This window comes from Methylobacterium sp. 1030 (assembly GCF_040544715.1).
In the GTDB taxonomy this organism is placed as follows: domain Bacteria; phylum Pseudomonadota; class Alphaproteobacteria; order Rhizobiales; family Beijerinckiaceae; genus Methylobacterium.
Genome location: NZ_JBEPKM010000015.1, coordinates 111,632 through 202,630, shown reverse-complemented (window position 1 = coordinate 202,630; position 90,999 = coordinate 111,632). Strand labels below are relative to the sequence as shown.

Sequence of the window (90,999 nt, the reverse complement as noted above, 5' to 3'; positions counted from 1 at the left end):
GTGCCCCGACCCCCCCGACCCCTGGCCCCGCTCCCCCGGGGGGGTTTGCCCTGGGGGTCTCGCGCCCCCGGCACGTGCATGCGGGGGGGGCGGGGGGGGGGGCGGTCCGCCCCGGGGCCCGGCCCCGCTCAGGCCTGCATGCCCCAGCGCTGGACGGTGCGCCGCTCGATCGTCTGGAAGATCAGGTTCTCGACCACGAGACCGATCAGGATCACGGTGAGCAGCCCGGCGAACACGTTCGGGATGTCGAGCATGTTCTTGTTCTCGAAGATGAACCAGCCGAGGCCGCCCGCCCCGGACGACACCCCGAAGACCAGCTCGGCGGCGATCAGGGTGCGCCACGCGAAGGCCCAGCCGACCTTCAGGCCGGTGAGGATCGACGGAAAGGCCGCCGGGATCAGGATCTTGCCGATCAGCCGCGGGCCCGACAGTCCGTAATTGCGCCCGACCATCTTGAGCGTGCGGCTGACCGACAGGAAGCCCGAATGGGTGTTGAGGGCGATCGCCCAGGTCACCGAGTGGACCAGCACGAAGATCAGGCTGCCGTTGCCCAGGCCGAACCAGATCAGCGCCAGGGGCAGGAGCGCGATCGCCGGCAGCGGGTTGAACATCGACGTCAGCGTCTCGAGCAGGTCGGTCCCGATCCGCGACGCGATGGCGACGCCGGTGAGCACGGTCGCCAGGGCGACGCCGGCGGCGTAGCCCATGAGCAGTACCTTCAGCGAGCTCCAGGCCCGGGCCGGCAGCGTGCCGTCCGCGATGCCCCGGAAGAAGGCCTCCACGGTCGCCGTGAAGGTCGGGAACAGGAGGTCGTTGTCGAGATAGCGCCCGTAGGCCTCCCAGATCCCGGCGAGGAGCACGAGGATCACGATCTTGCGCAGCCACGCCTGGTTGTAGAGGCGCTCGGTGATCGACAGCGGCTTCTCCACCACCGCGGCGCCGTGGGCGTGGCCGGTCTCGCGCACGATCTCGGGCCGGCCGGACGGCGGCAGGGACGACAGACGCGGCGCGGCGCTCGGCCCGGCCAGCGGGGCGCCGCTCAGGGCTTGCGCGCTAGACATTCTCCGCCTCCTGGATCTCTTCCGAGAACAGCATGTGCTGGATCCGGCCCTCGAGCTGCAGCGCCGCCTCCGGCGACGCGGCGCTGTTGAGCTCGGCCTTCACCTCGCCGGGATGGGGCGAGAGCAGCAGGATGCGCGAGCCGACCTTGATCGCCTCGGGGATCGAGTGGGTGACGAACAGCACGGTGAAGCGCGTGCCCTCCCACAGGGCGAGCAGTTCGTCCTGCATGCGTCGCCGGGTGAGCGCGTCGAGCGCCGCGAAGGGCTCGTCCATCAGCAGGATGTCGGGCTCCATCGCCATGCCGCGGGCGATGGCGACGCGCTGCTTCATGCCGCCCGACAGGGTGTGGGGGTAGCTGTCGGCGAATTTCGTGAGGTTGACCTTGTCGATGTAGAGGTTGGCCCGGTCCAGGGCCTCGCGGCCTCTCAGCCGGCCCGAGGCCTCGAGGGCGAAGACCACGTTCTGCCGGACCGTCTTCCACGGCAGGAGCTGGTCGAATTCCTGGAACACCATCATCCGGTCGGGGCCGGGCTCGGTGACCGGGCGCCCCTTCAGGCGAATCTCGCCCTCGGTCGGTGCCATGTAGCCGCCCACCGCCTTGAGCAGGGTCGACTTCCCGCATCCGGACGGCCCGAGCAGGACGAAGCGGTCCCCGGGCCAGACCCGGAAGCTCACCCGGTAGGTGGCCGTGACGAGGTGCTCGGGCGTCTTGTAGCGGAGCGTGACGCCGTCGACCTCCAGCAGAGGCTGACCCGTGTCCATCCATCCTCCCTGGCGCCGCGGTTTGAACCGCGTTTCGCTGAGGGCCGGAGATGGTCCGTCCCTCACGGGAAAGTGTATCGGCCCGCGGAAGAGGCTGTAAAGGTCGATATTTTGTATGCGATGGGATCTTCGTCCCGATCGTCAGGCCCGACGGGTCAGGCCGGGTGCCACCACCGGCCCTTCAGCACCACGCCCTCGGCGGTGATCCGCCGGTCGCCCGTCATGTGCTCGCCGCGCGTGTCGACGTAGTCGAACGCGCCGTCCCGCACCGCCAGCACCGTGGCGTCGCCGAGCGCTCCGACCTTCAGGGTCCCGTACTCCATCCGCTTCAGCGCCACGGCGGCGTTCACCGTGGAGGCGGCGACGACCTCGGTGAGGCTCATGCCGAGGCAGAGCATCTTCGACATGGTGGTGACCTGGTCGAAGGCCGGCCCCTCGATGCAGAGCTGGTGCACGTCCGACGAGATCGTGTCGGGCAGGAAGCCCCCCGCCAGCATGGCCCGCGCGGTCCTGAAGGCGAAGGAGCCTTTGCCGTGGCCGATGTCGAACAGCACGCCCCGCGCCCGCGCCTCGCGGAGCGCCGGCTTCACGGCGCCCTGGGCCGTGATGGGCGAGTTCGGGAACGGCCGGAACGCGTGGGTCAGCACGTCGCCGGGCCTCAGCATGGCCAGCACCTGCTCGTAGCTCGGCGGCGGCTCGTCGATATGGGCCATCAGCGGCAGGCCTGTCTCCTCCGCGACCTGCAGGGCGATGTCGAGGGGCGCGGTGCCCTGGTCGCCCGAGGCGTGGCGCCCGACCCGGACCTTGATGCCGACGATCACGTCCCGGTTGGCGTCGGCGACCTCGACCGCCTCCCGGGGCGCCAGGAGCCGCGGGTCCTCGCTCTCGCCGACCATGATGGTCTTCGAGAAGCCGAAGATCCCCGCGAAGGAGACGTGCAGGTATGCGAGGATCCGCGCCTCGGACCGCTCGATCACGTGGCTGCGGAAGCCGGCGAAGTTGCCCGGCCCGGCGCTGCCGGTATCGACCGAGGTGGTCACTCCTGAGGTCCGGCAGAACTCGTCGGCGTCGATGCCGAGCGAGGTGCCGCCCCAGTAGACATGGGTGTGCAGGTCGATCAGGCCCGGCGTGACGATCGCGCCGGCCATGTCGCGGACCTGCGTGCCGGGGCCCGCCGGCAGGTCGCGGCCGAAGCCCGAGACGCGGCCGTCCGCGAAGGCGACGTCGCAGATCCCGTCGTGGTTCTGCGACGGGTCGATGACCCGGGCGCCCTTCAGGATGAGGTCGTGCTGCACGAGAGACTCCGGATGTGGTTCGCGGGAATCCGACCCGTCCTCGCGAGCGCAGCGAAGCGAAGCGACCCAGGGATCCGCCACGCTCGGGGATCGCGCGCTGCCCTGGGTCGCTTCGCTGCGCTCGCGAGGACGGCGCCGTCAGGCCGCCCGGGCGGGCACGGCCGTGTCGTTGAGGTGGCAGGCGGCGAAGTGGCCGGCGCCGACCGCGTCGAGGCCCGGCACCTCGGTCCGGCAGCGGTCGAAGGCGTGCGGGCAGCGGGTGTGGAAGCGGCAGCCGGAGGGCGGGTTGATCGGGCTCGGCACGTCGCCCTTGAGCACGATGCGGGTGCGCCCGGCCCCGGGCTCGGGGATCGGCACCGCCGAGAGCAGGGCCTGGGTGTAGGGGTGCTTGGGCGCCAGGAAGAGATCCCGGCGGGGGCCGATCTCGACGATCTTGCCGAGATACATCACCGCGACGCGGTGGGTCATGTGCTCGACGATGGCGAGGTCGTGCGAGATGAACAGCATCGCGAGGTCGAGTTCGCGCTGCAGGTCGCGCAGCAGGTTGACGATCTGCGCCTTCACCGAGACGTCCAGCGCCGAGACCGCCTCGTCGCAGATGATCAGGTCCGGCTCGGCGGCGAGCGCCCGGGCGATGCCGATGCGCTGGCGCTGCCCGCCGGAGAACTCGTGCGGGAAGCGCCCGAGCGCCTCGCGCGGCAGGCCGACCCGCTCCATCAGGCTGGCGAGGCGGGATTCGAGGTCGGCGGCGTTGCGGGCCAGCCCGAAATTGCGGATCGGCTCGGCCAGGATCGCCCGCACCCGCATCCGCGGGTTGAGCGACGAGAACGGGTCCTGGAACACCATCTGGATGTGGCGCCGCAGGGGCCGGAGCGCTCCGGCCGAGAGGTCGTCGATGCGGCGCCCGTCGAGCACCACCTGGCCGGCGGTGGGCGCGTAGAGGCGCATCAGCGCCTTGGCGACGGTAGACTTGCCGCAGCCGGACTCGCCGACGAGCGAGAGGGTCTCGCCCCGGGCCACCGTGAAGGACAGGCCGTCCACCGCCTTGAGCACGCGCTTGGACTGGCCGAACAGGCCGCCGCCGAGGGCGAAGTGCTTCTTGAGGTCGTTGACCTCCAGCAGGGTGCGGGCGGCGGGTGCGGGCGTGGCGCTCATGCCGCGAGGGCGTCCTTCGGCGCGTAGTGGCAGGCGGCGAGGTGGCCCGGCGCCTTCGGCTCCAGGGCCGGCGCGTAGGCGCGGCACAGGTCGGTGACGTCCGGGCAGCGCCCGGCGAAGACGCAGCCCTCGATCCGGCCCTTCAGGCTCGGGACCATGCCGGGGATCTCGGCGAGCCGCGCGTCGGCGCCGTGCTCGACGGCGCCGAGCTTCGGCACCGCCCCCATCAGGCCGCGGGTGTAGGGGTGGCGCGGCGACCGGAACAGCTCGCGGACCGGCGCCTCCTCGACCTTGCGGCCGGCATACATCACCACCACCCGGTCGGCGACCTCGGCCACCACGCCGAGATCGTGGGTGATCAGCATGATCGCGGCCCCGACCCGGGCCTTCAGGTCGCGCATCAGGTCGAGGATCTGGGCCTGGATGGTCACGTCCAGCGCCGTGGTCGGCTCGTCGGCGATCAGGAGCTTCGGCGAGCAGGCGAGCGCGATGGCGATCATCACCCGCTGGCGCATGCCGCCGGAGAGCTGGTGCGGGTATTCCCGCACCCGGCGCCGCGGCTCGGGGATGCCGACCAGCGTCAGCATCTCCACGGCCCGCTCCTCGGCCTCCCGGCGGCCGAGCCCCTGGTGCAGCCGCAGGGTCTCGCCGATCTGGCGGCCGACCGTCAGCACTGGGTTCAGCGAGGTCATCGGCTCCTGGAAGATCACGCTGATGTCGTTGCCGCGGATCTTGCGCATGGCGCTGTTCGGCAGGTCGAGGAGGTTCTTGCCCTCGAACTTGATCGCGCCGGCGATGCGGGCCGGCGGCTCGGGCAGGAGCCGCAGGATCGACATCGAGGTCACCGACTTGCCGCAGCCGGACTCGCCCACGATCGCCAGGGTCTCGCCCGACTGGATCGCGAACGAGACCCCGTCCACCGCCCGATTCACCCCGTCGGGGGTGCGGAAATGGACCTGCAGGTTCTCGATCGACAGGAGAGGGGTGCCGCTCATGCTGCCGGTCCTCATCAGACGTCTTTCGCCATGCGGGGGTCGAGGGCGTCGCGCAGGCCGTCGCCGACGAGGTTCACGGCGAGCACCGTCATCGAGAGGAAGATGGCCGGGAACAGGATGATGTAGAACTTCACCTGCCAGAGGGCCCGGCCCTCGGCCATGATGTTGCCCCAGGAGGGCGTCGAGGGCGGCACGCCCGCGCCGATGAACGACAGGATCGCCTCGGTGATCATCGCGGAGGCGCAGATGTAGGTCGCCTGCACGGTCATGGGCGCCAGCGTGTTGGGCAGGATGTGGCGCCAGATGATCGCCGGCATCCGGGTGCCGGTGGTGACCGCCGCCTCGACGTAGGGCTGCTCGCGCAGCGACAGCACCACGCCGCGCACGAGGCGGGCGACGCGCGGGATCTCCGCGATGGTGATCGCGATGATCACGTTCTGGACCGAGCCGCGGGTGAGCGCCATCAGCGCGACCGCGAGCAGGATCGGCGGGATCGACATCATGCCGTCGACGACCCGCATGACGATCCCGTCGAGCCAGCGCACCATGCCGGAGACGAGGCCGACCGCGAGCCCCGCGACCGAGGCGAGGAACGCCACCGAGAAGCCGACCAGCAGCGAGACCCGGGCGCCGTAGACCACCCGCGAGTAGACGTCGCGGCCGAGCATGTCGGTGCCGAACCAGTACTGCGCCGACGGGGCCCGGGTGCGCTTGGCGGGCGCCAGGGCGGTCGGGTCGACGGTGCCGAGATAGGGGGCCAGCACCGCCATCAGGAAGACGATGAGGAGCAGCACGCCGCCGACCACGATGGTCGGGTTGCGGCGCACATAGGTCCAGACCCGGCCCCGGCGCTTGCGGGCCGGGATGACGTCGGGCAGCGGCGCCGCGACGGCGAGGCCCGGCGGCGGGGGCGCCTTGGGGGTGATTCCCTCGGGCGAGGCGCCCGCCTGCGGGGCGCTGCTGGGGAAGGGCGCGACGGTCGCGGTCAATAGCGGATCCTCGGGTCGAGCACGGTGTAGAAGAGGTCGATGGCGAGGTTCACGAGCACGTAGACGAAGCTGAACAGCAGCACGACGCCCTGGATGACCGGGTAGTCGCGCCGCAGGATCGCGTCGACGGTGAGGCGCCCGAGGCCGGGGATCGCGAAGACCGTCTCGGTCACCACCGCACCGCCGATCAGCAACGCGATGCCGATGCCGATCACGGTGACGATCGGCACCGCGGCGTTCTTGAGGGCGTGGACGAACAGGACCGGCCCCTGCGACAGCCCCTTGGCCCGGGCCGTGCGCACGTAATCCTGCTGGAGCACGTCGAGCATGGTCGCGCGGGTCACCCGGGCGATCAGCGCGATGTAGACGAGGCCGAGCGTCACCGCCGGCAGGATCAGGTTGGACAGCCAGGGCCACACACCCTGCTCGATCGGCGTGTAGCCCTGCACGGGCAGCCAGCCGAGCTCGAGGGCGAAGACGTAGGCCAGGATGTAGCCGACCACGAAGACCGGCACCGAGAAGCCCGTCACGGCGAGCCCCATCACGAGGCGGTCGATCAGGCTGCCGGCCTTCCAGGCGGCGACGACGCCCAGCGGCACCGCCACCACGATGGCGAAGACCAGGGTGACGAGCATCAGCGAGACGGTGGGCTGCACCCGCTGGCCGATCATGGTGGTGACCGGCAGGTTGGTGAAGATCGAGGTGCCGAGATCCCCGTGGAGGATCTGCCAGGACCATTCCCAGAACCGCACCAGGAACGGCCGATCGAGGCCGAGCGTGGCGCGGATGCGGGCGACGTCGTCGGGGGTCGCCTGGTCGCCCGCGATGATCGCCGCCGGGTCGCCCGGGGCGAAGTAGAGGAGGCTGAAGACGAACAGCCCGACCACCGCCATGACCGGGATGGTGGCGAGGATGCGCCTGCCGATATAGCCGAGCATGGGGCCTCGCTAGGCTGTGGGCGGGAGGGCGCGGCGGGTGCGGCCGCCCCTGCCCCCCTCGCGGGTGCCGACCTTCACGCGTCCGGGTCGGGCGCGAACGCCGGCGGCGGAGCGCGACGCGCCCCCGCTCCCGTGCGGGAGAGGGACAGGAGAAGGGACCCGCGCCCCGTCCCGCGACCGCGTTGCCGAGCGCGGTATCCGAAGCCGGGAGCCCGCCCGAGAGACCGGGCGGGTCGGGCGACCCGACGTGGCGAGAGCGGGCGCCATCACGCCTTCGACACGCCCCAGGTGAAGGGGATCGGCCCCTTCACGATGCCCGAGACGTTCTTGCGCCACGCCTGGTAGCCGAGGAAGAACCCGGTGGGCACGTAGACCACGCCCTCGCAGGCGGCGGCGTTGACCTTGTCGATGGCGGCCTTCTCGGCGGCCGGGTCGGCGGCGTCGAACCACTCGGCGATGGCGGTCTCCACCGGCGGGATGTTCGGCCAGCCGAACCACGCCTTGTCGCCGCTCGCCCGCACCGCCGGGTAGCCCGCCGGATTGATGCAGTCGGCGCCCGCGTGCCAGGTGTGGAACATGTTCCAGCCGCCCTGAGGCGGCGGCGCCTTGGAGGCCCGGCGGGTGCCGGTGGTGCCCCAATCGGTGGCGACGAAGTCGACGTTGAAGCCCATCTTCTTCAGGAGATCGGCGGTGATGTCGCCCTGCGCCTTGGTGATCCCCTGGTCCTGCGCCACGATGCAGACCACCGGCTCGCCCTTGTAGCCGGCCTCCTTGAGCAGCTTCTGGCCGAGCTTGATGTCGCCCTTGCCGACATTGCCGCCGCCCGCCTCGCTGTAGAGGGGTGTGCCCGGCGTGAAGAAGCCCGGCAACGTCTTCCACAGGCTGTCGTCGTCGCCGACGATCGCCCGCATGTAATCCTCCTGGCTCATCGCGGTCATGACCGCCTGGCGGATCTTCGGGTTGTCGAAGGGCGGGTGCAGGTGGTTCATCCGGAACGACCCGACATTGCCGAGCGGGTCGGCGATGTCGACGTTGAGGTTGCTGTTCTTGCGCAGCAGCGGCACGAGGTCGGAGATCGGGTTCTCCCACCAGTCGACTTCGCCGTTCTGCAGGGCCGCCGACGCGGTGGCGGCGTCCGGCATGATCACCCACTCGACCCGGTCGACCAGCATGCGCTTGCCGCCCGCGAGCCAGGAATTCGGCTCGTCGCGGGGCTTGTAGTCGGTGAAGGTCTCGAACACCGCCCGGGCGCCCGGCACCCACTCGTTGCGGACGAACTTCATCGGGCCCGAGCCGACATACTCGGAGATCTGCGTGAACGGGTCGGTCTTGGCGATCCGCTCCGGCATCATCAGCGCCATCGGCGCGTTGGTCTTGCCGAGCGCGTAGAGCAGCTTCGGGAACGGCTTCTTCAGGCGCCACTGGAAGGTCCTGTCGTCGGTCGCCGCGAGGTCGTCTTGGATGCCGCGGATCATCAGGCCGATCGGGTCGCGGGCCATCCAGCGGGTGAGGCTCGCCACCACGTCCTTGGCGAGAACCGGCTCGCCGTCGTGCCACTTCAGGCCGGGGCGCAGCCGGAAGGTCCAGGTGAGCTTGTCGCCCGAGACCTCCTCGGACTCGACCATCTGGCGCTGCGGCTTCAGCTGCGCGTCGACGCCGTAGAGCATGTCCCAGACGAGGGTGCCGGCGTTGCGCACCACGTACTGGGTCCCCCAGATCGGGTCGAAATTCGCGAGGTTCGCCTGCGGCACGAAGCGCAGGACCTTGCCCCCCTGCGCCAGGGCCGGCCGCGCGAGCTGCGGCGCAGCCAAACCGAGCGCAGCCGAACCCTTGAGAAAGGTCCTGCGGTCCATCGTCTTCTCCCTGGCGGTGCGGATCTCAAGCATCGGTCGCCGGCCCGCACCTTGCGGGCGAGTTTGAACGGTTCTGATGCGCGGGCGCAATGGCCCGTGGTGACAACGACGTCCGGGCGCGCGTCCGCACCGCCGCCGGCCTCGGGGCGACGGCGGCATGGAGAGGGGCTGTGTCGGTGCGGCTCGAACTCACGGGCCGCGTCTCGCAAGGCCCGCGCCAGCCCGGCCGTGACTGCGTTATGTATTCAGGAACGCGGAGCGCGCGGCGTCTCGGTCGACATGTCCCGCACCGTCATCGCGAGCGCAGCGATGACGGCTGTGCCGACATCATCGATCGGAAACGGGATCGCACAGCGTTTCGCAGCTCGGGATCGAGCGCGAGGCCGGAGATCCCCTCGCCCTTCGGTCTGCGCTGTGTGAGTCCGCGACCCCCCCCGCGGAGGAGGGCCAGCCGGGGCGGCGGGCACCGGAATGGACGCCTCAGCCCACCTGCCGCAGGTGGCCGCCCCGCGCGCCCGGAACCGCCTGCATGGCGCGGATGAAGGCCGCGATGCGGGGGGCGATCACCGACCGGTAGCGCGAGCCGTTGAACACCCCGTAATGGCCGACGCCGGCCTGGAGGTGGTAGGCCTTGCGCGCTTCCGGAAGGTTCGGCGTCAGGTCGAGGGCCGCCTTGGTCTGGCCGACGCCGGAGATGTCGTCGTTCTCGCCCTCGACCGCCAGGATCGCGCAGCGGCGGATGGCGCCGAGATCGACCGGCGTGCCGCGGTGCGTCATCTGTCCCGTCGGCAGGGCGTGGTCGACGAACACGGTCTGCACGGTCTGGAGGTAGTACTCGGCCGTCAGGTCCATCACGGCGAGGTACTCGTCGTAGAACTCGCGGTGCTTCTCGGCCGAGTCGCCGTCGCCCGTCACCAGATGGTCGAACATGTCCGAATGGGCGGTGACGTGGCGGTCGAGGTTCATCGCCATGAAGCCCGACAGCTGCAGGAAGCCCGGATAGACCCGGCGCCAGGCGCCCGGGTAGATCGGCGGCACGAGGCTGATCGTGTTCTGCTCGAACCACTTCTGGCCACGCTCCTGCGCGAGGCAGTTCACCGCGGTGGGCGAGCGGCGGGTGTCGATCGGGCCGCCCATCAAGGTCATGGAGGTCGGCACCGCCGGCTCGTCGGCCGCCTCCATCAGCGCCACCGCGGCGAAGACCGGCACCGCCGGCTGGCACACCGCCATGACGTGCAGGTCCGGCCCGAGGACCGCGAACATCTCCTGCAGGTAGTCGATGTAGTCGTCGAGATCGAACTGGCCCGCGAAGAGCGGCACCATCCGGGCGTCGGTCCAGTCGGTGATGAACACCCGGTGGTTCGGCAGCATCGCCTCGACGGTGCCGCGCAGCAGCGTGGCGTAGTGCCCCGACATCGGCGCGACGATCAGCAGCTTGGGCTGCGGCTCCGCGGGGGCCGCCGGGAACGCGCGGTCGAAGGCGATCAGGCGGCAGAACGGCCGCTCCCAGACCACCCGCTCGGTGACCGGGACCGCCGCGCCGTCCACCACCGTCTCGGTGAAGCCGAAGGCGGGCTTGCCGTACTGGCGGGTGACGCGCTCGAACATCTCGCAGCCGGCGCTGACCGCGCGGGCGTAGGGTCCGTAGGCCAGGGGATTGCCCGGCATCTGCAGCCCGTAGCGGGTGAGGTCGGCGGCGACGCGGGCGGGTGCCATCAGGGCGCGCGCGCCCTCGTACAGGGAATAGGCCAGCAGCATCGTCACCTCGCGGTCTCGCTCCGGCCGCGGGCATCGAGCCGCGCGGCCCATACCCCCTGCAACCCGAGTCGGTAGGATAATGCTCCACCCTGAACGCGGGCGGAACATCCCGGAGCTGCGGCGACTTGCCTGTGACCACGTCCGCGGGCGATCGTCCGCCAGCGACGACGTGTCCGGGGCGGTGAGCCGGGATTCCCATCGCCGCGTCATGCGAAGGGAGTCCACGGGACGCCGCGCCGGCGGGTCCGTCCGGCGACGCACCGATACAGCCCGTTACAGCCCATGCCCGATACCGATCTCAGCGGCCTCGGTCGCGACGCGCGACACCTGCGGCTCGACACCTTCGTCCGCCTGCGCTGGCTCGCCATCACGGGCCAGAGCGCGGCGGTCGTCGGGGCGCAGTTCGGCCTCGGCCTGCCGCTGCCGTTCGGCTGGTGCTTCCTGGTGATCGCCACCTCGTCCTGGCTGAACCTCGCCCTGCGGATCCGCTTCCCGGCGAGCTACCGGCTCAGCGACGATTCCGCGGCCCTGCTCCTCGCCTTCGACATCGTGCAGCTCGCGGCCCTGCTGTTCCTCACGGGCGGGCTCCAGAACCCGTTCTCGCTGCTGTTCCTCGCCCCGGTGCTGATCTCCGCCACCGCCCTACCCCCCGAGCGGACCCTGGCGCTGGGCCTCCTGGCGGTGGGCCTCGCGACGCTGCTCGCCCTGGTGCACCGGCCCCTGCCCTGGTTCGCGGACGGGCGGATCGAGCTGCCGTTCCTGTACGTCTCCGGCGTCTGGACCGCGATCCTGCTCGGCACCGCCTTCACGGGCGTCTACGCGTGGCGGGTCGCCGAGGAGACCCGGCTCCTCGCCCAGGCGCTCGCCGCCACCGAGCTGGTGCTCGCCCGCGAGCAGCACCTGTCGCAGCTCGACGGGCTCGCGGCCGCGGCTGCCCACGAATTGGGCACACCGCTGGGCACGATCATGGTGGTGACCAAGGAGCTGATCCGCCAGCTCGGCCCCACCGCCTCGCCGGCGGTGGCGGAGGATCTCAACCTGCTGCGCGAGCAGGTCGACCGCTGCCGCGGCATCCTCGGCAAGCTGACCTCCCTCGACGGGGACGGGGCCGGGGCCGGCTTCCTGGAGACGGTGACGTTCAGCCACCTCGTGGAGGAGCTGGTGGCGCCGCAGCGGGCACTCGGCGCTGCCCTCGCCGTCACCAGCGCCGGCGAGGGGCCGGAGCCGGCCTGCCGGCGCAACCCGGGCGTCATGTTCGGGCTCGCCAACATCCTCGACAACGCCGTCGACTTCGCCGAGGCCGGCGTCACCGTCGAGGGGCGCTGGACGCCCGACCGGGTCTGGATCGAGATCCGCGACGACGGCCCGGGCTTCTCCAGCGAGGTGCTGCTGCGGGCGGGCGAGCCCTACGTGACCACCCGCAGCCACGACCGGCCGCAATCCGGCGGCACCGTGGGGGCCGGCCTCGGCCTCGGGCTGTTCATCGCCAAGACCCTGATCGAGCGCTCGGGAGCGCAGCTCGCCCTGATGAACGTCGCGGCGCCGGACGCCCACGGGGCGATCGTGCGCGTCTCCTGGGCCCGCCACATCTTCGAGCGCGGCGCCGCGCCGCGACATTCTCCGGAACTCAGTATCCGCGCCCCCCTGCCACCGGGCGATGCCGTACCTATATGAGGGACAGACCAAGAACCCGACGACGAAAACCCGAAAGGAGTGCCGGATGCTCACGCAGCCCGGGACCTCGGCGGCGACCGACCCCGCCGTGATCAACGATGCCGATCCGCTGGCCGCCTTCTCCGACCGCAGCCTGCTGATCGTCGACGACGACAAGCCCTTCCAGACCCGCCTCGCGCGCGCCATGGAGAGCCGCGGCTACCATGTGCAGGTGGCCGACAGCGTCGCGGACGGCGTCTCCGCCGTCGAGGCGCGCGCGCCCGCCTTCGCGGTGATCGACATGCGCCTCGGCGACGGCAATGGCCTCGACGTGATCGCCCGCCTCAAGGAGCGCCGGCCCGAGGCCCGCGGCGTGATCCTCACCGGCTACGGCAACATCGCCACCGCGGTCACCGCGGTGAAGCTCGGCGCCTTCGACTACCTCGCCAAGCCCGCCGACGCCGACGAGATCCACGGCACGCTGATGGCGCAGCCGGGCGAGCGGGCCGACCCGCCCGAGAACCCGATGTCGGCCGACCGGGTCCGCTGGGAGCACATCCAGCGCGTCTACGAGCTGTGCAGCCGCAACGTCAGCGAGACCGCCCGGCGCCTCAACATGCATCGGCGGACCCTGCAGCGGATCTTGGCCAAGCGCGCGCCGCGCTGAGGCCGGACCGCTCCGGCGCCGTCCGGTCGGTTGCATCGCCCCGCCTCTGTGGGCTAGCTGCGCGGGTCCCGGACGGTTCGTCCGGGGCCCGAAATCTTTTCGAGGGCGGATCTCGTGAACGGGCGCAACGCCATCACCATCATCAGCATGATGGTCCTCGTCGGCACCGAGGTCTTCGCCGTGGCCATCGCGGCGGGCTGGGCCATCGCGGGCATCTTCGATCTCGGCGACCGGGTCGGGCACGTCCTGATGGGGCTGTTCAGCCTGTTCGCGGCCTGGATCATGCTCCAGCTCTGGCGCCGGGCGACCAGCATCGAGCCCCTGCGGGGCCCGGCTCCGGCGGCGCATCGCTGAACGAGCGCGCACGGGCGACTTTTCCGTTCAAGTTGCATCCAGCAGCGGAATGATCCCTATGCGTGCGGCGTGTTCGACAGTGCGCCGGCCTTCCTGTTAGAAGCGACCGGCGACGGTCTGTGTGACGTTGTCGCAGGTCACACCCCCGTCCCGACACGCGTGAGACCCGTAGATCCATGAAAGCCCGTATCATCGTCACCCTGAAGACCGGTGTGCTGGACCCGCAGGGCAAGGCGATCGAGGCCGCCCTCAGGTCCCTCGGCATCGAGGGCGTCGACGGCGTCCGTCAGGGCAAGGTCTTCGACATCGAGGTGTCGGCAGCCGACGGCGCCGCCGCCGAGGCGACGCTGCGCACGGCCTGCGAGAAGCTCCTAGCCAACACCGTCGTCGAGAACTACGCGATCGAGATCCTCTGATGCACGCCGCGGTCGTCGTCTTCCCGGGTTCCAACCGCGAGTCGGACGTCGTCCGGGCCCTGCGGCGCTCCGGCGCGCAGGTGAGCCTCGTCTGGCACGCGGACCACGCGCTCCCCGCCGGCACCGACCTCGCCGTCCTGCCCGGCGGCTTCTCGTACGGCGACTACCTGCGCTGCGGCGCCATCGCCGGCCGGGCCGCCGCCATGGACGCGGTCCGGGCCCACGCGGCCCGCGGCGGCCTCGTGCTCGGTATCTGCAACGGCTTCCAGATCCTGTGCGAATCGGGCCTGCTGCCCGGCGTGCTGATGCGCAACATCGACCGGCGCTTCATCTGCCACCGGCAGACGCTCCGGGTGGAGCGCACCGACACCCGCTTCACCAGCGCCTACACTCAGGGTCAGGTGATCGACGTCTGCGTCGCCCACGGCGAAGGCAACTACTTCGCCGATCCCGAGGCGCTGGCGCGGATCGAGGGCGAGGGCCGGGTCGCCTTCCGCTACTGCGACGCGACCGGGGCGATCACCGTCGAGGCGAACCGCAACGGCTCCCTCAACGCCATCGCGGGCGTCCTGTCGGAGACCGGGAACGTCCTCGGGATGATGCCGCACCCGGAGAACTTCGTCGAGGATCTGGTCGGCGGGACCGACGGGCGCGGGCTTTTCGACAGTCTGGCGGCCTGAGATCGACGGGAGAGAACACACCTTAACTCCGCATTAAGGTTTTCGAGGCATAAACAGGCATCCAGTGATCTGGATGTCGAGTTGGACATGTTTGTCCGCTCTGTTTTGATGCCTCCCTGATGACTCCTCGAGCCGCTCCCTCCGGGGCGGCTTTTTTCTGTGCGCCTGCGGAGCGCGACGCTGGTCGGTGCCGAGGGGCGGGTCTCGCCCGAGAACGGCCCGCGCGAACTTGGCCGCCGCACCTTCCGGCCCTTCGGGCAAAGCTGCGCGATCCCGGACGGCGCCGGTCGCGATCGCGGGCCTCTCGCCCCGGCGATGACCCGTCCGTCGCACCGTCGCCCCGGATCCGTAACGCGAAAGCCCAGGCCGGGCGGACCCGACCTGGGCTGAGAGCGATCTCGGCTGACAGCGGCTGGGCGGGGCGAGCCGCCTCAGTACAATCCGCCGGCCTGAGCGGCCCGGTCGGGATCGGGCGCGACCGCCGCCGGGGCGGCCGCCTGGCCGCCGCCGCCGGAGGACGGCGCCGAGTAGGAATCCGGCGGCGCGGTGCCCGGCTTGAACGCCTCCAGGATCGTCCCGGCGCCCTCCCCCGAGCCGGCGCGGGTGCCGCTCGCGAGGTTGATGCGGATCAGCTTGATGCCCGGGGGCACGCGGAACGGCGTCGGCGGCTTGTCCTTGAGGGCCGTCTTCAGGAACTCCAGGGCGATCGGCGCCGCCAGGCCGCCGCCGGTGGCGCGGTCGCCGAGCGAGCGGGGCTTGTCGAAGCCGATATAGATGCCGACCGCCAAGTCCGGCGAGAAGCCCACGAACCACGCGTCCTTGGCGTCGTTCGTCGTGCCGGTCTTACCGGCGAGCGGCTTGCCGATCTGCTTCAGGATCGTGGCGGTGCCGCGCTGGACCACGCCCTCCATGATCGAGACCATCTGGTAGGCGGTCAGCGGGTCGAGCACCTGCTCGGAATCGTCCACCAGCTTCGGCTCGTCCTGGCCCGACCACTTCTCGGCGTCGCAGCCGATGCACTTGCGGTTGTCGTGCCGGTAGATCGTCTCGCCGATGCGGTCCTGGATCCGGTCGATCAAGGTCGGCCGGATGCGCCGGCCGCCGTTGGCCAGCATCGAGTAGGCGGTGACCATGCGCATGACCGTGGTCTCGCCCGCGCCGAGCGACATGGGCAGCACCGGCAGCATGTCGTCGTAGACGCCGAAGCGGCGGGCGTACTCGGCGATGAGCGGCATGCCGACATCCTTGGCGAGCCGGACCGTCATCAGGTTCTTCGAGTGCTCGATGCCGTAGCGCAGGGTGTGCGGGCCGCCCGACTTGCCGTCGTAGTTCGAGGGCGTCCAGGCCTCCTGGCCGGGGCCGGCCTCGATGGTGATCGGGGTGTCCTGGATGATCGAGGCGGGGGTGTAGCCGTTGTCCAGCGCCGCCGAGTAGACGATCGGCTTGAACGAGGAGCCGGGCTGGCGCATCGCCTGGGTGGCGCGGTTGAACTCGGACTCGTCGTACGAGAAGCCGCCGACCATCGCGTGCACGCGGCCCGTGTTCGGGTCCATGGCCACGATGGCGCCCGAGACCTCGGGCTTCTGGCGCAGGCGGAACTGGCCGCGGCCGCCGTCCATCGCCTCGACATAGACCATGTCGCCGGGCTGGAGATTGGCGCGGCCGGCCCAGCGCATGCCCTCGGGGACGATCACGCCGGTCTCGCGGTCTTTGCCGACCTGGCCGGAGGCCTCGCGCCGGGGCTGCAGGCCGATCTGCACGCCGCCGCCGCCGTTGCCCAGCACCACGGCGAGCCGCCAGGGCGCCACGTCGCCGAGCGCCGGAACCTCGGCCGCCGCCATGCCCCAGTCGCGTCCGGTCAGGTCGACCTTGGTGACCGGACCGCGCCAGCCATGAGCCTGGTCGTAGCGCACGAGGCCGTCGACCAGCGCCTTGCGGGCCCAGGCCTGCATCTTCGGGTCGAGGGTCGTGCGCACCGAGAGGCCGCCCTCGTAGAGCTTCTTCTCGCCGTAGCGCTCGGAGATCTCGCGGCGGACCTCCTCGGTGAAGTAGTTGGCGTTGGCGGCGTTCGGGAAGGCGACGCGCGGGTTGACGCCGAGCGGCATCTTCTTGGCGGACTCCGCCTCCTCCCGGGTGATGTAGCCGTTCTCCGCCATCAGGCGGATGATCTCGTTGCGGCGGTCGAGGGCCGCCTGGGTCTTGCGGTAGGGGTGGTAGTTGTTCGGCCCCTTCGGCAGGGCGGCGAGGTAGGCCGCCTCGTTGATGGTCAGCTCGTGGACCGACTTGCCGAAATAGTCGAGCGCCGCGGCCGCGACGCCGTGCAGGTTGCGGCCGGGCACGATCGTGCCGAGGAAGATCTCGTTGAGGTAGAGCTCGAGGATCTTGTCCTTCGAGTAGGCCGCCTCGATCCGGAGCGCGAGCAGCGCCTCCTTGATCTTCCGGTCGTAGGTCTGCTCGGAGGAGAGCAGGAAGTTCTTGGCAACCTGCTGGGTGATGGTCGAGGCGCCCTGCCGCTTGCCCGACTTGGCGTTGGTCAGGAAGGCGCGCACGATCCCCTCGGGGTCGATGCCGCCGTGCTTGTAGAAGTTCTTGTCCTCGGCCGACAGGAAGGCCGCGACGACGATCTTCGGCATCGCCTGGATCGGCAGGTACAGCCGGCGCTCGCGGGCGTACTCGGCCAGCAGCGAGCCGTCCGCCGCGTGGACGCGGGTCATCACCGGCGGCTCGTAATTGGAGAGCGCGGCGTGGTCGGGCAGGTCCTGGCTGTACTTCCAGTAGAAGTAACCGCCCACCGCCGCGCCGACCACGAACAGCACCGCGGCGGCGCTGAACAGGATCCCAAAGAAACGGAGGATCAGACGCATCCGGTGTTCCGCTCGTCGCTGGCCCGGCCGAATGCCGGAATCGGCTCATCCGGCGCGTGCACCCCGCGCGCTGCGCGGCCGGCCCCCGGACGGTCCCGTGAGACCCCCTCGGAATGCCGGTTTCGGCGGCCATGCGACGGGGCGTCGGACGTCCCGTATCGACACTCTATCTATGGTGAAACTGGGGCGGCGGCGGCCGCGCGGCGCGTCGGGGCCGGCCGGCCGAGCGTGGCGCGGTTGGTGAAGAACTGGTCGATCGCCTTGGCCATGGAGCCGGTGACGTCGGCCCGCCACTCCGGCGATTGCAGCATCTCCAGGTCGCGCTTGCTGGAGAGATAGCCGAGTTCCACGAGCACGCTCGGCACGTCGGGGGAGCGCAGCACCACGAAGCGCGCCTCGCGGTGGGGCTTGGCGCTCATCTTCATCACGGGGGCGAGCTGGCCCATCAGCGTGCGGGCGAAGCCCGACGAGAAGCCCCGCGTCTCGCGCAGGGTCAGCTCCTGCAGGATGTCGGCGATGTCCGGCGGCGCCTCGGCGGCGTCGACGCCCGCGGCGGAATCCGCCCGGTTCTCGCGCTCGGCGAGCTTGGCGGATTCGGCGTCCGTGGCCTTCTCGGAATTGGTGTAGATCGTGGCGCCGCTCACCTGGGGCGCCGCCGAGATCGAGTCCGCATGGATCGACACGAACAGGTCGGCCCTGGCGTCGCGGGCGAGGCGCACCCGCTCGGCCAGCGGCACGAACACGTCGCGGTCGCGGGTCATCCGGACCCGGTAGCGGCCGCCCGCCTCCAGCCTCGCCACGAGGGCCTGGGCGAAGCCGAACACGATGTCCTTCTCGAACACGCCGCCCACCGCGATGGCGCCGGGATCGGTGCCGCCGTGGCCGGCATCGACCATGATCAGCGGCCGCTGGTCGGCGGGCTCCGGCGCCGCGGCGCGGGCCTGGGCGGGGGCGGGATCGGCGGTGGCGGCGGCCTTGCGGAACGCGTCGCGGTCGGCGCGCTGCAGCGGGATCGTGAGCAGCACCGCGCCGTCACGCGGCCGCGTCGCGGTCTCGATCTTCCCGACGATGGCGGGCGCGGTGAGGTCGATCACGATGCGGGACCGCCCGGGCGCGAACAGGCCGTAGCGGAAGCTCTGCACGAGGCCGTCGCGGCGGCTGCCGGTCCCGGAATCGAGCTGGAAGTTGACCTCGGGCAGGTCGATCACCGCCCGGTCGGGCCGCTCCATCACGAAGCCGCGGGCCTCGACGGCCCGGGACAGAGTCAGGGTGAGGCGCGTGGTGCCGGCCTGGCTCGCGACGTCGGCCCCGATGGCGACGGCCGGCTTCTCGCCGTTCTGCGCGGCAGCCGGCATCCCCGTCAGCGCCGGCAGGAGCGCGACGGCGAGGCGGAGCCATGCGGAACGGATCAGGCGCGCGCAGTTCGGCATCGGTCCGGTGTCGTCTCCCGTGCCCTCCGTTAAGGCATGGGACCGGCTTGGTTAACGGGTCGTTGCCGCCGCGGGTTCGATCGGGCCGGCCTTGTGGCCGGGATGCGACAAGTCCCGGCCGCCCGGGCGCCGCGCCTCAGCGGTACGCGACGACCCGGCTCGCCTGCCCGACCACCGTGACCCAGCAGGTCAGGGACGCGTCGGCGGCCCGCTGGACCTCGCCGACCTGCAGGCGGATGACGTCGGCCGGCGAGCGGGCACCCGAGAGCGCCCGCAGATGCGCGACGGCCGCCTCGCCCTCGCCGCGCACGTAGCGGGCGATGATCGAGCCGATCTCGACGACGTCGAGGCGGTCGGGGGTGAAGCTGATTCGGTTCGCGGCCGCGACGAGTCCCGGACCCGCGCCCGGCACCGGCCGGGGGGCGATGTCGATCACCGCCCCGGTTCCGGACTCGGCTTCGGACCGGGCTTCGAACTCGGCTTCGGACGTCGTCGCGGCGGCTGTGGCCACCGGGTCGGACGGGACGTCCACCGCGCCGTCGGGCGCGGTCTCGGCGCCGGTCCGGACGGCCTCGGCGAAGTGGTCAGGCGATTGGTCAGGCGCCGGAGCGGGCGCTTGATCGGGTTCATCCGCCGCGATCGGGGCGGCTGCGGCCTGGATCTCGGGGGGGGCCGACGCGTCCTGCAACGGCTGGGGCGTCCCGGCGGGACGGCTCCTCGGTCGACGCGGCTTTCCCATCGCGCGATCTCCTCCTGTCGGCGTCGGCCCGTCTCGACGGAGCGGCGGCCGGAGGTCGTGCGCGGCCGGCTCGCCGGCGGTGTCGGCGCCGGGCCCGTGACGCCCGGGCGTCAGAGCGGGGGATCCGGCGGGCCTGGACGGCCCTGCCGGATCCCGGTCTTCGTGCCCCGATCGCGGACCGGGGCGGCCGGCCTCAGCGGGCGGCGGCGTTCTGCGCCAGGGTGCCGTAATCCTTGGCCTGGGCCTGGAGCGCGGCGAACTGGCTGCGGACGAACTCGGACTGGAGCTCGAACGCCTCGCGGAGATCCTTCGTGCGCACCAGCTTCTGGGCGAAGTCGAAGGTCGCGTTGGCGTTGGCCTGCGCGTGATCGAACCCCTTCGCGACCGCGGCGCTGAGGGTCGACTGGAAGGTCTGGCCCGAGGCCTGGACCTGCTCGGCGGCCTTCACGGCGTTCGCCATCATGGTGCCGACGGCGGTCCGGGCCTGATCGACGCTCTTGTCGGCGAAGTCGCGCATCTCGGTCGGGATCTCGAAGTTCGGGGTCTGCATCGATGTCTCCAGCATCATCCTTGGAGCGGGACGCCGCATGCGTCCGCGTTGACGCCCCTCTATATGTTGCACTGCAACAAGAAGTCAAGTGCAGGTTCGGGGCGCACTCACGGATCCGGAGGCCCGATAAAGTTCCGATCCGATGATGTCACGAAGTCATCGACCCGGTGCCAGGGCCAGATAGCAGGTTGCGAGCAAGCTACACCATTGACTCAGTCGGCTAAGATTGCTGATCCCCGCGGAAACCCGATTGGCAAAAAACTATCTCCCTGTCCAGAGGGGCGCGAACGGATCGTGAATTCTTCTGGTATACCAAGCACACCGGAGGATTCAGGATCGTTGCTCCAGGGCGAGCGCGGGTGGATGCTGCATCGCACCGGCCGCCGATTCGGCCAGGCCGGCGTAGAGCGCGCGGAGCGCCGCTGTGTGAGCCGCCAGACCCATCGGGGCCACCCGGAAGAGGCGGCGCGCCTCGGCCCCGAGGGCGGCCGCCAGGGCGTCGTCCCGGAGCGCCGCGAACGCCTCGGCGAGGGGCGCGATCTCCGGCGCGACCACGAAGCCGGTCCGGCCGTGCCGGACCTTCTCAGCGGCGCCGGAGCGGTCGGAAGCCACGACCGGAATGCCGGCCGCCAGCGCCTCGTAGACCGTGAGCGGCCCGGTCTCGTACCAGCGGGAGGGCGCGGCGAGCGCCCGGGCGCGGGCCCGGAGCGTCGCCCAGACCGCCTCGGGCCGCTGCCAGCCGATCACCTCGACGCCGTCCCGGGCGCGCAGCTCCGCCTCCAGGGGCCCGGCGCCGATGAACAGGGCCGGGAGCCCCGCGGCGCGGGCGGCGTCGGCCACGAGGTCGGCGCCCTTCTCGCGGGTGAGGCGCCCCACATAGGCGATCGCGTCGCCGCGGGCGGGCTCGGCCGCCGGCCCGTCCGGGAGCCGGACGGGATTGTCGATCCTGTGATGCGCTAGGGCGTAGCCGCCCAGGAGGGCGCCGAGCCGCTGGCGGCTGGCATCGCAGACATGGACGACGTGGAGCGGGCGGCGTCGGCTGGCCCGGCCGACGACCTGACGCAGCGCCGCGGCGCGGGCGACTCGCACGGCCTTGTGCACCCGGCTGCGCGGGTCGCAGGGCGCCGCCAGGCAGGCGGCCGACAGGGGCGCGAGCCCGCAGGGCTCGGCCCGGTCGAAGCGGTAGTAGACGCCGTTCGGGCAGGCCAGGGCGTAGTCGTGCAGCGTGACGACCAGCGGCACCCCGGTCTCCGACAGGACCGGGACGATCGCCGGCGACAGGGTCCGGGTCCACTGGTGCAGGTGGATGCAGTCCGGCGGCGCGGCGAGGCCGGCGAGGGCGTCGGCGAGCCGGCGTGCGGCGGCCGCGTGCCAGATCCCGGCGGCGGCGGCCCGCGCGGCACCGAGCGACCAGATGTCGGGCAGGCCGAGGTCGATCCGGCGGATGCCGGCATGGTCGAGGAGCGGGTCGACGGGGCCCGGGATCGCCTGGATGTAGGTGACGCCGAGGCCGGCCTCGGCGAGCCCGCGGGCCGATTCGAGCGCGACCTTCTCGGCGCCGCCGCTGGCGGCCGCGAACTCGGCCAGGATCACGACGTGCACGGTGAACCCTCCCGGGGATCGATCGCTCTCGCGCGCCGGGAGGATGGGGCAGACCGGTTTACGGGCGATCAACCGCGGCCGGATACAGCTGTCGGTCCCGGATCGCAGCGGCGGAAGTCCTGACGTGCACGTCGTCCTCGTCGCAGACCACGCCGCGATCAACGGCGGCCAGGCCAAGGTGGCCATCGAATCCGCCCTGGGGCTCGCCGCCCGGGGGATCCGCGTCAGCCTGTTCGCCGCGGTCGGCCCGGTGGACCCGCGGCTCGAGCCGGCCGGCGTCCGGGTGGTCTGCCTGGACCAGGACGACGTCACCACGGCGCGCAGCAAGCTCGCCTTCGCGGTCCAGGCGATCTGGAACGGGCCGGCCTGCCGCGCCCTGGCGGCGGAACTCGCCGCCTGCGATCCCCGCGACACGCTGGTCCACGTCCACGCCTTCGCCAAGGCGCTGTCGCCGTCGATCGGCACCGCGCTCCGGGCCTCGGGGCTGCCCTGCCTCTACACGATGCACGAGTTCTTCCTCGTCTGCCCGACCGGCGGCTTCTACGCCTACCCGGCGCAGCGGATCTGCCACCGCACCCCGATGTCGCCCGCCTGCATCGTGGCGAACTGCGACGCGCGCAGCTACCCGCGCAAGGTGGCCCGGATGGTCCGCCACGCCGGCCTCGCCCACGTGGCCCGGCTGCCGGAGCTGTTCGCCCACGTCATCACGATCAGCGACCTGCAGGAGAGCGTCGTGCGGCCGCTCCTGCCCCGCGGCACCGCCTTCCACCGGGTCGACAACCCCATCGCGGTGGCGCCGGCGCCGGTCCACGACGGGCCGCCGGGCGACTTCCTGTTCGTCGGGCGGATCTCCACCGAGAAGGGCGCGCCGATCTTCGCCGAGGCGGCCCGCCGGGCGGGCGTGCGGGCGGCCTTCGTGGGCGACGGCCCCGAACGGGCCGACCTCGCCGCGCGCTATCCCGAGGCGGTGATGCTCGGCTGGCGCGACGCCGCGGCCGTGCAGGCGCTGATGCGGCGGGCCCGGGCGCTGGTCTTCCCGAGCGTCTGGTACGAGGGCCAGCCGCTCACCGTCTACGAGGCGCTGGCCTGCGGCGCGCCGGTGATCGTGAGCGACGCCTGCGCGGGCCGCGAGGCCGTGGCCGACGGCGAGACCGGATTCTGGTTCCGCTCGGGCGACCCGGACGACCTCGCCGCGCACCTGCGCCGCCTGACCGACGACGGCCTCGCCGCCCGGATGGGCCGGGCCGCGCACGAGCGCTACTGGGCCGCGCCCCTGACCCTGGACACCCATCTCGACCGTCTCGAGGCCGTCTACGGGACGGTCCTGCGCGAGGCCGCGGCCCGCGGCCCGCTCGGGCGGCCGCTGGCGACCGCCTGAGGACGATTCCGGTGCGCACGTCCTCGCGAGCGCGGCGGAGCAATCCAGGGCAGCGGGTCGCCTCGGCACGCGGCGCGGTTCTGCGTCGCTCCGCTGCGCGCGCGATGACGGGGCGCACCGATCAGGCCCGAAAGATCGGAAACACCCGCCCTCCCTCGCGTTGATGCCCACCGGCACCCTTGCGTGCCTCCGTCACGGACGAGCGAGCGACATGGCCGAGACCCACAAGCCGAACGAGACCAAGCCGGGCTTCCAGCAGGGCAGCGCCAAGCCGGGCGACGCCAAGAACCCCGACAACAAGCAGGAGAAGCTGAACGAGCGCCTGGACGACGCCCTGGAGGAGACCTTCCCGTCGAGCGACCCGGTCTCGGTGAAGGTCACCAAGTAGGTCCCGCGCGGGCCGGGCGGATCAGGCCGCCCGGTCGTCCGGGACCGCCTCCCGCGCGCGCTCGATCAGGCGGCGGGCCTCGGGACCCGGGACCGCGCGGCTGAACAGGAAGCCCTGAACCTCGTCGTAGCCCTCGGCGCGGAGCATCGCGAGCTGCTCGGCGGTCTCGACGCCCTCGGCGGTGGTGGCGATGCCGAGGCTGGTGCCCAGGCTCGCCACCGCGCGCACGATCGCCGTGCAGTGGGTGTTCTCGCCGACCTGGCTCACGAAGGAGCGGTCGAGCTTGATCTTGTCGAACGGGAAGCTGCGCAGGTAGCCGAGGCTGGAATAGCCGGTGCCGAAATCGTCCATCGCGATCCGGATGCCCATGGCCCGCAGCGCGTGCAGCGTCGCGAGGTTGGCGGCGCTGTCGGCGAGCAGGACCGATTCGGTGATCTCCAGCTCGAGGCGCCGCGGGTCGAGCCCCGCGGCGGCGAGCGCCCCGCGCACGGTCTCGACCAAGTCGCGGTTGCGGAACTGGATCGGGGAGAGGTTCACGGCGAGCCGGATCGCCTCCGGCCAGGTCGCCGCCTCGGCGAAGGCAGTCTGCATCACCCAGGCGCCGATCGGCACGATCAGGCCGGTCTCCTCGGCGAGCGGCACGAACTCGGCCGGAGAGACCGGGCCGTGCTCCGGGTGGTGCCAGCGCAGCAGCGCCTCGAAGGCGAGGATCCGACCGGCGCGGGCATCCATCAGCGGCTGGTAGACCAGCGAGAACTGGCCGCGGGCGAAAGCCTCGCGCAGCTCGTTCTCGCGCCGCCGCCGCGCCTGCACCCAGGCATCCATCTCCGGCTCGAAGCACCGGAAGGTGCCGCCGCCCTCGGCCTTCGCCCGGTAGAGGGCGAGGTCGGCGTTCTTCATCAGCGTCTCGGGATCAGTGCCGTCCCGGGGCAGGCAGGCGACGCCGATGCTGGTGCCGATGTGGCAATCCTGGCCGTCCAGCCGGAAGGGGCGGCCGAGTTCGGCGATCACCCGCGCGATCAGCCCGTCCGCCAGCGCCGGGAGGTCCGGCCCGCGCACCAGGATGGCGAACTCGTCGCCGCCGAGCCGGGCCACGAGGTCGTCCTCGCGCAGGCATCCGGCGATCCGCTCGGCCGCCTCGCGCAGCAGCTTGTCGCCGACCGGGTGGCCCAGCGTGTCGTTCACGATCTTGAACTTGTCGAGGTCGAGGCAGAGCAGCACCGCCGCCTCGCCGTCCCGGGCGTGGCGGGCGATCGCCTCGGCGAGGCGGTCCCGGAACAGCACGCGGTTCGGCAGCCCGGTGAGCGCGTCGTGATGGGCCATGTGGGCGATGCGGGCCTCGGCCCGGCGCCGCTCGGTCATGTCGATGGCGGCCTCGAGCACGGCCTGCCGCCCCTCGAACGGCATCGCCCGCTGGAACAGGGACACCTCGATCGCGGAGCCGTCGGCGCGGCGGTGGAGGGTGCCGGTGGGCGGCAGGCCGGGTGCCGGCGCCGCGTCGGCGGCCATGGCGAGATCGGCCGGCGCCCGCTCCAGGAACTGCTCGCGGCTGTAGCCGTAATGGGCGATGGCCGCGTCGTTGACCGCCAGGAACCGGTCGCGCGCGTCGGCCACGACCCACATCGGCACCGGGTTGTTCTCGAACAGGAGCCGGAACGAGGCCTCTCGGGCCTTGATGTCGCCGACATCCGTCATCGTGACCGAGACGAGATCGCCGACGCAGCCCGCCTCGACCTTGAGGTAGAGCGTGCCGCCGTCGGAGCGGGGACGGCTCAGCTCGAAGGCCGCGCGCCCGCCCCGCTCGACCATGGCGGCGAGCGTCGCGATCGTCCGCGCGGTGACGGCCCCCGGGAAGAGCTGGCCCACGCGCTGCCACTGCAGGGCGGCGGCGGGGCGTTCCAGCAGGCGCTCGGCCCCGCGGTTGAGGGCGACGATCTTGAAATCGACCGGCCGGCCGGCCGCGTCCCGGACCGTGCTGAGGGCCAGGATGCCCTGGTCGGTGGCGGTGAACATCGCCTGGACCAGCTCGGTCCGGACGCTCGCCCCGTCGAACCCGACCAGCACGAACGGCTCGCCCCAGCGGTTGCCCAGGGGCACGCCGACGAGGCGGGTCGATGTCACCACCCCGACGGCGAGGCGATCGCACCGGGCGAAGGCGGGCTGGCCGGACGTGAGGGCGGCCGCGACCATCTCGTCGACGGGCTCGCGCAGCTCGATCGGGAGCGCGTCGACTGGGAGGGTCTCCGTCGGGATGATCTCGGCCGGGACGATCCCGGACAACGCGCCCTCCGCGCCTTCGGCACCCTGCGCGAGCCAGGCGCCGAAGACCTGGCCCGCCCAGAGGATCCGGGCGGCCCGCCCGTCGCGGGTCGTCACCAGGGCGGCCCGGTCGGCGAGGCGGCCAAGACTCCCGAGCACGACGGCCTCGTAGGACGGGATCGGCGCCCCCGGCGTCCGGCAATCCTGCCAGTGCCGGAGGAGGTTCTTGCCCGTCTGTCCGTCGTCGTGCTGCGCGCTCACCGAGCCGCCCCAGTTGTTCACCGGGCGCCAGGAAGCAGGGACTTCGTTTAAGCCGGGTTCATATGCCGACTTATAATCCCATGATACGTACTATTCCCCAGCTCTAGACGGGATTTCAGGCAGACTCGAGCAGCCGGCGGGCGATCACCTGCGCCTGGATCTCCGCAGCGCCCTCGAAGATCGAGAGGATGCGCGCGTCGCACAGGATCCGGCTCACCGGGTACTCGAGCGCGAAGCCGTTGCCGCCGTGGATCTGGAGGGCGTTGTCGGCCGCCGCCCAGGCGACGCGGGCGCCGAGCAGCTTCGCCATCCCGGCCTCCAGGTCGCAGCGCTTGCCCTCGTCTTTCTCGCGGGCCGAGAAGTAGGTGAGCTGGCGGGCGATGTTGATCTCCACCGCCATCATGGCGAGCTTGTCGGCCACCCGCGGGAAGTTCACCAGCGCCTTACCGAACTGGACTCGCTCCTCGGCGTAGCGCAGGCCGACGTCGAGGGCCGACTGGGCGACGCCGATGGCGCGGGCCGCGGTCTGGATGCGGGCCGACTCGAAGGTCTGCATCAGCTGGGCGAAGCCCTTGCCCTCGACCTCGCCGAGCAGGTTGCCGCCCGGCACCTCGAAGCCCTCGAAGGCGAGCTCGTACTCTTTCATGCCGCGGTAGCCGAGCACCTCGATCTCGCCGCCCGACAGGCCCTGGACCGGGAAGGGATCCTCATCCGTGCCGCGCGGCTTCTCGGCGATCAGCATGGAGAGGCCCTTGTGGCCCTTCTCCTCGGGCTTGGTGCGCACCAGCACCGTCATGATGTCGGCGCGGACCGGGTGGGTGATCCAGGTCTTGTTGCCGGTGATCTTCCAGACGTCGCCCTCCTTCACCGCGCGGGTGCGCAGGCTCGCGAGGTCGGAGCCGGTGTTCGGCTCGGTGAAGACGGCGGTCGGAAGGATGTCGCCCGAGGCGATCTTCGGCAGGAAGCGCTGCTTCTGCTCCTCGGTGCCGCCGCACAGGATCAGCTCCGCGGCGATCTCCGAGCGGGTGCCCAGCGAGCCGACGCCGATATAGGCGCGGGACAGCTCCTCGGAGACCACGCACATGGCGGTCTTCGGCAGGCCCATGCCGCCGTACTCCTCGGGGATCGTCAAGCCGAAGACGCCGAGTTCGGCCATCTTCTGCACGATCTCCATCGGGATGTAGGCGTTCTTCAGGTGCCACTCGTGCGCCTGATCGACCACCTCGGCCTTGCCGAAGCGGCGCATCTCGGAGCGGATCGCCTCCATGTCCTCGTCGAGGCCCGAGGCGCCGACGGTCGCCGAGCCGCCGCCGTCGCGCATCAGCGCCACCAGGGCGGCGCGGTTCTCGGGGGTGTTGCCCTCGGCGATCAGGGTCTCGACCGCGTCCGTGCGGTACGGGGCCACCTCCTTGGCGGAGAGGCCGAGCGACCCGGTGACGCGGACCATCTCGCCCTGGCTCATCGGGATGCCGGAGAACAGCTGGTCGAGATACTCGCCGGCGCCGATCCGGACGAGGAGCGCCTCGGTCTCGCCGAACCGGCCCTCCCCTTGCAGGCGCTCGGCGTAGCCGCCGAGCTCGTTCACCGCCTCCGCGTAGGTCGCGAGCCACGCGAGCCCGTGGGCGGCGTGCTGCTGGCCCTCGAGCTTGGCCGCGTCGATCCGCCCGTCCGTCCCGAGGATCCGCGTGCGGACCCGGCGCGTAGCCTCGGCGGCCAGCGCCTTCGCGCTCTCACCGGCGGCCTTGGTGAGGGCCACGAGATCCTGCGGCTCGGTCTGGATGGCGGGGGATGCGGACATGGTTCTCTGCTCGCGTGGCGTCTTCTTGGATCGGGTCTTTTAACCTGCCGCGGTCCGGAGCCGAAGCAGATTTCGTTTGTCTCGCCTTGAACTGAAGTTGAATACCGGTGCCGGAGGGCCGGCGCGCAGCCCTGCGAAGTCAAGGCCTGACCGGCGCGGCGACGCGCGACGCTCCGGACACTGATGATCGTGCCTTCAGCCTACCGAAACCTGCTCGCCGGACGGCCCCGGCTCAGCGCCTCTGCTCGCACCGGGTCTTCAGGTAGGACCCGTCCTCGCCCTTGAAGCCGGCATTGGCCGCCAGGACCGGACCCTGGACGAGGCATTCCTGGAGCGTGTGGGCCGGGCCCGTCACCACGTCGATAGCGGTCTCGCGCGAGCAGTCCGGGGCCTGGACGGAGGCGGCGCAGATGAGGGCGACGACGATGATCTGGTTCATGGGGCCTCCCGTGCGGGCCCGGCTCACGAGACGGCGGGCGGCGTCTACCGAAAGATGGACCGCCCGACCTTGTTCCCTCGGTCCGGCCGCCTCGACATGGCGCCGATGTCGCGCCGTCACACCAACGCGGCGAGATCCGCACCGGCCTCGATCCGGTCGGGGGCGGGCACGCGGCCCTCGCCCAGCAGGTGGAGGAACGCCGTGAAGGCGGGGTTGCGGCCGATGCTGCAGGCGGCCACCGCGCGGTTGTCGCGGACGTAGTAGGCGATGAAGTCGAGCGCCGCCGGGTCGCCCTGCAGGATGATCCGCTCGAAATCCGGCGCGTAGCCGCCGTAATCCAGGCGCTTGTCGCCCTGGTTGCTCCAGAAGAACGGCGCCCCCGCGAAGGCGCCGGTGGCGCCGAGCATCGCCCGGGCGACGTGCGTGCCGTGCTGCTGCGCCAGCCGCCAGTGCTCGATCCGCGCCGTGACGCCGCTGCCGCGCTCCGGGAAGGCCGCGATGTCGCCCGCGACCCAGACGTTGTCGGCGAGCTTCAGGTCGGCGCCGACCGGGAGGCCGCCGGACTCGTCCGGCTCCACCCCGGCGACGATCCCGGTCTCCGGCGCGGCGCCGGCGCCGATCAGCACGAGGTCGGCCGGAAGCCGCGCGCCGTCCTCGGTCTCGACGGCCTCGACGGAGCCGGTGCCGGCGATCCGCGCGACCGTGCCGGTCACGAAGGTCACGCCGTTGCCGGCGTGGTAGCGCTTCAGCGCCGCGCCCACGGCCTCGCCGAAGCGCTTGGCGAAGGGGACCTCCTCCCGGGACAGGACCGTCACCGACAGGCCGCGCTTGGTCAGGAAGGCCGCGGCCTCCAGGCCGATGAAGCCCGCGCCGATCACCACCACGCGCGTCGCCCGTTCCGCCGCGGCGCTGAGGCGCACCGCGTCGTCGAGGCTGCGCAGGGTCATGACGCCGTCGAGATCCCTTCCCTCGAAGTCCGGCACCACCGCGCGGCTGCCGGTGGCGATCAGCAGCGCGTCGGCGGACAGGACCCGCCCGTCCGCCAGCGCGACGCTGCGGCCGGCCGGGTCGATCCGCGTCGCCTCGGCCTCGACCCGCTCGACCCGGTGGGCGGCGGCGAAGTCCGGCTCCAGCAGGGTCTTCTCCGCCGGGGTGGGCTTGGCCAGGAACTGCTTGGACAGCTTGGTCCGGTCGTAGGGCGGGTGGCCCTCGCGGCCGACCAGGGTGATCGCCCCCGCGAAGCCCTCGCGCCGGAGCGTGGTGACGCAGGCGGCGGCGGCCGCACCGGTGCCGACGATCAGGACCGTCCCGACCGGGGTCTCGGCCTCTCGCCTCGGGGCCGGCTCGGGCGTCAGCGTCGCCACCGCCTCGCCGCCCTCGATCCGGACGGGATAGCGAGTCAGCGCCTCCAGCGCCGGCGGCTCCTCCACGCCGCCGTCGGCGACCGCGAAGGCCGCCTTGTGCCAAGGGCAGTAGAGCCGGCCGCCGCAGATCTCGCCCTTGGCCAGCGGCGCGCCGAGATGCGGGCACTTCGCTTGGAAGGCGCGCACCCCGTCGGCGTCGCGCACGAACAGCACCGCGTCGTCGCCCGCGGCCCCCTCGCCCTTGCCCTCGGCCTTGCCGCCGAGGGGGATCGCGTCGAGGGCGAGGCGGATCTCGCGGGGCTTGTCCTGGTTCATCCTCGCCTCGCGCGCTGCCGGCCCGGGCCGATCCGGCCCGCGCGCACCAAACCGCGAGGGCGCGAAGGGTTTCCGCGCCTTCCGTCGCAGGGGTCGCGGCCTCGGCGGCGACCGCCCGCGGCCATCTCAGCCGCGGCTCGCCACCGCCACGCCGAGGGCGGCAAGCGCCATGCCGGCGCCCTGCACGGGGGTCAGCACCTCGCCGAACAGCAGGTAGCCGAGGACGGCCGCGACCGGCGGCACGAGGAAGAACAGGGCGGCGACGCCCGCCACCGCGCCCCGCCGGATCAGCACCAGCAGCAGCAGGATCCCGGCGACCGAGTTGACCAGGACCGCCCAACCGAGGCCGAGCCACAGGGCGGGCGCCGGATCGAACGCGCCGCCGCCGAAGGCGAGCGCCAGCGGGATGGCGCAGGCCATGCCGCCGACGAACTGGAGGGTCGCGCCGGCCAGGAGATCGACCTGGCCGCCGGTGCGCTTCTGCCAGAGCGTGCCGAGGGTCAGCGCCAGCACCCCCAGGAGGCTGACGGCCAGCGCCGCCGGCGGGATCCCCGACGGGTCCGTGGCGCCGAGCTTCGGGGCGAGCACGAGGCCGGTGCCGACGAAGCCCATGAGGATCCCGAGCGCCCGCCGGCCGCTGACGCGCTCGCCCAGCAGCGGCTGCGCCAGGAGCGCGGTGAGCAGCGGCTGGAGGCTGCCGACGAGCGCCGCGATGCCGGCCGGCAGCCCGTGGCTCACCGCCCAGAAGACGCCCGACAGGTAGACGCCCTGCATCAGGAAGCCCGCGACGACCGGGTCGCGCCACCCCGCCCGGTCCGCCGGCCAGCGCACCCGGGCGGCCGCGGCGATCAGGGCCAGCACCAGGGCGACGGCCGTGAAACGGATTGCGGTGAAGGCCAGCGGATCGACGTGCGGCACGACCGCCCGGGCCGAGATGAAGCCCGTGGCCCAGATCGGGATGAACAGCGCCGGGAGAGCGCCGGACGCGAGCGTCGACGGGCGGGAGAGCGTAGGCATGGCCGCCGGACGGAGCATGCCGGCGCGCCCGGCGCAACGGTGATCTCGCCGCCCGGGCGGGGCGCGGTCCCGACCGGCCGGCGGCGTGGCGCGGACGCGTCACCGGCCGCCGATCGGGACCGGAGCGCGCCGGCGGCGTTGACGCGCGGGTGCCGGCGCCGTTCATCGGCGGACCTCTCCCGGAGAGGGCCGCCCCGAGGATCGCGCGATCGAGGATCGTTGGACACCCGTGAAACCCCTCCGCAGCGGATTGCAGGTCATGGGCGTCGCCGCGCAGCGCTTCGTCTCCCATGACGGCTGGGCGATCGCGAGTCACATCGCCCTCTCGAGCCTGACCTCGCTGTTCCCGTTCCTGATCCTGCTGGCGGCGCTCGCCGGCCTGTTCGGCACCCAGTCGCTGGCCGACGAGGCCGGGGTGCTGATCTTCGACGCGTGGCCGCGGGAGATCGCCAAGCCGATCGTCGGCGAGGTGCACCGGGTGCTCACCGAGCAGCGCAGCGGCGTGCTGACGCTCGGCGCGCTGTTCGCCCTGTACTTCTCCTCCTCGGGCGTCGAGAGCCTGCGGGTCGGGTTGAACCGGGCCTACGGCCTGCGCGAGAGCCGGCCCTGGTGGCTGACCCGCCTCGAATCGATCGGCTACGTGATCTGCGGCGCCTTCGCGATGCTGGCCTTCGCGCTGCTCGTGGTGCTGGGGCCGCTGATCTGGCGCAACGTCGTCTTGGTGGCGCCGGGCCTGGAGCCCCTGAGCCTCACGGTGGCGATCGGGCGGATCGGCGTCACGGCCCTGCTGCTCGCCGTCGTGCTGGTCATCGCCCACAAGTTCGTCGCGGCCGGGCGGCGCTCGATCCTGTCGGTGCTGCCGGGGATCGGGGTGACGCTGCTCCTGTGGTTCTTCGCCGGCCTCGGCTTCGGCTACTACCTCGACCGATTCTCCAACGCCTACGCGTCGACCTACGGGGGGCTGGCCACCGCGATGGTGTTCCTGGTCTTCCTCTACTGGCTCGCCGCCATGTTCCTGTTCGGCGGCGAGATCAACGGCACGGTGATCGCCGCCCGCCGCGCCCGCCTGCAGGCGAAGATGCTGGCGCGCCGGGCCGAGATGGAGGGCCGCAGGTCCGGGACGGGCGCCCCGGGACCGGGCGCCTGATCCCGGAGCGTCCCGGTCGCACCCCACCGTCTCCCGCGCGGGAGAGGGGTTCGCGCCCGGACCCGACGACGCGGTGCGCCCGGCGGCGCCTCACGCCGCCAGCGCCAGCCCCTCGTCTTCCTCCGCCTGGGCCGCCATGAACTGCGCCCGGGCGAGCTCGGCGAACCTGCCGTCCTGCGCGACCAGGTCGTCGAAGGTGCCGGCCTCGACGATCCGGCCCTCGTGGAACACCAGGATCCGGTCGGCGTCGCGGATCGTCGCGAGGCGGTGGGCGATCACGAAGGTGGTCCGCCCCTCCATCACGGTCTCCAGGGCGCCCTGGAGCTTGCGCTCGGTGGCGGCGTCCAGCGCCGAGGTCGCCTCGTCGAGGATCAGGATCGGCGGGTTCTTCAGGAGCGCCCGGGCGATCGAGAGCCGCTGGCGCTCGCCGCCCGAGAGCGACCGGCCGCGCTCGCCGATCACCGTGTCGAGCCCGTCGGCCTGGCGCGCCATGAAGGCGCTGGCCTGGGCGCGTTCCAGCGCGTCGAGCATCTCGGCGTCGGTGGCGTCGGGGCAGCCGACCTGCAGGTTCTCGCGGATCGAGCGGGCGAACAGCATCGGCTCCTGAAACACCACGCCGATGTTGTGGCGCAGCGAGGCGAGGCCGACGTCGCGGATGTCCATCCCGTCGATCCGGATCGCGCCGGAGGCCGGGTCGAAGCTGCGGTGCAGGAGGCCGAGCGTCGTCGACTTGCCCGAGCCGGTGGTCCCGACCAGCGCGATCGTCTCGCCGGGCTTGGCGGTGAACGAGACCCCGTCGAGCGCCTGGCGCCTTCCGTCGTACGAGAAGGCGACGTCCTCGAAGGTGACCGCGCCCTCGAAGCGGGCGACCTGCCGGGCGTGCGGCCGGTCGGCCACCGCCGGGACGGTGTCGTAGATCTCGAAGAACTCGGCGATCTTCGGCGCCTGCTGGAACAGGCCGTTGACGAAGCCGACCACGTGGTCGAGCCGGGCCACGAAGGCGGTGGCGAGGCTCATGAAGGCCACGACCTCGCCCACCGTGGTGGTGCCAGCCTGGTAGAGCCAGATGCCGGTGACGAAGATCGCCGTCATGGTGATGGTCGCGGAGGCGCGGGTCGCCACGTTGGCGAGCGCCCACCAGGACAGGACCGGGATTTGCGCGGCGAGCAGGTTGGTGATGATGCCGCGCATCGCCTCCTTCTCGGCCTTGGCGCGGGTGAAGGACTGGATCACCGCGACGTTGCCGAGGGCGTCCGAGGCGTGGGCGGCCAGCCCCGAGTTGAATTCCTCAACCTGGCCCTGGAGCGCCTCGGTCCGGCGCATCACGAAGGTGGTGAGCGCCGTGAAGGCCAGCACCAGCACCACCAGGATCGCGCCGAGCTGCCAGTTGATGAACAGGGTCATCGGCAGGAGCACGCCGAGCGAGACCAGGGCGACGAGGTGATCGCGGAAGAAGCCGAGCCACAGCCACGCCATGCCGTTCGTGCCCTCCAGCATCGCCTTCAGGACGCGGCCGGAATGGTTGGCCGAGTGGAAGGCGAGCGGCAGGTCGAGGACGTGCTCGAAGTAGCTCGCCATCGACGACAGGCGGTTGCGGTGCGCCAGCCGGTCGGCGTGGAGCGCGATGAACACGCCCGCCGCGATGGTGAAGAAGCCGAACGCCACCCAGGCGGCGAGCAGGGGCAGCATCGTGCCCATGGCGTCGCCGCCGCGCTTGAGATGGGTCAGCTGGTCGATGATCCGGCCCATCAGCAGGGGCTCGGCGAAGGCCGCGATCGCCAGGACCACGTTGGTGACGGCTAGGCCTATCGCCAGCCGCCGCTCCGCCTTCAGAAATCCCAGGACCCGCCCGTACAGACGAACCATCGTACCGCTCCGCCACCCCTGGCGCGGCCCGTGTGACCCGGGTCTCACGCCTTCACCGAGGAGGTCCGCGCGGCCGGCATGCGTGCCGGATCCGCGTCAAACCCCTCGTACGAAACGGGTATGCCAGCGCCTGCCTGAACGGGCGATGACGGGCCGATACAGGTTCGAAACAGTCGCCTTTACGGTTGCTTCAGCAAAGTTTCCCGAAGCTTAGCCCGGATCCGCCGCGCCCGGGACGCGCGGGCGGTGCCCGACGGCTCGGGGGCGTCGAAGCGGCGTTCGCGCCGTTCATGATCGACGGCGTCTGGCTGTCCGGACGACCGATTCGCCCCCCGCCGGCGAGGCCCCCTCCATGCCGGCCGACCGGCGGGGTGCCGCTACTTCGCGGTGAGGAGCGCCCAGTAGACCTTGTACTTCGAGCCCGGGGCGTAGGCGGTGGCGATCCCCATCCGGGTCGCCCCGGGCGCCAGCATGGTGGCGTCGTGGGGCGGGCTCTCGCGCCAGCCCGAGAAGGCCTCGGCCAGGGTGTGGTAGCCCGCCGAGAGGTTGGCGTTGACGCTCGCGTAGCCGAGCCGCTCGACGGCGGCCTTGACGGTCTGGGCCCGGCTCGGCCGGTCGGCGAGCGCCATGGCGGCCGCCTCGGCCTCGGCGAGGCGCTGCAGTTCGGGATCGACCGTCAGCGGCGGCGCGCCGCGGTTGCGGCGGTAGGACGAGATCATGTCGCGGGCCGCCTCGACGTCGATATGCGCGCTGTTGCTGGCGAGCGGCAGGTAGATGCTCGGCAGCCCGGCGCTGCTCGGCGGCTGGGCGGCGCAGCCGCCGAGAAGCGCCGCCGCCAGCGCGGCCGGACCGACCATCCGGGCTCCGGTCCTGATTTGGGCGCGCCCGCGCCCCGCATGTCGACCGTCCCGATCGCGTCTCGTCACGTTTCATCCATCCCTGCGACGGCCCCACCGCCCAGCCGCCATATAGGGGCTGCCGCTCGGCCGCGCATCGGACGGTTAGGGCTTCCTCAAAGGCCCTCCGTCTAAAATTGCACACCGATGACGACCGCGCGTTCCCTGACCCCGGTGGATCCACCCCGCGACCGATCCGTCGGCGGGTGCGCGGACCCGTCGGCAGCGTCTGAGGCGGCGTCGGAGGCCGCGGCCGCGCGCGCCCTCCAGCGGACGATCCTCCGCCAGCAGGCCGGCATGCTGGCGCGGCAGGAGCGTGCCCTGGCGGCCGCCGGGATGGGCCTCTGGTCCTGCCGCCTGCGCGACGGCGCCCTCGACTGGTCCGGGGGCGTCCACGACCTGTTCGGCGTCCCCCGGGGCGCGGCGCTGCACCGGCCCCGGATCCTGGACCTCTACGAGCCGACCTCGCGGCGCCTGCTGGAAGCGCTCCGGCACCGGGCGATCGCCGGGAGCGGCGCCTTCGTGCTCGACGCCGAGATCCAGGCCGGGAGCCGGCGGCGCTGGATCCGGATCCGCGCCGCGGTCGAGACCGAGGACGGGCGCCCCGCCCGCCTGTTCGGAACCAAGCAGGACGTCACCGAGGAGATCGCCCGGCTGGCCGAGCTGAGCCGGCGCGCCGAGTGCGACCCGCTCACCGGGCTGGCGAACCGCCGCGGCTTCGAGGCGCGATTCGAGGCGCGGTTCGAGGCCGGCACGGACGGCGCCGGTCCGGATCCCCTCGCCGCCCTGCTGCTGATCGACCTCGACGGGTTCAAGCCGGTCAACGACGTCCACGGCCACGCGGCCGGCGACCTGTGCCTCCGGCGCTCGGCCGCGCGGCTCGCCGCCGTCTGCCGGGACGCGGCCCTCGTGGCCCGCATCGGCGGCGACGAGTTCGCCGTGCTCCTGCGGGCGCCCGTCGACCCGCTCGCGCTGGTGGAGCGCGGCCGGCGCGTCGTCGCCGCCCTGAGCCGGCCGATCCCGTATCGCGGCCGGGAGTTGCGGATCGGCGCCTCCGTGGGGATCGCGGTGGCAGACGCCGCGGCGATGTCCGCCGGGCGCGGCGGCCGCGCCCGGCTGTTCGGCCGGGCGGACGCGGCGCTCTACGCCGCCAAGGACGCGGGCGGGAACGCCGTCCGGATCGCCCTCGGCGGCGGCCGGTCAGGCGCCGGCGCTGCGCAGGCCGCGGTCGCGCTGGGGCCGGACTGATTCGCCGCCCTCGGGGACCGGCGCCGGCTGGATGAAGCGGCTGGCGATCTCGCCCATCGCGCTCTGCATCGTGTCGAGGCCCTGCACGGTGACGATGCTGGAGCCGGGCCCGAGCGGCGGGATGAAACCCGCCTCCGAGAGGGTCGCGAACACCGAGAAGTTCAGGTCGGTCACCACCTTCTGGCCGAGGCTCACGTCCACGATCCAGACGAGCAGCTCGAATTCCAGGAACGGGTCGCCGATCTTCTTGAACACCACCCGGGGCGGGGGCTCCTTCAGGACGTCGGAATGACCCTGCGCGCAGGCCGTGATCATCTCGGCGGCGCGCACCGGGTCCTGGTTGCGCAGGACGCTGACCGTGATGCTGACGCGCCCGGTCCGATCGCCCCGCACCCGGTTCTTCACCACCCCGGAGATCAGGTTCGAGTTCGGCACGATCACGGCCGAGCGGTCGAAGGTCTGGATCTCGGTGGAGCGCACCGAGATCCGCTTCACGATGCCCTCGGAATCGCCGATCACCACCTGGTCGCCGACCCGGATCGGGCGCTCCCACAGGAGCAGCAGGCCGGAGACGAAGTTGTTGACGATCGACTGGAGGCCGAAACCGATACCGACCGACAGGGCGCCGGCCACGATGGTGAGCTTCTCCAGGCTCAGGCCGAGATACGAGAAGGCCAGCGCCAGCGCGATCAGGAAGCCGCAATAGCCCGCCACCGTGGTGATCGAGTTGCGCAGGCCCGCGTCGAGGTCGGTGGCCGGCAGGTAGGTGTTCTCCAGCCAGCGCTGCACCCCGCGGGTGATGAACACGCCGACCACCAGGATGCCGATCCCGAAGGCGATGCTGGAGAGCGAGATCGTGACATCGCCGACCTTGAAGCCGAAGAAGGCCTGCCGGACCGACGAGACGATGTCGGTGGAATCGAGCCCCCAGGGCGCCAGCACGAGGACCGCCGCCGCCAGGAACAGGATGAGCCGGGTCGCGCCGGTCGTCAGGACCGAGATCTGGTTGAGCGAGCGCTTGCGCAGGCCGGTATTGGCCTGGAGCGTGGTGGCGAGCCGCGTCTCGTCGCTGAGCGCGCGGCCGACGAAGATGTCGACGCTCTGGACCAGCAGGTAGAGCAGCACGAGGACCGCGGCGTCCCAGATCAGCTGGTCGATCAGGAAGGCCGCGAAGGCCACGTAGCCCACCAGCGCGCCGAGCCCGATCAGCGCCACCGCGGCCCAGCCCAGGAGCCGCGCCGGCCCGCCGATGCCCGTCGTGGTCTTGGTCGGCACGTAGGGGCCGAAGCAGGCCTCCTCCTCCTGCTCGGTGTCGGCGAACCGGTGGAGGCCGACCGCGAGGATCAGCGCGGTGGCGACCGCCCCGATGCCCCGCGTGGCGATGGAGATCGGCAGGGCCGCCGAGATCCCGGAATTCAGGGCCTCGACGGACTTCACCACGGTGATCACCGTGGCGATGCCGACGGCGAGCCGGGTCAGGCGCGTGGCCGCCGCGTCGCTCACCGGGGCGGGCCGCCACGCCGGCTTCTCGGGGCTGAGCAGCCCGTCGCACAGGGCCTCCACGAAGGCGATGAAGGCCAGCCCTCCGAGGATCGCGGCGGCGACCGGCAGGAGCCGGGACGGCAGCAGGTTGGTGGAATCGAGGGCGTAGTAGACCGCGTAGGATCCGGCCACCGCCGGCACCGTGCCGAGCAGGATCACCCGCCAGGCGGCGAGCATCACGGCGCGCCGCGACGGGTCGGTCTTGGTGGCATCCCGGCGGGCGCCCTTGGGGGCGATGTTGCGCCGGCCGAAATACAGCGCCACCGAGATCCCGAAGGCGAGCCCCAGGAACAGCAGGTTGGCGAGGTTGCCGTTGCGGGAAAACAGCAGCCCGATATCCGACACGGCGCTCTGCAGGGCGCGCGTGTCCCGGGGGACGTCGCCCATCACCTTGGTCCAGAGACCGGGGCCGACCAGCGGCTGGGAGCGCTGGAGCAGGTCGCGGGTGAACGATTCGCGGCGGCGATTCGAGACACGGTCGACGATCTGGTCGCCCTGCACCACCAGGGAGCGGGCGAGGCGCTGGGTCTCGTCGATGCGGGTGACGGCGGCCTCGCGCTCGGCGCGCTCGGCGGCGACGTCGGCGCTCTCCTGGGTATCCTTGGGTTTCGGCCCGAGCTGAGCCAGGCGCTCGCGCGCGGCCTCCAGCGGCGCGTCGAGCCGGGTGACCAGGGTGCGGATCTCGTCGGTGACCGTCACGGCGCTGTCGCGGATGGCGGTGAGGTCGGCCACCGTCAGCTCCGTGTGGCCGAGCTGCTTCTCGCGGGCGTCGAGCTCGGTCTTGGCGGCGTCGAGCTTGGCTCGGACCTTCTTGAACTGCTCGGGAACCTCGGCCTTGGCGGCCGGCGGGGGCGCGGGCTTCGCTTCGGCGGGTTTCGCGTCGGGCGCCTTCGCGTCGGGCGCCCTGCCGTCCGCGGGCTTGGCGTCGGGCGCGGCCTTGGTGTCGGCGGACTTGTGATCAGCGGGCTTCTGATCGGAAGACTTGGTGGCGGGCGCCGGATCCTGGGCGAAGGCCGGCAGGGTCAGGGCCGCCGGGGTTGCGAACACCAGCGCGGCGAGCAGGGCGAGTGCGCGGGACGGGCGCGGCGCGCCCTCCGGCTTCCGGGTCCGCGCTGGGATACGATGCATGAGCAACCTCTCGTCGGGCGCGCGGCGGCCGGCCGGAGTCCGGCATCGGCGAATCGGCGGCGATCGGGGACCGGGCGGGCCTCCTGGCGGCCGGGCGCTCTGGGCGAGCAATAGGGCGAAACCGTGCCGCTGCCCACCCCGGGCCGGATCCCGCGCCGGGTCCCACCCCCGCGAGCCCGCTGTGGGTGCGTCCCCGGGGCTCATCCGGAAAAGCTTCACAAGGGTGTCACGCTGGGATTAGATGAACACCTGATGGACAGGGCCTTTTCGTTGCTACGCGAAAGGGCGCGGCCGGTGGCGATACCGGCCCGGCCCGGCCGCGTTCCGGATGCTACCGCATCGACCGGCGCCCCCGCGCGCCGGCCCGCCGCCCTGTTGTTCCCTCCGTCTCTCCCGTCAAGCCGTCGCTCCGCGCGCCGGCCCGTCCTGCATCGGCCCCGGGCCGGTTCGGACGGGCCGGCGGGGCGGCGGCATGGTCCCGCGCGTCCCACGCGCCAGAGCTAGTCCGAAGAGTCGCGCCGATGATGGATCTCCAAACCCTCGTCCTCAACGCGGATTATCGGCCGCTCTCGTACAATCCGCTCTCCCTCTGGTCGTGGAAGGACGCCTTCACGGCCCTGTTCCTCGACCGCGTCACCCTGGTGGCGAGCTACGACGTCGAGGCGCGCTCGCCCTCGCGCGCCCTGCGGGTGCCGAGCGTCGTGGCGCTGAAGAACTACGTGGCGTTGGCCCGCAGCCCGGCCTTCACCCGCTACAACATCTACCTGCGCGACGGTTTCAGCTGCCAGTATTGCGGCCTGCGGCTGCCCTCGGGCGGCCTGACCTTCGACCACGTGGTGCCGCGCTCCCGGGGCGGCCTGTCGAGCTGGGAGAACGTCGTGGCGGCCTGCTCGCCCTGCAACCTGCGCAAGGCCAACCGCACGCCGGACGAGGCGGACATGCCGCTGATGACCGAGCCCCGGCGGCCGACGCGCTACGAGCTGCACCACCGGCAGCCCGAGTTCGATCACCGCCAATACCATCACACCTGGCTCGACTACCTGTACTGGGACAGCGAGCTGGAGAGCTGAGGGCGGCGCGGAGGCCTCACCAGGCCGGCTCGCGGCGGGGCGGCTCGTTGTACATCGGGACGTTGTGGTTGCGCGGCAGGTAGCCCCGCACCAGCACGGGCGGGGGGACGGCGGGAACGGACGGCACCGGACTCCGGTATCGAACGCTGCGCGGCGGATGCGGGTCGCGCGGCCAATCCGCCGCGACGGCGGGGTCGAGGAGCGGGCCGGCACCGAGCAGCAGGACGGTGAGCCGGATGGTGCGTGCGTGCTGCATGAACAGGCTCCCGCCGAAGCGCGGCATCAGAACTTGACGGCCGCGCCGGCCCGGACGGTGTTCAGGTTGACCTTGTGCCCGTCGAAACTGCTGAACAGCACGTACTGATACTCGGCGCGCAGGAGGATGTTCGGCGTGATCGCGTACTCGACGCCCGCTCCCGCCGCCACGCCGGCGGTGACCTTGGTCCTCGACTGCGTCTGGATCGAGGTGAACGGGGTCCCGTTGTAGGGCGCGCTCTGGTTGAAGCTCGTGTAGCCGTAATTGTTCACGTAGGTCGGCGTCCCGGCCAGAGTCGCGTTGTAGGCCGTCAGATTGAAGCCATAGTTCTGATAGCTCGTCGTATCGGCGACGCGCGCCCGACCGATGGCGATGCCGCCAGTGACATAGGGCAGGAAATTGCCCAGGGCGTAGCCGACCCGCGCGCGCAGCGTGCCGTAATCGTTGACCCGCGTCGCCGTGGATCCACTCAGGCTCACGGTATCGTAGCTGCCGGCGGCCGACATTTGGGTCCGCGCAAGACCATCGCTCGACACGCCCATCCGGCCGAAATTCGTGTAGTCCCCCTCGATGCCGAAGACGAACTCGTCGAACTGAACGTTGTAGCCCGCGAAGGCGCCGAAACTCGTGTCGCCGACTCGCCGCGATGGCGGGCTAAGGAGCGTCGAGGCGTGGAAGTCGGACTCACCCGTCGTGTTGTGCGAGTCCCGGTAGATCAGCGGTTGGAACGCGCCCTTGCTCCCCATGAGCGCGGAGGTGTAGCCGCCGTGGCCGCCGACATACACGCCGCTCCAGTCGACCACCGGGGCCGGGACCGGGTCGTAATCCGCGCCGCGCAGGTAATCGTAATCCAGATCCGCGGCGCGCGCGGTGTTCACGCCGCAGAGACCGAGAACCGCCAGCAGCGGGAAAGTGACGGTACGCATCGGGATCGTCCTGGGACGGAAAAGACGGACGGCGGATCGAGCCTCGACACGGTGATACGCCGGTAACCTTAATTCTCCGTTGCTCGACTGCGATAGGTCAGTCCCGATCCGGGGATGCCAGTCCTGGGACGTCGTGGCGGTTATTGGGTCGGCCAAGGACGGGCTGAGGACAGGCCGAGAACCGAGCCTGTCGCGACGGGGCGCCGAAACGCGAGACGGCGCGGAGACCCTCCGCGCCGTCGTCGTCCGTCAGGGGAATCGCGGTCGAGGCGCGATCAGTACTTGCGCACCAGCGGGCCGGGGATCGGCTCAGGCATCAGCGGCGGCAGCGGGGCCGCCACGAAGCCACCGAGGTAGTAGCGCAGGCCGATCTTCACGTCGTGCGCCTCGATGTCCTTGATCTTGATCGCCTGTAGGCTGCCGGTGCAGCACGGGACGAAGCCCGGGCCGGTCTCGGCCTTGCCGAGGTTCAGGTAGCGGTAGGCCACTTCGATCTTCAGCGCGTCGGTCACGTTGTAGGCGAGACCGGCGTGGAGCGCCCAGGCGAGGCTGCCGGTGGTCTTGTCCTTGTAGAACTTGCTGCCGCTGTTGGTGTTGTAGACCGGATTGCCGTTCGGGTCGTAGACCGGGGCGTACGGGATGCAGCCGCAGCCGGCATTGGTGTAATCGTACGCGTAGGTCGGGCTGGTGAACTGCTGGTTGGTCGAGTAGCTCGAGACGTGGTTGAACGCGTAGCCGACGCCGCCGCCGATGAACGGCGTGATGCCGTACCACGTGCCGAGGTCGAAATAGGCGTTGGCCAGCACCACCGCGGAGTCGAAGTTGCCGCTCGACTTGTTCACGCCGTACGAGCCGAGCCCGTTGTCGAAATCCGGACCCTTGTAGTACTCGCTGCCGCGCAGGCCGGTGGAGTAGCGGTACTCACCGGTGATGTCGCCGCGCAGGAACGGGGTGAACTGGTAGCCGACGCCGACGCCCGCGAAACCGCCGCCGCCGACCGCGTTGCCGAAGGCGCGGTTGGACTCGGCGTAGCCGGTGTAGTCGTAGGCGTCGCTGTAGCGCGGACGGGTGTAGATGCTCGCGCCCACGTCGCCGCGCAGGTACCAGCCGCCGCCGACCTCGATCGGCGGGGGCGGCGGGGGCGGGGGCGGCGGGAGCATCAGATCCGCGGCCGCGGCGAGGCAGGGCGCACCGACGCTCGCCGCGAGCGTCAGGCTACGCACCAAAGCGTTCAGCTTGGAGCGGGCCATGAGGATTCCTTCACTGGACTCGTGAGCCGGACGCGCGGCGCGCGGTCCCGGGGTACGAGGGCAGGATGGAAGGAACGTCTTAAATCCGGCTTAACGTTAAATGTTAGGCTTGCGCATCCGTTGCCGAACTGTCGAAACGGATATCCGGGCGAGACTTGCTTGTTTCGGCTGCGCTGCGCCGCCGGGGTCAGCGCAGTTCTTCTGTGGGGGCCGGACGGCGCGGGGGCTGAGGCCGCATGGGACCCGACGACGTGCGCATCCTGGCGCTGATGCTGCCCGAGGCGGTAGCGGGCGCCCACAGCGGCAACCCGGATTTCCGGGTCGGCGGCCGGGTCTTCGCGACCCTCTGGGTCGAGGAGGCGCGGGTCGTGCTGCGCCTCGCGCCCGCGGATCAGGCCGCCCTCTGCGAGGCCGAGCCGGACCTGTTCGCGCCGCTCGACGGCGCCTGGGGGCGGCGGGGCTGGACCAATCTCGACCTCGACCCGTGCGCGGAGGAGGTTCTGCGGGCGGCGCTGCTGGCGGCGTGGCGGATGACCGCACCCGCGGAGCTGCGCGCCGCCTACGCCGATCTGGGCTGACTCGGGCTGCCCCCTTCGGAGTCGAGCCGCGCCCCTCCGGGGCTCCGGCCTCAGGCCGCCGCGCGGGTGACGGCGTCGACCACCTCGTCGACCACCGCGTTGACGAGGCCGCGGTCGTCGCCCTCGGCCATGACGCGGATCACCGGCTCGGTGCCCGAGGGGCGGATCACGAGGCGGCCGGCATTGCCGAGCCGCTCGCGGGCGTGCTCGATGGCGCTGACCACGCTGTCCTCGCGCAGGGGCTCGCCGCTCCGGTAGCGGACGTTCTTCAGGATCTGCGGCAGCGGGTCGAAGCAGTGGCAGACCTCGCTCACGGGCCGGTTCTGCCGCTGCACCACGCTCAGCAGCTGCAGGGCGGCCACGAGGCCGTCGCCGGTGGTCGTGTAGTCCGACATGATGATGTGGCCGGACTGCTCGCCGCCGAGGTTGTAGCCGTGCGCCCGCATGTGCTCGAGGACGTAGCGGTCCCCCACCGCCGTGCGGGCCAGGGTCAGGCCGAGGCCGCCGAGGAACCGCTCCAGGCCGAGATTCGACATGATCGTCGCGACCACGCCCGGCTGCGTCAGGCGCTCGTCCTCCTTCCAGGAGCGCGCCACGACGGCCATGAGCTGGTCACCGTCGACCACCTGGCCCTTCTCGTCCACGATCAGCACCCGGTCGGCGTCGCCGTCCAGCGCGATGCCGATATCGGCCCGGCGCTCGCGCACCATGTCGATCAGGGCCGCGGGCGCGGTCGAGCCGACATCCCGGTTGATGTTGAACCCGTCCGGCTCGGTGCCGATGGCGATCACCTCGGCGCCGAGCTCCCACAGGGTCTCGGGGGCGACCCGGTAGGCCGCGCCGTTGGCGCAGTCGACCACGACCCGCAGCCCGTCCAGCGTCACCTGCCGCGGGAGGGTGCGCTTGGCGAACTCGATGTAGCGGGCGTGCACGCTCTCGATGCGCTTGGCCCGGCCGAGGTCGTTCGAGCCGGAGAGGCGCTTGTGCATGTCGGCGTCGATCAGCCCCTCGATCTCGTGCTCGATCGCGTCGTTGAGCTTGAAGCCGTCGGGCCCGAACAGCTTGATGCCGTTGTCCTCGAACGGGTTGTGCGAGGCCGAGATCATCACGCCGAGATCGGCCCGCATCGAGCGGGTCAGCATCGCCACGGCCGGCGTCGGCACCGGCCCGAGCAGGAGCACGTCCATGCCCACCGAGGTGAAGCCGGCGACGAGCGCGGTCTCGATCATGTAGCCCGAGAGGCGGGTGTCCTTGCCGATCACCACCCGGTGGCGGTGGTCGCCGCGCTGGAACACGAGGCCGGCGGCCTGACCGACCTTGAGGGCGAGCTCCGGCGTGATCACGCCGTTGGCCCGACCCCGGATGCCGTCGGTTCCGAAATACTTGCGCACCATCACGTCTCCGGCGCCCGGTCTCGCGGACCCGGCACAGCTTAGCAGATTATCGCGCCCGCCGGCGGCTCACCGGCCGGCAGAGTCAACGGGGTGCTCCCCGACAAAGGCGGTCGAAATGGGGCGCCCGGCGCGCTGCAGGAGCCGCGGCGCCGAGGCCGAAACCAGCGCGAGGCCCGAGACGGTCAGCAAGCCGAGCACGAGCCGGCGGAAGGCGACCTCGCTGAGGCCGAGATAGATCCGGGTGCCGAGCAGCGTCGGGACCAGCATCGCCGGCAGGACCACCGCCAGGATCGGCAGCGTCGCCCGGGTGACGAGCCCCGCGGCGAGGTAGGTCGCCAGGGTGACGCTGAGCATCGCGAGGTTGAAGTTCTGGATCACCGAGCGCTGCACGTCGCGCTCGTAGCGGCGCAGGGTGCACCAGAGGGTCGGCAGCATGCCCGTGAAGCCGCCGAGCCCGCCCATCATCCCGCCGCCGAGGCCCACCGCGGCGTCGGCGAGCCGGCCGCCGGCCGCGATCCGCGGTAGGTTCCGGGCGAACAGCATGGCCGGGCACCAGACCATCAGCAGGAGGCCGAGGAGCGTCTTGAACCAGTCGGCGTCGAGCCGCGGCAGCAGGAGGACGCCGAGGGGGATGCCGGCGAGGCCGCCGAGGACGAAGGGCGCGAGGCGCCTAGTCTCGAACCCGCGCCGGACCGAGACCGCCGCGATGACCTGGCCCGTGAAGGCGCCGGAGACGGCCAGCACGGCGGCGAGCTGCGGGTCGATCACCCAGGCCCAGAACGACAGGGCCGTGAGGCCGAAGCCGAAGCCCGACAGGCCCTGGACGAAGCCGGCGACGACGGCGCCGAGGGCGACGACGAGATAGGTCGAGACCGGCATCGGGGGTTTCGCGGCGGCCTGTGGAAGGGACCTGTGTTTCCGATTCGGCGGAGTCCGCGGAGCCTCCGGCCAAGCTGACGCGCGCGATCCGCCGACAGGAGGGCCGGTTTGTCACGGGAGACGCGGCGACGATCACGCGTCGCCGGCGAACGCCGCCGCTGATGAGGGAGCGCGACGCGGCCCCACGCGCGGTCCTGACAGCGTCCTGAAAGCGCACCGAATCCGCACGCGCGTCGAAGGAGGCCGCACGGAACGAAAAAGGGCGCCTCGCGGCGCCCCCTTCGCTCGTCCGATTCCGCGACCTCAGGCCTGCGGCTGCGGCTCCAGGCCGCCGTCGCTCTCCTTCGGCCGGCCGCGGCCCGCCGAGGGGACCGAGGAGCCCCGGGCCGGGGTCGGCGGCACGTCGCCGCCGTCGCGGATCGGGGGCTGGCCCTTGAGCAGGTTGCGGATCTCCTCGCCCGAGAGGGTCTCGTACTCGAGGAGCCCCTGGGCCAGGGCCTCCAGGTCGTCCTTGTGCTCGGCCAGGATGCGGCGCGCCTCCTCCAGGCCGGTCTCCACGAGGCGGCGGACCTCGGCGTCGATCTTCTGGGCGGTCGACTCGGAGACCGATTGCTGCCGGCCCATCGACATGCCGAGGAAGACCTCGTCGTTGTTGTCGCCGTACGCGACGGTGCCGAGCTCGGGGCTGAAGCCCCAGCGGGTCACCATCATCTTGGCGAGCCGCGTCGCCTGCTCGATGTCCGACTGCGCGCCCGAGGTCACCTTCTCGCGCCCGAAGATCATCTCCTCAGCGATGCGGCCGCCCATCATGATCGCCAGCCGCGAGGTCATCTGCTCGAAGCTCATGGAGAGCTTGTCGCGCTCGGGCAGCTGCATGACCATGCCCAGCGCCCGACCGCGCGGGATGATGGTCGCCTTGTGCACCGGGTCGGTGGCCGGGACGTTCAGCGCCACGATGGCGTGGCCGCCCTCGTGGTAGGCGGTGAGCCGCTTCTCGTCCTCGGTCATCACGAGGGTGCGCCGCTCGGCGCCCATCATGACCTTGTCCTTGGCGTCCTCGAACTCGTGCATCGTCACGATGCGTTTTCCGCGTCGAGCGGCGAGGAGCGCCGATTCGTTGACGAGGTTCATCAAGTCGGCGCCCGAGAAGCCCGGGGTGCCGCGCGCGATGGTCTTGAGGTCGACGTCGGGGGCCAGCGGCACCTTGCGGACGTGGACACGCAGGATGCGCTCGCGGCCGGTGACGTCCGGGTTCGGCACCATGATCTGGCGGTCGAAGCGGCCGGGACGCAGCAGCGCCGGGTCGAGCACGTCGGGGCGGTTGGTCGCCGCGATGATGATGACGCCCTCATTGGCCTCGAACCCGTCCATCTCCACGAGGAGCTGGTTGAGGGTCTGCTCGCGCTCGTCGTTGCCGCCGCCGAGGCCGGCGCCGCGGTGGCGGCCGACCGCGTCGATCTCGTCGATGAAGATGATGCAGGGCGCGTTCTTCTTGGCCTGCTCGAACATGTCGCGCACGCGGCTGGCGCCGACGCCCACGAACATCTCGACGAAGTCGGAACCCGAGATGGTGAAGAACGGCACGTTGGCCTCGCCCGCGACCGCCCGGGCGATCAGGGTCTTACCGGTGCCGGGCGGGCCGACGAGCAGCACGCCGCGCGGGATCCGGCCGCCGAGCCGCTGGAACTTCTGCGGGTCGCGCAGGAACTCGACGATCTCCTGGAGATCCTCCTTGGCCTCCTCGACGCCGGCGACGTCGTCGAACGACACCCGGCCGTGGGCCTCGTTCAGGAGCTTGGCCTTCGACTTGCCGAAGCCCATGGCGCGGCCGGCGCCGGACTGCATCTGGCGCGAGAGGAAGATCCAGGCGCCGATGAAGACGAGGATCGGCAGCCAGCTCACGAGGAGCTGGATGAACCAGGGGGTGTTGTCGGACGGCGGGCGGGCGGTGATCTGCACGCCCTTGCCCTGGAGCTTGGAGACCAGGCTCGGGTCGTTGGGCGCGTAGCTCGTGAAGTTGCCGCCGCCCACGTAGGTGCCGGACACGTCCTGCCCGGAGATCACCACCGACTGGATCTTGCCGGCATCGGCGTCGTTCAGGAGCTGGCTGTAGGCGATCTCGCTGCCGCCGCCCCGGTGACCCGGGTTCTGGAACAGGGTGACGAGGGCCAGCACCAGCAGGAAGATGACGACCCACAAGGCAAAGTTGCGAAAATTCGGGTTCATCGATCAATCCCTGGCGCGTGCGACCCCCAGGACGGACCCGCCACGCGGCTATTCCGGTCCATCCGTGCACACTCCGCCAATGTAGGCGGGGGGCTCTCCCTTGCCAAGTAAGTCGGGAGACCCTGCGGCGAGGGCAGCACCTGCGGGTCCGTGCCGGCGTGGCGGCGCCGGGGCGAGGCTCACGCCCCCGCCCGCGTCGGCGGCGACGAGGATCCCCGCGAGGGTGCGGCGGACCGGCTCCCGGCGGCGCAGGGCCGGCAGGAGCGATTCGAGGACGAGGGCCTCGAGGCGCTCGAGGCGGCGCGGCGCCGCGCCGGCCCGGGCCAGGGCGAGATCCAGGCAGCGCAGGGCCACGGCGTCCGGCAGGGCCGCCAGGGCGCGCCCGTCGAGGCGCAGGCCCGCGCCCGTCTCCGACCCGGGCCGGAGCGCCCCGTCGAGGGCCTGCTCGGCCGCGCCCCGGAGCGCGGCCTCGTCGCGGGCGGCGCGCTCGGCGAGCCGGGCGAGGCGCGCCCGGGTCAGGCCCTCGCGCTCCAGGGCCGGCCAGGCCGTGCGCAGGCGGCCGCGGGCGAAGCGCGGGTCGCCGTTGGCGGGATCGCGCAGATACCCGATGCCGCGCGCCGCGCACCACGCCTCCAGGCTCGCCTTCGGCAGGTGCAGGAACGGGCGCCCGAGGGTGAGGCCGGGACCGAGGTCCCGCTCGGCGCGCATGCCGGCGAGCCCCGCGGGGCCGCTGCCGGCCGCGAGCCGGATCAGCACCGTCTCGGCCTGGTCATCCCGCGTGTGGCCCGTCAGCACGAGCCCGGCGCCGACCGCCCCGGCATGGGCGGCGAGGAGTGCGTAGCGGGCGGTGCGGGCCGCGTCCTGCAGGCCGGTGCCGGGCTTCGCGCCCGTCCAGGTCAGGGTCGCGTGGGGCAGGTCCAGCGCCCGGGCGGCGCGGCCGACGCCCTCGGCCTCCGCGCCGGATTCCGGCCGCAGGCCGTGATCGACGGTCGCCACGCGCAGGGACGCGCCGGTCGCGTCGCGCAGGCACGCGGCGGCGTGCATCAGGGCGCTCGAATCGGGACCGCCCGAGACGGCGAGGAGCACGCCCCGCCCGCCGCGCGCGGCCCGGTCGAGCCAGGGGCGGAGGGCGCCGAGGACCGGGTTGCCCGAGTCGCCCGAGTCGCCCGAGTCGCTCAGAGCGCCCGAGACGCTCAGGCGCCGCAGCGGGCGCGCTTCTGCTCGCGGGCGACGCCCTGGCGGACGCCGGTGCCGGCATTCGGGAACTTCCGGTCCAGCTCGGCCAGGGTCGCGCAGGCCTGCTCGCGGGCGCCGAGCGCGTTGAGCGTGACGCCGAGCTTCAGCATGGCGTCGGGGGCCTGGGCGGAGCGGGCGTAGTCGGTCGAGACCTTCAGGAACTGCTCGGCGGCCTCGCGGTTGCGGCCGCGGGCGAGGTAGCTCTCGCCGAGCCAGTAGGTCGCGCCGGCGACGCGGTTGTCGCGCGGGTGCGACTGGATGAACTGGCGCAGGCCCATCTCGGCCTGCTCGTACTGCTTGGCACGGTACAGCTCGACCGCGGCGTCGAAATCGGCGGCCGGATCTCCGGTCCGGGTCGCCGCCACGCTCTCGGAGGGCCGCGCCGGGATCGCCCCGGTCCGGGCCGGCGGCCGCAGGTCCACGGGCTCGTCGTAACCGGAGGTCCCGGCCTCCGAGTCGTCCTCGCCGGACTCGTTGAGCGCGCCCTGGGGCAGGCGCTGCGGCCGGGGCGCCGCCTCGGCGGCCTCCTCAGCCTCGCGGGGCGGCAGCGGCGCGGAGGGCTGCGTGCTGCCGAGCTGCATCGGGGCGCCCGGGGCGCCGGGGGCCTGCGACGGGTCAAAGGCGTCGCCGCGCTTCCCGGGGCGGCCGGCGCCCGGATTGCCGCCGTTGACGGGCCCCGACGGCGCGGGCGCGGCCGAGGGTTTGCCGCCCTTGCCCTCGTTCAGGCGGTACTCGACGTCCTCCTGGAACTTGCGCAGCTGCTCCTTGAGCTGGCGGTTCTCGTACTGGAGGGTCTCGATCTGCCCGGCCATCATCCGGGACTGGTTCTCGATGCGGCCGAGGCGCACCACCAGTTCCGAAGCGTCCTGCGCGGCGGCCGGGTGGGCGAGGAGCACGGCACCGACGGCGGTGGCGAGGGCGAGGCGGGTGCGAAGGCGGGCGGGCATGGTACGGCTGCGGTCCGGTGTCGGCGCGAGGCCCTATCAGATGCGCCGCACCGCGGCAAAACTGCGGCGCGGGTCGAAGGAGTGATCGAAGGCCGTGATCGAGAGCATCGATCGGAGGCGGCGGCCGAGAGCCGCCTCCGGGGTCGTTCGCGCGGCGGCCTACGCGCCGGCGCCGCGGTCGAGGACGATCACCGCGCGGCGGTTCTGCGACCAGCAGGAGATGTCGTTGCACACCGCCACCGGCCGCTCCTTGCCGTACGACACGGTCCGCATCCGGCTCGCCGCGATGCCGCGGGTGGCGAGGTAGTCGTTCACCGCCTGGGCCCGGCGGGCGCCGAGGGAGAAGTTGTACTCGCGGGTGCCGCGCTCGTCGGCGTGGCCCTCGATGATGAAGGTGTAGCGCGGGTAGCGCTGCAGCCACGCGGCCTGCTTGTCGAGGGTCGCGGTCGCGGTCGGCGTCAGGTCGGTGGAGTCCGACTCGAAGAAGACCCGGTCGCCGATATTGACGACGAAGTCCTGCGCGCTGCCCGGGGTGGCGGCGCCCGCCCCGAAGGCGGAGGCGTCGGCGAGGTCCTTGTCGTTGCTGCAGGCGCCCAGGCCGAGGGCGGCCACGAGTGCGAGGCCGAGGGCGGCGGCGCGGAAACGCTGGGGCATGGTCTGAAAAACTCCTCGAGCGGTGCCGAAGGCCGGCTGCTGGTCTTCGAGGCGGGTCCGCGTAATCCTGGCGCCGTTGGTAGGCGGGGTTGGTTAAGCGACGGTTCCGCCGGGCGGCGCGGGAGCGTGGTGACGGTCCGCACCGATCGACGGCGTGCGCTGACGCACCCGGACGCGCCCGGAATGCGGCGGCGGCGGGGCGGCGGGCCGCGACGCGCCATTTCGGCCGCCTCGGTTGCGGCGCTGCAACAGGCGCCGGGCCTCCGCCGGTAACGGTCGCGGGCCGGGCTTTAAGAGATCCTCAACCCTATCGGTCCCTTATCGGCGGGCCGAAGACCGGACCTCCCGCATGCGCCCCGCCCAGAGCGTCCTCATCGTCGAGGACAGCTACCTGCTCCTCGAGATCGTCGCGAGCCTGTGCGAGACGCACGGCATCCGGGTGATCGAAGCCTCGACGGGCGAGGCTGCGCTGACCGTCCTGCGCGACCGGGGTGCGGCGATCGACTGGCTGTTCACCGACATCCACCTGCCCGGGCTGATCGACGGCTGGACGGTGGCCCACGCCTTCCGGGCGATCCATCCGGACCGGCCGGTGGTCTACACCTCGACGGACACGCACGGCCGCAGCGGCGTGCCGGGCAGCCTGTTCCTGCGCAAGCCCTTCCAGATGCAGGAGGTTAACCGCCTGGTCCGGATGATGGTCGAGGGCCTGGGCGAGGCCGGCTCCGAGAGCCGGCTCTGCGCGGCGGGCTGAGTCACGGACCCATCCCAGCCGGTCCGTCATCGCGGGCGCAGCGACGGGTCTGCCGGCCGGACGCCCCGGGTCGCGGAGGCGGCCTCAGCCGCCCCGGAACAGCGCGACGATCTCCGGCGCGGCGAGCCACGCCTCGACCCGCGGGCAGGCGAGATCCCCGGGGGGCATCGCGTCGTAGAGGGCGAAGCTCGCCGCGACGAAGCCCGGCAGGTCGTAGAGCACCGGGAAGTCGTCGCCCCGCGGCTTGGTCTTGAACAGGTACGAGCCGGTCAGGCCGAAATGCTCAGCGATGGGCGGGTAGATCGGCCAGACCACGTCCTGGGCCAGCTCGTCGCCGAGGTAATCCTCGATCTCCACGGGCTCGGGCGTGAGCCCGTTCTCCTGCAGCAGCCGCCTCGCGATGTCGCCGAGGACGTGGACCTTGGGATGGTTCATCAGGTGCATGAAGGCGCCGCGGCGCGCCCAGCGGGTCACCTCGCGCTCCAGCCCGAAACCCAGGGCGTCGGCCGCGCCGACGAGCTCGCGCACCGCCGGGTCCCAGTGGTCGAGGTAGCCCAGGCGGGCGAACACGTCCTCGCGGAACAGGGCGGCCGTGCGGCCAGCATCGAGGCCGAGCCGGTGGGCGGTGACGACGATCGCCGAGTGGTACTGGCCCAGCGGCGACGGCGTCAGCTTCAGCGCGGCGAGGTCCGAGGCCTGCCCGACATAGACCATGTCCGGGTGGAAGGCCGAGAACACGATCGACGGGAACAGCTTGAGCCGCGGGTCGGCCGCGCGCACAGTGGCGGCGTCGCCGCCGGGGATCAGCCCGGCCGGGAAGGCCTGCGAGAAGACGTGGTCGTGGGCGCGCAGGGTCCGGATCAAGCCGTCGACATGGCCGTGGTCTCGCTTCAGCGAGCCCATGGGCAGGTAACGGACCGGGCTCTTCGGCGCGAGCAGGCGCATGGCCCGGGCGATGCCCCGGGCCTGGCAATTGCCCAGCACCGCGATGCTCGGCCCGTCACGGGTCGTGGCGGTGCGGGCGCGGTTCCGCCATGGTGTCGCCCAGGTGGGGGCCCAACGGGTAGGCGTCCAATCGGGCGCCGAGCGGGTGAACGCGCTGCGGGCGCGCCGGGGCAGGTCGTTCAGGGCCACGTCGCGTGCCGGTGTCAGCGGACGGAACAGCGCCCCCGAGGGCCTGCCGCCGTCGTGAAGAAGAGGGTTCGAAGATGGCGTTGAATCCGTATACGGGTCTACCGGCCGAGCGATTCTGGCGCAAGGTCGTCACCAACGTGCCGCCCTTCGCGGTCAATCCGCACCCGAAGGACACGTTCGTGATCGGACCGACCGACAAGGTCGCCACCGGCGGCTCGTGCTTCGCCCAGCGGGTGGCCGAGGCGGTGCGCGGCGCCGGGTTCAACTACTACCTGACCGAGCCGCCGACCCCCGGCATGAGCGCCGAGGAGGCCAATGCCCGCCAGTTCGGCACGTTCTCGGCGCGCTACGGCAACCTCTACTACACGCGCCAGTTCGTGCAGCTGTTCGACCGGGCCTACGGCACGTTCGAGCCGGAACTGAAGGCGTGGCTGCGCGACGACGGTCGCTACGTCGACCCGTTCCGCCCGACCGTCGAGCCGGCGGGCTTCGCCAGCGAGGCCGAGGTGGTCGCGGCGCGCGACGCGCACCTCGCCGAGGTGCGCCGTCTGTTCGAGACGCTCGACGTGTTCGTGCTGACGCTCGGCCTCACCGAGGGCTGGCGCTGGCGGGCCGACGGCGCGGCGCTGCCGCTCGCCCCCGGTGTCGCGGGCGGCACGTTCGACCCCGCGCTCTACGAGTGCGTGAATGCCGGCGCGGGCGAGGTGCTCGGTGACCTCAACGGCTTCCTCGACCGGCTCTGGAGCGTGAATCCGAAGGCGCGGGTGATCTTCACGGTCTCGCCGGTGCCGATGATCGCCACCTACATGGACCGGCACGTGATGGAGTCGAACAGCTACTCCAAGTCGGTGCTGCGGGTGGCGGCCGGCGAGGTGGTCGGCCGCGGCGACCCGCGGGCGGTCTACTTCCCCGCCTACGACATCGTCACGAGCAACGTGAATGCCGGGCGCTACTACAACGAGGACCAGCGCACCATCAACGACGCGGGCGTGCGCCACGTCATGCGCCTGTTCCTGGCGACCTTCGCCCGCGACCGGGTCTCGCCGGCGCCGACCCACGCCCCCGTCGACCTCGCGGCCGAGTTCGAGGGCAATGCCGGCGTGATCTGCGACGAGGAGGAGATCGAGCGCAGCGTGGCGTGACGGGGGGCCGAGATCGTTACCGGAGCGGCCGCGGCCATCGGGCGGCCTGCATCGTCTTCACGAGCGTAGTGAAGTGACCCAGGGTAACGCGACATCGACAGTCGTGGCGCTGCCTGGATTGCTTCGCTCCGCTCGCAAAGGCGGCAGCGCTCCGAAGATCCCGCCGGGCAACCGCTCGAGCCCTTCGCGACCGTCACGGCGGCCGGGGCGATCCCGCGTTTGCCTCCAGCCCGGCCTTTCGGGCAAGCTCGGCCGCCCGGGCGCTCGCGCCTATCGGAGACGAATCCCTTGAGCCTGCCCCCGCCCCGCCGCGCCGACCACGACATCGATCCGGTCTTCGTGAAGCGGCACTCGCCCCGCGCCTTCACGGGCGAGGCCGTGCCCGAATCCGAGCTGATGCGGATGATCGAGGCGGCGCGCTGGTCGCCCTCCGCCTACAACTCGCAGCCCTGGCGCTTCCTCTACGCGCTCCGGGGCGACGCCCACTGGGACACGTTCTTCGACCTGCTGGTGCCCGGCAATCAGAAATGGGTGTCCGGCACCGGCGCGATCCTGTTCCTCGTCTCGAACGGGTTCATGAAGGTCGGCGACGAGCTGAAGCCATCCTACAGCCACTCCTTCGACGCCGGCACCGCTTCGCTGGCCTTCCAGCTCCAGGCGATCCACCAGGGCTGGCACGCCCACGGCATGGTCGGGTTCGACCACGTCCGCGCGCCCGCGGTGCTGCGTCTGCCCGAGAACCACCGGATCGAGGCCGCCTTCGCGGTCGGCCGCAAGACGCCCGAGGCGGACCTCACCGAGGAGCAGCGGCCCCGCGAGACCCCGAACGGCCGCCGGCCGATCACCGACTTCACCATCGCGGGACCGTTCCCGCAGGCCGCCGGCTGAGACGGGCCGGAACCCGCTCGGACGGCCGGGGATTGGCTCCGCATCGCGACGCCGTCGCAGGTCCGTGGGCGCAGGCCCACGGGCTCGACCCGGGCCGGCAGGGGGCCGCCGCCGCGCGCCTCCTGTCCGCCCTCCGACGCTTCGGGAGCTGGCTCATGGATCCGTCCGACACCGCCGCGTCCGACCCGTTCCGGGATGACGGGCCGTTCGACCCCGTCCCCGGGCTGCAGACCGTCGCCGACCGCCACGGGGTCAGCCCGGACGCGGTGCGCCACCTGGTCCGGGCCCTCGAGCGTGGCCACGGCACGATGGCGCAGTTCGACCATCCCGATCTCGGCGGGATGGGGCAGTGGTTTTCCGGCGGGATGGTGATGGTCGGCCGGATGTTCGACGACGCGCTGAAGGCGCGGGTCGACGCGCTCTGCACCGAGCTGGCCGGGGCGCTCCCCGCGGGGGGCTTCTCGGAGGCCGCGCCCGCGGCGCGGCGCGGCGGCGGCGAGTGGTGGCCGGCCGGCCTCGGGGATCCGGCCAGCACCGGCGCGCAGGACGGGCTGCGCTACGCCTATTTCCCGGACAGCCGGCGGCTCGCCGTCGACGCGGGGTCCGGGGTCGCGCTGTACGATACCGGCGAGCACCGCATCACCGGCGTTTCCCAGGCGAACGGCAGCCTCGGCTTCACGGGACCGTCCGGGGCCGTCGCCCTCGACCGCCTCCGCCGGATCGAGGCGGAGGTCGCGGCGCCGCGCCAAGCGGATCCGGGCCAGGTGGATCCGGGCCGAGCGGACCCGGCCGAGATCCCGGCGAAGGCCGCCCCCGCCGCTTCGCCGGCCGCTGCGGCTGCCCCTTCGGCGGCCCCGGACCGGTCGTCTCCGGACGCGATCCTCGCGACCATCGAGCGGCTGGCCGACCTTCACGCGCGCGGCGTGCTCACCGACGCGGAGTTCGCGACCAAGAAGACGGAGCTGCTGGCCCGGCTGTGAGGGGCGCCCGGTCGCCGTACCCGCCGGCCCCGTCCCGAGGCGCGGAGGCCTCGCGGGATGCGGGCGCGGATCGGACCCTGCCGGGTCCGGACGGCCTCAGGCGATGCCGACGCGCAGCAGGTCGTGGACGTGCACGATGCCGACCGGCCGGCCGTCGGTGACGGCGAAGACCGCCGTGATCAGCCGGCGGTTCATCAGCTCCAGCGCGGCCTGGGCCAGCTTGTGCGGCTCCACGGTCACCGGGTCGCGGGTCATGACGGTCGAGACCGGCGTGTCGAGGAGCGCCGGACCCATGTGGCGGCGCAGATCGCCGTCCGTGACGATGCCGACGAGGCGGCCGGCCGCGTCCGTGACGCCGACGCAGCCGTAGCGTCGCGCCGCGATCTCGATCATTACCTCGGACATGAGGGCGGTCTCGTGCACCAGCGGCATGTCCTGGGGCCCGTGCATCACCTGCTGCACGGTCCTGAGGCGGGCCGCGAGGGTGCCGCCCGGATGCAGGGTGTGGAAGCGCGCCGAGGTGAAGCCGCGCCGCTCCAGGAGCGCCACCGCCAGGGCGTCGCCCAGCGCCAGCTGGATCAGGCTGGAGGAGGTCGGCGCGAGGTCGTGCGGGCAGGATTCCCGCACGCGGGGCAGTTCCAGCAGCACGTCGGCGGCCTTGCCCAGGGTGCTCTCGCCGTTGCGGGTGATCGCCACCAGAGGGATCGAGAACCGGCGGCTGAAGCCGACGAGGTCGGACAGTTCCGCGGTCTCCCCCGACCACGACAGCGCGATGATGACGTCGTCCCGGGCGATCATCCCGAGGTCGCCGTGGCTCGCCTCGGTCGGGTGGACGAAGAAGGCGTGCGTGCCGGTGGAGGCCAGCGTCGCGGCGATCTTGCGCCCGACATGCCCGCTCTTGCCGATGCCGCTGACGATGACGCGGCCCTTGCTCTGCAGGATGGTCTGCACCGCCTCCTCGAAGGCCGCGCCGAGCCGGCCCTGGAAGGCGGCGCTCGCCTCCTGCAGGGCCGCGATGCCGAGTTGGAGGCTGCGGATCCCGAGGTCGCGGGTGGTGGCGAGATGCGCCGACGGCGCGTCGTAGCGGTCGTCGCGCAGGGCGCTGGAGGCGGGAGCGTTCATCGTGTCCGTTCTTGACCCGTCGACCGGATCCGGCACCGGGGGCCGGAATCGGGGAGCGGCGCAGCGAGGCGTCTCCGGCGACGCTAGGCAGCCGTCGTGGTTGAAATGTGACGCGGGGACGACGCAGCGCCGCACGCCGGTTGAAGGCGCGGCCGCCGGGGTCCATGCTCCCGGCACGCCATCCCGCGCGCCGTCTCGCGCCGCGGGCCCCAGGAGGGCAAGAGCCCCATGACCATCCGTTTCCCCGACCCCGATCCCGCGATCCTCGCCCGCCGCGAGGCGATCCTGGCCGGCCTCGCGCCCCTGGTCGCGCCGGAGGCGCTGGTGGTCAGCGAGGACGAGCGCCGGGCCTTCGAGACCGACGGGCTCACCGCCTACCGGCAGATGCCGCTCGCCGTGGTGCTGCCCTCCACCACCGCGGAGGTCGCCGCCGTGATGGCCTACTGCCACGCCAACGGCGTGCGGGTCGTGCCCCGGGGCGCCGGCACCTCGCTCGCGGGCGGCGCCATCGCGCAGGCCGACGCGATCATCCTGGGCGTCGGCAAGATGACCCAGGTCCTCGACATGGACTTCGCCAACCGCACCGCCCGGGTGCAGAGCGGCATCACCAACCTGGCGATCTCCGGGGCGGTCAGCCACGAGGGCTTCTTCTACGCTCCCGACCCGTCGAGCCAGCTCGCCTGCACGATCGCCGGAAACATCGCGATGAATTCGGGCGGCGCGCACTGCCTGAAATACGGCGTGACCACCAACAACCTGCTGGGCGTCACCCTGGTGCTCAACGACGGCACCGTGGTGGAGATCGGCGGCCAGCACCTCGACAGCGGCGGCTACGACCTGCTCGGCCTCGTCTGCGGCTCGGAGGGGCAGCTCGGCATCGTCACCGAGGCGACCGTGCGGATCCTGCGCGCCGCCGAGGGCGCGCGCCCGGTGCTGGTCGGCTTCTCGAAGGTCGAGGATGCGGGCGACTGCGTCGCGGCGATCATCGCGGCCGGGATCATCCCGGTGGCGATCGAGTACATGGACCGCGAGGCGATCCTCATCACCGAGGACTTCGCCCAGGCCGGCTACCCGCGCGACGCCGAGGCGATGCTGATCATCGAGGTCGAGGGCTCGGACGCCGAGTGCGACGCGATGCTGGCGCGGATCGAGACGATCGCCCGGGATTTCCGCCCGACCAGCCTGCGCGTCTCGCGCTCGGAGGCGGAATCGGCCGCGATCTGGAAGGGCCGCAAGTCGGCCTTCGGGGCGACCGGCCGGATCTCCGACTACATCTGCATGGACGGGACGATCCCCACCGGCCAGCTCGGGCCGGTGCTGGAGCGGATCGGCGCCATCTGCGCCGAGAAGGGCCTGCGCGTCGCCAACGTGTTCCACGCGGGCGACGGCAACCTGCACCCGCTGATCTTGTTCGACATCAACACGCCCGGCGAATTGCAGAAGGCCGAGGCCGCGGGCGACGAGATCCTGAAGCTCTGCGTCGAGGTCGGCGGCTGCCTCACCGGCGAGCACGGGGTCGGCATCGAGAAGCGCGAGTTGATGCGCTTCCAGTACGACCAGGTCGATCTCGAGCAGCAGATGCGGGTCAAGGCGGTGTTCGATCCGGACTGGATGCTGAACCCCGCCAAGGTGTTCCCGCTGGACGGGCGCCTCGCGGCCTGAGCCGCGCCGCGCGCGGGGTCCGGCCGAGAGCTTGGCCGAGAGCCCGGCCAAGAGGTCTGGCGAACAAGTCCGGACCGGTGCGGGTGCGATCGTCTCCGATCGCCCGCCCCCGTCCGGGCCTCGCGGCCGCGCTCAGGCGGCCTCGACCTTGCGGCTCGCCCGGGTCTTGGTCGCGGCGGTCTTGCGGCGACCGGAGGCAGGGGCGGAGGCGGGGGCGGCAGCCTCCTCCTCGGCGGCGGCCTTGTCGGACGCCGGGGACCGGCCCGGCTGGCCGAGGCCGAGGCTCTTGGCGAGCGCCGAGCGCTGCGCCGAGTAGTTCGCCGAAGTGGTCGGGTAATCGGCTGGCAGGCCGTAGCGCTCGCGGTAGGTCTGCGGATCGAGACCGTGCTTGGTCAGGTGACGCTTCAGCGTCTTGTACGACTTCCCGTCGATGAAGCTGACCAGCCCGTCGGGGCGGATCGACTTGCGGATCTGGGCGGGCGTCGGCCGCTCGACGCTCTCGGTCGCCGGAGCGACGGGGCCGGCCCCGATCGTGTTCAGCGCCTCGTGGATGCTCGCGATCAGGGCCGGCAATTCGGCCGAGGGCAGCGAGTTGTTGGAAACGTAGGCCGCGACGACGTCCACGGTCCGCTCGATGAAATCCAATTGCGATGTCGGCGCAGCTTCTGACATTCTCTCGTTCCTCGGCACAAATGCCTGATGGGATCCCCACTTTTCGCGAGTTAAGTCAGCGTCCGAAAAATGCAAGCCGCGCCATACAATTATCTGTGATGAGACCGAAGTCTAACTCTGCATCACGCGGCGAGGCTTACAGGGTATGGTTGCATTGGCGCCACTTAATGGACACTTCTGAGAGGCTTTATCGGTGTCCGCCCGGCGAATGCTAGTCGCTTCCTCGAAGCGGGTTTTCGCAGCCGGCAGAGACCTTTACCCCCGGGTCAGGGGCCGGCTCTAGACGGTCGTATACGATTGCCGCCCGGTCGTGCGGGCACAATGCGCAATCTTCGTACAGTTGTGCGAGCGCGGGGCGAGGCCCTGCGTCATTTTCGCAACCCGCGCAGCCTCAGGCGAAAGTCTTGCGCGGATCGAAGGCGTCCCGCACGGCCTCGCCGGCGAAGACGAGCAGGCTCAACATCACGGCGATGACCAGGAAACCGGTCAATCCAAGCCACGGCGCGGTCAGATTGTCCTTGCCCTGCGCGAGAAGCTCTCCGAGGGACGGCGAGCCCGGCGGCAGGCCGAAGCCGAGGAAGTCGAGCGAGGTCAGGGTGGTGATCGAGCCGTTCAGGATGAACGGCAGGAAGGTCAGCGTCGCCACCATGGCGTTCGGCAGCAGGTGGACCGTCATGATCCGGATATTCGACAGCCCCAGCGCCCGGGCCGCCCGGACATACTCGAAGTTCCGCGCCCGCAGGAACTCGGCACGCACCACGCTCACCAGCGCGACCCAGGAGAACAGCAGCATGATCCCGAGCAGGACGAAGAAGCCCGGGGCGATGAAGGCCGAGATGATGATGATCAGGTAGAGGGTCGGGATGCCGCCCCAGACCTCGATGAAGCGCTGGAAGGCGAGATCGACCCAGCCGCCGAAATAGCCCTGCACGGCCCCCGCGATGACCCCGATCACCGACGAGACCGCGGCCAGGATCAGACCGAACAGGACCGAGATGCGGAAGCCGTAGATCACCCGCGCCAGCACGTCCCGCGTGGTGTTGTCGGTGCCGAGCCAGTGCCAGGGAATGTCCGCGCAGGTCGAGCCGCCGAGCTTCTCGGCGACGGGCTTGCACTGCGCGTCCGTGAGCATCCAGGTCGGCGGCGACGGCGACGGCGTCGGCAGGTCCTCGTTGATCGTGTCGTACGCGTACGGGATCGGCGACCAAAGCGCCCAGCCGTTCGCCGCGATCTCCCGGCGGATCTCGGGGGAGCGGTAGTCGGTCGTGGCGAGGAAGCCGCCGAACTTCTCCTCCGGATAGTCGACCAGGACCGGGACCAGCCACTCGCCCTTGTAGGACATCACGATCGGGCGGTCGTTGGCGATGAACTCCGCGAACAGGCTGAGCACGAACAGGACCGTGAAGATCACGAACGATCCGTAGCCGAGCCGGTTGCGGCGGAAATTGTCGAGGCGGCGCCGGTTGAGCGGCGACAGCCGGGCGCGCCGGCCGGCGGCCCCGGGCAGGACCGGCGGCGGCGCGCCCTCGTCCGGCCGCAGGACCAGCGGCTGGGCACCGGGCATCGGCGGGGGCACGACCTCGCTGTCGCCGGGACGCGTGACCTCGTTCATCCGTGCTGCCTCTCGAGCCGCATCGCGCGCGCGTCGGCCGCCCCGATATCCGGGCGGCCCCGCGACCGGTCGGCCGCGGGACGGAGGCCGGGAACGCTCAGCCGTCGAGCCGGGTCGCGGTGCCGTCGATCTCGGTGGGACGCAGATTGCCGCTGCGCTCCAGCCAGCGGCGCAGTAGCCGGACGTTGCGGCGATTGGCCTTGAAGGCGGCGTCGAACAAGTCGCCCGCCACCGGCACGGCGCCGATCAGCCCGTCGAAGGCCACGTTCAGGCCCATCCGGGCCACCAGCCAGCGCGGCGCCCCGAGGCGCTTCGCCTCGTAGACGATGAAGGACGAGATCACCATGCCGGCCAAGTCGCCGATCACCGGCACGAGGCCGATCAGCGCGTCGAACCCGACCCGCCGGTTGATGCCCGGGATGACGAAGGCGGTGTCCATCAGGTGGGCCAGCGTCTCCAGCCGGGCGAGGCTCGCCTCCCGTCCGAGATCCGCCGACAGGTAGGGGGGCCGGGGGCCGGCGCGGGTCTCGCCCCCGGGGAAGGTCTCGGCACGGGCGAAACGCCCGGCCTGGGCAGCCTGGGTGAAGTCCATGGTCGGGATCCGTCGGGAAGCCATCGTCCCCAACGATGTGGCCCCCCACCGGGATCCCCGCAAGGACGGCGCCCGCTCGGCGCGTGCGGTCCGCCGTGATGCCCGTCCTGCTGCCCGTCATACCGTCCCTCGAGCCGACCCTCATGCCCCGGCCCCCGGGAGCCCGCGCATGCGGTCGAGCGCCGCATCCAGGGTCGCGTCGTCCTTGGCGAAGCAGAGCCGGACGAGGCCGCGCACGGAGGCGTCCGGGTAGAAGGCGCTCACGGGGATCGCCGCGACGCCGTGACGGGTGACCAGGGCCTCGCAGAAGGCCACGTCGTCGGCGTGGCCGCGGGCGGTGATGTCGATGTTGAGGAACCACGTGGCCCGGGCCGGCAGTACGGTGAAGCCGAGGCCGCGCAGGCCGTCCGCGAGCCTGTCGCGGGACCGGGCGTAGCCGGCCCGCATCGCCTCGAACCACGGGGCCGGCTTGCCCAGCCCGTAGGCCACCGCCTCCTGGAGGTTCGGGGGCGTCGTGAAGGTCAGGAACTGGTGCGCCTTGGCGAGCCCGCGCATCAGCCGGGCATCGGCCATCACGAAGCCGACCTTCCAGCCGGTGAGGGAGAAGATCTTTCCGGCCGAGCCGATCTTGACGGTCCGCTCCCGCATCCCGGGCAGCGCCATCAGCGGCCGGTGGCGCGCGCCGTCGAACACCACGTGCTCCCAGACCTCGTCGCAGAGGGCGGTCACGTCGAAGCGCTGGCAGTAGCGGGCGAGCAGGTCGAGGTCCTCGGGCGCGAACAGGGTGGCGCTCGGGTTGAGGGGGTTGTTCAGCACCACGACCCGGGTCCGCGCCCCGAAAGCCTCCGCGAGCGCGGCCTCGTCGAGGCGGAAGTCCGGGGGCCGGAGCGCCACGACCCGCGGCACGCCGCCCGCCCGCCGGACCAGGGGCAGGTAGGCGTCGTACATGGGCGCGAACAGCACGACCTCGTCGCCGGGCTCGATCAGCGCCAGGAGCGCGCCGGCCAGGGCCTCGGTCGCCCCGGAGGTGACCATCACCTCGGTCTCCGGGTCGAGGACGAGGCCCTGGTGCTGCGCGTAATGGGCGGCGACCGCCTCGCGCAGGGCCGGCAGGCCCATCATCGGCGGGTACTGGTTCCAGCCGTCCAGGAGCGCCCGCGCGCCCCGCTCGCGGACATCCGCCGGCCCGGCGTCGTCCGGGAATCCCTGGCCGAGATTGATCGCACCGTGGACCCGCGCGAGACGCGACATGGTCTCGAACACGGTCGTGGGCAGCGCGTCGAAGACGGGGTTGATGACGGCGGACCTCATGCGGCGCGGCACGGGGTACGGCACGCGGCGCCGGGCATCGAGAGAGTCGGCATGGCGGGTCTCGGCATCGCCGGCCTGTAACATGGCCGTCGCGCGTTGCGGAATGTGCGCGGTCGCACAGACCCGGTCTCCGGCGCGCCGGGGCCGGCTGACGAATGTTGACATTCATCACCCGTCTCTTAGGTTCGGATCACGGCCGGAGCGGCGCACACGCCGACGGAGCTTCGCCCCCTCGCTCCGTCAGCGGGGCGCCGCTCCGGTCCCCAGAAGGGTCATCGACTTGCGGGTCGGTGGCCCTTTCGGCATGTCCGGACGCGGCCGCACCCGCTCACGCCCCGCTCGCTGGGTCGGCCACCGGATACGACGATGCGGCCCTCCTCACGCGCGTTCCTCGGCTGCCTGGTGCTGGCGCTGCTGATCGGCGGCCTCGGACTCGGCCTGCGCCGCGCCGTGGCCGTCACCCCGGTCGATCCCGCGTTCCGGGCGGTGCTGCGCGCTTATGCGGTACCGGACGCGTCCGGCGGGCCCCAGCAACACGAGTGAAACGTCGCCGCCCTAGTGACGGCGCATTGGCCGGGCACCGGTGGAGGGCGCCGCGAGGTGCGCGAGCGGCGCGGCCGCGGGTGTCCATGACGCCGCGGTAAGGAGCCGTTCGGGGCCCGGACAGCTTTATGGGCTTACGCTCCCGTACACGGGATCGGAGCCGTCGGGTCCCGCGGGACCGGGCGGCTTCAGGACGGGCTTCCGGGACGCGGCGTTCCGGGGGCGGCATGGGGGCTTGGACAGCGAGGGATAGGGTGCCGCCGGTCGCGCAGACGACCGTCCTGTGCTCTAGTCAGGCATGAACGAGAGTTCACCGATCCGGACCGACACGGCCCGCGCCTACCAGCCCGGCGAGGCGCCCGCGCGCGAGGTCCGGACGCGGCGCTTCCGCCCGATCCGCTGGCTCGTGTTCCTGGTGCTGCTCGCCGGCGCCGGGGCGATCGGCCACCGCTGGTACGAGGCCCGCACCGGCAAGGGTGCCGAGCCGGCGACGGCGCATCACACCGGCGGCCACGGCGGCCGGCGCGGCGGGGCCGACATGCCGCAGGCGGTGGGCATCGCCAGCGCCACGACCGGCGACATGCCGGTGGTGCTGCAGGGCCTCGGTACCGTGACGCCGCTCGCCACCGTGACGGTGAAGTCGCAGATCAGCGGCTACCTCACGCAGGTGCAGTTCCGGGAGGGCCAGAACGTGAAGGCGGGCGACGAGCTCGCCCGGATCGATTCCCGCCCCTACGAGGCGCTGCTCGCGCAGTACCAGGGCCAGCTCGCCCGCGACCAGGCGCTGCTCCAGAACTCGAAGCTCGACCTGCAGCGCTACCAGACGCTGAACCGGCAGGACTCGATCTCGAAGCAGAACGTCGACACGCAGGCCGCCCTGGTGAAGCAGAACGAGGGCACGGTCGCGGCCGACCAGGCGCTCGTCGACCAGCAGAAGCTCAACATCGCCTACACGCACATCGTCTCGCCGGTGGACGGCCGCGTCGGCCTGCGCCAAGTCGACCAGGGCAACTACATCTCGGCCGCCTCCACGGCGATCGTGGTGGTGACCCAGCTCCACCCGATCTCGGTGGTGTTCACCCTGCCGGAAGACGACGTGTCGCGGGTGATGCGGCAGGTGCGGGCGGGCGCGAAGCTCACCGTGCGGGCCTACGACCGCGGCGACGCCCACGAGATCGCCACCGGCCGCCTCGACACGGTCGACAACCAGATCGACACGACCACCGGCACGGTGAAGCTGCGCGCGCTGTTCGACAATTCCGACGAGGAGCTGTTCCCGAACCAGTTCGTCAACGCCAAGCTGACCGTCGACACGGTGCGGGGCGCGACGCTGGTGCCGAATTCCAGCCTGCTCCAGGGCACGCCCGGCACCTACGTCTACCTGATGGACGGGGACAGCAAGGTCACGGTCCGGCCGATCAAGACCGGCGAGACTGACGGGACCCACACGGTGGTGGTCTCCGGGCTGAACCCGGGTGACCGCGTCGTCACGGACGGCACCGACCGGCTGAAGGACGGCGCGCCGGTGCGCATCACCGAGGGCGCGCCGGCGGTCGCCGGCGACGGCAAGGCCGCGGCGGCGAAGCCGGACGGCAAGGCTGACGGCAAGGGGGAGGTGAAGCCCGCCGCGCCGGCCGACGCGGCGGCGGATTCCCAAGGGACAGCGGAGGGCGGTCGTCGGCACCGGCGCCGTCAGGCGCAGTGAGGACGGCTCTGGCGCGACGCTCCCTCTCCCCCCTCCGCGGGGGAAGGGATAACGGGAGCGCGTCATGAACCCGTCCCGCCTGTTCATCCTGCGACCGGTGGCCACGACGCTGCTGATGCTGGCGATCCTGATCGTCGGCGGCGTGTCGTACCTGAACCTGCCCGTCTCGGCGCTGCCGGCGGTCGATTACCCGACGATCCAGGTCCAGACCTTCTATCCCGGCGCCAGCCCCGAGGTGATGACCTCCTCGGTGACGGCGCCGCTGGAGCGGCAGTTCGGCCAGCTCGCCAACCTCAACCAGATGACCTCGCAATCCTCCGCGGGCGCCTCGGTCATCACCCTGCAGTTCAGCCTGGACCTGCCGCTGGACATCGCCGAGCAGCAGGTCCAGGCGGCGATCAACGCCGCCGGCAACCTCCTGCCCTCCGACCTGCCGGCGCCGCCGATCTACGCGAAGGTCAACCCGGCCGACGCGCCGGTCCTGACGCTGGCGCTCACCTCCAAGACCCTGCCGCTCACCCAGGTGCGCGACCTCGCCGAGTCGCGCCTCGCGCAGAAGATCAGCCAGGTGGCGGGCGTCGGCCTCGTGAGCATCTCGGGCGGCCAGCGCCCGGCCGTGCGGGTCCGGTTCAACGCGCGGGCGCTCGCCGCCTACGGGCTCAACATCGACGACCTGCGCACCACCATCACCAACCTCAACGTCAACACGCCGAAGGGCACGATCGACGGGCCGAAGCAGTCCTACGCGATCAACGCCAACGACCAGATCCGCGACCCGAAGGCCTACGACGCGGCGATCATCGCCTACCGCAACGGCGCCCCGGTGATGCTCTCGGAGGTGGCCGACGTGGTCGAGGGGCCGGAGAACACCAAGCTCGGCGCCTGGGCGGACGCGACGCCGGCGGTGATCCTGAACATCCAGCGCCAGCCCGGCGCCAACGTCATCGCGACCGTCGACAAGATCAAGTCGCTGCTGCCGCAGCTCCAGGCGAGCCTGCCGGCCGCCGTCGTGGTGGCGCCGCTCACCGACCGGACCACCACGATCCGCGCCTCCGTGGAGGACGTGCAGTTCGAGCTCGGCCTCGCCATCGCGCTCGTGGTGCTGGTGATCTTCCTGTTCCTGCGCAGCCTGTCGGCGACCCTGATCCCGAGCCTGTCGGTGCCGCTGTCGCTGGTCGGCGCCCTGTCGGTCATGGACCTGTACGGCTTCTCCCTCGACAACCTGTCGCTGATGGCGCTCACCATCGCCACCGGCTTCGTGGTCGACGACGCCATCGTGGTGATCGAGAACATCGCCCGGCACGTGGAGGCCCGGGACTCGCCCCTGGAGGCGGCGCTCAAGGGCTCCCGCGAGATCGGATTCACCATCATCTCGCTGACCGTCTCGCTGATCGCCGTGCTGATCCCGCTCCTGTTCATGGGCGACGTGGTCGGGCGGCTGTTCCACGAATTCGCCATCACGCTGGCGGCCACGATCATCATCTCGGCGGTGGTCTCGCTGACGCTGGTGCCGATGCTGTGCGCGCGGCTCCTGAAGCACGTCCCGGAAGCCGGCCACCGCCGCCGGGAGGGCGTCCTCTCCCGCCTGGGCCGGCGCGCCATCGACGGCACGATCGAGTCCTACGGCCGCTCCCTGCGGGTCGTCCTCAACCACCAGGGCCTGACCCTGCTGGTGGCGCTCGGCACGCTCGGGCTCACGATCTACCTGTTCGCGGTGATCCCGAAGGGCTTCTTCCCCGTGCAGGACACGGGCGTGATCCAGGGCATCACCCAGGCCGACCAGTCGGTCTCCTACGCCGCCATGGCCGAGCGCCAGCAGCGGATGGCCGAGATCGTCCTCAAGGACCCGGACGTGGCCAGCCTGTCGTCGTTCATCGGGGTCGACGGCCAGAACGTCACGCTCAATTCCGGCCGGATGCTGATCAACCTGAAGCCCCGGGACGCGCGCACCGCGACGGCCAGCGCGATCATCCGGCGGATCTCGGCGGCGGCGGCCAACCAGCCCGGCATGCGGCTCTACATGCAGCCGGTCCAGGACCTGACGATCGACACCGCGGTCTCGGCGACCCAGTACCAGGTGATCCTGGAGAGCCCGAACATCGACGATTTCGAGACCTGGGTGCCGCGCTTCACCGAGGCGCTGGCGAAGTCGCCCGTGGTCACCGACGTGGCGAGCGACCACCAGGGCCAGGGGCTCGCCGCCTACGTGACCATCGACCGGCCGACCGCCGGCCGCTACGGCATCACCCCGGCGACGATCGACAACGCCCTCTACGACGCCTTCGGCCAGCGGATCATCTCGACGATCTTCACCCAGTCCAACCAGTACCGGGTGATCCTGGAGGCCGACCCGAAGCTGCACACGACGCTCCGCAGCCTCGACGCGATCTACCTGCCCTCCTCCACGGCGACCAACGGGCAGGTGCCGCTCTCGGCGGTCGCGCGGATCAGCGAGCGGCGGGCGCCGCTGCTGATCTCCCATCTCGGCCAGTTCCCGGCCACCACCGTGTCGTTCAACCTCGCCCCCGGCGCGGCGCTGGGGCAGGCGGTCGAGGCGATCGACAAGGTCAAGGCCGAGATCGGCCTGCCGCCCTCGTTCCGGGTGGTGCCGCAGGGCTCGGTCTTCGCCTTCCAGTCGGCGCTCGGCAACGAGCTGTTCCTGGTCCTGGCGGCGATCGTGACCGTCTACATCGTGCTGGGCGTGCTCTACGAGAGCTTCATCCACCCGATCACGATCCTCTCGACCCTGCCGTCGGCGGGGATCGGGGCGCTGCTCGGCCTGATGCTGTTCGGCCTGTCGCTCGACATCATCGCGGTGATCGGCATCGTGCTGCTGATCGGCATCGTGAAGAAGAACGCCATCATGATGATCGACTTCGCGCTCCAGGCGGAGCGCGAGGACGGGCTCGAGCCCCGCGAGGCGATCTTCCAGGCCTGCCTGCTGCGCTTCCGGCCGATCCTGATGACGACGCTGGCGGCGCTCTTCGCGGCGGTGCCGCTGATCCTCGGCACCGGCGTCGGCTCCGAGCTGCGCCAGCCGCTCGGCATCTGCATCGCGGGCGGCCTGATCGTCAGCCAGGTGCTGACGCTGTTCACCACGCCGGTGATCTACCTGGCCTTCGACCGGCTGGAGCGGCGGATCTCGGGGCGGCGGGGGCCGGATCTCGCGCCCGGCGAGGCGCTGCCGTGAACATCTCCGAGCCGTTCATCCGGCGGCCGGTGGCGACCACGCTGCTCACGATCGGCGTGCTGCTCGCCGGGCTGTTCGCCTTCCTGAAGCTGCCGGTGGCGCCGCTGCCGCAGATCGACTTCCCGGTGATCCTCGTCCAGGCCCAGATGGCCGGCGCCTCGCCCGACACCATGGCCACCACCGTGGCGGCGCCCCTGGAGCGGCGGCTCGGCGCCATCGCGGACGTCAACGAGATGACGTCCACGAACTCCCTCGGCTCGACCCGGATCGTGCTGCTGTTCGGCCTCAACCGCGACATCGACGGCGCGGCCCGCGACGTCCAGGCCGCCATCAACGCGGCGCGCGCCGACCTGCCCGCGTCGCTCCGGCAGAACCCGACCTACCGGAAGTTCAACCCCGCCGACACGCCGATCATCATCCTCGGCATGACCTCGGAGACGCTGACCCGCGGCCAGGTCTACGATTCCGCCGCCACCGTGGTGCAGCAGAAGCTGTCGCAGCTGCCGGGCGTCGGCAACGTCGATATCGGCGGCTCGTCCCTGCCGGCCGTGCGGGTCGAGCTCGATCCCACGGCCCTGTTCAACTACGGCATCGGCCTCGAGGGCATCCGGGCCGCGCTCGCCTCCGCGAACGCGAACTCGCCCAAGGGCGAGATCGACGCGGGCGACCGCCGCTACCAGCTCTACGCCAACGATCAGGGCCGCAAGGCCGCCGATTACCGCGACATCATCGTGGCCTACCGCAACGGCGCCGCGGTGAAGCTCACCGATGTCGGGCAGGTGCTCGACGGGGTCGAGGACAAGCGCAACCTCGGCATCGTCAACGGCAAGCCGGGCGTGCTGCTGTTCGTCTACAAGCAGCCCGGCGCCAACGTGGTCGAGACCATCAACGCCGTGAAGGAGGCGCTGCCGCAGATCACCGCCTCCCTGCCCGGCGGCATCGACATCAAGCTCACCGGCGATCGCAGCGCCACGATCCGCGCCTCCCTCGCGGCCACCGAGGAGACGCTGCTGGTGGCGGTCGGCCTCGTCATCCTGGTGGTGTACGGCTTCCTGCGCTCCTGGCGGGCCACGCTGATCCCGGCGGTCGCCGTGCCGATCTCGATCGTCGGCACCTTCTCGGCGATGTATCTGCTCGGCTACTCGCTCAACATCCTGTCGCTGACCGCGCTGATCATCGGCACCGGCTTCGTGGTCGACGACGCCATCGTGGTGCTGGAGAACGTCCAGCGGCACATCGAGGAGGGCAAGCCCCGGCTCCAGGCGGCGCTGATCGGCGCGCGGGAGGTCGGGTTCACGGTGATCTCGATGAGCCTGTCACTCATCGCGGTGTTCCTGCCGATCCTGCTGATGGGCGGCCTCGTCGGCCGCATCTTCCAGGAATTCTCCGTCACCCTGTCGCTGTCGATCCTGATTTCCTTGGTGCTCTCGCTCACGACCACGCCGATGATGTGTGCCCGGCTGCTCCGGGCCGAGGGGCATGGCCCCAATGGCGAACCGCCGGCCGGCCGCCGGCCGAACCTGCTGATCCGGATTTTGGAGGGCGGCTTCGCCCGGCTGCTCGGGGCCTACGCGCGGACGCTGGAGGTGGCGCTCGCCCATCCGCGCCTCGTCCTGTTGAGCCTGCTCGCCACGGTCGGGCTCAACGTCTACCTCTACATCATCGTCCCGAAGGGCTTCTTCCCCGAGCAGGATACCGGGCAGATGATGGGCGGCATCCAGGCCGACCAGCGCATCTCGTTCCAGTCGATGGAGAAGAAGCTCACGCAGGCGACCGCGATCGTCGGGGCGGATCCGGCGGTCGAGAGCGTCGTCGGCTTCACGGGCGGCCGCGGCACCAACTCGGCCAACGTCTTCGTCGGCCTGAAGCCGCTCAACGAGCGGGCGCCGATCTCGGCCGTGATGGCGCGGCTGCGGCCGAAGCTCGCGCAGGTCGCGGGCGCGCGCCTCTACGTCTTCCCCCGCCAGGACCTGCAGATGGGCGGCCGCCAGAGCTTCGCCCAGTACCAGTACACCCTCCAGGGCGACACGGCCGAGGAGCTGTTCGCCGCCGCCCCGAAGCTGGTGGCGGCCCTGCAGAAGGACCCGACCTTCGCGGACGTGACCTCGGACCAGCAGGAGGGCGGGTTGGAGAGCCGGGTCGTGATCGACCGGGCGACCGCGTTCCGCTACGGCATCACGCCGAACAAGATCGACAACACCCTCTACGACGCCTTCGGCCAGCGCCAGGTCTCGACGATCTACAACCCGCTGAACCAGTACCACGTCGTGATGGAGATCGCGCCGCGCTACCTGGAAACGCCGGAGACGCTCAAGCAGATCTACGTCTCGACCTCGGGCGGCAACGCGCCGGGCTCGGCCACCACCAACGCGGTCGCCGGCACGGTGGCGGCGGGCGGGACCGTCAACACCAACGCGGCGACCGGCACCAGCAGCCCGGGCAGCGGGTCGTCGGCGAGCGCCGCGACCGGCGTCGCCACGGGCTCCGGCGCCGTCGGCGGCTCGGGCACCGCGGGCGCCGTCGCGGCGGCGGCCGCCGCCGCCTCCGCCAGCACGGCCGACACCGCCTCGAACGCCGCCGCCATCGCGTCCGACTCGGCCCGCAACGCCTCCGCCAACGCCATCGCGGCGAGCAAGGGCGGCGCCTCGTCGAGCGCGCCGGTCTCGGCCGCCAAGGAGACGATGGTGCCGCTCTCGGCCTTCGCGCGGATCGAGCCCGGCAGCGCCCCCGTGCAGGTGAGCCACCAGGGCCTGTTCGTGGCGACCACGATCTCGTTCAACCTCGCCCCGGGCAAGAGCCTGTCGGACGCCACCGACGCCATCGACCGGGCCATGGCCTCCCTGCAGCTGCCCGCCACGATCCACGGCGAGTATGCCGGCGCGGCCAAGAACTACGTCGCCTCCGCGTCGCGCCAGCCGCTGCTGATCCTGGCGGCGATCCTGGCGGTCTACGCGGTGCTGGGGATCCTCTACGAGAGCTTCGTGCACCCGCTGACGATCCTCTCGACCCTGCCCTCGGCCGGCGTCGGCGCGGTGCTGGCCCTGCTGGTGACGGGCACCGACTTCACCATCATCGCGCTGATCGCGGTGTTCCTGCTCATCGGCATCGTGAAGAAGAACGCGATCATGATGATCGACGTGGCGATCGACGCGGAGCGGACCCGGGCCGCGAATCCCGTGGACGCGATCCGCGAGGCCTGTCTCCTGCGCTTCCGGCCGATCATGATGACGACGCTGGCCGCCATGCTCGGCGCCGTGCCGCTGATCCTGGCCAACGGCGAGGGCGCGGAGCTGCGCCGCCCGCTGGGCATCGCCATCGTCGGCGGGCTGATTGTGAGCCAGATCCTGACCCTCTACACCACCCCTGTCGTCTACCTCACCCTCGATCGCCTCCGGCACAGGGTGCTCAACCGGCGCAGGCGCGGCGGGCGGAGCGGAGAAGCGGCGCTGCCGGCCGGAGAGTGATGGTTAAGGTTTCACGTGAAACAGCGGCGGCCGCGATCGCGCGCGGGGGTTCCTCCAACCCACCTCCTCATCCTGAGGTGCTGCGCAGCAGCCTCGAAGGAGGGCTCCAGCCAGGCGCGCGATTCCTGGAGGGCTCCTTCGAGGCCTCCGCTACGCTCCGGCACCTCAGGATGAGGTTCAGGGTGGGAGGTGCGCTTTTTACCCATCAACGGCTCCGCACCCTCGCATCCCTGCTCCTCGCCGCCCCGCTCCTCGCCGGCTGCGTGGTCGGCCCGGACTACACCCGACCCTCCGTGGAGACGCCGCTGGCCTACAAGCAGGGCGGTGTCCGGGAGGACAGCCCGGCCTACGTCGCGGCGCGGAAGAAGGGCTGGCGCGAGGCCCGGCCGAGCGACGCGGTCGAGCGCGGCGACTGGTGGCGGGTGTTCAAGGACCCGACCCTCGACCGGCTGATCCGCCTCGTCGACGTCGACAACCAGTCCCTCCGGCAGGCGGTGGCGAATTACCGGCAGGCGCGGGCGCTCGTCGCCTCCGCGCAGGCGGCCCTGTACCCGACGGTGATCGGCGCGCCGAGCATCACCCGGACCGGCAGCGGCACAGCCACGCGAACCAACGTGGCGCTGCTGGGCCAGGCGAGCTGGGAGCTCGACCTGTTCGGCGGCACGCGCCGCACCATCGAGAGCGAGGCGGCCCTGGCGCAGTCCGACGCCGCCACGATCGCGCTGACCCGCCTGAGCATCCAGGCGGAGATCGCGGCCGACTACCTGACGGTGCGCTACGCCGATTCCCTCCAGAAGGTGCTCGACGAGAACGTCGAGAACTTCAAGAGGACCCTGGCGATCACCGAGAACCAGTACGCCGCCGGGGTCGCGGCGCGCTCCGACGTGATCACCGCGCAGACCCAGGTCCAGACCATCCAGGCCCAGGCCATCGCGGTGCGCCTGACCCGGGTGCAGTTCGTCAACGCCATCGCCACCCTGATCGGGCGGCCGCCCTCCGAGGTGTCGATCCCGGTATCCGGCATCGGGCGCAGCCCGCCGGGCGTGCCGGTGGGCATCCCCGGCGACCTGCTGGAGCGGCGGCCCGACGTGGCCCAGGCCGAGCGCCTCGTCCAATCGCAGAGCGAGCGCATCGGCGTGGCGGTGGCGGCCTTCTTCCCGACCGTGACGATCTCGGCCCAGGGCGGCATCTCGGGGGCGACCCGCAACGGCCTGCTCTCAGCGGCCAACCAGGTCTGGTCGGTGGCGGCCTCCGGCAGCGAGGTGCTGTTCGACGGCGGCGCCCGCACCGCGGCGCTGCGCTCGGCCGAGGCCGGCTACGACGCGGCGGTGGCCAATTACCGGCAGGTGGTGCTGGCCGCCTTCGCGGAGGTCGAGAACCAGATGGCGGCTTTGCGCATCCTCGGCCAGCAGCAGGGGGCGCAGGACACCGCCGTGGACCTGTCGCGCAGGGCCGTGGAGATCACCCTCAACGAGTACCGGGCCGGCACCCAGAACTTCACCACGGTGGTGACCGCGCAGAACCTGCTCGTGAACAACGAGGTCAACGCCCTTCAGGTGCGACTGAACCGCTTCACTGCGGCGGTCACGCTGATCCGGGCGCTCGGCGGCGGCTGGGACGTGCGCGCCCTGCCGAGCGATTCCGAGCTGAAGGGCCCGAGCCTGCCGATCGACCGGGGCGGCCAGGCGGTCCGCCCCGACGAGTAGCGGCCGCCGGGCCGAGCGCCCGCGCGGGACCGTCAGGCCGCCGCCGCGTGCCCCCCGCAGAGCTGGACCTCGACGGTGACGTGGCTCAGGCCCTTCACCCCGGCGAGGCGCGCCTTGTAGTGGGCGGGCGGTTGCGGATCGTCGCTGACGAGGGCGATCACGGCGGCCCGGTGGCCCGGCCCGATCTGCCAGAGATGCAGGTCGCTGACCCGGTCGCCGCCGATCTCCAGGCGCTCCCGGATCTCCCGGGTGGCCGCCGGCGAGGACCGTGCGTCGAGGAGCACGAGGGCGGCCGTCCGCAGCAGGCTCCACGACCACGCCAGGATCACGGCGGTGCCGACGAGGCCCATGGCCGGGTCGAGCCAGGCGAGGCCGAGATAGCGCCCGCCGAGCAGCGCCACGATGGCCAGGACCGACGTCAGCGTGTCGGCCAGGACGTGGACGTAGGCGGCCCGGAAGTTCGTGTCGTGGCCGCCGTGGCCGCCATGCGCGTGGCCCGCGTGCGCGTGACCTCCGTGCGCGTGGCCTCCGTGATGGTGAGCGTGGTCGTCGTGGCCGTGGTCGTCGTGGTCGTCGTGCAGCAGCCAGACGCTCGCGAGGTTCACGGCGAGCCCCAGCACGGCGATCGGGATCGCCTGACCGAAGCCGATCGCCACCGGGTGCAGCAGCCGGTCGAGGCTCTCGGCGCCGATCAGCAGGGCGATCAGGCCGAGCAGCAGCGCGCTGGCGAAGGCCGCGAGGTCGCCGAACTTGCCGGTGCCGAAGCTGAAGCGGGGGTCGTCCGCGTGGCGCCGGGCGAAGTGGTAGGCGAGCGCCGCGACGCCCAGGGCCGCCGCGTGGGTCGACATGTGCCAGCCGTCGGCGACCAGCGCCATCGAGCCGAGCCACGTGCCGCCGGCGACCTCCGCCACCATCGTGACGGCCGTGAGCGCGACCACCGCCCAGGTCCGGCGGGCGTGCCGATCGTGCCGGTCGCCCAGGAAGACGTGGCTGTGGGCCCAGGGCTCGAGGGAATGGGTATGCATGCGGGGTTCCTTGATCCTAACCTCGGCGCAGCATAGCCCAGCGGGTACCGGAACGGGCCTCGCCGCGGCGGGTTGTCAGGCCGGTTTGGTGCAGTGCAGCCACACGGGAGTCAGGGATGGCCGAGCCGACGACAGCCCTCAAGGACACGGCAGCCTGCGGCACGCAGCCGGCGCCGCCCTGCACGCTGGTGATCTTCGGGGCTGGCGGCGACCTCACCAAGCGCCTGCTGATGCCCTCGCTCTACAACCTCGCCGGCGCCGGCCTGCTGTCCGAGGGCTTCTCGATCCTCGGCATCGATCACAATGACGGGACGGACGAATCGCTCCGCGAGAATCTCACCCAGACCCTGGAGGCGTTCAGCAAGGACCCGACCTCGGAGTTCCACGCCGACCACATCGACCCGAAGAGCTGGGGCTTCATCCGGGATCGGCTCCACTACCTCAAGGGCGATTTCGAGAAGCCCGAGACCTACGCGGCCGTGAAGCAGCGGGTCACCGGCAGCGCGGTGTTCTACTGCGCGGTGGCGGCGCGCTTCTTCGGGACGATCGTGGACGGGCTCGGCCAGGCCGGCCTGCTCAAGCAGGAGGGCGACACCTTCCGCCGCGTGGTCATCGAGAAGCCGTTCGGCTCCGATCTCGCCTCGGCCCGGGAGCTGAACGCCCGCATCCTGCGCCAGGGCGACGAGAGCCAGTTCTACCGGATCGACCACTTCCTGGGTAAGGAGACCGTTCAGTCGATCATGGCGTTCCGCTTCGCCAACGGCCTGCTGGAGCCGGTCTGGCGGCGGGAATACATCGACAGCATCCAGATCACGGCGGCCGAGACCGTGGGCGTCGAGGAGCGGGGCGGCTTCTACGAGCCGACCGGGGCGCTGCGCGACATGGTGCCGAACCACATGTTCCAGCTGCTCTGCATGGTCGCCATGGAGCCGCCGAACTCCTTCGACGCGGAGGCCGTGCGCACCGAGAAGGCCAAGCTCGCCGAGGCCGTGAAGCCGATCCCGCCCGAGGACGCGGTGCGCGGCCAGTACACGGCCGGCACCTCGGAGGGGCGCGACGTGCCCGCCTACCGGGACGAGCCGCACGTGGCGAAGGACTCGGTCACCGAGACCTACATCGCGTTGAAGCTCAGCATCGAGAACTGGCGCTGGGCCGGGGTGCCGTTCTACGTCCGCACCGGCAAGCGCATGACCGGGCGGCGCACCGAGATCGCCGTGCTGTTCAAGCCGGCGCCGTTCAAGATGTTCGAGGACACCCCCACGGCCGACCTCGCGCCCACCGTGATGCGGATCCAGATCGATCCCGATCACGGGGTCAGCACCGAGTTCAACGTCAAGGTGCCGGGGCCGCAGATGAAGATCGGCCGGGTGCGCTCCGGCTTCCGCTACAAGGACTTCTTCGCCGACCGGCCGAATGTCGGCTACGAGACGCTGCTCTACGATTGCATGACCGGCGACGCGACGCTGTTCCAGCGCGCCGACAACATCGAGGCCGGCTGGGCCGCGGTCGATCCCCTGCTCAAGGGCTGGCCGCAGGCGGAGGTGAACTTCTACCCCGCGGGCAGCGCCGGCCCGACGGAGGCCGACGCGCTGCTCGCCCGCGACGGCCGCCACTGGCTGGGTCTGGACGGCGAGACCGACTGAGCGGCCCGACGATTCGTTCGAACGCGAGGGTCGGCGGTTTCGCGCCTCCCCGTCCCGAAGCGGTGCGGCCGCCTGACGCCCCCTGCGCCCCAGCCGTCAGTGCGCGTGCAGCGAAGCGATCCAGGGCAGCGCCACGGCGACGAGCGTCGCGCCACCTTGGGTCACGTCGCTGCGCTCGCGGTGACGGGGTTCGGCCCTGTCAAACCGGTCGTGGCGGATGGATCGACCCGGTTGTCCAGCGGGTCGCCGGCTCATCCGCGTCTCAGCCCGCCCGGCCGTAATCGCGGGCGTCCCGCGCCTGGCGGTGAAAGGTGAGCCGGCGATCGAATTCCCGCGGGTCCTTCGGCTTCACCAGGGCGCCCGGGGGCACGTTCAGCCAATCGACCAGCCGGGTGAGCATGAAGCGGAGCGCGGCGCCCCGGCACAGGATCGGCAGGGCCGCGACCTCGGCGGCCTCCAGGGGCCGCACGGCCTCGTAGCCGGCGATCAGCGCGGCGGCCATGTCGCGGTGGAAGGTGCCGTCGGGGTCGAAGCACCACGCGTTCAGGCAGACCGCGAGGTCGTACGCGAAGGCGTCCGTGCAGGCGAAGTAGAAGTCGATCAAGCCCGACAGCGCGTCGCCGATGAAGAAGACGTTGTCGGTGAACAGGTCCGCGTGGATCACACCGCCCGGCAGGTCCCGGGGCCAATGCGCCTCCAGGACGGCGAGGTCCGACCGGGTGCGCGCCGCGAGGCCGGGCTCGACCGAATCGGCCTGGGCCTCGGCCTGCGCGAAGAGCGGGCGCCACGCGGACACCGAGAGATTGTTGTCCCGTACCATCGGGAAGTCCCGGCCGGCGGCGTGCAACTCCGCGAGGGCCCGGCCGAGTTCCCGGCAATGCTCGACGCCCGGCGCCTTGACCGAGACCCCCTCCAGGAAGCTCACGATGGCGGCGGGCCGGCCACAGAGCTGGCCGAGGGCTTGGCCAGCCCGGTCGCGCACGGGCTGCGGGCAGGCGAGGCCGCGGGCCGAGAGATGCTCCATCAGCCCGATGAAGAACGGCAGGTCCTGTTCCCGGACGCGCTTCTCGTAGAGCGTCAGGATGTAGGCGCCCTCGGTCGTGTGCAGGAAGAAGTTCGAGTTCTCGACGCCCTCCGCGATGCCTTTGAAGGAGAGCAGGCTGCCGATCGCGTAGGCGGACAGGAACTCGGCGAGCGCCGCGTCGGATACCTCGGTGTAGACGGCCACGTGTCTGCGCTCTGATGTCGAAAGTTCGATACGGCAAGGGGCGCCGAAGCGCCCCCGCATAAAGCCTGCCGCGCGCCCCGAGCCCGGGGCGTCGGCGCTGTCGGACCGGACCGCCTACTCGGCGGCCTCGCTGCGCAGCTCCCGCGGCAGCGGGAAGACCATGTCCTCGATCACGGTCGAGACCGTGTCGACCATCACGTCGTAGCGGGCCGCGAAGGCGTCGATGATCTCCTCGACCAGGACCTCGGGGGCCGAGGCGCCGGCCGTGAGGCCGAGCTTGCGGATGCCTTCGAAGGCCGGCCAGTCGATCTCCTCGGCGCGGAGCACGAGGCGGGTGATCGGGCAGCCGACGCGCTCGGCGACCTCGCGCAGGCGCTGCGAGTTCGACGAGTTCGACGAGCCGACCACGATCAGGGCGTCGACCAGCGGCGCCACCTGCTTCACCGCCTCCTGGCGGTTGGTGGTGGCGTAGCAGATGTCGTCCTTGTGCGGCCCGGTGATGTTCGGGAACTTCTTCTTCAGGGCCTCGACGATGTGCCGGGTGTCGTCGACCGACAGGGTCGTCTGGGTGACCCAGGCGAGGTTGTCGGGATTGTCCGGGGTCAGGGCCGCGATCTGCTCGAGATCCTCCACGAGGGTGATCGAGCCCTTGGGCAGCTGGCCCATCGTGCCCACCACCTCGGGATGGCCGGAATGGCCGACGAGCAGCACGTGGCGGCCGCGCTTGTGGTGGATCTCGGCCTCGCGGTGGACCTTGGTCACCAGCGGGCAGGTGGCGTCGATCGTCGTCAGCCCGCGCGAATCAGCGTTGGCCGGGACGGTCTTGGCCACCCCGTGGGCGGAGAAGATCACCGGGGCGCCGCCGTCCGGCACCTCGTCGAGTTCGCGGACGAACACGGCGCCCTTCCGCTTCAGGCTCTCCACGACGTACTTGTTGTGCACGATCTCGTGGCGGACGTAGACGGGCGGCCCGTAGATGGCGAGCGCCCGCTCCACGACGTCGATGGCCCGCACCACGCCGGCGCAGAAGCCGCGCGGGGCGCAGAGCAGGATCTCCAGCGGCGGCTTGCCGGCGGTGCCCGGGACGGGCTCGGGGGTCGCGATATCGGCGGTCATGCGGGGGATGTGGCGAGGGCGGGGCTGTCCTGTCAACAGGACTGGCCCAGGAACCGGGCGGGAAGAGGGAAGCGGAGCCGCTCCGTGGCCCCTCTGTAGCACGATTGCCGCGGGAATGGGACCCGCGCCGGCTTCCCTCAGAGCCGCCGGATCCCCGTCACGGCGCCGAAGCTGTGCGCCGCGATGCGGGCGACCGTCCCGGCGAGCGGCTCCGCGGCGACCGCCATGTGGTGGCCGTTGGCGTGGATCAGCGTCTCGGGATCGACCATCAGCCCGACATGGCCGCGCCAGAAGACGAAGTCGCCCCGGCGCAGGCCCGCGACCTCCGGGCGCGCGGGGTCGAACGTCAGCGCCTGCCCGAGGGTCCGCTCCTGCATGTCGGCGTCGCGCGGGCAGGGCAGCCCCGCCGCGTCGAGGCAGAGCTGCACGAGGCCGGAGCAGTCGAGCCCGAGGCTGGTGCGGCCGCCCCAGAGATAGGGGGTCCCGGCGAGCCGCGCGGCCGTCGCGGCGTAGTCCGGCTCGCGCGCGTCGACGGGCGCGCAGTGGCGGGCGAACACGTAGCCGCCCGGCGTCTCCAGGTAGGCGCCAGCCTCCCCCGTCGCGGCGAGGCGTGCGCCGAGGCTGAGATGGCCGAGGACCGGCCGCTTCAGGTCCGGCTCGGGATACAGGAAGGTGCGCAGGGCGGTGACGCGGTGCGTCGGCTCCGGATCGGCCGGACCGAGGCTTTCGGCCGGCAGGTAGCCGACGTAGCCGTCGCGGGCGAGCTGCACGAAGGCGAAGCCGTCCGCCGTGTCGTAGAGGTCGACCGCGTCGCCCAGCAGCGCCTCGGTGTCGAGCCCCGCGTCGGCGGCGGGCGCGCGGCGCAGCGGCGCCGACGGCGATGTCACCCGCCGCGGCGTGCCGGCAACGTAGCGCGCCGCCGCGACGCGGTCCCGCAAGCGGAGATCGGCGACGTGCGGCCGGGCCGGGGTCAGCCGGGGATCGAGGCTCTCGGTCATCCGCGAACCCTACCATGCCGGGCTGAAGCGCAGGTAAGCGCGGGCTCGCCGGACCGCGCCACTATGACGCACGGAGGCGCGTCTCCGGACCGGAGCAGCCGGCACTGGCCCGCGGGGTCGCCCGAAACTCCGGCAGATCGGGCACCGGATGCCCGAAGCGGCCCGAGCCTGCCCAAGCGCGCGGCAGCCGGCCTCACAGCCGCGCCACTGCGCGTCAGCTCCGCGTCTCCCCCGCGCTATCCGCCGGCGAGACATGTGCGGGAGGCGCCCATCACACGTTTTTGATGCACTGCACAACCTGTCCGGAAGGCGCTATGTCTGGTGCATGAAGACTGCGAGTCGCCCCGTGAAGAAGACGCAGAAGAGCTTCGCCGACCTGCCACCGATCCGCGTCCGCCGCGAGCCGCCCACCGTGAGCGAGGCGGTCGCCGCCGCGCAGGACCTCGCGGACGACGTGGAGCAGCAGGTCGAGATCGCCGCCGGCCTGATGGGCCTGCCGGCCGACGAGGTCCGCCCCCACGTCCTGGCGGCCAAGAAGGCCAAGCCGGAGCGCACCCCCGAGCGGATCCTGACCCAGGCGAGTCCGAGCCGGGCCCCGCGCACCGTGGTGGTGGAGCGCCGCACGCGCCCGACCGTGGTGATCGAGCGCCGCAGCCGGCCCCTCGACCCGCGTCGCTGACGGCCCGGGTCACCCGCCGGAGGGCGCGCCCTCGGGATCGCCGCCCCGCCCGCGCGCCGCGCTCAGTCGGCGGTCTGCACCGACCACGTGGCGTGGCGGATGCCGGGCATGCGGGCCAGCTCGTTGGTCACGGCGTCGAGTTCCTCCGCCTTGACGGCGCTGGCCGTGAGCGTCGCCACCACGTCGACCGCGCTCTCGCCGCGCTCCTCGATCTCGACGCTGCCGACCGGGTAGTTCGCCGCCTCCAGGCGCTCCACCAGCATGTCCTGGGCCGGCCCGGCCTCGCCGGGCGCCGTGGTGACCTGGACCTCGTAGGTCGCCTCGGTGGCGGATTCGCGGATCGGCGCGCGGTTGATGGCGTTCACCAGCGGCCGGAGCGCGGTGTTGCAGGCGAGCACCGTCACCATCACGAACACCGCCTCCAGGGGCAGGTCGGCGCCGCAGAAGGCCCCGACCGCGGCCGAGCACCACAGGGTCGCGGCCGTGTTGAGGCCGCGGACGTTCATCCCCTCCTTCATGATCACGCCGGCGCCGAGGAAGCCGATGCCGGAGATCACGTAGGCCACGGTCCGGACGCCCCCGTCCGGACCGGTCAGGCGCATGCCGAGATCCACGAAGGCGCTCGCCCCGACCGCGACCAGCACCGCCGTGCGCAGGCCCGCGGTGCGCTGCCGGTACTGCCGCTCGGCCCCGATGATCGTGCCGAGCACGAAGGCCACGAGCAGGCCGATCGCGGATTTCAGTTCTTCGGGGAGGGCGGCGTAGCTGGTCATCCGGCGTCTCATGGGAGCGGAGAGGTGACGGAACCGTGACACCATGGCCCGGGCGGGATCGGAAAGCGTGTCCGAAGCGGGATTGACGGCCGCACCGGGCAGCGGGCACACCGGCAAGAGCCTGAGGATCCCTTAAGAATCCGGGACCCGGCCGAGGAGACGTGCAGGATGCAGCACACGGCCCAGGACAAGGCCCGGAACATGGCCCGGGACATGGCCCGACGGGCGGATCCGCTCCGCGCCGGATCGTTCTCCGCATGAGCGGCGCCACGAGCGGCGCCCTCGCCGAACGCAGGCCCGACACTGCACCCGACAAAGGGTCCAGCAGCACGCCCGACGCCGCCCTGCACGGCCGCGTCATGGCGCTGCGCGAGGGGCTGGAGCGCGGCCTGATCGGCAGCGCCGGCCTCGTGGAGCGCCTGCTGATCGGGCTCCTGACCGGCGGGCACCTGCTGATCGAGGGCGCGCCGGGGCTCGCCAAGACCCGCGCGGTCAAGCGCCTCGCCGACGGCCTCGACGGCTCCTTCGCGCGCATCCAGTGCACGCCGGACCTGATGCCGGCCGACCTCACCGGCACCACCGTCTGGCGCCAGGATAGCGGCACCTTCGAGTTCCTGCCCGGGCCGCTGTTCCACGCCCTCGTGCTGGTGGACGAGGTCAACCGCGCCCCTCCGAAGGTGCAGTCGGCGCTCCTCGAATCCATGGCCGAAGGGCAGGTGACGGTCTCGGGGACGACGCACCGCCTGTCCGACCCGTTCATGGTCGTGGCGACCCAGAACCCGATCGAGCATGCCGGCACCTTCCCGCTGCCGGAGGCGCAGCTCGACCGCTTCCTCCTCCACGTCGTGGTCGACATGCCCGACGAGACCACCGAGCGGGCGATCCTCGACCTCGTGGAGGGCGAGATCACCCACCACGTCGATGCGATGACCGTGCGGCTGTCGCTGGCGGACGTGCGCGCCGCCCGGGAGGCGGCGCTCGCCACCTACGTGTCGCCGGCCCTCAAGGACTACCTCGTCCGGCTGGTGGCGGCGACCCGCACTGACGCGGCCGCCCCGGACCTGCGCGCCATGATCGAGCACCCGGCCTCCCCCCGCGGCACCCTGGCGCTGATGATGGCCGGCAAGGCCCGGGCCTGGCTGCGGGGGCGCGACCACGTCACGCCCGAGGACGTCGCGGAGCTGGCCCGCGACGCCCTCTCCCACCGGATCGGCCTGACCTGGCGGGCGGCCGCCGAGGGCCGGACGGCGCGCGGCCTCGTCGGCGAGCTGGTGCAGCGGGTGCGGGCGCTCTGACGGTGTTCGGGTTCGGGCAGGCGCGGCGCAGATCCCCTCCCCCCGCCGCGGGGGCGGTCGGCCCGACCGCCGGGGGCCCCTTCCCCGCCCGGGAGGCGGGGCGAGACCGCGCCGAGCACGGCATCCACCTCTCGGGCGAGGCCCTGATGGGCCTGCGCCATCTCGCCCGGCGGGGCTCCGCGCCCGCCACCCGGACGCTGGCGGGCCTGCCGGGCGGCATCGTCACCCGGCGCCGCGGGCGCGGGTCGGAGCCGGAGGACGTCCGCCTCTGGTCCGAGGGCGACGACCGCCGCTTCATCGACCGCAACGCCACGGCCCGCACCGGGCAGCTGCACGTCCGCACCCACCACGACGAGCGCGACCGCGCCGTGGTGCTGCTCGCCGATTTCCGGCCCGCGATGCTGTTCGGCACCCGCCGGGCCCTGCGCTCGGTGGCGGCCGCCGAGGCCCTGGCGCTGCTCGGCTGGCGGGTCGCCGCCGACGGCGGCCGGGTCGGCCTCGCGGTCGCCGCGGCCGGCGCGCCGACCGTGCTGCGGCCGGCGGGCGGCGAGCGCGCCATGATCGCGGTCACCGGCGCCCTCGCCCAGGCCCATGCCGACGCGCTGGCGGCCGGGTCCGGCGCGCCGACCCGCGCGGAGCCGCCGCTGGAGGCGACACTCGCCCTCGCCCGCAGCCTGCTGCCGGCCGGCGGCCACCTCGTCATCGCCAGCGCCCTGGACGATCCCGGCCCGGGCTTCGACGAGCTCCTGACCCTGCTCGCCGAGCGGATCGCCATCCGGCTGATCCTGGTGAGCGACGCCTTCGAGCGCGCCCGGCCGCCGGGCTACTACCCCTTCGCCCTCGCGGACGGCCGCCGCGGGACCGCGCTGCCGACCGTTTCACCGACCGTGCCGACGACCGCGGCTGGAGCTGCGGGGGAGACCGCCGAGGCCCGGCTCGCCGACTACGCCCGCCGGGGCATCGCGGGCGTGCGCCTCGACGTCGAGACCGGCCCGGAGGCCTACGCGCCGCTCATGGAGCGCCTCGATGCGGTGCTGTGAGGCCGAACCCGGCGACCCGACCCGCGGCGCGCCCCGATGAACCCCGTCGCGCCCGCCGAGATCCCCCTGTCCCTCGACCAGCTCCGGGGCCTGCACCTGCCCGGAGGCGCCGTCGGCGCCGTGCAGGGCGAGGTCGTGGCCGCTGCCGCCCTGGGCTTCCTCGCCGCCCTGCTGGTCGGGCTCGTGCGCTACGCGCGCGGCCGGGCGCGGGCCACCCTGCGCCGGGCGGCGCTCGCCGAGCTCGCCCGGAGCCGTGGCCTCGACCCGGAGGCGCGCCTCGTCGCCCAGGCCCGGCTGCTGCGCAGACTCGACCGGTCTCTCGACCGGTCCGGCGAGGCCGAGGCAGGGACCGGGACCCGGGCGACGGGCCCGGACTGGGCGGCCCGGCTGGACGGGCTGTTCCGGACCGACTTCTTCACCCGGGGCGCCGGCCGGGTGCTCGCCGACGGGCTGTACCGGCGACAGGATCCCGACCTCGAGGCCCTGGACGCCGAGCTCGCCCGCCTGATCGGGCGGCTGCGGGCATGAGCGGATTCCTGCCCGCGTGGCTCAGCGCGCTCCTGTCGGCCTTCGACCTCGCCGCGCCCTGGGCGCTGCTGGCGCTGCCCCTGCCGCTGCTGGCCGCGCGCCTGATCCCGGCGGAGCCGGAGGGCGGCAGCGGCGCCCTGCGCGTGCCCGCCACCCTGGTGGCCGGCGCGCGCGCCGGCGCCGACCGCGCGGCCCGGGGCCGGCGGCGGGCGCTGCTCACCTGGACGCTGTGGATCGCCCTGGTGGCGGCGCTGTCGGGCCCGCGCCTCGTCATGCCGGCGGCCGCGCTCCCGGCCTCGGGCCGCGAGATCATGATCGCCATGGACCTGTCGGGCTCGATGGAGCGGCGCGACTTCGCCCTCGACGGCGAGACCGTGAACCGGCTCACCGCGGTCAAGCGTGTCGGCACCGACTTCATCCGGCGCCGGGCCGGAGACCGGATCGGCCTCGTGATCTTCGCCGACCAGGCCTACGTGGCGGCGGCGCCGAGCTTCGACACCGCGGCGGTCGCCCGGGCGCTGGACGAGGCCACGATCGGCATCAGCGGCCGCTCCACCGGGATCGGCGACGGCCTCGGGCTCGCCCTGCGCCGGCTGGACCCGCGGGACGCCGGGGGCGACGCCGCCGGGGCCAGGCCGGGCGAGAAGGCCGCGAAGGCCGCGAAGGCCGTGATCCTGCTGTCGGACGGCGCCAACAATGCCGGCCAGACCGCCCCCAAGGACGTGGCGGAGCTCGCCAAGGAACTCGGCATCAAGGTCTACACGATCGCCCTGGGGCCCCGCGACATGGCCGACGCCGACGGCGAGCAGGACGTGGTCGACACCGAGACCCTGCGCGACATGGCGCGGGCGAGCGGCGGCGAGGCCTTCCGGGTGCGCACCACCGAGGATCTGGTCCGGGTCGCCGACGCCATCGACCGGCTGGAGGGCGGCCGCGCCCTCGCCCCGCCCCTGCCGCTCCGCCGGGACCTCTGGCCCTGGCCGGCCGCCCTGGCTTTCCTCAGCGCCGCGCTCCTGCTGGCCAGCCGGAGGGGCGCGTGATGGTTCGATACCCCGCGCCCCCGACCCTCCCCCGCGTCCCGCGGTGCCGGGGCGCGGCGCCGGCCTCGGGGGCGGGAATGCGGGTCGGAGGGTCCGCCCGATGAGCGCCCTCGACGCCGTCGCCCTCCTGCGCCCCTGGTGGTTCCTGGCGATCCCGGTCGTGGTCCTGCTGGCCCTTCGCGCCGCGTGGCGCTCGGCGCCGCTGGGCGACTGGGCCCGGGCCGTCGACCCGGCGCTGATGGCCCATCTCGCCCGGGCCGGCGCGGTCCTCGGCGGCCGGCGGCAGGCGAACCTCGCCGCCGCGCTGGCGGCCGGGCTGATCGCCCTGGCGCTGACCGGCCCCGCGGTGGAGCGGGCGGACGGGCGGACCTTCCGCAACCTCGACGAGACCGTGCTCGTCGTCGACCTATCGCGGTCGGTCACCGAGGGCGGCAACCTCCAGGGCGTCCGGCAGGCCGCCGCCGCCGTGGCGGAGGCCGCCGGCACCCGGGCGGTCGCCCTCGTGGTCTACGCGGGCGACGCCTACCTCGCCGCCTCCCCGACCACGGACCGCGACAGCCTCGGCACCACCCTGTTCGCCCTCGACGCCGACACGGTGCCGGACCGCGGCTCGCACCCCGAGCGCGGGCTGGCGCTGGCCCGCCGCACCCTCGCGGAGGCCAACGTGGTGGCGGCCGACGTGGTGCTGATCAGCGACGGCGACGGCATCGGCGAGGCCGCCACCCGCGAGGCCCGCGCCATCGCCGAGCACGGCTGGCGGCTCCAGGCCCTCTACGTCCCGGCCGACAAGCCGCTGCCGCCCGGCGCGCCGAAGCCCGACCGGACCGCCCTCGACGCCCTCGCCCGGGCCGGCGGCGGCACGGCCGCCGACATCGCGACCCCGGGCCCGGTGCTCGACGCGGTCGGGGCCGGCCTCGCCCAGCACCTCGCGGCGGGCGGCTACGGCGTCCTGGCCTACGCGGATCTCGGGCGCTGGCTGCTGCTGCTGGCGGCGCTGCCGGCGCTGCTGCTGTTCCGCAGGAGCGCGTGATGCGGCTGACCCTTCCCGAGACCGGCCTCGCCGCCCCGCTCCGGGCCGGCCTGCCGCCACGCTGGCGGCGGCTCGCCCGGATCGCCGGCCTCGCCCTCGCCGGGATCGGCCTCCTGGCGCTGCTCGCGGTCTCGCAGCCCCGCACCGGCTTCGGGCGGCTGCTGATGGGTCTCAGCCTGCCGGGCCTCGCCGCGGACGTGTTCGTCGATCCGGCCTGGCGCGCCGCCGCGCTCTACGAGGCCGGCCGCTACGAGGAGGCGGTCGCGCTGTTCCGTGCCGGCGGGCGGCGGGCGAGCTACAATCTCGGCAACGCTCTGGCCAGGGCCGGCGACCTCGACGGGGCGCTCGCGGCCTACGACGAGGCCCTGCGCTTCAACCCCCGCGACGCCGACGCCCAGGCCAACCGCTCGCTGATCGCCCGGATGCGAGCCGAGGTGATCGACCGCGGGCCCGGCGGCGGCATCGCCAACGGCACCGCCCAGTACGGCGCCCGCTACAACAACACCGCCAACCAGGACCAGAACAACGACATCAACGCCGCCTCCAGCGGCGAGGGTCTCGCCGGCAACAAGGAATCGAACGCCAGCGCGTCGCTGCCCGGCAACAGCAAGGTCGCCCGCCGCGGCAAGGCCGAGCAGCAGTCGATCGACGCCGGCAAGGGCCAGGCCCGGGGCTCGGCCGGCGACGCCGCCGGCCGCGGCCGGACCGGCGGCGGCTCAGCCATGGTGGCCGAGGCGCCCGAGCGCGAGGTCCGCCGGGTGACCAAGAGCTTCGAGGCCCACGAGATCCGCCCGGACCGGCTCTGGCTCCAGACCCTGCCGGACGATCCCGGCCGCTATCTCAAGCTGCGCCTGCGCGCCGAGCAGACCCGCCGGCTCGAGGCCGGCACCGCGATCCCCGCCGGGAGCAACCCGTGGTAAGTGTTTTCGGCGTTTCCGAGCGGCGCGCCCTGACCCGCGCCCTGACCCGCGCCCTCATCCTCCTCGCGCCCTTCCTCGCCCCCCTGCCCGCCCGGGCCGAGATCGAGCCGGGCGACCTCACGCTGACGGTGACCGCGGAGCTCAACGGCAACAGCGCCCCCTTCCCCCGCGAGATGGTGCTGCTGAAGATCCACGGGGTCTACAAGCAGCCGATCCTGCTCGAGGAGGTGGTGCAGCCCTCCCTCGCCAACTTCTCGTGGACGCAGCTCGGCCGCGACCACTGGAGCCGGACCAAGCTCCCCGACGGCCAGAGCGCCATCGCGTTCGACCGCACCGTGGCGGTCTTCCCGCACCATGCCGGCCAGTTCACCATCGAGCCGTTCGTCCACAAGCTCACCGTCAACGATGTCGGCGAGCGGCGGGTCGTCGAGGTCCGCTCGAAGCCGATCCCCTTCCCGGTCGCACCCTGGACCGAGCCCACCGGCGGCCCCGACGCCAAGGAGCCCTGGTGGCTGCCCGCCAAGGACGTGGCGATCACCGATTCCTGGAGCCCGGACCCGGAGACCATCAAGGTCGGCGAGACCACCCGCCGGATCGTCACCCTGGAGGCCCAGGGCATGGTCGCCGAAGGCCTGCCGCCCCGGCCGGTCATGCGCACCCGCGGCATCATCACCTTTGCGGGCCCCGTCACCCGCGAGACGCTGCTGACGCCCTCGGGGCCCGTGGCGCGGGCCACCTACCAGTGGGACGTGAAGCCCGGCGTGCCGGAGATCATCCCCCTCGACGCCATCGCGATCCCGTGGTTCGACACCAACACCCGCACGATGCGCGAGACCGAGATCCCGGCCCGGCAGATCGGCGGCGGCCTGCCCGACCGCGAGACCGAGCGGGCGCCCCCCGCGATCCCCTCGCCCCTCGTCGTCGCCGCCTCGGCGCTCGCCGCCTTCGGGCTGGGCCTCGCGCTGATCGGCTTCGGCCTCGGGCGGCCGCGCCTGCGCCTCTCCGGCGCGGCGCGGCGCTCCTTACGCGCGGCGGCCCGGGCCGGCGACCCGGCCGGGTTCCGCGCGGCCCTCGACGCGGCCCAGCGGGACGCCCCCGACCTCGCCCGGACCTGGCGGGCGCGGCCCGACCTCGCGGCCGCCTTCGCGGCCCTCGACCGGGCGGTCTTCGGCGCGGCGGGCGCGCCCGTCCCGGATCTCCGGGCCCTGGCCCAAGCCCTGTCGCGCGCCGCGCCTGGGGAAGCCGCGGCCCCCGCGGCGGACCGGCTCGCACCGCTCGACGGCCCGGTCCGCTGAGCGCGGCGCGGCGCGGCTCCGCATCTCGTGAAGGCGGGCGCGGGAACGCAAGCCGGGACCGGGATTTGGGCTGCCGCAACCGCCCGGCACCGGAGAGCCCCATGCCCGCGACCCCGCACCGATCCGCCCGCGCCGCCACGCGCCGCCCGACCATGGGCGCCCCGACCGTCGCCCTCGCCACCGCCCTCGTGATCCTCCTGGTCCTGCCGGCCGCGCTGCCGTCGGCGGCCCTCGCCCGGTCCTCCGGCACCGAGCGCGCGCTGAAGATGGTCGACACCGACCACGACGGCACGATCGACCTGGCCGAGGCCCAGGCCGCCGCCGGCAAGGTCTTCGACGCCGCCGAGACCGACAAGGACGGCACCGTCGACGCCAAGGAGCTGAAGGGCCGGCTCAGCAATAAGGACCTGAAGGCCGCCGACACCGATTCCGACGGCACCCTCGACCGCAAGGAATACCTCGCCCTGGTCGAGCAGCGCTTCAAGGCGGCCGATCCCGACAACGACGGCACCCTCGACGCCAGGGAACTCAAGTTCCCGGCGGGGCGCAGCCTGCTGCAGCTCCTGAAGTAAGCGCGCCTCCCGGACCTGCCGCCGTTGCACAGTTCATGAGCAAGTATTATTCCTGTGCAACGGCTCACGTTCTGAGCAGGCATCAATATTTTGCACTATCTTGCGTCATCTGAATTGGCCTCGTAGGTTTCGGTTATCCGAGCGGTAAAGCATCGGGTGAACCACCAGGGAGGAGCGCGATGGCACGCGCCAACGAGGTCAAGGACAGGTTTCGCGCGCGGCTGCAGGCGGCCGACGAGCGCAGCAACGACTTCCGGCGGAAGCTGCTTGAGGACGGGTCCCGGGCGCTCCAGCCCGTCATGGGCGTGCTGAACCTGATGGCCGAGGTCCTCAACGAGGAGGACAACGTCCACGGCAGCATCACCGGCCTCGAGGCGAAGATCGATCAGGACAACTTCATCAGCCTGTGCGCGCAGCTGCGCGGCACCGAGTCCGAGCAGAAGATCAAGATCAAGTACGGTCCGGAACTCGGCGGCAGCAACTACATCTCGGTCTCGGGCCTGAACCAGCGCTACAACGAGCGCCTCGTGCCGGGGGCGGCGAGCTGCTCCATCGGCCGGACGGTCGGCAGCGACATCCAGCTCGACGAGCACCGGGGCGACGAGCTGGCCGAGGTGGTCCGCGTGGTCGTCGAGGACTTCTACGCGGCCCAGATCGAGCAGCGCAGCCACTTCGCCTCCGCGCGCTGACGCCAGCGGCGGCGCGAACCGATCCGCGCGCCGCCTGCATCCGCCGGCCCGCCCCCGTCCTCGGGGGGACGGCCGGACCCCGCCGAAGGGCTCGGCCCTTCGGAGGCCCCGCCTCAGTCGGCGATGAACTTCAGCCGGTGGTCGCGGTAGAGGTCGACGATCGCCGCGGCGGTCTCCTCGATGGACCGGCGGGTGACGTCGATCGTCGGCCAGCGGTTCTTGGTGAATAGCCGGCGGGACATGGTTATCTCGTCCGCCACTGCCGAGCGGTCGACGTAGAGGGACGATTCGTCGGCGTTGAGGCTCGACAGCCGGTTCTGCCGGATCTGCACGATGCGCTCCGGCGACGCGAACAGGCCGACCACGAGAGGCTTGCGGGCCCGCTCGATCGCCGGCGGCAGCGGCATGCCCGGCACCAGCGGCAGGTTGGTGGTCTTGAGGCCGCGATTGGCAAGGTAGATCGAGGTCGGCGTCTTCGATGTCCGGCTGACGCCGAGCAGGATCACGTCGGCCTCCTCCAGATTGTCCGGCAGGTTGCCGTCGTCGTGGGCCAGCGTGAAGTTCATCGCGTCGATGCGCTTGAAGTACTCGGCGTTCAGCATGTGCTGGGCGCCGGGCCGCGCCGTGGTCTCGGCGCCGAGATACGCGCGCAGCAGGTCGTGGACCGGCCGCAGCACCGACAGGCACGGCGAGCCGGTCTCCCGGGCGACCTCCTCCAGCCGCTCGCCGAGGTCGCCCCCCACCAGCGTGTAGAGGACGAGGCCCGGCGCGGCCCGGATCTCCGAGATCACCCGGTCGAGCTGCGCGGCCGAGCGCACCAGCGGGTAGACGTGCTCGATCGCCGACACGCCCTCGTACTGGGCGGCGGCCGCGCGCCCGACATTGATCAGCGTCTCGCCGGTGGAGTCGGAGACGAGGTGGAGGTGGAAGTAGCTGCGGCCCATTCCGATCGCCTCTGCGGTCGACCTCTCGGCCGACTGTGCGGTCGCCTCGCGCGGCGCCCACGTTGTCCACCGCCGGCCGCCAAGGGAGTCGATGAGTGTGGATAGGATGCCCCGCCGGGCCGGTCCAGGGCGATCCCGGTGCGCGCTGTCGACTCCGCCGTTCACAGGCAGATGATCGGGACGCGCCGAATCCGGCTCTCTGGACGAATCGGCCGCGAATCCGGCGCCCGTACACGACTCGGCGTTGCCAAGGCGCTGTCGGACCATCCGGTTCTCGCAAGTTGGCGGAAATCCTTTAAAGCCCCGTTAACGGCGCGGCGGCGGGGACCGCCTGTGGACGCTTTTGTGCCCCCGAGATTCGGCCCCCCAGAAGAAAAAACAGACTCCAAGATTCTCTCTTATCTTTTCGAAGGGGCCTGTGTGGGGATCGGCGCGCCTCGACTCGACAGGACGCCCGCCGACGGGCATGCGGGGTGAGGGATACGGGATGGGAGCGACCATGACGGGGACGGAGCGCGAGCCCGGGCAGACGACGTCGGGGACGACGTCCGAGCGCAAGGTGCTGCGAGTCCTCGAGGGCGAGGCGATCGGGCCGCCCCCCGCCTGGATGATGCGCCAGGCCGGGCGCTACCTGCCGGAATACCGGGCGACCCGGGCCGAGGCCGGCTCGTTCCTCGACCTCTGCTACAGCCCGGACTTCGCCGTCGAGGTGACGCTCCAGCCGATCCGGCGCTTCGGCTTCGACGCGGCGATCCTGTTCTCCGACATCCTGGTCGTCCCCCACGCGCTCGGCCAGGACGTGCGCTTCGTGGAGGGCGAGGGACCGCGCCTCGACCCGCTCGACGGTCGGGACGCGTTCGCGCGCCTGCGGGAGGCCGGCGACCCGGCGATCATGACCCACCTCGCGCCGGTCTTCGAGACGGTGACGCGGCTGCGGGCCGAATTGCCGGGCGAGACCACGCTGCTCGGCTTCTGCGGCGCGCCCTGGACGGTGGCGAGCTACATGATCGGCGGCCGCGGCACGCCGGACCTCGCCCCCGCGCGGGCCCTGGCCGAGGGCGACACCGCCCTGGTCGACACCCTGATCGACCGCCTCGTCGCCGTGCAGACCGAGTACCTCGTGCGCCAGCTCGAGGCCGGCGCCGACGCGGTGCAGATCTTCGAGTCCCACGCCGGCACCCTGCCGCGCGCCGTGCCGGGGACGGCCTCGGGCTCCGGCGGCACCGTCGAGCCGGTCGGCGACGTCGCCGAGAGCGCCTTGCCGGGCGCACCTGCCTCCGATGCCCTCACCCGCTGGTCGCTGCGGCCGATCGCCCGCATGGTGGCGGGCGTCCGCGCCCAGGTGCCGGGGGCGAAGATCATCGTGTTCGCCCGCGGCTCGGGCCTCGACGGCCACGCCCGGGTGGTGCCGGAGACCGGCGCCGACGCCGTCGGCGTCGACTGGGGCGTGGACCTGAAGGCCCTGCGGGACACGGTGCCGGCC

At 72.1% G+C, this 90,999-nt stretch carries 76 protein-coding genes (1 of these 76 running past the window's edge); 33 read left to right on the top strand and 43 right to left on the bottom strand.

All coding sequences use genetic code 11. The features are described 5' to 3' along the window. Positions 1-128: 128 nt before the first annotated feature. From ABIC30_RS22180 to ABIC30_RS22140, 9 genes are all read right to left on the bottom strand, one after another. Positions 129-1,061: an ABC transporter permease gene (locus tag ABIC30_RS22180; RefSeq protein WP_020093976.1), complete on the bottom strand. Its 933-nt coding sequence runs from the start codon at positions 1,059-1,061 to the stop codon at positions 129-131. Then, on the bottom strand, positions 1,054-1,824 hold the full coding sequence (locus ABIC30_RS22175) for an ABC transporter ATP-binding protein (protein WP_020093977.1): 771 nt from the start codon (positions 1,822-1,824) through the stop codon (positions 1,054-1,056). The genes ABIC30_RS22180 and ABIC30_RS22175 overlap by 8 nt, the downstream gene beginning before the upstream one ends. A 155-nt stretch (positions 1,825-1,979) precedes the next feature. Beyond that, the gene (locus tag ABIC30_RS22170; protein WP_020093978.1) at positions 1,980-3,119 is read right to left on the bottom strand and encodes an amidohydrolase/deacetylase family metallohydrolase; all 1,140 of its coding nucleotides are present in this window, start codon (positions 3,117-3,119) and stop codon (positions 1,980-1,982) included. Positions 3,120-3,257: 138 nt separating this feature from the next. Next, complete coding sequence (locus ABIC30_RS22165; RefSeq protein ID WP_020093979.1) at positions 3,258-4,274, bottom strand: ABC transporter ATP-binding protein; 1,017 nt, start codon at positions 4,272-4,274, stop codon at positions 3,258-3,260. Beyond that, positions 4,271-5,284 (bottom strand): ABC transporter ATP-binding protein, encoded by a 1,014-nt coding sequence (locus tag ABIC30_RS22160; RefSeq protein WP_020093980.1) that lies wholly within the window; start codon positions 5,282-5,284, stop codon positions 4,271-4,273. The genes ABIC30_RS22165 and ABIC30_RS22160 overlap by 4 nt, the downstream gene beginning before the upstream one ends. After that, positions 5,284-6,258, bottom strand: a complete 975-nt coding sequence (locus tag ABIC30_RS22155) for an ABC transporter permease (RefSeq protein ID WP_020093981.1) — start codon at positions 6,256-6,258, stop codon at positions 5,284-5,286. The genes ABIC30_RS22160 and ABIC30_RS22155 overlap by 1 nt, the downstream gene beginning before the upstream one ends. After that, positions 6,255-7,196: an ABC transporter permease gene (locus tag ABIC30_RS22150; protein ID WP_020093982.1), complete on the bottom strand. Its 942-nt coding sequence runs from the start codon at positions 7,194-7,196 to the stop codon at positions 6,255-6,257. Before ABIC30_RS22150 ends, ABIC30_RS22155 begins: the two co-directional genes overlap by 4 nt. 266 nt (positions 7,197-7,462) lie before the next feature. Continuing rightward, the gene (locus ABIC30_RS22145; RefSeq protein ID WP_103985569.1) at positions 7,463-9,049 is read right to left on the bottom strand and encodes an ABC transporter substrate-binding protein; all 1,587 of its coding nucleotides are present in this window, start codon (positions 9,047-9,049) and stop codon (positions 7,463-7,465) included. A 480-nt stretch (positions 9,050-9,529) separates the two neighbouring features. Continuing rightward, the gene (locus tag ABIC30_RS22140) at positions 9,530-10,807 is read right to left on the bottom strand and encodes a polyhydroxyalkanoate depolymerase (protein ID WP_020093984.1); all 1,278 of its coding nucleotides are present in this window, start codon (positions 10,805-10,807) and stop codon (positions 9,530-9,532) included. Between the two features lie 282 nt (positions 10,808-11,089). Between ABIC30_RS22140 and ABIC30_RS22135 the strand changes: the two genes are divergently transcribed. From ABIC30_RS22135 to purQ, 5 genes are all read left to right on the top strand, one after another. Next, on the top strand, positions 11,090-12,481 hold the full coding sequence (locus ABIC30_RS22135; RefSeq protein ID WP_020093985.1) for an ActS/PrrB/RegB family redox-sensitive histidine kinase: 1,392 nt from the start codon (positions 11,090-11,092) through the stop codon (positions 12,479-12,481). 46 nt (positions 12,482-12,527) lie between these two features. Further along, entirely contained in the window at positions 12,528-13,127 is a 600-nt protein-coding gene (locus ABIC30_RS22130) for an ActR/PrrA/RegA family redox response regulator transcription factor (RefSeq protein WP_012321283.1), read from the top strand. Between the two features lie 114 nt (positions 13,128-13,241). Continuing rightward, entirely contained in the window at positions 13,242-13,481 is a 240-nt protein-coding gene (locus ABIC30_RS22125; protein WP_012321282.1) for a hypothetical protein, read from the top strand. A gap of 176 nt (positions 13,482-13,657) precedes the next feature. Further along, the gene (purS, locus tag ABIC30_RS22120; protein ID WP_020093986.1) at positions 13,658-13,897 is read left to right on the top strand and encodes a phosphoribosylformylglycinamidine synthase subunit PurS; all 240 of its coding nucleotides are present in this window, start codon (positions 13,658-13,660) and stop codon (positions 13,895-13,897) included. Continuing rightward, complete coding sequence (gene purQ, locus ABIC30_RS22115) at positions 13,897-14,577, top strand: phosphoribosylformylglycinamidine synthase subunit PurQ (protein WP_020093987.1); 681 nt, start codon at positions 13,897-13,899, stop codon at positions 14,575-14,577. Before purS ends, purQ begins: the two co-directional genes overlap by 1 nt. 431 nt (positions 14,578-15,008) lie before the next feature. Here purQ and ABIC30_RS22110 read toward each other — a convergent pair whose 3' ends face one another. From ABIC30_RS22110 to ABIC30_RS22090, 5 genes are all read right to left on the bottom strand, one after another. After that, positions 15,009-17,441, bottom strand: coding sequence for a penicillin-binding protein 1A (locus ABIC30_RS22110; RefSeq protein ID WP_020093988.1), 2,433 nt, complete (start codon positions 17,439-17,441; stop codon positions 15,009-15,011). 170 nt (positions 17,442-17,611) lie between these two features. Continuing rightward, positions 17,612-18,871 (bottom strand): N-acetylmuramoyl-L-alanine amidase, encoded by a 1,260-nt coding sequence (locus tag ABIC30_RS22105; protein WP_020093989.1) that lies wholly within the window; start codon positions 18,869-18,871, stop codon positions 17,612-17,614. 136 nt (positions 18,872-19,007) lie between these two features. Continuing rightward, positions 19,008-19,559, bottom strand: coding sequence for a hypothetical protein (locus ABIC30_RS22100; RefSeq protein ID WP_020093990.1), 552 nt, complete (start codon positions 19,557-19,559; stop codon positions 19,008-19,010). Positions 19,560-19,803: 244 nt separating this feature from the next. Next, complete coding sequence (locus tag ABIC30_RS22095) at positions 19,804-20,160, bottom strand: phasin (protein ID WP_026605054.1); 357 nt, start codon at positions 20,158-20,160, stop codon at positions 19,804-19,806. 330 nt (positions 20,161-20,490) lie between these two features. Then, positions 20,491-21,762: a glycosyltransferase gene (locus tag ABIC30_RS22090; protein ID WP_103985564.1), complete on the bottom strand. Its 1,272-nt coding sequence runs from the start codon at positions 21,760-21,762 to the stop codon at positions 20,491-20,493. 124 nt (positions 21,763-21,886) lie between these two features. On the opposite strand from ABIC30_RS22090, the gene ABIC30_RS22085 reads away from it, so the two are divergent. Further along, positions 21,887-23,140: a glycosyltransferase family 4 protein gene (locus tag ABIC30_RS22085; protein WP_234081623.1), complete on the top strand. Its 1,254-nt coding sequence runs from the start codon at positions 21,887-21,889 to the stop codon at positions 23,138-23,140. Between the two features lie 211 nt (positions 23,141-23,351). After that, positions 23,352-23,528 carry a hypothetical protein gene (locus tag ABIC30_RS22080; RefSeq protein WP_165923182.1) on the top strand — a complete coding sequence of 59 codons (177 nt, stop codon included), beginning with the start codon at positions 23,352-23,354 and terminating at the stop codon, positions 23,526-23,528. 21 nt (positions 23,529-23,549) lie between these two features. Here ABIC30_RS22080 and ABIC30_RS22075 read toward each other — a convergent pair whose 3' ends face one another. From ABIC30_RS22075 to ABIC30_RS22055, 5 genes are all read right to left on the bottom strand, one after another. Continuing rightward, entirely contained in the window at positions 23,550-26,069 is a 2,520-nt protein-coding gene (locus ABIC30_RS22075; RefSeq protein ID WP_234081622.1) for a putative bifunctional diguanylate cyclase/phosphodiesterase, read from the bottom strand. Positions 26,070-26,163: 94 nt separating this feature from the next. Beyond that, positions 26,164-27,846: an acyl-CoA dehydrogenase family protein gene (locus ABIC30_RS22070; protein WP_100252510.1), complete on the bottom strand. Its 1,683-nt coding sequence runs from the start codon at positions 27,844-27,846 to the stop codon at positions 26,164-26,166. A 232-nt stretch (positions 27,847-28,078) separates the two neighbouring features. Beyond that, positions 28,079-28,285: a hypothetical protein gene (locus ABIC30_RS22065; protein WP_012321270.1), complete on the bottom strand. Its 207-nt coding sequence runs from the start codon at positions 28,283-28,285 to the stop codon at positions 28,079-28,081. Positions 28,286-28,401: 116 nt separating this feature from the next. Beyond that, a complete protein-coding gene (locus tag ABIC30_RS22060; protein ID WP_354456089.1) occupies positions 28,402-29,964 on the bottom strand; it encodes an FAD-dependent oxidoreductase in 1,563 nt (520 codons plus the stop codon). A 126-nt stretch (positions 29,965-30,090) separates the two neighbouring features. Further along, on the bottom strand, positions 30,091-30,999 hold the full coding sequence (locus ABIC30_RS22055) for a DMT family transporter (protein ID WP_100252508.1): 909 nt from the start codon (positions 30,997-30,999) through the stop codon (positions 30,091-30,093). A gap of 241 nt (positions 31,000-31,240) precedes the next feature. On the opposite strand from ABIC30_RS22055, the gene ABIC30_RS22050 reads away from it, so the two are divergent. Beyond that, positions 31,241-32,128 carry a YihY/virulence factor BrkB family protein gene (locus ABIC30_RS22050; protein ID WP_020093999.1) on the top strand — a complete coding sequence of 296 codons (888 nt, stop codon included), beginning with the start codon at positions 31,241-31,243 and terminating at the stop codon, positions 32,126-32,128. A gap of 90 nt (positions 32,129-32,218) precedes the next feature. Here ABIC30_RS22050 and ABIC30_RS22045 read toward each other — a convergent pair whose 3' ends face one another. Further along, complete coding sequence (locus ABIC30_RS22045; RefSeq protein WP_020094000.1) at positions 32,219-33,994, bottom strand: glucan ABC transporter ATP-binding protein/ permease; 1,776 nt, start codon at positions 33,992-33,994, stop codon at positions 32,219-32,221. A 377-nt stretch (positions 33,995-34,371) separates the two neighbouring features. Further along, positions 34,372-34,851 (bottom strand): CAP domain-containing protein, encoded by a 480-nt coding sequence (locus ABIC30_RS22040; RefSeq protein ID WP_020094001.1) that lies wholly within the window; start codon positions 34,849-34,851, stop codon positions 34,372-34,374. A gap of 336 nt (positions 34,852-35,187) precedes the next feature. Here ABIC30_RS22040 and ABIC30_RS22035 point away from each other — a divergent pair, with 336 nt between their 5' ends. Further along, on the top strand, positions 35,188-36,138 hold the full coding sequence (locus ABIC30_RS22035; RefSeq protein ID WP_244603222.1) for a GGDEF domain-containing protein: 951 nt from the start codon (positions 35,188-35,190) through the stop codon (positions 36,136-36,138). On the opposite strand, the gene ABIC30_RS22030 is transcribed toward ABIC30_RS22035, so the two are convergent. Next, complete coding sequence (locus tag ABIC30_RS22030; RefSeq protein ID WP_354456088.1) at positions 36,091-38,808, bottom strand: DUF3772 domain-containing protein; 2,718 nt, start codon at positions 38,806-38,808, stop codon at positions 36,091-36,093. The two genes, ABIC30_RS22035 and ABIC30_RS22030, sit on opposite strands and share 48 nt — an antisense overlap. Before the next feature lie 521 nt (positions 38,809-39,329). On the opposite strand from ABIC30_RS22030, the gene ABIC30_RS22025 reads away from it, so the two are divergent. Beyond that, positions 39,330-39,878, top strand: coding sequence for an HNH endonuclease (locus ABIC30_RS22025; RefSeq protein WP_020094004.1), 549 nt, complete (start codon positions 39,330-39,332; stop codon positions 39,876-39,878). Between the two features lie 16 nt (positions 39,879-39,894). Here the strand turns inward: ABIC30_RS22025 and ABIC30_RS22020 are convergent, their stop codons facing one another. From ABIC30_RS22020 to ABIC30_RS22010, 3 genes are all read right to left on the bottom strand, one after another. Continuing rightward, on the bottom strand, positions 39,895-40,134 hold the full coding sequence (locus tag ABIC30_RS22020; RefSeq protein ID WP_026605058.1) for a hypothetical protein: 240 nt from the start codon (positions 40,132-40,134) through the stop codon (positions 39,895-39,897). 26 nt (positions 40,135-40,160) lie between these two features. Next, on the bottom strand, positions 40,161-41,060 hold the full coding sequence (locus tag ABIC30_RS22015; protein ID WP_020094006.1) for an outer membrane protein: 900 nt from the start codon (positions 41,058-41,060) through the stop codon (positions 40,161-40,163). A gap of 275 nt (positions 41,061-41,335) precedes the next feature. Next, complete coding sequence (locus ABIC30_RS22010) at positions 41,336-42,310, bottom strand: outer membrane protein (protein ID WP_020094007.1); 975 nt, start codon at positions 42,308-42,310, stop codon at positions 41,336-41,338. 236 nt (positions 42,311-42,546) lie between these two features. Here ABIC30_RS22010 and ABIC30_RS22005 point away from each other — a divergent pair, with 236 nt between their 5' ends. Beyond that, the gene (locus ABIC30_RS22005) at positions 42,547-42,888 is read left to right on the top strand and encodes an MmcQ/YjbR family DNA-binding protein (RefSeq protein ID WP_020094008.1); all 342 of its coding nucleotides are present in this window, start codon (positions 42,547-42,549) and stop codon (positions 42,886-42,888) included. A gap of 50 nt (positions 42,889-42,938) precedes the next feature. Here ABIC30_RS22005 and glmM read toward each other — a convergent pair whose 3' ends face one another. The 6 genes from glmM to pal all read right to left on the bottom strand — a co-directional run bounded on the left by glmM (position 42,939) and on the right by pal (position 50,224). Further along, a complete protein-coding gene (glmM, locus tag ABIC30_RS22000) occupies positions 42,939-44,279 on the bottom strand; it encodes a phosphoglucosamine mutase (RefSeq protein ID WP_026605059.1) in 1,341 nt (446 codons plus the stop codon). A 69-nt stretch (positions 44,280-44,348) separates the two neighbouring features. Beyond that, the gene (locus ABIC30_RS21995) at positions 44,349-45,161 is read right to left on the bottom strand and encodes a sulfite exporter TauE/SafE family protein (protein ID WP_020094010.1); all 813 of its coding nucleotides are present in this window, start codon (positions 45,159-45,161) and stop codon (positions 44,349-44,351) included. A gap of 303 nt (positions 45,162-45,464) precedes the next feature. Then, complete coding sequence (gene ftsH / locus ABIC30_RS21990; RefSeq protein ID WP_012321255.1) at positions 45,465-47,387, bottom strand: ATP-dependent zinc metalloprotease FtsH; 1,923 nt, start codon at positions 47,385-47,387, stop codon at positions 45,465-45,467. 48 nt (positions 47,388-47,435) lie between these two features. Continuing rightward, the gene (tilS, locus tag ABIC30_RS21985; RefSeq protein ID WP_103985556.1) at positions 47,436-48,473 is read right to left on the bottom strand and encodes a tRNA lysidine(34) synthetase TilS; all 1,038 of its coding nucleotides are present in this window, start codon (positions 48,471-48,473) and stop codon (positions 47,436-47,438) included. Between the two features lie 107 nt (positions 48,474-48,580). Beyond that, positions 48,581-49,570: a tol-pal system protein YbgF gene (gene ybgF / locus ABIC30_RS21980; protein WP_020094012.1), complete on the bottom strand. Its 990-nt coding sequence runs from the start codon at positions 49,568-49,570 to the stop codon at positions 48,581-48,583. A gap of 159 nt (positions 49,571-49,729) precedes the next feature. Continuing rightward, positions 49,730-50,224, bottom strand: coding sequence for a peptidoglycan-associated lipoprotein Pal (gene pal, locus ABIC30_RS21975; RefSeq protein ID WP_012321252.1), 495 nt, complete (start codon positions 50,222-50,224; stop codon positions 49,730-49,732). Between the two features lie 349 nt (positions 50,225-50,573). Between pal and ABIC30_RS21970 the strand changes: the two genes are divergently transcribed. Then, entirely contained in the window at positions 50,574-50,978 is a 405-nt protein-coding gene (locus tag ABIC30_RS21970) for a response regulator (RefSeq protein ID WP_020094013.1), read from the top strand. A gap of 84 nt (positions 50,979-51,062) precedes the next feature. Here ABIC30_RS21970 and ABIC30_RS21965 read toward each other — a convergent pair whose 3' ends face one another. Next, on the bottom strand, positions 51,063-52,112 hold the full coding sequence (locus tag ABIC30_RS21965; protein ID WP_026605060.1) for a WcbI family polysaccharide biosynthesis putative acetyltransferase: 1,050 nt from the start codon (positions 52,110-52,112) through the stop codon (positions 51,063-51,065). 74 nt (positions 52,113-52,186) lie between these two features. Between ABIC30_RS21965 and ABIC30_RS21960 the strand changes: the two genes are divergently transcribed. The 3 genes from ABIC30_RS21960 to ABIC30_RS21950 all read left to right on the top strand — a co-directional run bounded on the left by ABIC30_RS21960 (position 52,187) and on the right by ABIC30_RS21950 (position 55,122). Then, a complete protein-coding gene (locus ABIC30_RS21960; RefSeq protein WP_042675851.1) occupies positions 52,187-53,254 on the top strand; it encodes a GSCFA domain-containing protein in 1,068 nt (355 codons plus the stop codon). A 288-nt stretch (positions 53,255-53,542) separates the two neighbouring features. Further along, positions 53,543-54,142, top strand: coding sequence for a nitroreductase family protein (locus tag ABIC30_RS21955; protein ID WP_100252501.1), 600 nt, complete (start codon positions 53,543-53,545; stop codon positions 54,140-54,142). A gap of 155 nt (positions 54,143-54,297) precedes the next feature. Then, positions 54,298-55,122 (top strand): SHOCT domain-containing protein, encoded by an 825-nt coding sequence (locus tag ABIC30_RS21950; RefSeq protein ID WP_234081615.1) that lies wholly within the window; start codon positions 54,298-54,300, stop codon positions 55,120-55,122. A gap of 96 nt (positions 55,123-55,218) precedes the next feature. Here ABIC30_RS21950 and ABIC30_RS21945 read toward each other — a convergent pair whose 3' ends face one another. Beyond that, positions 55,219-56,244 (bottom strand): KpsF/GutQ family sugar-phosphate isomerase, encoded by a 1,026-nt coding sequence (locus tag ABIC30_RS21945; protein WP_056533680.1) that lies wholly within the window; start codon positions 56,242-56,244, stop codon positions 55,219-55,221. Between the two features lie 228 nt (positions 56,245-56,472). Here ABIC30_RS21945 and ABIC30_RS21940 point away from each other — a divergent pair, with 228 nt between their 5' ends. Beyond that, a complete protein-coding gene (locus tag ABIC30_RS21940) occupies positions 56,473-57,906 on the top strand; it encodes an FAD-linked oxidase C-terminal domain-containing protein (RefSeq protein ID WP_020094019.1) in 1,434 nt (477 codons plus the stop codon). Positions 57,907-58,038: 132 nt separating this feature from the next. Here the strand turns inward: ABIC30_RS21940 and ABIC30_RS21935 are convergent, their stop codons facing one another. The 4 genes from ABIC30_RS21935 to ABIC30_RS21920 form a co-directional block, all read right to left on the bottom strand. Further along, positions 58,039-58,578, bottom strand: coding sequence for a Ros/MucR family transcriptional regulator (locus tag ABIC30_RS21935; RefSeq protein WP_091926972.1), 540 nt, complete (start codon positions 58,576-58,578; stop codon positions 58,039-58,041). Positions 58,579-58,969: 391 nt separating this feature from the next. Continuing rightward, a complete protein-coding gene (locus ABIC30_RS21930) occupies positions 58,970-60,190 on the bottom strand; it encodes an ABC transporter permease (RefSeq protein ID WP_234081614.1) in 1,221 nt (406 codons plus the stop codon). Positions 60,191-60,287: 97 nt separating this feature from the next. Continuing rightward, on the bottom strand, positions 60,288-60,782 hold the full coding sequence (locus ABIC30_RS21925) for a DUF4112 domain-containing protein (RefSeq protein ID WP_056533673.1): 495 nt from the start codon (positions 60,780-60,782) through the stop codon (positions 60,288-60,290). 141 nt (positions 60,783-60,923) lie between these two features. Continuing rightward, entirely contained in the window at positions 60,924-62,093 is a 1,170-nt protein-coding gene (locus tag ABIC30_RS21920; RefSeq protein WP_234081612.1) for an aminotransferase, read from the bottom strand. Between the two features lie 366 nt (positions 62,094-62,459). Here ABIC30_RS21920 and ABIC30_RS21915 point away from each other — a divergent pair, with 366 nt between their 5' ends. From ABIC30_RS21915 to ABIC30_RS21895, 5 genes are all read left to right on the top strand, one after another. Beyond that, complete coding sequence (locus tag ABIC30_RS21915) at positions 62,460-62,636, top strand: hypothetical protein (protein WP_020094024.1); 177 nt, start codon at positions 62,460-62,462, stop codon at positions 62,634-62,636. Between the two features lie 298 nt (positions 62,637-62,934). After that, complete coding sequence (locus ABIC30_RS21910; protein ID WP_020094025.1) at positions 62,935-64,341, top strand: MdtA/MuxA family multidrug efflux RND transporter periplasmic adaptor subunit; 1,407 nt, start codon at positions 62,935-62,937, stop codon at positions 64,339-64,341. A gap of 64 nt (positions 64,342-64,405) precedes the next feature. After that, a complete protein-coding gene (locus tag ABIC30_RS21905) occupies positions 64,406-67,531 on the top strand; it encodes an MdtB/MuxB family multidrug efflux RND transporter permease subunit (protein WP_020094026.1) in 3,126 nt (1,041 codons plus the stop codon). After that, positions 67,528-70,995 carry an efflux RND transporter permease subunit gene (locus ABIC30_RS21900; protein WP_020094027.1) on the top strand — a complete coding sequence of 1,156 codons (3,468 nt, stop codon included), beginning with the start codon at positions 67,528-67,530 and terminating at the stop codon, positions 70,993-70,995. The genes ABIC30_RS21905 and ABIC30_RS21900 overlap by 4 nt, the downstream gene beginning before the upstream one ends. Before the next feature lie 170 nt (positions 70,996-71,165). Continuing rightward, positions 71,166-72,701, top strand: a complete 1,536-nt coding sequence (locus tag ABIC30_RS21895) for an efflux transporter outer membrane subunit (protein ID WP_181049183.1) — start codon at positions 71,166-71,168, stop codon at positions 72,699-72,701. 32 nt (positions 72,702-72,733) lie between these two features. Here ABIC30_RS21895 and dmeF read toward each other — a convergent pair whose 3' ends face one another. After that, positions 72,734-73,726 carry a CDF family Co(II)/Ni(II) efflux transporter DmeF gene (gene dmeF, locus ABIC30_RS21890; RefSeq protein ID WP_234081611.1) on the bottom strand — a complete coding sequence of 331 codons (993 nt, stop codon included), beginning with the start codon at positions 73,724-73,726 and terminating at the stop codon, positions 72,734-72,736. 116 nt (positions 73,727-73,842) lie between these two features. On the opposite strand from dmeF, the gene zwf reads away from it, so the two are divergent. Further along, positions 73,843-75,369, top strand: coding sequence for a glucose-6-phosphate dehydrogenase (gene zwf, locus ABIC30_RS21885; RefSeq protein WP_020094030.1), 1,527 nt, complete (start codon positions 73,843-73,845; stop codon positions 75,367-75,369). Between the two features lie 262 nt (positions 75,370-75,631). On the opposite strand, the gene ABIC30_RS21880 is transcribed toward zwf, so the two are convergent. From ABIC30_RS21880 to ABIC30_RS21870, 3 genes are all read right to left on the bottom strand, one after another. After that, a complete protein-coding gene (locus ABIC30_RS21880) occupies positions 75,632-76,597 on the bottom strand; it encodes a homoserine kinase (RefSeq protein WP_020094031.1) in 966 nt (321 codons plus the stop codon). 114 nt (positions 76,598-76,711) lie between these two features. After that, positions 76,712-77,713, bottom strand: a complete 1,002-nt coding sequence (gene ispH / locus ABIC30_RS21875) for a 4-hydroxy-3-methylbut-2-enyl diphosphate reductase (protein ID WP_020094032.1) — start codon at positions 77,711-77,713, stop codon at positions 76,712-76,714. A gap of 137 nt (positions 77,714-77,850) precedes the next feature. Then, entirely contained in the window at positions 77,851-78,711 is an 861-nt protein-coding gene (locus ABIC30_RS21870; protein WP_020094033.1) for a C40 family peptidase, read from the bottom strand. Between the two features lie 346 nt (positions 78,712-79,057). Between ABIC30_RS21870 and ABIC30_RS21865 the strand changes: the two genes are divergently transcribed. After that, a complete protein-coding gene (locus ABIC30_RS21865) occupies positions 79,058-79,390 on the top strand; it encodes a hypothetical protein (protein ID WP_020094034.1) in 333 nt (110 codons plus the stop codon). A gap of 62 nt (positions 79,391-79,452) precedes the next feature. Here the strand turns inward: ABIC30_RS21865 and ABIC30_RS21860 are convergent, their stop codons facing one another. Then, on the bottom strand, positions 79,453-80,163 hold the full coding sequence (locus ABIC30_RS21860; protein ID WP_020094035.1) for an MgtC/SapB family protein: 711 nt from the start codon (positions 80,161-80,163) through the stop codon (positions 79,453-79,455). Between the two features lie 257 nt (positions 80,164-80,420). Here ABIC30_RS21860 and ABIC30_RS21855 point away from each other — a divergent pair, with 257 nt between their 5' ends. The 9 genes from ABIC30_RS21855 to ABIC30_RS21815 all read left to right on the top strand — a co-directional run bounded on the left by ABIC30_RS21855 (position 80,421) and on the right by ABIC30_RS21815 (position 88,572). Next, a complete protein-coding gene (locus tag ABIC30_RS21855) occupies positions 80,421-81,458 on the top strand; it encodes an AAA family ATPase (protein ID WP_020094037.1) in 1,038 nt (345 codons plus the stop codon). A gap of 146 nt (positions 81,459-81,604) precedes the next feature. Then, on the top strand, positions 81,605-82,498 hold the full coding sequence (locus ABIC30_RS21850) for a DUF58 domain-containing protein (RefSeq protein ID WP_020094038.1): 894 nt from the start codon (positions 81,605-81,607) through the stop codon (positions 82,496-82,498). A 36-nt stretch (positions 82,499-82,534) separates the two neighbouring features. Continuing rightward, the gene (locus ABIC30_RS21845; protein ID WP_020094039.1) at positions 82,535-83,026 is read left to right on the top strand and encodes a DUF4381 family protein; all 492 of its coding nucleotides are present in this window, start codon (positions 82,535-82,537) and stop codon (positions 83,024-83,026) included. Beyond that, complete coding sequence (locus ABIC30_RS21840; protein WP_181049182.1) at positions 83,023-84,066, top strand: VWA domain-containing protein; 1,044 nt, start codon at positions 83,023-83,025, stop codon at positions 84,064-84,066. The genes ABIC30_RS21845 and ABIC30_RS21840 overlap by 4 nt, the downstream gene beginning before the upstream one ends. Before the next feature lie 100 nt (positions 84,067-84,166). Next, entirely contained in the window at positions 84,167-85,096 is a 930-nt protein-coding gene (locus tag ABIC30_RS21835) for a VWA domain-containing protein (protein WP_020094041.1), read from the top strand. Continuing rightward, positions 85,096-86,016, top strand: a complete 921-nt coding sequence (locus tag ABIC30_RS21830) for a tetratricopeptide repeat protein (protein ID WP_020094042.1) — start codon at positions 85,096-85,098, stop codon at positions 86,014-86,016. Before ABIC30_RS21835 ends, ABIC30_RS21830 begins: the two co-directional genes overlap by 1 nt. Continuing rightward, positions 86,010-87,311, top strand: coding sequence for a BatD family protein (locus ABIC30_RS21825; RefSeq protein WP_020094043.1), 1,302 nt, complete (start codon positions 86,010-86,012; stop codon positions 87,309-87,311). Before ABIC30_RS21830 ends, ABIC30_RS21825 begins: the two co-directional genes overlap by 7 nt. Before the next feature lie 101 nt (positions 87,312-87,412). Continuing rightward, entirely contained in the window at positions 87,413-87,883 is a 471-nt protein-coding gene (gene lanM, locus ABIC30_RS21820) for a lanmodulin LanM (protein WP_354456087.1), read from the top strand. Positions 87,884-88,062: 179 nt separating this feature from the next. Next, positions 88,063-88,572, top strand: a complete 510-nt coding sequence (locus ABIC30_RS21815; protein ID WP_354456086.1) for a hypothetical protein — start codon at positions 88,063-88,065, stop codon at positions 88,570-88,572. A gap of 113 nt (positions 88,573-88,685) precedes the next feature. Here the strand turns inward: ABIC30_RS21815 and ABIC30_RS21810 are convergent, their stop codons facing one another. Further along, the gene (locus ABIC30_RS21810) at positions 88,686-89,516 is read right to left on the bottom strand and encodes a pyruvate, water dikinase regulatory protein (protein ID WP_020094046.1); all 831 of its coding nucleotides are present in this window, start codon (positions 89,514-89,516) and stop codon (positions 88,686-88,688) included. 499 nt (positions 89,517-90,015) lie between these two features. On the opposite strand from ABIC30_RS21810, the gene ABIC30_RS21805 reads away from it, so the two are divergent. Then, a protein-coding gene (locus ABIC30_RS21805) for a uroporphyrinogen decarboxylase (RefSeq protein WP_026605068.1) crosses the window boundary here: on the top strand, positions 90,016-90,999 show its 5' portion. Its footprint extends 195 nt past the window's final position; 984 of the gene's 1,179 nt are visible here — the first part of the coding sequence; it begins with the start codon at positions 90,016-90,018; its stop codon lies beyond the right edge, outside the window.

Coding starts and splice junctions, on each gene's coding strand:
- ABIC30_RS21920 (WP_234081612.1), bottom strand. CDS start 62,093: ATGAGGTCCGCCGTCATCAACCCCGTCTTCGACGCGCTGCCCACGACC.
- ABIC30_RS21960 (WP_042675851.1), top strand. CDS start 52,187: ATGGCGTTGAATCCGTATACGGGTCTACCGGCCGAGCGATTCTGGCGC.
- ABIC30_RS22010 (WP_020094007.1), bottom strand. CDS start 42,310: ATGGCCCGCTCCAAGCTGAACGCTTTGGTGCGTAGCCTGACGCTCGCG.
- ABIC30_RS22105 (WP_020093989.1), bottom strand. CDS start 18,871: ATGCCGAACTGCGCGCGCCTGATCCGTTCCGCATGGCTCCGCCTCGCC.
- ABIC30_RS22130 (WP_012321283.1), top strand. CDS start 12,528: ATGCTCACGCAGCCCGGGACCTCGGCGGCGACCGACCCCGCCGTGATC.
- purS (WP_020093986.1), top strand. CDS start 13,658: ATGAAAGCCCGTATCATCGTCACCCTGAAGACCGGTGTGCTGGACCCG.
- ABIC30_RS22160 (WP_020093980.1), bottom strand. CDS start 5,284: ATGAGGACCGGCAGCATGAGCGGCACCCCTCTCCTGTCGATCGAGAAC.
- ABIC30_RS22050 (WP_020093999.1), top strand. CDS start 31,241: ATGGGCGTCGCCGCGCAGCGCTTCGTCTCCCATGACGGCTGGGCGATC.
- ABIC30_RS22145 (WP_103985569.1), bottom strand. CDS start 9,049: ATGGACCGCAGGACCTTTCTCAAGGGTTCGGCTGCGCTCGGTTTGGCT.
- ABIC30_RS21950 (WP_234081615.1), top strand. CDS start 54,298: ATGGATCCGTCCGACACCGCCGCGTCCGACCCGTTCCGGGATGACGGG.
- ABIC30_RS21935 (WP_091926972.1), bottom strand. CDS start 58,578: ATGTCAGAAGCTGCGCCGACATCGCAATTGGATTTCATCGAGCGGACC.
- ABIC30_RS22180 (WP_020093976.1), bottom strand. CDS start 1,061: ATGTCTAGCGCGCAAGCCCTGAGCGGCGCCCCGCTGGCCGGGCCGAGC.
- ABIC30_RS22060 (WP_354456089.1), bottom strand. CDS start 29,964: ATGAACCAGGACAAGCCCCGCGAGATCCGCCTCGCCCTCGACGCGATC.
- ABIC30_RS22135 (WP_020093985.1), top strand. CDS start 11,090: ATGCCCGATACCGATCTCAGCGGCCTCGGTCGCGACGCGCGACACCTG.
- ABIC30_RS22080 (WP_165923182.1), top strand. CDS start 23,352: ATGGCCGAGACCCACAAGCCGAACGAGACCAAGCCGGGCTTCCAGCAG.
- ybgF (WP_020094012.1), bottom strand. CDS start 49,570: ATGCCCGCCCGCCTTCGCACCCGCCTCGCCCTCGCCACCGCCGTCGGT.
- ABIC30_RS22005 (WP_020094008.1), top strand. CDS start 42,547: ATGGGACCCGACGACGTGCGCATCCTGGCGCTGATGCTGCCCGAGGCG.
- ABIC30_RS21815 (WP_354456086.1), top strand. CDS start 88,063: ATGGCACGCGCCAACGAGGTCAAGGACAGGTTTCGCGCGCGGCTGCAG.
- ABIC30_RS22015 (WP_020094006.1), bottom strand. CDS start 41,060: ATGCGTACCGTCACTTTCCCGCTGCTGGCGGTTCTCGGTCTCTGCGGC.
- ABIC30_RS21810 (WP_020094046.1), bottom strand. CDS start 89,516: ATGGGCCGCAGCTACTTCCACCTCCACCTCGTCTCCGACTCCACCGGC.
- ispH (WP_020094032.1), bottom strand. CDS start 77,713: ATGACCGCCGATATCGCGACCCCCGAGCCCGTCCCGGGCACCGCCGGC.
- ftsH (WP_012321255.1), bottom strand. CDS start 47,387: ATGAACCCGAATTTTCGCAACTTTGCCTTGTGGGTCGTCATCTTCCTG.
- ABIC30_RS21910 (WP_020094025.1), top strand. CDS start 62,935: ATGAACGAGAGTTCACCGATCCGGACCGACACGGCCCGCGCCTACCAG.
- ABIC30_RS21840 (WP_181049182.1), top strand. CDS start 83,023: ATGAGCGGATTCCTGCCCGCGTGGCTCAGCGCGCTCCTGTCGGCCTTC.
- ABIC30_RS22055 (WP_100252508.1), bottom strand. CDS start 30,999: ATGCTCCGTCCGGCGGCCATGCCTACGCTCTCCCGCCCGTCGACGCTC.
- ABIC30_RS21850 (WP_020094038.1), top strand. CDS start 81,605: ATGGGCCTGCGCCATCTCGCCCGGCGGGGCTCCGCGCCCGCCACCCGG.
- zwf (WP_020094030.1), top strand. CDS start 73,843: ATGGCCGAGCCGACGACAGCCCTCAAGGACACGGCAGCCTGCGGCACG.
- ABIC30_RS21940 (WP_020094019.1), top strand. CDS start 56,473: ATGACCATCCGTTTCCCCGACCCCGATCCCGCGATCCTCGCCCGCCGC.
- ABIC30_RS22110 (WP_020093988.1), bottom strand. CDS start 17,441: ATGCGTCTGATCCTCCGTTTCTTTGGGATCCTGTTCAGCGCCGCCGCG.
- ABIC30_RS22025 (WP_020094004.1), top strand. CDS start 39,330: ATGATGGATCTCCAAACCCTCGTCCTCAACGCGGATTATCGGCCGCTC.
- ABIC30_RS22045 (WP_020094000.1), bottom strand. CDS start 33,994: ATGGTTCGTCTGTACGGGCGGGTCCTGGGATTTCTGAAGGCGGAGCGG.
- ABIC30_RS22165 (WP_020093979.1), bottom strand. CDS start 4,274: ATGAGCGCCACGCCCGCACCCGCCGCCCGCACCCTGCTGGAGGTCAAC.
- ABIC30_RS22020 (WP_026605058.1), bottom strand. CDS start 40,134: ATGCAGCACGCACGCACCATCCGGCTCACCGTCCTGCTGCTCGGTGCC.
- ABIC30_RS22140 (WP_020093984.1), bottom strand. CDS start 10,807: ATGCTGCTGGCCTATTCCCTGTACGAGGGCGCGCGCGCCCTGATGGCA.
- ABIC30_RS21835 (WP_020094041.1), top strand. CDS start 84,167: ATGAGCGCCCTCGACGCCGTCGCCCTCCTGCGCCCCTGGTGGTTCCTG.
- ABIC30_RS21855 (WP_020094037.1), top strand. CDS start 80,421: ATGAGCGGCGCCACGAGCGGCGCCCTCGCCGAACGCAGGCCCGACACT.
- ABIC30_RS22040 (WP_020094001.1), bottom strand. CDS start 34,851: ATGGTCGGTCCGGCCGCGCTGGCGGCGGCGCTTCTCGGCGGCTGCGCC.
- ABIC30_RS21930 (WP_234081614.1), bottom strand. CDS start 60,190: ATGAACGAGGTCACGCGTCCCGGCGACAGCGAGGTCGTGCCCCCGCCG.
- pal (WP_012321252.1), bottom strand. CDS start 50,224: ATGCCCCAGCGTTTCCGCGCCGCCGCCCTCGGCCTCGCACTCGTGGCC.
- ABIC30_RS21845 (WP_020094039.1), top strand. CDS start 82,535: ATGAACCCCGTCGCGCCCGCCGAGATCCCCCTGTCCCTCGACCAGCTC.
- lanM (WP_354456087.1), top strand. CDS start 87,413: ATGCCCGCGACCCCGCACCGATCCGCCCGCGCCGCCACGCGCCGCCCG.
- ABIC30_RS21860 (WP_020094035.1), bottom strand. CDS start 80,163: ATGACCAGCTACGCCGCCCTCCCCGAAGAACTGAAATCCGCGATCGGC.
- ABIC30_RS22070 (WP_100252510.1), bottom strand. CDS start 27,846: ATGTCCGCATCCCCCGCCATCCAGACCGAGCCGCAGGATCTCGTGGCC.
- ABIC30_RS22065 (WP_012321270.1), bottom strand. CDS start 28,285: ATGAACCAGATCATCGTCGTCGCCCTCATCTGCGCCGCCTCCGTCCAG.
- ABIC30_RS21945 (WP_056533680.1), bottom strand. CDS start 56,244: ATGAACGCTCCCGCCTCCAGCGCCCTGCGCGACGACCGCTACGACGCG.
- ABIC30_RS22030 (WP_354456088.1), bottom strand. CDS start 38,808: ATGCATCGTATCCCAGCGCGGACCCGGAAGCCGGAGGGCGCGCCGCGC.
- ABIC30_RS22175 (WP_020093977.1), bottom strand. CDS start 1,824: ATGGACACGGGTCAGCCTCTGCTGGAGGTCGACGGCGTCACGCTCCGC.
- ABIC30_RS21915 (WP_020094024.1), top strand. CDS start 62,460: ATGCGGCCCTCCTCACGCGCGTTCCTCGGCTGCCTGGTGCTGGCGCTG.
- ABIC30_RS22150 (WP_020093982.1), bottom strand. CDS start 7,196: ATGCTCGGCTATATCGGCAGGCGCATCCTCGCCACCATCCCGGTCATG.
- dmeF (WP_234081611.1), bottom strand. CDS start 73,726: ATGCATACCCATTCCCTCGAGCCCTGGGCCCACAGCCACGTCTTCCTG.
- purQ (WP_020093987.1), top strand. CDS start 13,897: ATGCACGCCGCGGTCGTCGTCTTCCCGGGTTCCAACCGCGAGTCGGAC.
- ABIC30_RS21830 (WP_020094042.1), top strand. CDS start 85,096: ATGCGGCTGACCCTTCCCGAGACCGGCCTCGCCGCCCCGCTCCGGGCC.
- ABIC30_RS22095 (WP_026605054.1), bottom strand. CDS start 20,160: ATGCAGACCCCGAACTTCGAGATCCCGACCGAGATGCGCGACTTCGCC.
- ABIC30_RS21905 (WP_020094026.1), top strand. CDS start 64,406: ATGAACCCGTCCCGCCTGTTCATCCTGCGACCGGTGGCCACGACGCTG.
- ABIC30_RS21925 (WP_056533673.1), bottom strand. CDS start 60,782: ATGGACTTCACCCAGGCTGCCCAGGCCGGGCGTTTCGCCCGTGCCGAG.
- ABIC30_RS21870 (WP_020094033.1), bottom strand. CDS start 78,711: ATGACCGAGAGCCTCGATCCCCGGCTGACCCCGGCCCGGCCGCACGTC.
- ABIC30_RS22035 (WP_244603222.1), top strand. CDS start 35,188: ATGCTGGCGCGGCAGGAGCGTGCCCTGGCGGCCGCCGGGATGGGCCTC.
- ABIC30_RS21995 (WP_020094010.1), bottom strand. CDS start 45,161: ATGCCGGTCTCGACCTATCTCGTCGTCGCCCTCGGCGCCGTCGTCGCC.
- ABIC30_RS21970 (WP_020094013.1), top strand. CDS start 50,574: ATGCGCCCCGCCCAGAGCGTCCTCATCGTCGAGGACAGCTACCTGCTC.
- ABIC30_RS21895 (WP_181049183.1), top strand. CDS start 71,166: ATGAGGTTCAGGGTGGGAGGTGCGCTTTTTACCCATCAACGGCTCCGC.